Consider the following 115,343-nt stretch of genomic DNA (forward strand, 5'->3'; position numbering starts at 1 on the left):
GTTACAAGCTTCTGGTGCAGATGCGGTTGAATCTACACAAACATTTATTGATGCAAATAAAAGCAGTGAATATGCATCATTAGCGGCACTTCAGTTAGCTAAAGTACAAGTAGAAGCTGGTCAACTTGAAAATGCGCTTGAGCAATTAAATTGGGTTGCTAGTAACAGCAAAGACGAATCATTAACAGCAATGGCTCAAGTTCGTTCTGCTCGTATTCAAGCAGAACAAGGTAACTTTGATGCTGCATTAGCAACATTAGCTAATGTTAAACCAGCAAGCTGGGCTGCTCGTGTTGCTGAATTAAAAGGTGACATTGCACTTCGTCAAGGTGATATTGCTACAGCTCGTTCTTCTTACACTGAAGCACTTCAAGCTGGCATGAACCAAGCAGTTCAAATGAAACTGGATGATTTAGCTGAGTAAGGACAACTGAATGCGTAAGGTGTTAAAAAAAGCGGCGTTATGTACCTTTGGTTTCTCGATGCTTTTTGGCTGTGCGAGTGAAGAAGATACAATCGTAATGGCACCGGTTCCTGTTGTTCAGAATCAATTTGAACCAACAACGGAATGGACAAGTTCAATTGGTGATGGTGTTGGACATTATTTTTCACGTCTAACACCAGTATATGCTTATCAAAAAATATACGTTGCTAGTCGAGATGGTCTTGTTAAAGCTCTGGATCCTGAAAATGGCAAGACCATTTGGGAAAGAGATTTAGAGCAAGATGATACAGCTCGATTATCTGGTGGTTTAACACTGACTTACGGTAAAGTCTTTATTGGTTCTGAAAATGGTGAGCTTATCACTCTTGATGCAGAAACGGGTGAAGAGTTATGGCGTGAGAAGGTAGATGGTGAAGTATTAGCTAAACCACTGGCTGATGAAGGTTACGTCATGGTTCATACCAGTCGTGGAGCATTAATAGCTTTTGATGCAGAAACGGGTGTGGAACAATGGCAAATCAATAGTGAAGTACCAAACTTAACACTTCGTGGTGATAGTGCTCCTGTGAGCATTTCAGGTGGGGTGTTTTGGGGCATGTCTAATGGTCGCTTAGCGGCAGCGTTGATTTCAAAAGGTCAACTATTATGGCAACAACCAGTTGGTACACCAAAAGGTGCGACAGAAATTGATCGTTTGGTTGATGTTGATGCATCACCACTGATCCTTGGTGGTCGACTATTTACTATTGGCTACAATGGCCAGTTAATTGCGTTGGATTTACGTACAGGCCAACCGGTATGGAAACGCAATTATTCATCAGCCATGAATATGTCATCTGATGGTAAGCGACTCTTCTTAGTAACAGAAAAAGATCACGTTGTTGCTGTTGATGCTCGAAGTGGTACTGAACTTTGGAGCAACGAAGAGCTAGAGTATCGTCAATTAACATCACCAATGATCATTGATAGCTATATTGTTTTAGCGGATAGCGAAGGTTATTTACATTGGTTAGATAGAGATACTGGGCTGTTTATGTCTCAACAAGAGATAGACAGTGATGGTATTGCTGTTTCTCCAATTTTAGTTGAAGACAGCTTCCTCGTTGTTACTCGCGAAGGCGATATCAAAAAAATGCGAATTAAATAATATTTATTTGCTATAATTGTGAATTGGCTCCAAGTCCTTTTGGTTTTGGGGCCTTTTATTGTTTTTAGATAGTGAAAGATAATCCAATTTGGTGATGGCTTTATGTGTAATCAATCAGTCAAAACCATCATCAAATTGGTATTAGCTCGCGCTATGCCTATGATTAAATAAAGAGGTATATATGATTCCTGTTGTTGCTCTGGTAGGGCGTCCAAATGTTGGTAAATCGACGCTATTTAACCGTCTTACACGCACAAGGGATGCATTAGTTGCTGACTTTCCTGGCTTAACTCGTGACCGTAAATACGGACGAGCTAAATTAGAAGAGCAAGAATTCATTCTGATTGATACCGGCGGTATCGATGGAACAGAACAAGGCGTTGAAACTAAAATGGCAGAACAGTCATTAGCTGCGATTGAAGAAGCTGATGTTGTGCTATTTATGGTTGATGGTCGTGCTGGTTTAACATCTGCAGATGAAGCCATCGCAAAACACTTACGTTCACGTGAAAAGCCAACGTTCTTAGTTGTTAACAAGATCGATGGTATTGATGCAGATGCTGCAAGTGCAGAGTTCTGGCAATTAGGTATGAACAAAGTGTACCAAATTGCAGCTTCACACGGTCGTGGTGTAACGTCTTTACTTGAACTTGCTCTAGCTCCTTTTATGGAAGAGCTTGTTGAAGAGTCTTTGAAAGATGAAAACGGTGAAATCACTGATTTAACTGAATTTGAAGATTTTGAAGACGAAGAGAAAGAGCTAACTGAAGAAGATGCAGAGAAAGATTTTGCTCGCCTTCAGGACCAACCGATTAAACTTGCGATCATTGGGCGTCCAAACGTAGGTAAATCGACACTGACTAACCGTATTCTTGGTGAAGAACGTGTGGTGGTTTACGATATGCCTGGTACAACTCGTGACTCTATTTACATTCCTATGGAACGTGAAGGTCAAGAATACGTATTAATTGATACTGCGGGTGTTCGTCGTCGTGGCCGTATTAACGAAACCGTAGAAAAATTCTCTGTAATTAAAACATTAAAAGCCGTTGAAGATGCAAACGTTGTTCTATTGGTTATTGATGCTCGTGAAAACATCTCAGATCAAGATTTAAGTCTACTTGGTTTTGCACTGAATGCGGGTCGTTCATTAGTAATTGCTGTGAACAAGTGGGATGGTTTAGATAACGATGTGAAAGAAAAAGTAAAATCTGAACTTGATCGCCGTTTAGGTTTTGTTGATTTTGCTCGTATTCACTTTATTTCTGCACTACACGGTACAGGTGTTGGTCACTTGTATGAATCGGTTCAAGAAGCATACGTTTCTGCGACTAAGCGTGTTGGTACTTCTGTTCTAACTCGTATCATGAAAATGGCACAAGATGATCACCAACCACCATTGGTTCGTGGCCGTCGTGTGAAGCTAAAATACGCTCACGCAGGTGGTTACAATCCACCGCTTATCGTTATTCACGGTAACCAAGTGAAAGAATTACCATCTTCATACAAACGTTTCTTAATGAACTACTACCGTAAGTCTTTAGAAATTATGGGCACTCCAATTCGTATTCAATTCCAGAATAGCGAAAACCCATTTGAAGATCGTGGTGGCAAACTAACTATGTCTCAAGAGCGTCAACGCAAGCGTCTGTTAGGTGCAGTGAAAAACCGCAACAAGAAGTAATCCAGAGTTACGTTCTTAAATGTATATTAAATAATAAAACGCCCACCTAGTTGTTGGGCGTTTTTTTTAGGTAAAAATCATGACTCAATTAGCAGCAACTGAAATTTTATTTTGTCATAACACATGGCAATCAGACTCCACTGTGCAACTTATCAAAGAAACAGAGCAAGGAAAGTGGATTATTACTAAAGCAACACCATTTCATCCTGTTAGCCATATTTGGCCAGATCACCCAGAAGATAAAGGTGTAATACTGATTAATAACGAAGAATACTCAGTACTTGCTTGTCAAACTGGAGCTATAGAACTTGCTACAGTTGAGCTTTATATTGGAAAAGATATTCCAATTAAACGTGGCGAAGAGGGATGGGTCTTTGTAGTTTCGCATTTAATCTCTAAAGATGCGGATATAGCAGTAGAAAATACTGTTACTTTGCGTGTTGATGAGGAGTATCAAAAAGCATTAAGTCGTGGTCATAGTGCAGGGCATATTGCTTATTTAGCACTAAATAAAGTGCTTCATGCTAACTACTGGCGTAAAGATGCTGATAGAAAAGACGAATTAGGCCACTATAATTTTAATAGCTATGCGCAAGAAACTAGCTTTGTATCTGAAGATCATTGTGAAGATGTATATCGTTTAGGTAAAACATTACGTAAGCGTGGTCTTAATAGTGCAGAGATGATGGCGGATCTTCAGACAATAGAAGAAGCTGTCAATCATCAAATTATTGAGTGGCTTGCCCTAGAAAGCCAAGTAACTATGCAATGTGATGGTAAAGCGTTAACCGATTCACGTTACTGGATAGTAGATTTTGGTATAGATGGAATAGCAAAACTTCCTTGTGGTGGTACGCATGTTAGTTCATTTAAAGAATACGCAACAATTACTGTCAAATTGGAAGAGAAAAGTGAGCAAGAGCTCCTTATGCTAACAACATCGATTAAAAAATAATCTAAAAAATGGAAATTACATTCCATGTATATTTCATTCTGCATTTTGTGTAATTAGAGTATTTTTCACTGAAAATCATAAGCCAAAGAATGATTGATGTGCTGGATCTTCTGATATTAAATGTTAAATTTAGATTTTTATGTGGTTTTAAATTGAAAAACAGCATATGTAACTAATGCTTTCGGGGTGTGGTTATATAAATGTTCTTAAAGGGCATGATCGCTGATCAGATCCCTATAAGCATGAAGATCCACATCATTTGAATATACTGAATAAAGAGTATTATTGAATAAGAACGATTAAAGAAGGAATGAGTGATGCAAGAAAATCAATGTCCAAAATGCCAATCTGAATTACGTTGGCAGAAAGAGGGTTATCATTGTGACTTTTGTCAGATAGATTTTAAGAAAGTGGTTTATTGCCCTGATTGTAATAAAGAAATGGAAAAGCTTAATGCTTGTGGCGCAGCAAGCTATTTTTGTCATGATTGCAATGAACTTAAGTCTAAATCACGAGCAAAAACGGAATTTTCTGAAATTGCAATTAGCTAAGTTCAGATGCTTTAGTTACCGTTGATGTAATATCACCATCAGCAAAACGAGTGGTAATGTTATCACCTAACTCCACTTGTTTTGTTGAAGTGATGATCTTCCCATCTTGATTGTGAGTGATGGAATAACCACGCATTAAGGTAGCTAAAGGGCTTACTGTATCGAGTTTCTCTGCTGCTAAAGCTAATTGATGGCGTTGCATTAGTAGATTTCTATCCATTGAATCTAATAAGCGACGTTTGAGTTCTTCAATATGCAATTTATCTTGAGAGATTCTTTTTGTTGGTGATAAATTGTTTAATCGTAGCGTTAAGTTTTCAACTCTGTATTGTTGACGTTGAAGGCGCTGCTGAATATGATTCATCAACCTCTGATTAAGATCATCTAAGCGTTGGCTTTGATTGTTTAGCTGCATCTGAGGGTGTTGCTTTTCAATTCGGTGTTGATAAGCAGATAAGGAGCGTTGTTGATGTGATAAATAACGTTCCATTGCACTATTTAAACGGCGCTTCTGATGAGCAACTGTTTGTAATTGTGCAGATAAATCACGACTCACTAATTCAGCGGCAGCTGAAGGGGTAGGTGCACGAACATCAGCAACAAAGTCAGCAATAGTAACATCAATCTCATGCCCTACAGCACTTACAATTGGGATCTCACTTGCTGCAATTGTTCTCGCTACAATCTCTTCATTAAAACACCAAAGATCTTCTAATGAACCACCGCCTCGACCAACAATTAAAATATCACATTCATTACGACTGTTAGCTCGCCCAATAGCTTGAGCTATCTGTATAGCGGCACCGCTTCCTTGAACCATGGTTGGATAAATCACAACAGGTAGGTTTGGATCTCGTCGCTTTAATACATGGAGAATGTCAAAAAGGGCTGCCCCAGTTTGTGAAGTAATGATACCAACACGTTTTGGCTGCTCTGGTAAGGTTTTTTTGGCTGTCTGAGCAAATAACCCTTCTGCGGCCAGTGACATTTTTAGTTGATCAAACTCTTGTTGAAGACGGCCATCTCCCTCAGGTTGCATACTTTCAATGATAAGTTGATAGTCACCACGAGGTTCGTAAAGAGAGAGGCGGGCTTTAACAAGAACTTGTTTACCGTTTTGTGGTTTAAAGGTAACTCGTCGGTTATTGCCTTTAAACATGGCACATTTCACTTGTGCTTGACTGTCTTTTAAAGTGAGGTACCAGTGGCCAGAAACAGGCACGGTAAGATTGGAGATTTCGCCGACTAACCAAACAATTCCCATCTCGTTCTCTAATAATAGGCGAACTTCAGCATTCAATCGAGAGACAGTAAAGATACGAGGATTTGAATCGAGAGACATCAGAATGCCTTAGACATGGCTATAGGAATTAGCGGCAATATAATACATATCAAGGGGGTAATTGCAAATTAAAAATAAATAAATGTGTAGCCAAGCGTTTGCGCTATGCGTATAATCCGTCTGCAATATCAAATCCAAAACACTTTATTATGCGAAACGATAAAGTGGGATTTATTCCTTTAAACACCTTTGTTGTGAGATATTGCAAATGCTACGAATCGCAAAAGAAGCTCTAACCTTCGATGACGTTTTACTCGTCCCAGCACACTCAACAGTTCTTCCTAACACTGCTGATCTTCGCACTCAGTTAACCAAGAACATTTCTCTGAATATTCCAATGATCTCAGCATCTATGGATACGGTAACAGAAGCGCGCCTTGCTATTGCATTAGCGCAAGAGGGTGGCATCGGTTTTATCCACAAAAACATGTCTATTGAACAGCAAGCTGAAGAAGTTCGCCTAGTTAAAATTTTTGAAGCTGGTGTTGTTTCGGCTCCTGTCACTGTTCGTCCAGACGCAACTATTCAAGATGTTAAAGAACTAACAGAGAAACACGGCTTTGCTGGCTTCCCTGTAGTTACTGAAACTAATGAACTTGTTGGTATTATCACAGGTCGTGATGTTCGCTTTGTAACTGATTTATCTAAGAAAGTTGACGTTGTAATGACGCCAAAATCACGTTTAGCTTCTGTTAAAGAAGGCGCTACTCGTGAAGAAGTTCAAGAGAAAATGCACGAAGCTCGTGTTGAGAAAGTACTAGTAGTGAACGATGAGTTCCAACTAACCGGTATGATCACGGCAAAAGATTTCCATAAAGCAGAACGTAAACCAAATGCATGTAAAGACGAGCGTGGTCGTCTACGTGTAGGTGCTGCAGTAGGTGCAGGTGCAGGTAACGAAGAGCGTGTTAAAGCACTAGTTGAAGCTGGTGTAGATGTTCTATTAATCGACTCTTCACACGGTCACTCTGAAGGTGTTTTAAACCGTATTCGTGAAACACGTGCTGCATACCCAGATTTAGATATTATCGGTGGTAACGTTGCTACAGCGGCTGGTGCAAAAGCATTAATCGAAGCTGGCGTAAGCGCTGTTAAAGTGGGTATTGGTCCAGGTTCAATCTGTACAACTCGTATCGTAACAGGTGTTGGTGTTCCTCAAGTAACAGCTATTGCAGATGCAGCATCAGCAGCGGCTGAATACGGTATTCCAGTAATCGCTGATGGCGGTATCCGTTTCTCTGGTGACATCTGTAAAGCAATCGTAGCTGGCGCATCATGTGTGATGGTTGGTTCAATGTTTGCTGGTACAGAAGAAGCACCAGGCGAAGTGATTCTTTACCAAGGTCGTTCATACAAAGCATACCGTGGTATGGGTTCTCTAGGTGCAATGTCTCAAGGTTCTTCAGACCGCTACTTCCAATCAGATAACGCAGCAGATAAATTGGTACCAGAAGGTATCGAAGGTCGTATCGCATATAAAGGTCGTCTAAAAGAGATCGTTCACCAACAAATGGGTGGTTTACGTTCAAGCATGGGCCTAACAGGTTCAGCAACAATTGAAGACATGCGTACTAAAGCTGAATTTGTTCGTATTTCAGGTGCAGGGATGAAAGAGTCTCACGTACATGATGTTCAAATCACGAAAGAAGCACCTAATTATCGTTTGGGTTAAAAGAAGCGCCTAGGCTAATTTTTCTTAATTTTCTTTGCAGAATCTTCCGATTTCGTTGTCAAAGGTACTCATTTACACTTGTAAACTCCGTGCCTTTTCCTAGAACTCGAATGATTCTGCTTTGAAATATAAAGAAAAAATACTTTGTACCAAATTCAATTTTAAGCGTGTGGTTTATATGAAAGCCACACTAAATAAATGATTTTTTGAGAAAGACTAATGACGACTAATATCCACGATCAACGTATTCTTATTTTAGATTTTGGTTCTCAATATACGCAGCTTGTTGCGCGTCGTATTCGTGAAATCGGTGTTTACTGTGAGCTTTGGAGCTGGGATGTAGAAGAATCTGACATCCGTGATTTTAATCCAGACGGTATCATTTTATCTGGTGGCCCTGAGAGTGTTACAGAAGAAAACTCTCCTCGTGCGCCACAATATGTATTTGATTCAGGTGTTCCTGTATTTGGTGTGTGTTACGGCATGCAAACAATGGCAGAGCAACTGGGTGGTAAAGTAGCGACATCAACTGAGCGTGAGTTTGGTTATGCAGCGGTACAAGTAACTGGTGAATCAGCGTTATTTAAAGATCTTGAAGCAACTCAAGATGTTTGGATGAGTCACGGTGATAAAGTTGTTGAAATCCCATCTGATTTCGTAAAAATTGCAGAGACAGAAACTTGTCCATACGCTGCAATGGCTAACGAAGAGAAAAAATACTACGGTGTTCAATTCCACCCAGAAGTAACTCACACTAAAAATGGCATGAAAATGCTTGAGAACTTTGTTCTTAATGTATGTGGTTGTGAAGGTTTATGGACATCAGCTTCTATTATTGAAGATGCCGTTGCTCGTATTAAAGAGCAAGTAGGTGATGATGAAGTGATTCTTGGTCTATCTGGTGGCGTTGACTCATCAGTAGTTGCAATGCTTGCTCACCGAGCAATTGGTGACAAACTAACGTGTGTATTCGTTGATAACGGTTTACTACGTTTAAATGAAGCTGATCAAGTAATGGAAATGTTTGGCAACAAATTTGGCCTAAACATTATTCACGTTAATGCTGAACAGCGTTTCCTTGATGCACTAGAAGGTGAATCGGATCCTGAAGCAAAGCGTAAGATCATTGGTCACGTATTCGTAGATATCTTTGATGAAGAATCTAAGAAACTGAAAAATGCTAAATGGTTAGCACAAGGTACTATCTACCCTGATGTTATTGAATCAGCAGCATCTAAAACAGGTAAAGCACACGTAATTAAATCGCACCATAACGTTGGCGGTTTGCCAGATGATATGGAAATGGGTCTTGTTGAGCCTCTACGTGAATTATTTAAAGATGAAGTTCGTAAGATCGGTCTAGAACTAGGCTTACCTTACAACATGCTTTACCGCCACCCATTCCCGGGTCCAGGTTTAGGTGTTCGTGTTCTTGGTGAAATTAAGAAAGAATACTGTGATTTACTTCGCCGCGCTGATGCTATTTTCATTGAAGAGTTACACAATGCAGATCTTTACAATAAAGTATCTCAAGCATTCACTGTATTCTTACCAGTTCGTTCTGTTGGTGTAATGGGTGACGGTCGTAAGTACGATTGGGTTGTTTCTCTACGTGCTGTTGAGACTATCGACTTTATGACTGCGCATTGGGCACATTTACCATACGATTTCTTAGGTAAAGTATCTAACCGTATTATTAATGAAGTTAATGGTATTTCTCGTGTAGTTTACGATATTTCAGGTAAGCCACCAGCAACAATCGAGTGGGAATAATCCTCAATAATTGTTGGTATGAATTTTGTTTATTAAAGCGCCGAAAGGCGCTTTTTTTGTTTCCATTGTAATGTAAATATTAACATTGTTAGATAGATGTTTCATTGAAACATTAATTTACAAATTAAACATTTGTATAGCGCTGAAAATGCAATGTATTAAGCTTTTCTTGGCAATATCTGGTTTACACTGATTTAGCAAAGGAATAGATAAAGAATAAAAAAAATCAAATCTCTTTATCTTTAAATACAACATTACAGAAAATGGAGTTACTAATGAGTAACCAAGTAGCAGAGAAAACACCTAAGCTTAGCGGCATGGATCGTTTTCTGAATACAATTGAACGAGTAGGTAACAAGATACCAGATCCTGCACTACTGTTTTTCTGGGGCCTTTTAATTGTTTGGGGTCTTTCAGCGCTATTATCACAAGTACAATTTGACTTAATTCACCCAGTAACCCAAGACGCGGTTCAAGTGAAAAACCTTTTAACTGGTGATTCTCTAGCAAACTTTTTAGCAACGATGGTAACGAACTTCACGGGCTTTGCTCCTTTAGGTATCGTATTGGTTGCTATGTTAGGTGTAGGTGTTGCAGATTCTTCTGGCTTTATTCAAACTGGTCTAAAGAAAATGCTTAACTTTACGCCAGCTAAACTATTAACACCTATGCTTATTCTTGTTGCTATCGTTTCGCATACAGCAGCAGATGCAGGTTACGTTTTAGTTATTCCTCTAGGTGGTATTATTTTCCACGCAGCAGGCCGTCATCCACTAGCTGGTATTGCAGCAGCATTTGCTGGTGTATCTGGTGGTTTCTCTGCAAACTTTATCCCATCAGGTATTGATCCATTACTGGCTGGCTTTACGCAAACTGCGGCTCAAGTACTAGATACGTCTTATATTGTTAATCCATTAGCAAATATTTACTTTACTGGCCTTTCTTCAATTCTAATTGTTGTGATTGGTTGGTATGTAACAGATAAGATTATCGAGCCTCGTTTAGCAAATACACCAGTAGACGAAGATGCTGAAGAAGCGCCTGATCTAGGTTCATTTACTGAGATTGAATCTAAAGCATTCAAATTTGCTGGTTGGGCGATGGTTGCAGGTATTGCATTATTAATTGCTTTAATCTACCCAGAAAACTCAGCACTTCGCTCTCCTGATGATGAAATTACATCATTCTCAGCACCATTAATGAAGTCAATTGTTCCACTTATCTTCATTCTATTTATTATTCCTGGCATTGTTTATGGTCGTGTTTCAGGAACATTTAAGAGCAGTAATGATGTAATCAAAGCAATGTCACAAACGATGGGTACAATGGGTGCATACATGGTTATGTCATTCTTCTGTGCACAATTCTTAGTGGCATTCAGTCAATCAAACATCGGTACAATTCTAGCAATGTACGGTGCTGATTTCTTAAAAGCGATGGACTTACCTGGTCAAATGACCATTATTGGTATGATTTTGCTAACGGCAATGGTTAACTTATTGATTGGTTCAGCATCTGCTAAATGGGCTCTAATTGGTCCTGTATTAGTACCTATGTTAATGGGTGTTGGTATTTCACCTGAACTTTCTCAAGCGGCTTACCGTGTTGGTGATTCAGTTTCGAATATCATCTCTCCTTTAATGGTATTCTTCCCATTAGTAGTGGTTTACTGCCAACGTTACGTTAAGTCTACGGGTATCGGTACTCTTGCTTCACTAATGATGCCATTCTCTATTGCTATGTTAGTTGGTTGGACAGTATTCCTACTTGCATACTGGGCTCTAGGCATTCCACTAGGTATCCAAGCGCCATACACATATAATCTTCCAGGTTAATTTGTATTAGTAAAAATAAAGCCCTGAGAATGTTGAGTTCTCAGGGCTTTTTTATGAGAGCAAAGAAAGGGGATTACTTGAACTTTCTTAGGTATCGATAAACAGAATCTTTAGATACATTAAGAATATTCGCTGTTATCTGAATCGCATCTTTAATATTAAAAGCCCCTTGATGATGTAAGCGCTCAACGATCGTTCTTACTCGGCGTGAAACGGCAATGGTTTCATCTTCAAATACATCATGTTGTATTTTGGCTATTGAATCAGTAAGCATTTCAATACTGTCTTTGGCAAACGTTTCTGGTGACGCGGTGAGTTGATTCGTTTGAGGAAACAGATCCATAAAGAAACTGTTCATAGGAACATCAAGATTTGAATTAATACAAAGTAAGGCAATTGGGGTGCCATCTTCATTTCTAATCATCGATGTGACAGAGCGTAGCAATTCCCCTTTTTCGGTACGAGTAAAATAAGGGGTAGAGACATCAGAATCTGTTTTTAATTTCTCTAGTGCTAGGTTCGTGATAGGCGCACCGATGCCTCGGCCTGTTACATGCCCATTAGCTATTTTAATAATGGATGGGTTATCCGAGTCTAAAGAGTGCAATACCACTTCTACATGTTTACCAAACATTGCAGCAATGCCATCAACAATACTGTAAGTTGATTTGAGTATGAGTTTATCGGCTGTAGTCAGTTTATGTAGCATATATGTTCTTTATGTTGGTGAAATGAGATGTCACTTAACGGGTAAGTGACATCTTTTCATTATGACGCCATTATTTCAATGATTTCATGATCAATATTCGGCATACCTGTTGTGATCATTCTGCCAATGTTTTTAATTGTCTTTTCAACATCATCAGCGATCACACCTTGTTTCGTTACACAATGATCATTTAGTGCTAATAGAGCGGATTTCATTGCTGATTGAGCGCTACTTCCCACTTTCATTGCACATGTTGATTTTGCACCGTCACAAATCATACCGCTGGTATCACTGATGGTATTTTGAATGGCTGAGCAAGATTGTTCAAACGTGCCACCAGCTAGATATACCATCGCCATTGATGCTGCTGCAGAAGTAACAGCATTACCACAAAAAGCAGAAAGTGGTGGGTAGTGAGATTTAATGTAAATAGCACCAAGATGACTCATGATAAAAGCTCGAGCTAATTTTTCATCATCAGCATTAAAAAAGTCAGCCATTTTTACTACTGGAATAGTCGCAGCAATGCCTTGATTACCACTGCCATAATTTGACATGGCTGGTAGCGTTGCGCCTCCCATACGAGCGTCAGACGCTGCAGAAGTATAGATCAAAATGTCACTATCTAGACTTTTAGCAAGTAACCCTTTTTCAATGTTCTTTTGATAGGTGCGACCGACTTCTAAACCGTAAGGGTTATTTAAACCTTCTTGAGCAAGAGCGATATTTAACTCTTTTGCTTCTAAAATAAATTTAATGTCATCAAACTCTGCTTGGGTAGCAAAGTCATAAATTGATGAGATAGTGATATCAACACCATCACAAATTGACGCTGTAGATGTTTTTGGTAAAGAGGAATCCAGCGTGAAAATGACGTTATCATCAAGACGTTTTTCAATAATTAGAGTGTGACCACCGCTAATCGTAACTTCAGCATTATGAACTGCATTTTTAGCAATAACTCGGCAATAAATAAATTCGTCAGTGGTTTCTCTTTGAACGACTACGCAGCCATTATCAATGAGCTTTTGTGCTTCATCTACTTCTTCTTCAGTTATCTTTGCTAATACTTCTAAGCCAGCATCAGGATTGCCACCTATTGCCCCTGTTGCTGCTGCAATAGCAAGACCAACTCTACCTGTTCTTGGTACAAAAACACCCATGCTATTTTTGTATAAGTTATCAGAAACAAAAACATCTATTGTTTCTGGTTTAGAACCAAGCATTTGTGTAGCCACGCTTGCAGCATAAGCGGCACAAATTGGTTCAGTACAGCCAAGAGCTGGTTTTACAACACCTTGTAGAATATCAATGTACTGTTTCCAGATAGAGTTCATGATGGTCACCTTTTATATCTAATTATTATTTTTGATGTGCAATCGCTTCAACTTCAACTAATACGCCAAGTGGAAGATCTTTAACGGCAAAACATGAGCGAGCAGGGCAGTCTGTTTTGAAAACGGTTTTGTATACTTCGTTAAACGCAGCGAAATCAGCAATATTTGCAAGGTAACAAGTTGTTTTTAAAACTGTGTTTACATCACCGCCACCAGCTTCAATAACGGCAATTAAATTTTGCAGAGACATTTGTGACTGTTCTGTGATTCCACCTTCAACTACTTTAGAAGTAGAACCATCTACAGGTAATTGACCTGATGTAAAAATAAGACCGTTAAATTGTGTGCCATGAGAATATGGGCCAATAGCTTCAGGTGCAGATGCAGCAACAATAATTTCTTTCATATAAACCTACTTACTTGCAATAAATTTTGAATTTTAAGTTATTTTTTAAGTTATGCAAAAATAATTGCATTAAACTTGTTGGGTGAATTTATGCTTAATTGGTAGGCAATGCAATAGGTTTTTGTTATTTTTGTGTTTATTTTTCGAACTGAGATCTCGCTATCATTTCAAATAAATTTGCATTGTTATTTTTATTATTAGGAGTAAATTCTTCAAAAGTTGCATTTGTACCTAGAAAGTATGATGCATTATTAATAATAAAAAATAGCGTACCCTACACAAAGATGGAGTTTTATATGAACACAGCTACATTGCCGAGTCATCATCATGAGAGAGATGGAATGAATGACTCTGAGTGGAAAAAAGCGACGAAATTCGATAGTACTGATATTGGTTGGATTGTAATCAGTATTGGTATGGCCATAGGCGCAGGAATTGTATTTTTGCCTGTACAAGTTGGCATCATGGGGCTTTGGGTGTTCCTTTTATCTTCAATTATTGGTTACCCAGCCATGTATTTGTTTCAAAAACTTTTTATTAACACTCTCGCAGAAGCAAAGACATGTACGGATTACCCAGGTGTTATTACTGGTTATTTAGGTAAAAACTGGGGGATAGCTTTAGGTGTTCTTTATTTCATAATGTTGGTTATTTGGGTGCTGGTTTACTCGCTAGCAGTCACTAATGACAGTTCATCATACTTGCATTCTTTTGGTGTGACTGAGGGGCACTTAAACGATAACGTATTTTATGGTTTAGGCCTGATTTGTATTCTTGCATTCATTGGTTCAAAAGGTGAAAAGTTACTGTTTAAACTTTCTGGTTTTATGGCTGTAACGGTTTTATCTTTAGTGGCAATTATGGGGTTATTATTGGTATCTCGTTGGGATATGGCAAATATTCCAGCAATGGGAACATTTGGACCAATGCTAAAAGATGCGATTATTACCTTACCTTTTACTTTAACTTCTATCCTGTTTATCCAATCATTAAGCCCTATGGTGATTTCATATCGTTCACATGAAAAATCTATTGAGGTTGCTCGTTTTAAAGCGCTACGAGCAATGAATATTGCTTTTGGTATCTTATTTGTTGTTGTTTTCTTCTTTGCTGTTTCTTTTACTTTTGCGATTAGCCAAGAGCAAGCAGCAGAAGCAATGAATAAAAATATTTCAGCACTAGCGATTATTGCACACTATTTCCCTGGCAGTTGGGCAACGGTTACAGGTATCGTGATTAATATCTTCGCTGTTGTGACATCATTCTTTGGTGTGTTTATGGCATTCCAAGAAGCGTGTCGTGGTATTGCCATGAATATACTATTAAGACGTATGGATGAATCTGCGATTAATAAAGAATTGGTAAATAAACTCATTACTGTATTCATTATTTTACTTGCATGGTCTGCTGTTGCGTTAAATGCGCCTATCTTATCTTTTACCTCGATTTGTAGTCCTGTTTTTGGTTTGGTTGGTTGTTTAATTCCAGCTTATCTTGTGTATAAAGTACCGACACTTCATAAGTACAAAGGGGTAGCAACAAATCTAATTATTATTACTGGTATTCTGCTTTGTATCTCTCCAATACTTGCATTTATCTAAGATTAATTTTCTAAATAACATAAAAAAGCCCAGAGATATCCTCTCTGGGCTTTTTCTATTTATGCTGTCTCGTCCTGAAATGTGTTTACACATTTAGGACTTTTATATGACAAATCAAGAAAAAACAAAGAATAAGCGAACTCAACGCGATTATTCATTAGGCTTTAAATTGCAGCTTGTTGCCGCTATAGAAGAAGGCGATATGACCTATAAGCAAGCTCAAAGCATTTATGGCATTCAAGGTCGCTCTACCGTACTTACTTGGTTAAGAAAACACGGTAAGATGGACTGGTCTCAATCACCTAAGATTATTATGCCTAAATCCCCGAAAGCAAAAGAATCACCTGCCCAAAAAATTAAACGTTTAGAGCGAGAGCTTGATGATGAAAGAATGCGTAATTTATTACTTAATGAAGTCGTAAATATCATGGACGCAGAACATGGTGCAGGCCTTAGAAAAAAGTATATTGCCAAGGAGCAAGAAGTCTTCAAAAGCAGAAAATGATTAGCTTAGAGCGAGCTAGTCAGCTACTTGGCATTACAAGACAATGTATATACCAACAAGAACGTAGAGCTTTGAAACGTGCTGTTGAACTTTCACCAGTTAAAAATATGGTGCAAGAAATTCGTCGATATATGCCTCGTATTGGAGGTAAAAAATTATATTTTTTACTTAAACCCAAATTTATCACTCATGGCATAAAGTTAGGCAGAGATAATTTTTTTTCTTATTTAAGGAATGAGTGTTTACTAGTAAAACCTAAACGAAGTTACACAAAAACTACCTACAGTAAGCATTGGATGAAAAAACATCCTAATTTACTTAAAGAAGTAATACCTCAAGCTCCTGAAGAGGTATTTGTCAGTGATATCACTTACGTTCAATCACAAGAAGGTGTTCATTATTTATCATTAGTAACAGATGCTTATAGTCGAAAGATAATGGGATATGAATTAAGTGATGAAATGAAAGCTACTGATGTAGTCAAAGCTCTTGATATGGCGATAGAGAGTCGTCAATATCAAAGGAGTACGATTCATCATTCAGACCGAGGATTACAGTATTGCTCAAAGGTTTATCAGGAAAAGCTGAATAAAAATGACATTAAACCATCAATGACGGATGGGTATGATTGCTATCAAAATGCATTAGCAGAGCGAATAAATGGGATACTTAAACAAGAGTTTCTTTTGTATGACTGCAAAGATTTAGAGGAGTTAAGACATCTAGATGAAGAATCTATTTTTATTTATAATGAAATGCGACCACATTTAAGCTTGGGAATGAGTACACCAAATCAAGTACACAAAAAAAGCCAAGTGCGTACGCACTTAGCTTTCAATTAAAAATCGTCAACGTATTTTAGGACGAGACATGCTGTTATTTATTTAAGTGAGAAGCGTGGAATTTTAAATGTTCATCAATAAATGTTGAGATGAAGAAGTAGCTATGGTCATAGCCTGGTTGCATTCTAACTTCAATATCAGTTCCTGATTTCTCTGCTGAAGAGAGAAGGTATTCAGGTTTTAATTGTTCTTCTAAAAAGCCGTCAGCTTCACCTTGGTCAACTAAGATTGGAAGTTTTGAGCCTTTTTTAAGAAGTTCAGAACTATCGTATTCTAACCAAGCTTCTTTATTATCACCTAAGTATAAACCTAACGCTTTTTGTCCCCATGGACAGTTAATTGGGCTAGCAATAGGGCTAAAGGCAGAAATAGATTGATACATATCTTGGTTTTTTAAGCCGATGGTAATAGCACCATGACCACCCATACTGTGACCAGAAATCGATTTTTTATCTGATACAGGGAAGTGTTCTTCGATTAATGATGGTAGCTCTTTTGTCACATAGTCATACATATGGTAGTGACGGTTCCAAGGAGCTTGAGTTGCATTTAAGTAGAACCCTGCACCTAGGCCAAAATCGTATGCACCTTCTGCATCATCAGCGACGTCTTCACCGCGAGGACTTGTATCCATAGCCACAATAGCAATACCTAATTCAGCTGCTTTTTTGAAAGCACCAGCTTTTTGCATGAAGTTTTCATCAGTACAGGTTAAGCCTGATAACCAGTATAAAACAGGAACCGGATTACTTTCAGATGCGTTTGCAGGTAAGAAAATAGCAAAGCGCATATTGCAGTTTAGAGATGATGAAGTATGTGTGTATTGTTTGTGCCAACCACCCGCAACTTTTGCTTGGCTGATATTTTCGATTGTCATGATGAGCCCTTTTATATTTGATTCGTATCAGCGAGATCACTGTATTGAATAGGTATCTACTGGTTGATTTTGAAGTGCTTTAAAATAAAGGATGAAACACTCAGTAAGATTATCTATAAATTGCGCCACCCACGCAGATAAGCATACTGTCTTTATATAAAGCACTTGGAGATCAAAAGTAGAATAGGGGCTAGAGTATCTAACCCCTCACTTTTACTTATTTATCCATATGTAGAACAGTACGGATAGATTTACCTTCGTGCATTAGATCGAACGCAGCGTTTACATCCGCAAGACCCATAGTGTGAGTGATGAAGTCATCAAGCGCGAACTCACCTTGCATGTAACGGTCAACGATACCTGGAAGTTCAGTACGGCCTTTAACACCACCGAATGCAGAGCCACGCCATACACGACCAGTCACAAGTTGGAACGGACGAGTTGAGATCTCTTGACCCGCACCAGCAACACCGATGATGATTGATTCACCCCAACCTTTGTGACAACACTCAAGAGCCGAACGCATAACGTTAACGTTACCGATACATTCGAAAGAGTAATCAACACCACCGTCAGTCATTTCAACAATCACTTCTTGAATTGGCTTGTCGTAGTTCATTGGGTTGATGCAATCAGTCGCACCTAATTTTTTAGCCAGTTCGTATTTACTTTCGTTCAAGTCAACACCGATGATGCGACTTGCTCCCGCCATTTTTGCACCGATAATAGCTGAAAGACCGATACCACCTAGACCGAATACAGCAACGGTGTCGCCTTTTTCAACTTTAGCAGTGTTAAGAACCGCACCCATACCTGTAGTAACCCCACAACCTAGAAGACAAACTTCTTCAAGAGGGGCATCTTTAGATACTTTCGCTAAAGAGATTTCAGGAAGAACCGTGTATTCAGAGAACGTAGAGCAACCCATGTAATGGAAGATAGTTTCACCGTTAATAGAGAAACGGCTAGTCCCATCAGGCATAAGGCCTTGGCCTTGAGTTTCACGAACCGCTTGGCAAAGGTTAGTTTTGCCAGATTTACAGAATTTACACTCACCACATTCAGCAGTGTAAAGAGGGATAACGTGGTCACCGACTTCAAGACCCGTTACGCCTTCACCCACCATTTCAACAATACCGCCACCTTCGTGACCTAAGATTGAAGGGAAGATGCCTTCTGGATCATCACCAGATAGAGTGAATAGGTCAGTGTGACAAACACCAGTAGCAACGATGCGAACTAACACTTCACCCGCTTTAGGAAGTTGGACATCCACTTCTTCCATTTTAAGAGGTTCGCCAGCAGCCCAAGCTACCATTGCTTTAGATTTAATGTGAGTTTGACCAGGTTTAATATCAAGCGCCATTGGATTTTCCTTTTAATATATTCGGATGAGCAGTCAACTAAAGCGTAGTTGAGTTTTCTATTTCTGCTCTCTCGTCTTGTTGGGTGCCATTATAAGTATTTCGCATCAATTGATAATACGTTAGAATGGTAAATAATTTTTACGAATACGTAATAATAGTAGTGGAGAATAGCCTGTGATTGATTGGGAAGGGGTAACGGAATTCGTTGCCGTTGCTGAAGCGCAAAGCTTTACAGGAGCCGCTAGAGCTCTTGATACTTCTGTTGCTCAAATTAGCCGTAAAGTCGCGGCCTTAGAGGATCGTCTTTCAATTAAATTATTGATAAGAACGACTCGAAAAGTTTCTGTAACGGAGGCTGGGCAAACTTATTATCAACATTGTCGTCATTTAGTTGAAGGTTTAAAACAAGCTGATAGAGCTATTACAGAGCTAAACGCAACTCCTCAAGGACGCTTAAAAATCACGTCTTCAGTGACATATGGTGAGCAATTGATCGCACCACTACTGAGTGATTTTATGCTGATGTACCCACAGCTTGAACTTGAACTTGTTTTATCAAATCAAACATTAGATTTGGTTGAACAAGATTTTGATTTAGCGATTCGATTAGGGCGTTTAACCGATTCAACCATGATGGCAAAACGTCTATCTAGCCGCCAAGTGCGCGTATGTGCTTCTCCTGGTTATATTGAAAAACATGGTGAACCTCATACCTTATCTGAACTATCGCAACATAACTGCTTAGTTGGTAGCTTGCCTATTTGGCGTTTTATTGAGAATAAAAAAGAAAAAAGCGTAAGAGTAAAAGGTTCTGTTCACTGTAATAGTGGAGCAGCTTTAACGAATGCGGCATTAAAAGGGTTAGGTATTGTTCAGCTGCCTGATTTTTATGTTCAAGAATCAATGGATAAAGGCGAGCTAGTAGAAATCCTCGTTCCTTATCGTGAGCCAAAAGAAGGTATCTGGGCTGTATACCCAAATAACCGACACCTTTCCACTAAGGTTCGTTTATTGGTTGAGTTTTTAGCACAAGAGTTAGCTGAATAAATGAGTGTTAAACAAGAAAGCAGAGATGCAAGTTTCTATATGCAACGAGCAATGGAACTGGCTGCTATCGCAGAACAAGAGGGTGAAGTTCCTGTCGGTGCCGTGATTGTCTTGGATGATGAAATCATAGGAGAAGGGTGGAATCGCTCAATCAGTACTCATGATGCAACTGCTCATGCAGAGATGATGGCAATTAAACAAGCGGGCAGTAAAATTGAAAACTATCGCCTAGTTGATGCGACATTATACGTTACGTTAGAACCATGCCCTATGTGTGCTGGTGCTATTGTTCATAGCCGCATTAAACGTGTTATTTTTGGTGCATCGGATATGAAAACTGGTGCATCAGGAAGCGTGATAAACCTGTTTACTTCAGCAACGGCTTTTCATTTTGTGGAATGTGAATCAGGCGTGATGGAAGACGCATGTCGTTCACAACTGCAAGCGTTCTTTAAAAGAAGACGCAAAGAGAAGAAAGAAGAGAAAAAAGCGAGAAGAGAAGCCGGGGAAAATAACGTTAAATAATATTTAATGCCAATTCTCTTAATGATCATTTCATTAGCTATGTCTCGTCCTAAAATACGTTATTCTAAAAAGGCAAGCCATTACAGGTTTGCCTTTTTTCTTTTGTATGTCTCGTCCTGAAATGTGTTTACACATTTAGGACTTTTATATGACAAATCAAGAAAAAACAAAGAATAAGCGAACTCAACGCGATTATTCATTAGGCTTTAAATTGCAGCTTGTTGCCGCTATAGAAAAAGGCGATATGACCTATAAGCAAGCTCAAAACATTTATGGCATTCAAGGTCGATCTACCGTACTTACTTGGTTAAGAAAACACGGTAAGATGGACTGGTCTCAATCACCTAAGATTATTATGCCTAAATCCCCGAAAGCGAAAGAATCGCCTGCACAAAAAATTAAACGTTTAGAGCGAGAGCTTGATGATGAAAGAATGCGTAATTTATTACTTAATGAAGTAGTGAATATCATGGACGCAGAACATGGTGCAGGCCTTAGAAAAAAGTATATTGCCAAGGAGCAAGAAGTCTTCAAAAGCAGAAAATGATCAGCTTAGAGCGAGCTAGTCAGCTACTTGGCATTACAAGACAATGTATATACCAACAAGAACGTAGAGCTCTGAAACGTGCCGTTGAACTTTCACCGGTTAAAAATATGGTGCAAGAAATTCGTCGATATATGCCTCGTATTGGAGGTAAAAAATTATATTTTTTACTTAAGCCCAAATTCATCACTCATGGCATAAAGTTAGGCAGAGATAACTTTTTTTCCTATTTAAGAAATGAGTGCTTATTAGTAAAACCTAAACGAAGTTATACAAAAACTACCTATAGTAAGCATTGGATGAAAAAACATCCTAATTTACTTAAAGAAGTAACACCTCAAGCATCTGAAGAGGTTTTTGTTAGTGATATCACTTACGTTCAATCACAAAAAGGTATTCATTATTTATCTTTAGTAACAGATGCTTATAGTCGAAAGATAATGGGATATGAATTAAGTGATGAAATGAAAGCTACTGATGTAGTCAAAGCTCTTGATATGGCGATAGATAGCCGTCAATATCAAAGGAGTACGATTCATCATTCAGACCGAGGATTACAGTATTGTTCAAAGGTTTATCAGGAAAAATTGAATAAAAATGATATTAAGCCATCAATGACGGATGGTTATGATTGCTATCAAAATGCATTAGCAGAGCGAATAAATGGGATACTTAAACAAGAGTTTCTTTTGTATGACTGTAAAGATTTAGAGGAGTTAAGGCATTTAGTTGAAGAATCTATTTTTATTTATAATGAAATGCGGCCACATTTAAGCTTGGGAATGAGTACACCAAATCAAGTACACAAAAAAGCCAAGTGCGTACGCACTTAGCTTTCAATTAAAAATCGTCAACGTATTTTAGGACGAGACAGTATGTCTATCGACAAGAGAAGGGTTCACCTGTATCGAATAATGCTTGAGCGTATGAACGTTGACGCTGTAAGACTTTTTTATGGTTATTCAGTAGCTTTCTACGACGTTGTGTACTGCTTCTTAGCGTACTTTTACTTTTTGGTTTTCTTCTACCAGAGAGCATAAACTCCCCCTAATTAAACGAATAAAAAGCGCGTTATTGTATTTGTAAAACGCGCATAAAAATAAATGATGTGGAATGCAGATTAAGCCTCTATTGTTACCGTATTATGACGATGAATCTGCGATAAGATTCACCATTATAAAATTACTTTTTAACCTCAATGGCTTGGCTAACACTGGCTTCTGCTGATGATAAAGGAACATCGATGACTTGTAGATCTTCAACTGTCAGCTCTTCTTGTTTTAACTTGTTCGCTTGCTCTTGTTCGTAACCAATAATACTTTGATAATAACGTCTAATATTTTCAACGTAATTTTGCGCTTCATCACCACGTGCAAAACCATAACGTAAGTATCGGTAATAACGCTGTTGACGAAGCAGCGGTAAATTGTCTTTCACATCAGTCCATGAATCAGGATCGCCACCTAAACGCTGTGTTAGACGTCTTGCATCCATCATATGACCAAAACCGATGTTATATGAAGCCAGTGCAAACCAAATCTTCTCATGTTCAGTAATTGAGTCAGGAACACGTTTCACAATCCGACGTAAATATTCAGCGCCACCACGAATACTTTGTTCTGGATTTAAGCGATTTTGAACCCCAACTGATTGCGCGGTTGGTAGTGTTAGCATCATCATCCCACGAACGCCTGTTGGTGATTTTGCCAATGGGTTCCAATGAGATTCTTGATAAGAAAGCGCTGCAAGGAATCGCCAATCAAAGTCGCCCGCGTATTTTTTAAATAGAGGTTCCCACTTTGGTAGTTTACTTTCTAATGCACGGATAAAGGCGCGAGTATCTACATAATCAAAAGATTCTACGTGACCAAAATATTTTTCTTCAAGAAGGGCAAGTTTACCGCTTTCTTTCAACTCACCAAAAAATTCAATTAATAGCGCCTGTAAGCTGTCATCTTCGGTTTGTTGTAAGAACCATGCAACGGGTTGATCTTCTGTAACTTCAAAAGCAACAGCCAGATCGGGATGAATACGCTGAGTGAGTGATAACTCTACTGAATCAGCTAAGGTGTAATGTATTTCACCTGTTGCTACTTTTTTCAGAAGCTCACTTACATCAGTATCTGCAGCGGTATTCCAATCAAGATTTGGGTATTTTTCTTTTAATTTTATAAGCGTACCTTCAAAGCTTGAATCTTTGTCTCGTCCTAAAATACGTTGACGATTTTTAATTGAAAGCTAAGTGCGTACGCACTTGGCTTTTTTGTGTACTTGATTTGGTGTACTCATTCCCAAGCTTAAATGTGGCCGCATTTCATTATAAATAAAAATAGATTCTTCAACTAAATGCCTTAACTCCTCTAAATCTTTACAGTCATACAAAAGAAACTCTTGTTTAAGTATCCCATTTATTCGCTCTGCTAATGCATTTTGATAGCAATCATAACCATCCGTCATTGATGGCTTAATATCATTTTTATTCAATTTTTCCTGATAAACCTTTGAACAATACTGTAATCCTCGGTCTGAATGATGAATCGTACTCCTTTGATATTGACGGCTATCTATCGCCATATCAAGAGCTTTGACTACATCAGTAGCTTTCATTTCATCACTTAATTCATATCCCATTATCTTTCGACTATAAGCATCTGTTACTAAAGATAAATAATGAATACCTTTTTGTGATTGAACGTAAGTGATATCACTAACAAAAACCTCTTCAGATGCTTGAGGTGTTACTTCTTTAAGTAAATTAGGATGTTTTTTCATCCAATGCTTACTATAGGTAGTTTTTGTATAACTTCGTTTAGGTTTTACTAATAAGCACTCATTTCTTAAATAGGAAAAAAAGTTATCTCTGCCTAACTTTATGCCATGAGTGATGAATTTGGGCTTAAGTAAAAAATATAATTTTTTACCTCCAATACGAGGCATATATCGACGAATTTCTTGCACCATATTTTTAACCGGTGAAAGTTCAACGGCACGTTTCAGAGCTCTACGTTCTTGTTGGTATATACATTGTCTTGTAATGCCAAGTAGCTGACTAGCTCGCTCTAAGCTGATCATTTTCTGCTTTTGAAGACTTCTTGCTCCTTGGCAATATACTTTTTTCTAAGGCCTGCACCATGTTCTGCGTCCATGATATTCACTACTTCATTAAGTAATAAATTACGCATTCTTTCATCATCAAGCTCTCGCTCTAAACGTTTAATTTTTTGTGCAGGCGATTCTTTCGCTTTCGGGGATTTAGGCATAATAATCTTAGGTGATTGAGACCAGTCCATCTTACCGTGTTTTCTTAACCAAGTAAGTACGGTAGATCGACCTTGAATGCCATAAATGTTTTGAGCTTGCTTATAGGTCATATCGCCTTTTTCTATAGCGGCAACAAGCTGCAATTTAAAGCCTAATGAATAATCGCGTTGAGTTCGCTTATTCTTTGTTTTTTCTTGATTTGTCATATAAAAGTCCTAAATGTGTAAACACATTTCAGGACGAGACATAAAATATAAAAAAAGCCAGCATGTTAATTATGCTGGCTTTTTACTTTTGATTGGATTTGTCTTATCTAAATTGTTTTGCTTCTTCTAGGTAGTCAAACCCTGCATCAGCTAGCTTTTTAATGAGATCGTCTTTATCTAGTTCATAGAATTTTACGTAGCTATCTAAATCACCGAATTCGTCTCTGATTTTCATATTAACCATACTCATCAGCATGACAGGATCCATTGAAGCCATTTTTTCAGGTGTCATTACTTATCCTCAAAATCTGAAATTAATAAGTTAGCAGCAGCAAAGGCAGCACGTTCTCGAGCTTCTTTAGGTAGTGATTCATCTGCCGCGATATCGTTTAGTGTTTTTACGGCACAAGTGATGGCTTGTGGGATATAACCTTGATCACCACTACCAATTAACGAATACAACTCACGAACTTTGTCACAACAATCATAAACTTTCATAATTTTTCTCATATAAATGATAACTATAGTGAGTTTACACGTTGAAAAAGGGAAAACATAGATCAAAAAAAGCTGAAAAACCTAGGGGGAAGTTTTTCAGCTTTAGAGCAAAGATAAGTCTGTATTTTATTGCATGAAACCAGCGTTTCTCATTCGAGTTGCTACGGTTACTTTCTGCTCTGCAGTTAACGGCATTAGAGGCAAGCGAGGATCACCGGCATTGATGTCGTGAAGCTCCATTGCTACTTTACCAGCAGCCACACCGCCGAAATCAACCAGTACACGGATAAGCTCAATAACATTTGTCATCTTATTGAATACCGCTTCTTGATCTCCACGATTAAACGCTTCGATAATTGAATTAAAGTGTGGAGCTGCGTAGTTATAAGTACTACCTACTGCACTTTTTGCACCAACAGCAAGTGCGCCAGGTAGGTGCTCATCAACACCAAATGGAACATCAAATTTACCATCGCAAGCTCGAAGGCAACGTTGGTATTCGTACAAATCACCGCTGTTAAATTTAAGACCAGATAAATTAGGAATACGTTTATCAGCTTGGATTAAAAATTCTTCCATATTTAAATTCACGCCAGACATACCAGAGTGGTAGTAGTAGAAGCCTTTTGATGGAGCAGCTGCTGCAATGGTTGCACAATATTCAACTAAATCAGCAACGCTACCTGGTTTGAAGAAACATGGACCAATTGCAGATGTAGCTAAAATATCTAGTGTATCTGCATGGCGTGTAAGTTCTAGCGTATCAACAATGCTTAATGCACCTGTATGTACAATGATATCTAATTGATTATTAGAAGCGCTTACCCAACGTTCAGCAATGGCTTTACGTTCTTCAACACTACAGTGAATGCCTTCTCCAGTAGTCCCACATACATAAATGCCTTTTACGCCATCTTTGATTAAATGCTTGGCGATTTTATCAATTTCTTCAAAGTTTACGTTGTTTGAAGAATCAAATGGAGTATGTGGAGCAGCAATTAAACCGGTTAACTTTTTCATTTAAGCCTCGTTAGTTTATTTTTAATGAAGTTATTCTTCATTTAAATATCAATATTGGAGTTAAACTAATCTTATGGAGTAAAGTTTCATTTAGCAACATGAAAATCACAGCGTAATGTCGTAAATGTGATCTGTGAGAGTAAATTTAGCGCTAATTATTTTTATATGTGTCGTATTTATTCTTTTTTAGTGCAAATAATGCGAATAATAATTATGGAGTTACACTTCACAAAGTGGGAGTGGCATGACAAAATGGAATTCATAACGTGTTTTATTCAAGGGTTACTTTCTGATGTCCAACCATAATATTCAAATAAAAGCGGGCAACATCATCGATACGATAGGCAGTCTTTATAATAGTCTGACTCCATCTTCAAAGCGTATTGCTGATTATGTTATGTCTAATGCGACTCAAGTGAGTAAACACTCGATTGCTGAATTATCACAGATTGTAAATGCGGGTGATGCAACCATTATTCGTTTTTGTCGAACTCTCGGTTTTAAGGGCTATCAAGATTTTAAAATGGAATTGGCGATTGAAGTTTCTAACCTTCAAGGTCGAGAAAAAGAGATCTTTGATACCGATGTTACTGCTGAAGATAATGCGGAAGTGATAGGGCATAAGCTTCAATCAACCATTGAAAGCGTTCTTGCAGAAACCATGAATTTGCTTAACTTCCAGTCTTTAGAGTCGGTAGCTGAAGCATTAAAAGATGCAAAAGCGATTTACTTTTTTGGTGTTGGTTCATCAGGTTTAACCGCTGAAAGTGCAAAACATAAATTTATGCGAATTGGTTTAAATGTGGATGCATTTACCAATAACCATTTTATGTATATTAAATCATCGTTAATGCAACCTGGGGATTTCGCAGTAGGGCTTAGCCACTCTGGTAACTCAGTTGAAACGACAAAAGCATTACGTTTAGCAAAAGAGAATGGAGCGACGACGATTGCCATTACGCATAATCCTCGCTCGGATATTACTAAGTATTCTGATTATGTTTTAGTGAACGGTAATAGGCAGGGACAACTGCAAGGTGACTCTATTGGTACTAAGATATCGCAGTTGTTCGTATTGGATTTAATTTATACCTTATTAGTTAAACGTGATATTAGCGGTGCAAAAGCCAATAAGCTGAAGACTACAGAAGCGCTTTCTAATCAATCGTAATTCTTTGACTGTATAAAAATTATAAGGCCGTGAATATACACATATTCACGGCCTATTTTTTATTTCTGATAAACCAATTTACCCATTTGAATCGTTGTTGTAATGTCATTATTACTGTCGATAAGAGTAATATTTGCTTTGTAGTCTTCTTTTAATTGACCGTATTCATTGTCTATTTTCAACGCTTGAGCTGGGTATAAGCTTGCCATTCTCAATGCTTCTTCTTTTGATAAACCCACATGTTTAATTAAGTTACGTACCCCATCAATCATGGTAATAGCTGCGCCTGCAATGGTGCCGTCTTTATAGTGACATTTTCCGTCAGTTACGTAAGCAGGCGTTCCTGCCATATCAAACTCTGTTAAATCTGTTCCTGCGGGAGTGACTGCATCGGTCACCAAAAAGAGTTTTTCTTTTAGTTGTTGGTGAGCAATTCTAACGGATGGGTATGAAGCATGAATGCCATCCACAATAATACCAGCATGAGGCTTTTGATCGAAAATATAACCAACCACACCTGGTTCTCTTGAACCTAGAGGTGTCATTGCATTATATAAATGCGTAGCCATAGTGAAACCAGTACGGGCGTTTACTTGATCATAAGTGGCGTTGGTATGCCCAATTGAAACCGTGATCCCAGCGGCTGTTAAGCAATCTAGGACGTCTTGTTTGATATGTTCTGGAGCAAGAGTAATGACTTTTATTTGGTCATGATGTTGCGCAAGTAGGTGAGCAGTATTTAAATCTAGTTCACGAATGTATTGAGCTTGATGAGCACCTTTTTTCTCAATACTGATGAAAGGTCCTTCAAGGTGAAGCCCTAATACACCTTCTTGTTCTGCATTTTCAAAATTGGTCATCATTGACAATGTATTATGAAGGTCGATTTCAGTACTGGTAATTAAGGTTGGTAAGTATTGAGTTGTTCCGTATTTTACGTTGGTTTTATTCATCGTCTCTAATGTTGAAAGCGCTATATCAGTATTGAGTAGCACACCACCACAACCATTAAGTTGAATATCAATAAAACCTGCAGTTGCTAATGCACCCTCTCCATCAATGCGATCTAGAGTTAAAGAATCAGCTTCTTTCATTGAAATTATGGATGAAATTGAGTCGTCATTGATAATAATAGCCTGTTTTTCTTCTATTTTTTGACCATTAAATACATCAACATTGGTAATCATATACTGATTATTTTGAGCATTTGTACTGTTCATTTTTCTGCCTTATCCATCAAATATTCATTCCTATTGGAGTTACACTCCGAATTTTATACAGTCAAAAATACAGTAATGTCGAAATGCAATCAATTAAAATCCTTATAAATAGGGCGATTTGTATCTTCCAATTTTGTTGGTTTTGTTTTTAAAGAGATCTAGATCTCCATTTTTATATCTTTAGATTGAAGTATTACTCCGTTGGTGTAGTTTGGAGTAATACTATTATGTTGCTATTAAGTTTGGAGTTCAGCTTTATGGGAAGCAATATCGACAAGACATTAAATGCATTATCTCAAGGTTTCGTTTCATCATGTCAGCCAGTTGATGATGGCCCAATGGATAAACCTGAAATTGTTGCTGCTATGGCAATGGCAAGTGTTGAAGGGGGCGCCATTGGTTTACGAATTGAAGGAATTGATAATTTAAAAGCAGTAAGACCACATGTATCGGTTCCAATTATTGGAATTATTAAGCGTGATCTTGATGACTCTGAGGTTCGAATTACACCTTATATCGAGGACGTAATTGCATTAAAAGAAGCTGGGGCAGATATCATTGCAATTGATGCGACTCACCGACCTCGACCTGTACCCGTCGAAGAATTAGTAAAGAAAATTCAAAGTTTAGGTTGCTTAGTCATGGCGGACTCTTCGACTTATGAAGAGGGGATGTTTTGTCATGGACTCGGTGTTGAAATTATAGGTACGACATTATCTGGATATACATCTCCAATCACTCCAAAAGAACCGGATTTCCCTTTTATTCAACAATTAGCAAATCAAGGATGTTTTGTTATGGCTGAAGGGCGTTTTAATTCACCACAACTAGCTAGAGAAGCAATAGAAGCGGGAGCATCTTGCGTCACTGTTGGTTCAGCAATTACACGTATTGAGCATATTTGTGGTTGGTTTAAATCTGAAGTTGAACTTGGTAAGAAAAACATGATTAAGGACATCGCATGAAGCCTTGCCTAGCGGTTGATATTGGTGGAACTAAAATTGCGGCGGCAATCATTGAATCTGGAAAAGTGCTACGTCGTCAGCAAATAGCGACACCATCGTCTAGCCAACCAGAAGAGATGGATAAAGCGTTAGAGGAACTATTAACGCCATTTTTAGATGATATTTCAACAGTGGCTGTAGCATCAACCGGGATCATTAATGACGGAGTATTAACGGCTTTAAATCCGTTAAATTTGGGTGGATTAAATAATTATCCACTAAGAACAGTGATTGAAAACATCACGAAAAAGCCAACAACAGTCATTAATGATGCGCAAGCTGCCGCATGGGCTGAATACCAAACACTCGAGTTAAACACTGTCAACATGGCTTTTATTACCGTATCCACTGGCGTTGGTGCTGGCGTTGTTATTAATGATGATCTGCTTATTGGTGCGAATGGCATTGCAGGTCACGCAGGGCATACGCTTGCGGATCCTAATGGGCCAATATGTGGTTGTGGTCGTCGAGGCTGTGTTGAAAGTATTGCTTCAGGTACCGCGATAGGTCAAGCCGGAAAAATCTATTTTGGCGATGACTGCACAGGGGAAATGGTTTTTAAACATTTTTCGCAAAACGACCCTAATGCTACGGATATCGTAAACGGTTCAGCTAAGGCGATAGCCAACTTAATTGCCGATTTAAAAATGGTATTAGATATTGAATTGGTCGCTTTAGGAGGCAGTGTTGGTCTTGCTCCTCATTATTTAGAACTAGTACAGCATTACCTAGCACAACAACCTTCACCATACCAAACCAAGGTTCAGCATGCTCGTTGCGGCGCTGATGCAGGATTGATTGGTGTTGCTCATTGGGCTAACACAATACGTTAAAAAAAGAACTTCTAAGAAATAGTAATTTAACCCTACAAAAATTATACAAGGTATATTCCGATGGAAGCACAATCATTTGGTACATTAAATTACATTGCTCTTTTTGTCTATCTAGGGGCAATTATGGCAGTGGGTGTTTATTTTGCACGTCGTCAAAAATCAGCTGATGATTACTTTAAAGCTGGGGGAAGGATCCCCGGTTGGGCCGCTGGTTTCAGTGTCTTTGCAACAACCTTAAGCTCTATTACTTTTATGTCTATTCCGGCAAAAGCGTATACAAGTGACTGGACCTTCCTAATTGGTCAGTATGTCGCTATTGCTATTCTTCCTATCGTTTTTTGGTTCTATATTCCCTTTTTTAGAAAGCTAAATCTGACTTCTGTATATGAATACCTAGAAAGACGTTTTGATGTAAGAATGCGCTTATTCGGTAGTATTTCTTTCATGCTTTTCCATATTGGTCGTATTGCGATTGTTACCTATTTAACGGCGTTGGCGTTAATGCCATTCATTGATATTAGCCCGTTAATGATTGTGTTCTTAATCGGTGTTCTTTGTATTATTTATACTTTTCTTGGTGGTATTGAAGGGGTAATTTGGACCGACGTAATTCAAGGTGTGATGCTTTCTGTTGCTGCAATTCTTATCTTTGTTGTTATTTGCTTTAATGTGGATGGCGGTATTGTTGAAGTGTTTAGCATGTCGAACCAAGCGGATAAATATTTCCCTGCAGAGCAATTCAGCTGGAGCTGGACGGACAGTACGATTCCAGTATTAATGATTGGTTTCTTCTTTGCTTCTTTACAACAATTTACTGCTAGCCAAGATGTGGTTCAGCGCTACATTGTGACAGACAATATTGATGAGACTAAAAAAGCATTGATCACTAATGCGAAATTAGTGGCTTGTGTTCCTATTTTCTTCTTCGCTGTGGGTTCTGCATTATTTGCTTACTACACTCAAAACCCAGAGTTGCTTCCTGAGAACTTTAACACGGGCGGTATTTTACCTTTCTACGTTATTTCTCAAATGCCTGTCGGGGTTGCTGGTCTTATTATCGCAGCGATATTTGCAGCGTCACAATCAAGTATTTCAAGTAGTCTAAATAGTATTGCAGCGTGTTTTACTTCTGACATTTACGAAAAAGTGAGCAAGAACCCAACCTCAGAGCAGAAGCTAAGAATTGGTCGAACACTAACTGTTGTTGCTGGTCTTTTAGGTGTCGTCGCTTCAACATACTTAATTATGTCTAACGAAAGTGAAATTTGGGATGCGTTCAACAGCTTACTTGGCTTAATGGGTGGCCCAATGACAGGACTATTTATGCTTGGTATATTCGTTCGCCGTGCAAATGCAAATAGTGCGTTATTAGGTGTAGTTGCAAGTATTGCTACTGTGCTTTGGGTACGTTCAGCTACGGATTTAAACTTCTTCTTCTACGGTGTTATCGGTACTTTGATGGTGGTTATCGTGGGTTACCTAACCGCACCAATGTTCAAGAATAATTTAAACAGTGATGAAATTGATGAGCTAAGTGCAACAAAAGAAAAGCGTTCAACCACCACTGAAAAAGCGTAATTGATAATTGAGTTTGAGCCTTTGTATTTATAAAGGCTCTTTTAAGGACAGTGTTATGATTTATGGTCATATTGAGCACCAAAAAACAAACCAGTATTTACCACGTGTTATTCAGCAGTGTTTAGTGTATTTAAATGAAACAGATTTAGAAGCGTTACCAACAGGAAAACACATTATTGATGGCGAAAACATTTTTGCTAATGTCATGGAGTTTGAAACGGGTGATGCAAGCAGCAAACAGGCTGAAGTGCATAAAGAATACGTTGATGTGCAGTGCTTAATTCGTGGTGAAGAGCGTATCCAATATTCATTAGAAGATGAGGTTAACCCAATAGCTAAACCTTATGATGACGAAAATGATTTTTACTTAGTTGAAAGTATGAATCAATGTAATGACGTGATTATGCATCCTAAAATGTTTGCCGTGTTTTTACCTGAAGAACCGCATAAACCGGGGTGTGTTGTGTCTCAATCTGGATTGATTAAGAAGATAGTGATTAAAGTGCACCGTAGTTTGTTAGCTTAATTAATGGAAAATAAAAGCCCTGATACGTACTTAGTTATGGCATAAGTAGTATCAGGGCTTTGTTTTATTTAGGAAGGTTTATATTGATGCTTTTTTATCGCAATTTGTTTAGCGTAATTACTTTGCGTCTAGCATGCCGCGATCAACGATGAACTCGATGATTTTATCTAAACCAACACCTTCTTTCAGGTTTGCAAACACGTATGGACGGGTTGGACGCATACGTGCCGTGTCAGATTCCATCACTTCAAGAGAAGCGCCAACATACGGTGCTAAGTCGATTTTATTGATGATCAATAAATCCGATTTTGTGATACCAGGGCCACCTTTGCGAGGGATCTTCTCACCTTCCGCAACGTCAATCACATAGATGGTTAAGTCCGCTAGTTCAGGGCTGAACGTTGCACTTAGGTTGTCGCCGCCACTTTCTACAAAAACAACATCTAAGTTTTTATGACGCTGTGCTAACTCTTCAACAGCAGCTAAGTTCATTGATGCATCTTCACGAATGGCAGTGTGAGGACAGCCACCGGTTTCTACACCAATGATGCGATCGGCTGCTAACGCTTCAGCTTGAGTTAGGATCTTAGCGTCTTCTTGCGTGTAGATATCGTTGGTTACTACAGCGATTTGGTACGTATCACGTAATGTTTTACACAGAACTTCTAATAATGCTGTTTTTCCTGAACCAACAGGGCCACCAACACCAATACGTAAAGGTTGTTTGTAATCTTGCATTTTATTTTCTCACGATCTAAATAGTCGAGTGTATTGACTCTCGTGTCGAGAGCTTGCCAATACTTGCGCTGGTGTGAAGCTACCTATCAAGTGTTCAGGCCAGTGCTGTGATTTTTCTACTGCTTGCGGGATAACATCAGCCATTTCTAATAGCAGTTGTTGTCCGGCACTTTGTCCTAATGGAACCAATTTAATACCAACGATAACGGCATTTTCTAACCATCCCCACGCATACGCTGCGGCGAGTTTGGTTGGTGTTAAGTTCCAATGGTTAGCGACTAACGCAAAAGCAGCAACTTGAGTTTGTTTTACCATTGGTAGGGTGGTTTGATTTAACTCAATCCCTAATTTTGGCAATAACATAGAGAAAGCGAGTCCTCTTTGTCTTTCTTCAAGACGTAACTCTTTGGTTTCTCGATTGGCGATAATAAAATCACACCAATCTTGAGCTTGTTGCCATTCTTCTTGCTGCAATAACTGAGTTAATTTGGCTAAAACAGGCAGCTCTAGAGTGGCTAAGCTGTCCATTAATTGATTGCTCAACCAATGCTTTAGCTCAGTAACATTGGTTACCCAGCCTTTTTCAATCGCCCATTCTAATCCTTGCGAATAAGTGAATGAGCCAACGGGTAATGACGGGCTAATTAATTGATAGAGCCGTAAATCCTCTAACACAATGACCGCCCTTAGTGGTGATGACCATCGTGTGAACCCGCACTTGAACCACCGTAAGCACCCGGTTCAGGTTGGTATTTTGCTTGTTCAACTTTTACGTTTAATCCTAAACGTTGCACCATGTCATCAAGTACGTGATCGTGTAGGTAACGGCACCAACCAGCTTCAACTTGTAGAGGAACGTGACGGTTACCTAAGTGATAACATGCTTTTGCAAGTAACAATAAGTCGTCGCTGTAAACTGTTGATACGGTCTCTTCAGCTGCTGTGATCATTGCTTGAACACCATCGTCACTTTCAATGATATCGTGCTCTTTTAATACGGTTCCACGAGGTAAAAACAGACCCGCTTCAGAGCCATCGCTTAAGGTGACTTTTAGGCGACTTTTGGTGCGCTCTTGCATCGTTAAGCAAATTGTTAGCTCAGCGGTGTTATGTGTATGTTCTTCACCGTGATGATGCTCATCATGGTGGTGATGTACAAGATGAGTAAATTTAATCATGATTGTTCACTCTAAAAAGTGCCCCGCCGGTAAATAGGTAGAAAACCAGCGAGGCAGGGGGTTAGAATAAGAAATAACGTTGTGCCATTGGTAGCTCTGTAGCTGGCTCGCATACAAGAGGAACGCCATCGGCTTTTACTTCATAGGTTTGGCTGTCTAGTTCAATGTTTGGTGTATAGCTGTTATGAATCATCGATTTTTTCGAGATATTGCGACACCCTTTTACTTCACCAATTTGGCTTTGTAGATTCAACTTCTCAGGCACACCCGCTTCGATACTCGCTTGAGATAGGAAGATCATTGAAGACTTGAATTTCGCTTTGCCGTAACACGCATACATTGGACGGTAATGTACTGGTTGTGGTGTAGGGATTGCCGCATTAATGTCACCCATTGGGGCGTAAGCGACTAAGCCACTTTTCATTACAAGCGCCGGTTTAACACCAAAAAATGCAGGATTCCACACGACTAAATCGGCTAATTTTCCGACTTCAACAGAGCCAACTTCGTGCGAGATACCATGAGCAATCGCTGGGTTGATGGTATATTTAGCCACGTAACGTTTAATTCGTTCGTTGTCGTTATGCTCGTTATCACCTTCTAAAATGCCACGTTGAAGTTTCATTTTATTCGCACATTGCCAAGTACGAATAATCACTTCACCAACACGGCCCATTGCTTGTGAGTCCGATGACATCACAGAAATTGCGCCCATATCGTGAAGGATATCTTCAGCAGCAATGGTTTCACGGCGAATACGAGATTCAGCAAAAGCCACATCTTCTGGAATAGAAGGATCTAAGTGGTGGCAGACCATCAACATATCCAAATGTTCATCAACGGTATTGATGGTGTATGGCATGGTTGGATTGGTTGATGCTGGTAAAATATTAGGTTCACCAACAGACTTAATTACATCAGGAGCGTGACCGCCGCCAGCACCTTCGGTGTGGAATACGTGAATAACACGATCACCAATGGCTTTAACCGTTTCTTCGTAAAAACCACCTTCATTCAAGGTATCTGAGTGAATGGCAATTTGAATGTCCATTTCGTCAGCTACGTTTAAGCAGTTATGAATAGCCGCAGGGGTTGCGCCCCAGTCTTCATGGATTTTTAGCCCCATTGCACCAGCTTCAATTTGTTCGCGTAGCGCTTCAGGTTTACTTACGCAGCCTTTACCAAATAGACCAACATTAATAGGTAAGTCATCAACCGCTTCTAGCATGCGGTGCATGTTCCAAATACCCGGCGTTACCGTGGTTGCATTGGTACCTGCAACTGGACCTGTACCGCCACCAATAAAGGTAGTTACGCCAGAGGTTAAGCCTTCTTCAGCTTGTTGAGGACAGATAAAATGAATATGCGTATCAATACCGCCAGCGGTAATAATTTTGCCTTCACCAGCTACCACTTCGGTTGCAGGGCCAACAACGATATCGACATTCGGTTGAACATCGGGATTACCCGCTTTACCAATACCAAAGATACGACCATCTTTAATACCGATATCCGCTTTAACAATACCCCAGTGGTCGAGGATTAATGCGTTGGTAATAACCACATCAACACATTCACTATTTACCACTTGGCTTTGACCCATGCCATCACGGATCACTTTACCGCCGCCGAATTTCACTTCTTCGCCGTAGGTTGTAAAATCTTTTTCTACTTCTAAAAACAGTTCAGTATCTGCTAGACGAAGGCGATCGCCTGTTGTAGGTCCAAACATATTGGCATAAGCAGTACGAGAAATATGTGCCATTACTTCACCTCTTTATCGTCAGGAATTGTTGTAGTGATATGCTCATCGACATTACCCATGATTGCAGCTTGGAAACCGTAAATTTCACGCTTACCTGCAAACTCAACCAATTCAATTGTTCGACGTTGACCAGGTTCAAAACGAATAGCCATTCCTGCAGGGATATTTAAACGGAAGCCTTTGGTTGACTCACGATCGAAATGAAGCGCTTCATTGACTTCATAAAAGTGATAATGAGAGCCAACTTGAATAGGGCGGTCACCATAATTAGCGACAGAAAGTGTTTGTGTTGTTCGACCTACGTTCAATTCGATTTGACCAAGGTCATCATTCACTCTTAATTCTCCAGGGATCATGATTTACTCCTTAAACAATTGGCTCATGAATTGAGACAAGCTTGGTGCCGTCAGGGAAAGTACATTCAACCTGAACGTCAGGGATCATTTCTGGCACGCCTTCCATTACATCATCAGCAGTCAAAATAGTACGACCGAAGTTCATAAGGTCAGCCACTGTGCGACCATCACGAGCACCTTCCATTATTTCAAAACAGATTAAAGCCACGGCTTCTGGATAATTCAGTTTTAGTCCACGGGCTTTACGTCTTTCCGCTATCATGCCGGCAGAGGCAAGCAGCAGTTTGTCTTTTTCTCTTGGTGTTAATTCCATAGCTATTCCAACTTAATTATGTAGCCCAGATTCGTGGGACTTCGGGTAATTTGCCTAACCAATGCTGACGAGTGTGTTGCCATAAAGTGCTAAAGCACGCCATCATAGGTTCTGTTTGGTGACCTAAATAACGAATAACCAGTAAGCCATCAATCTCAGTAATCCCACAAATAGGGTTGCTACTGCCAAATAACTCAGGTTGTTCATGGAAATTTTCATCAATCAGTGTTCTTAATTTTTCTTCTAGTGCTTCTGACGCTGGGTAAATATAAAGATTGCCAAGCATGGGATAGTGCCTCATGCCTGCTGCGTGTTTTATCTCATCAATCGAGTCAATGTACATAGACTCAGAAAGCAGCAGTTGATCATCTACTTTGATATTGGTTCTACCGGTAACAAACCCATTTTCAAATATTTCATTAAGTACCGGACGGCCAAAGCAATTCATTTCCCATCCAATAAAATGGGCGTCTTTATGAAGTTCAACTTGTGTTTTTAATTGAGCCTGACTATCAGGAAAGAAAATATTCTCTTGAGGTAACCACTCTAAAAAACCATCTCTTTCCACAGTGAGGTTTTGCGTTTGTGACGATATAGCGCCAGAGCTACGATAAAACTTAGTCGCGCCGGGTGTGGTTAAGAGTGAATGAGCATGTGGTGCAACCTGAATATTGATATTTAATTGATCCCCACCAACGACGCCACCAGGAGGGTGAAGTAGGTAGGTATGGGCAACACCGGTTTCAGGATAAAAAGGCCGTTGCACCATTAAAGGACCAACTTGCTCACGATGAACCAACTTGGTATTTGCCCCTCTTTTTTCATAGAAAAGGGAAATATCAGCTAACCAACCGGAAGATGATGTATTTATTTTTGGCATAACTAACCCTGCCGATATAGCATATTTCTTGAAGAAGAAAGAATGAAAACAAATAGCGTACGCCTCCAGTTTAAAACTAGAGAAATAAGTATTCTGAATAAATTTTTAGTGCCTAAATCTAGGCAGCGTCGAGTGAAACACTCTGGTTTAAATTAAAGAGAATTTATTTTGTGTAAACATGAATATGAATAAATAAACTATCTTTAGAAAAGATGTTTTGAACGATTTACCCTGCGGATATTAATCCTATAATTTGTACTTGGCAATAGATAAATAACGAAAAAATGCACTTTTTTAACTCGTTTTTTTTATTCAAAATAAAAAGAAAATTTGTTCTTTTATTTGATAGAAATAACAGAAGACTTCTTCTTAATTTATAGTAACTATTTTTTTACAAATGGAACTGAGTAAGTATTTTTCGTGTGAAATAACTAAGAGCCCTAGATTTCTCTTTTCTTGTAAAATCAATAATTGCTTCCAAATGGTTTGTTGAGTTATCGAATCAAGTTGAGCGGTGATTTCATCGCATAATAAATACTGAGTATTAGGTGTAAGAGCACGAAGTATAGCTAAGCGCTGCAACTGTCCACCTGATAATTCCGTAGGCAAACGAGTTAACCATTGTTTATCAATCTCAAACTGTGGTAGAAGGTGTTCAAAGTCATGTTCTCTAAAGCTTTCTTTTAATGATTTAAGTATGTACCATTTAGGGTTAAAAGCCAGTTCAGGATGTTGACCAACCCATTGAACAGGGTTAGGTGTTTTTTTTCCATAGACAGGAACGTTGAGTTCTCCCGTTTTTGGTTTGATAAATCCCGCTAATATCATCGCAAGAGTAGATTTACCAGAGCCACTTACTCCATTCAATCCAAGTATTTCTCCTTTATGGAGACTGATATTGGGTAGTGAGAGTGTTTTTTCTTGATATTCAACAGTCGCATTAGTTAAAGAAATCATATTAATTCCAGTTCTTTGGTAGTGCATGCCACAATGCTTGGCTATATGCGTTACTTTCGCCATTGATAATATGACTTGGCGTAGTGCGTTCAATAGATGCGGTATCTTCATCATTATTGTTTTTTAGAACCAATATATGATCGGCAATATCAATGATATGAGATAAATCATGACTAACGATAATGACTGTTTTTCCATCTTTATGAGCAAGATGCTGGTAATGTTGAAAGAGGGGAGTGCTGTATTCGTCATTAATCCCACAGCTTGGTTCATCAGCAATTAAAATATCTGGTTGCTGAATAAAAGCTAACGCGGAAAGTACTCGCTTTGCCATTCCACCAGATAATTGGTGTGGGTAGAGCTCTGCCACGGAAAAAGGCAATTGTGCATGAGCTAATGCTTCATGGACCTTGTCTTTATTCTTACGAGTAAACCATGAGTTTTTCGGAATAAATTGTGATAGTTGTCGGCCAATTTGGGTCGTAGGGTTTAATGCATTACGACTTTGAGCAGCCAAAGCTAACCGTGTCCCTGATGCTATATTGATTTTTCCGGATAGTTCAAATTCAGAAGGCAGTGCATGCATGATGGCATTAATTAATGTGCTTTTTCCACTGCCACTTGATCCTATAATACCGAGTATTTCTCCTTGTTTTAAAGATAATGATAGGTTGGAAAACAAAGGTATTGTCTTTGTTTTTAATCTTATCTCTATGCCTTTTAATTCAAGCATTATGCTGCTTTGATTTTTCATAAGATTTTCCAATTGATATTAATAGCAATGAGCTTATTACTAGCATAATCCCCGGAAATAGAGCGAGCCACCACTGTCCACTGAGTAGGTATTGGCTAGCTTCTGATAGCATACCGCCCATAGAGGGTGTTGAGGGTTCTATACCAAAACCTAAAAAAGTGAGGCCAGCACCATGAACCAAGGCTTGGGGGTATAGCATAAGCATACCTATTAGCATTTGAGGTAAAATATGCGGAGTAATATGTACGGCATAAGTGTGTATTTTTGAATAGCCAAATGATAACGAATGTAGGACATATGGTTTTTGTCTAAGTTGTTCAATTTCAATTTTTAATAGGCGAGTTAGCTTTGGCCAGTGACTTAATGTAATTGCTATAACTAATCCTTCAAAACCCCCACCAACTAACACAGATAATACGATCATCACTAGGATATGTGGGAGTGAACTCCATACATCGACCATAAGATTAATTAAGTTATTGAAAGTGTTGTTAATGTTTCCAATTAGCGCGAAACACAATGAAAGTAATGCACATAAAATAGAAGAGAGTCCTCCCATAGCAAGACTAAACAGTAATGCTTTTAGTGTGCGGCTAAATACATCTCGACCAAGCCAATCGGTGCCGAACCATTCATGTACATTAGGGGCGATATTTCGATTGAATAAATCAATGGATTCGCCATTATTTTGCCAAGTAATCGAAATCAAAATTAATAAGCAAAATAATAATAAAGGAAGGTGCTTTTTAAGCATGGGATATCTCTTTTAAAATTAAAACGATGTCGATAAAGAGAGTCGTTTACTCAATAGTGATGCTGTTGCATTACCAACAAAAACAAACACAGCACAACATAAGGTGATACCGAACAATAGTGGAGTATCACCACTTAACCCTGCTTGCACTAAGGTTTGACCTATACCTGGAAAGTTAAACACCGTTTCAATAATGACAGAACCACTAAATAACTCAGAGAATCCCGCGAGTTGAATAACAATTGCCGGTATTAAGGTGTTTCTTAATAGATGGAAACGAACAACCGATAATGTTGATAACCCATGAATTCGAGCGTATTGCACATGTTGGCTCTGGATAACATCAATCACTTTCTCTTTGGTATGTAAAATGATAGGAGCAATCAAACCCAGAATTAACGTGGTTAATGGCAAAATGAAATAAGGTATTTTGTCATAGAAAGAGATTGTTTCTGGCGATACTCCAATAGGTGATATTCCTCCTATTGGCAACCAGACCAGTTTAATTGCAAAGATTGTAATTAGAATCAAGCCAATCCAAAAACTTGGAATAGCGTTAATCATTAACGCTAATTGGGTGATGATCTTACTTAATATAGTGTTGGGTTTTAATCCAAGAAACAACCCAATGCTGTAACCAAAAATTAAGGCAAGCAGACTCGCGCTACTCATTAAAATAATAGAGTAACGACTGCGCTGCCAAATGATTTGGCTAACTTCTTCTTGGCGATGGTAAGAGTACCCTAGATCTCCAGAGAATAAGGCGTGACCAAATGTCATTATTTGCTCAAGAATGGATTGATTTAATCCGAGCCGCTCTATTAACTGCGTTTTTTGTTCGCCAAATACGGCAAGCACATTACCATTAAAATATTGAGCAATAGGATCGATAGGGAGAAACGCAATCAATACACTAATAATGAATAGAGCCAAGCAAAGTTGCAGTAGTAAACGTGTGATACTAAAGCAAACAATGCGAGGATGATGAGTATTTATTGACACTGCCAACGCCACTCTTCGATATTTGCGGTTAATGGCCAACCGTGATCATGAGGTTCTGTAATTGGTTGCGCTAAATCCAAACATTTGTCAGCCATATATAGATGGTTAATATTAACTAACCATGTCCAAGGGCGATCTTGTTGTATTTGTTTTTGAGCTTGTTGCCAAAAAGGAATAGATTCATCCCAAGTATCAGCTTTTAATGCGTTATCAATAGCTAGATCGACTTGTGGGTTACTGTAACCACCAGAGTTGTAGAAATCGGTATGTGCGAAATCAGAGTGATAAACATAATTCACTTCACTGGCTGAATGACTGCCAAATCCCATAAGAACAGGCGTGGTTGTCATTTGGAGAGCAATGGCGTTCCACTCAAGTCCTTTAACCGTCACTTTTATGCCAATTTTATCTGCCATAGAGCTAATAGCTAAAGCCAGTTGCTCTCTTACGCTATCTCCAGCCTTATAAAGAAGAGTAAAAGAGGCTTCATAGCCTTGTTTATCGATAATGCCGTTATTATTAGTATCACTCCATCCTGCTTGTTTTAGCAGTGTTTCGATATGAGCTAAATTTATTGGCGTTGGAATTATAGAGGAGGTATCTAACCCCCACGGCATATTATCAGCAATTGAGTAGGCTGGCGTTGCATAACCATCCAGTAGTTTTTCAACGATTAATTGCTTATCTATAAGACATTCGAATGCTTCACGTATTGCTGGATCAGAGCTTACAAACGTCATATCTGATCCTTCATGATAATTCATCGGCCAAACAATACCACGGTTATCTAGCGTTGGTACTGACCATAGCTTGTAATCGCCAATGCTTTGATTTGCGTAACGTTGTGGGATGACGCTTAAGTGAAGTTGATGTGTTTTTAATTGAATAAAGCGAGAATCTTCGTTTCCAAACACGGCAATGATGTTATTAAACTTAGGTTTTTTAGCGTAATAATAAGGATTTAAGCTCATACTAACGTATTGGCCTTTTTCCCATTTATTGAGAATGTAAGGGCCTGATCCCATAGGCAAGGAACCGTACTTTATCGCACTGTCACTACGTAGTTGGTAATATTTTTTTGGAACGATACCAATAGAAGATAAACGATCTAAGAAGGTAATATCACAACGCTTTAAATGAAAAGCAACAGAGGTTGGCGTTAATGGTTCGGCCATTTCTAATGCACTTAAATCATGGGTACTGCCTTGAGCTAAGATTTGGTTGTAGGTAAATGCAACATCTTCAGCTGTAAGCGGTGCTCCGTTACTAAAAAGCACATCATCACGAAGGGTGACGATCCAAGTTAATTTGTTGTTCGTTAGACGCCATTCCGTTGCTAAATCGCCAACAAAATTTAAGTCCTTATCTCTTTTTAATAGAGTTGATTGGAATAGTGGATTACCGTATTTTCCCCAACCAAGAATAGGATCAAATCCTGTTGTTGGTTCGCTACCAAGAGCAACTTTTAAGGTTTCTGGGTATTTAGAAGGGGATGCTGTCGCTAGCGTAACAAAGCTTGTCATCGTTAGTAAGGTACAAATAAATAGAGAAAGAATACGTGTTTTTTTTCTATTCATTTTATTCAGTAATGTATTCACAACTTTTTTCCAATATAAAAGAAGTAGTGCAGGTAAATGAGAGAATGCATTTACGAACTGCATTAGAAATTAAGTGGCGATCTAAACTTATCATTCGAATATAACGATTGTGATTCGGTTATATTTGAGGCAGTACAAAGCACCTTAATAAAAAGGTAATTACTCATTAGCAATTAAAGCACTAAATACGTATAGATTGATGATAAATAATATCAGATCGAGTGTGATGGTATTAACAAGTAGAGAGTTAAACGCATCGGTATATAAAAAATTGCAAGCCGTAGAACAACGGTAAAAATAGAGAGCAATTTTGTTGCTGCGGATTTTATCAGTAGATTTCAAGTAATCAAGAAATAAATCAATGAAAGTAAAATTATTTCATTGATATAAAAAAGGCTAAGTAAATATACTTAGCCTTTGGTATTTAATATTTTGTGAAATTAGCTTAATTGCGCTTTAATGTGCTCAACAATGTTTGCCATTTCAACCGCTTCTTTCGTGTTTGCACGACGGTTCTTATACTCGAAGTTACCTTCATCCATGCTACGATCGCCGATAACGATCGTGTGTGGAATACCGATAAGTTCGATGTCTTTAAACATAACACCTGGGCGTTCTTTACGGTCATCGAATAGAACTTCGATACCCATTGCTGTTAATTCAGCATACAGTTTTTCAGCAGCTTCTTTAACACGCTCAGATTTGTGCATGTTCATAGGAACGATAGCAACCGTAAATGGTGCAATCGCTTCTGGCCATACAATGCCGTATTCGTCGTTGTTTTGTTCAATAGCTGATGCAACAACACGTGATACACCGATACCATAACAACCCATTTCTAGAATTACGTTTTTACCGTTTGCATCTAGAACGCCACAATTCATCGCTTCTGAGTAGGCAGTACCTAATTGGAAGATGTGACCAACTTCGATACCACGTTTAAGTTGTAGCGTACCTTTACCACATGGGCTTGGATCACCTTCAACTACGTTACGTAAATCTTCAACTTGACCTAGTTGCACATCACGATCCCAGTTAACACCAAAGAAGTGTTTACCATCGATGTTTGCACCTGTGCCAAAGTCACTCATTACAGCAACTGAACGGTCAACGATGAATGGTAGTTCTAAACCTACAGGGCCAAGAGAACCTGCGCCTGCACCAATTAGATCACGAAGTTGTGCTTCGTCAGCCATTTCTAGTGGAGAAGCAACTTGTGGAAGGTTTTCAGCTTTAACTTCGTTAAGCTCGTGATCACCACGGATGATAAGTGCGATGATATCAGCATCAACGTCATCAGACGCTTTAACAAACAGTGTTTTTACTGTTTTTTCAATCGCAATACCGTGTTGCTCAACTAATTCTGCAATCGTTTTTGCGTTTGGTGTATCAACGGTTGTCATCTCTTGAGTAGGAGCTGCACGTTCTGCTGTTGGTGCTACTGCTTCTGCTTTTTCGATGTTTGCTGCGTAATCAGATTCTGTTGAGAATGCGATCAAATCTTCACCGCTTTCTGCAAGTACGTGGAACTCTTGAGAACCACTACCACCGATAGCACCAGAGTCAGCTAATACTGGACGGTATTCAAGACCCATACGGTCGAATGCTTTACAGTATGCATCGTGCATTGCATCGTAAGACTTTTGCAGGCCTTCTTTGTCGATATCAAAGCTGTATGCATCCATCATGCAGAATTCACGAGCACGCATTACGCCAAAACGTGGACGACGTTCGTCACGGAATTTAGTTTGAATTTGGTACAGGTTTAGCGGAAGTTGTTTGTAAGAGCTAACTTCGTTACGAACAAGGCTAGTGATAACTTCTTCAGCTGTTGGACTAAGTACAAACGGACGAACATGACGGTCAGTAAAACGAAGTAGTTCAGGGCCCATTTTTTCTGAGCGGCCTGTTTCTTCCCAAAGTTCAAATGGTTGAACTACGGGCATCAATGTTTCGATTGCACCTGCATTGTCGATCTCTTGACGAACGATGTTTTCGACTTTACGCAGTACACGTAGACCAGTAGGTAGCCAAGTATATAAACCTGAAGCCAGTCTACGAATCATACCTGCACGTAGCATAAGCTGGTGGCTTACTACTTCTGCGTCGTTTGGAGTCTCCTTCAGTGTTGAAAGAAGGTATTTGCTAGTGCGCATGTTTTCATCCATTTGTTAGTTATGAATATTGGAATAGCTCGATTTAAACAGTTAAACCGAGAGTTCAACCTTAGTATAGAGTCTGTTCTCTTAAGAATGGGCTCAAATCTAAAATTAAGCCCTATATAATATCAGCCCTAAAGCGATCTCAAAAGCGATCAATTGCAGTAACTGTAATAGAATTGCTTTCAACAAGGAATTTTACGTTTAAATCAAACAAATTTACGGCGTATTCTTTGTTATCGACTTTTCCTTTTTTATAAGCTGGACGAGGATCTTGTCCTAGTACTTCTTTGATCACCGCCTCTATCTCTCTTCTTTGTGGGTGAGAACTCAGTGATTTTTGTGCATCTATGGATAAAAACACATCTAACACATCGGGTTCTTTATCGGCAAAGCCGCCAAGGGCATCGGGAATTGAATCTGAATAGGGGATATAAGGTTTGATATCAATAATTGGCGTGTTATCAACTAAATCGACACTGCCTAATTCTAAATAGGTTTGATTCCCTTCCTGGATAACTCCTTTTAACTCAACAGCAGACATACCAATGCCATTTGGACGAAATGTGGCACGAGAAGCGAACACACCAATACGTTCATTTCCACCTAATCGTGGTGGACGAACTGTTGGTCTCCAGCCGGCTTCAAGGTTTTGATCAAATAGAAAAAGTAACCATAGGTGAGAGAATTGTTCGATGCCACGAATCGCTTCTGGTGAATTAGCCTCACCGACGAGTTTAATTCTTGATGTAGCACTCGGAGCCAAACGAGGCTGACGAGGTACCGCAAATTTTTCTTTGTAAGGAGATTGAATAAAACCAATAGGGTCGATGTGATAAGTCATTAGGCCATTTTTCATTATTAATATCTTCAGGCATTAAAAAAGGTTGACGCTCTCACGTCAACCTTTTGTGGAATAACTTGTTAAAAGAAGGAGATTACCAACCTTTAACTACGCCACCTTTGAATGTTTTAAGAGCAGCTTGGTAAACTTCTTCAGATTGGTACGCTTTAACAAATGTTTTAACGTTTTCTGAGTTTACGTTGTCTGTGCGGCCAACGATTAGGTTTACGTATGGAGACTCTTTATCTTCTACAAAAATACCGTCTTTTTCTGGTACTAGGTTGATGCTACTTGCGTAAGTTGTGTTGATTACAGATAACGCTACATCATCAAGAGAACGAGGCAATTGAGCTGCATCTAATTCAACAATAGTGATGTTTTTAGGGTTAGCCGTAATATCACGAACCGTTGCTGCAAGGCCTGCATCTTCACGAAGAGTAATTAACCCTTGTTGTTGAAGAAGAAGTAGAGAACGACCTAGGTTGGTTGGATCGTTTGGTACGGCGATACGTGCGCCATCTTCAATTTGGTCAACTGATGTTACTTGTTTAGAGTAGCCAGCAATTGGGTATACAAAAGAGTTACCTGCAATTTCAATTTTGTAACCACGATCAGCAACTTGTTGATCTAGGTATGGTTTGTGTTGGAATGCGTTTAGGTCAATAGAACCATCATCCAATGCTGCGTTTGGTGTTACATAATCTGTAAAAGTAACAAGTTCAACATCAAGACCGTATTGTTCTTTTGCTACTTTAGCTGCAACTTCAGCAACTTGTGCTTCTGCACCCGCCATTACGCCTACTTTAATTGAATTTGTTTTTGCTTTTGCTTCTTCTTGTCCACAACCCGTAAGGATAAGTGTTGATGCTAGGCCAGCAACAGCAGCCAGTTTTTTCAGATTCAATTTCATTATTTACTCCTTAAAAATGAATTCCATATTAAATAAAATTAACGGTGATCGACTTTTTTAACTAAAGCATCACCAACAGATTGAATGATTTGAACCAAAACAATCAGCATAACAACGGTCACTGCCATGATAGTTAAATCATAACGGTGGAAACCATATCGAATAGCAACATCACCTAAACCACCGCCGCCAACAGTACCTGCCATTGCAGAATAGCTAACTAGTGTGACTAGTGTGATAGTAACTGAGTTTAAAATAGTTGGTAGTGCTTCTGGAAGCAGTACTTTTGTAATGATTTGCAGTGGTGTTGCGCCCATTGATTGTGCCGCTTCAACCAGACCACTTGGTACTTCGATTAACGCACCTTCAATTAAACGAGCAACAAATGGAATCGCCCCAATGGTTAGTGGAACGATAGCTGCTGTAGTGCCAATAAAGCTACCAACAATCAGTTTTGTTACAGGGATAATTGCAACCATTAAAACCAAGAAAGGTACAGAACGTCCTACGTTTACAATCGCACCAAGTACGCTATTAAACGCGGTGTTTTCCATTAGACCACCTTTTTTAGTGATATGAAGAACAACACCAAGAGGGATACCAATAGCAAAGCCAACGATACCAGCAACCGCAACCATATATAGGGTTTCGCCAGTTGCGTTTAATAATAACTTGCTGTTTAAATCAAGCCATGCAGAAATCACATCAAACGACATAACCTAACACCTCTACTTTTACATGATGATTACGTAAGAACTCAATTGCTTTTTGAGTTGATTCTTGATTACCAAATACTTCAGCAAGCATTAAACCAAATTTAACACCACCAGCGTAATCAATATCAGAGCTTAAGATACTAATATCAATATCAAATTCGCGAGATATTTGACTGATAACAGGAGCATCAACCGTTGAGCCTGTAAATTCTAAACGAATAAGAGGGTAACTACCTTCAGCATAAGTATCTTTCAAACGGGCTTTGAAATCTTCAGGGATTGATAGATCTAATGTTGCACGAATAAATTCTTGAGCTAGTGCTGTTTTTGGATGCGCAAAAATGTCACTAACAGCTCCTTTCTCAACCAATTCTCCACCACCGATAATTGCTACTTCATGACAGATGTTTTTTACCACTTCCATTTCATGGGTAATGATAAGAATAGTAATGCTTAATTTACGGTTTAGATCTTTAATCAGTTCTAGAATTGATTTTGTTGTTGCAGGATCAAGGGCGCTAGTTGCTTCATCACACAGTAACACTTTTGGATCCGTTGAAAGTGCACGAGCGATAGCAACACGTTGTTTCTGACCACCACTAAGGTTTGCAGGATAAGTATGGTGTTTATCTGCTAAGCCAACTAAATCTAATAATTCAGTTACTTTCTTTTGAATTTCTTGTTTTGATTTACCAGCAAGCTCTAATGGTAAAGCAACGTTATCAAATACAGTTCGTGATGCTAAAAGGTTAAAGTGCTGGAAGATCATCCCAATATTACGACGAGCTTTACTTAACTCACTAGAAGAGAGTTTCGTTAAATCTACACCATCGACAATCACTTCACCATCAGTTGGTCTTTCTAGCATGTTTACACAGCGTATCAGTGTGCTTTTCCCTGCACCCGATGAGCCAATCACACCAAAGATGGTGCCTTGAGCAATACGAAGATTAATATCTTTAAGAGCATTAATTTCCTTTGCTCCTTGATAAAAAATCTTATTAACACGGTTTATTTCAATCATGATTCGCCTTGAACTGCATTTCGTAAAAAGATAGTTAACAAAGGTTACAAAACCTGAGCAATCTCTCATTTTTTATGTTTTACTGATGCTATTTCGGATACTGATTTAAGTCAATAGATATTTTTACGTCTAGACGTCTAAACGCATAAAATAAGGTGTCAATAAGTAAAAAGCATGAGATAATTTTTAGTATTAATCGATTTGATTCATAGAGGGTGTCACCTTGTCCAAACCAGCGGTATTTATTGATAGAGATGGCGTGATCAACGTTGATCGCGGATATGTTCATAAACGCGATGACTTTGAATACATTGATGGTGTATTTGAGGCTACGAAAAAACTCAAAGAAATGGGTTACCTATTAGTATTGGTAACTAACCAGTCAGGTATTGCTCGCGGTATGTTCACTGAAGATCAATTTGAAATCCTTACTGAATGGATGGATTGGAACTTTGCTGATAATGGCGTTGACTTTGATGGTATTTATTACTGTCCTCACCACCCTGAAGCGACTGTTGAAAAATACAAAGAAGCATGTGACTGCCGTAAACCAAATCCGGGTATGTTGGTTTCTGCACAACGTTTCTTAGATATCGACATGGAAAATTCAATCATGATCGGTGATAAGAAAGAAGACATGATGGCAGCGCAAGCGGCTGGTGTTGGTACTCGTATTTTAGTTCGAACTGGTAAGCCAGTAACTGAAGAAGGTGAAGCATTAGCAACAACAGTTCTTGATAGTGTTGCGGATGTACCAAAGTTCTTGTCTGCTTAGCTAGATTCGTTAAAGAGAATATAAATGAAACGCCTATAGAGAAATCTGTGGGCGTTTTTTTTATGTGTTAACAATGAATATGTTAGCGGACTTTTTCTTTCTGTCTTATTTTTAAGATGAGAAAAGTGTATCTTTATTAGGCAAATTTACCTAGAGTTGAGTATATAGATGGATTTTAAGTGATCTGATTAAGGATTACAGATGAAGGTGGTCGTTATGAATAAGCTTGATAAAGGTAAGAGTTTGCTTTTAGACAAAGAGCAACCGAAAGCATTATGCCATCAAAAAGCTCCTGTAGATGAAACGGTTAACACGTGGGATCTACTTACGGATGAACAACAACAAGATATACTTTCTCATTTAAGTGAAATTCCTTTTCAGTAACAACCTCGTTTAAAAACTCTCTTTTTATCAGTAGATAATTTAATCCAATGAGGTTTAATTTGTGACACTTTCATAACAATTGTGTCAAAAACTCGCCTTTTACTTTCTAATCCCCGCGCTATTCTGCAAACTGTTAACTCAATTACATTATCAATGGTTGTCTTTGTAGTTACTTAACTATTGAACTAACTTAATAAAATTATTATAAAAATAAATACAGTTTGGGCTAGAAATATAGCCTAACTCGTATAACGACAACGGAGTTTGTCGAAGGACATGGAGTACTGTCACGGATGATATCTTACCTACTTAGGCGACTTTTATTAGTTGTTCCTACCTTTATCGGTATTACTTTACTTATTTTTGCTCTTACTCGATTTGTTCCGGGTGGGCCAGTAGAGCGTATGCTGCTAAGTCTACAAATGCAGGGTGCTTCAGAAACGGGCGGCACAAGCAGTGTTACCGATGGTAATAACGCCTTATCGGAAGAGCAGATTGAAGAACTGAATGCTTTTTATGGCTTAGATAAGCCGGTGTTTGAAGCGTATTATGATTGGTTAACTAAGTTGGTTGTTTTAGATTTGGGTGAGTCCACTCGTTATTATGAACCTGTTTGGGACATGATAGCCGAACGTTTACCTGTTTCTCTCTTTTATGGAGGGATGACGTTTTTGCTCAGTTATCTCATATCCATTCCGCTTGGCTACTTAAAAGCGCTAAAACATGGTTCTATCTTAGATTCAACCTCGTCAATTGCCATCTTTGTTGGTTTTGCTTTACCCGGTTATGTCATTGGGGTCTTTTTGATTAGCTTGTTTAGTTATCAATTAGAGTGGTTTCCAATGGGCGGTTTTATTAGTGATGACTTTGATGATTTTGGTGCGTTTGAACAGATCAAAGACATCATGTGGCATGCCATTCTTCCTCTATTTTGTTATTTGATCGGTGACTTTGCACTACTTACCATGACGATGAAAAATAATTTAATGGAGAACTTAGCGTCTGATTATGTTCGTACCGCGATTGCTAAAGGGTTGCCATTTAGAAAAGCGGTTCGTAAACACGCATTGCGTAATAGCTTAATTCCTGTTGCGAGTCATTTTGGTAATTCGTTAATGTTCTTTATGACGGGATCATTCTTAATTGAGGTTATTTTTAATATTGATGGCATTGGATTGCTTGGATACGAAGCCATTATGGAGCGTGATTACCCTGTGGTGATGGGGTTGTTTGCGATTAATGCCATGATGTTAATGATAGGCAATATTTTGTCTGATGTGTGTGTTGCTGTGGTGGATCCACGCGTGAATTTTGGAGCCTAGTTATGACATTATCATTCAATTTAAGTCCATTAACGCAAAAGAAAATCCAACGTTTTAAAGGGATCAAAAGAGGTTATTGGTCATTCTTAATTTTATCGGCTTTATTGGTTCTTTCTATTTTTGCAGAGATGTTTGTTAATAGCCGTGCTTTATTGGTGAGTTATCAAGGTGAATGGCATTTTCCAACTTATACAGATATGAAGCCGGGAAATACCTTTGGTCTTGATTATGTCCATGAGACCAACTATCGAGATTTGAAAGTTAAATTTGAACAAGAGGGGAAAGGGAATTTCGTTATCATGCCCATTATTCCTTGGAACCCTTATGAACAGGATTTTTCAGGGGATTTTCCTCCTACTGAGCCCAGTTTTGAAGGACAACATTATTTAGGCACCGATACGATTGGTCGAGATATTGTGTCTCGCTTGGTTTATGGCTTTCGGATTGCTATGGGCTTTGCTTTAATTACCTTGGCAATATCTTACGCCATCGGTGTTTCTGTTGGTTGTGCAATGGGGTTCTTTGGTGGGAAGTTTGATTTGTTTTTTCAACGTTTTATCGAAATTTGGTCTATGGTGCCTTTCTTATATGTCATCATGATTTTAGTCTCCATCATGAAGCCAAGTTTTATGCTTTTTACCTTAATCAATGTCATGTTTGGCTGGATGGGGATGACATGGTATATGCGAACCATGACTTATAAAGAGAAAGCTCGGGAATACGTCATGGCCGCTAAAGCATTAGGTGCATCAAATACACGAATTTTGTTTCACCATATCTTACCAAATACCATGGTAATGATTGTTACCTTAGCGCCATTTACCATTGTCGCCAATATCACTGCTCTTACTGCTTTGGATTATTTGGGACTAGGTTTAATGCCACCGACACCAAGTTGGGGAGAACTATTGCAACAAGGTAAATCAAATTTAGATTCACCATGGATAGCGAGCTCTGTTGTTACGGCAATTGTCACCGTATTAATTATGGTGACGTTTATTGGGGAAGGGATCCGTGAGGCGTTCGATCCGAAAAAACACACGAGATATGTTTAATACCAATCGAAAATAATAAGAAAGGAATCGATGATGAAAAAAGGACTGACAACATTAGCGGTATCAATCGCTGCATTATTCAGCTTTCAAACGTTATCTGCTGATTTACCCAACAATCTAGAGTGGGAAACGAATGATTCAGCACCGACATTTGCATCACCAAAAGCGACCTTTGGTGGGACGTTTCGAACCTATGCATTGAGCTTTCCTCAAACGTTTCGAACGGTAGGGCCGGACTCTAATGGCACCTTTCGTTCGTGGATATTACAAGCCAACTTACCGCCATTAATGAAACACCCAAACACCAATGAATGGTTGCCAGGATTAGCGCAATCTTGGGCGTTTGGTGATGATAATAAAACCGTTTATTTTAAGTTAAACCCTAAAGCAACATGGAGTGATGGCAAACCGGTAACAGCCGACGACTATCAGTTTATGCTTAAATTAATGCGTTCAAAAGATATTGTTGCTCCTTGGTATAACGACTTTTTTACCAATGAAATTGCAGATGTGATCTCTTTTGATAAACATACGATAGCGGTCGTTTCTGCAAAAGCCCGTAACCGAGATGAATTAATTGAATATACAAACTTAATGCCACGTCCAGCCCATTTTTATGGCAAGCCGAAAGTCGATAAAAATAACGACGGTATTGATGATAAGTTTGTTCGTAAATACAACTTCAAACCAGAGCCGGTGACTGGGCCTTATTACATCGACAAGATTAAAAAAGGCAAAAACATTGCGTTTAAACACGTCGGTGAGGATTGGTGGGGTTATGAAAATAAATACAATCAACACCGTTTTAATGTCGAAAAAATTAATATTAAAGTGATCCGTGATGCGGATATTGCCCTTAAACATTTTGAAAAAGGCAATTTAGATTCGTTTGATTTAGTGCGACCTGATTTGTGGCATGAGAAATCGGATGGTAAAAATTATCAGAATGGCTACATACAAAAAGCATGGGTATATAACCAAGCTGCGGTTGGAGCCGGGGGACTTTGGCTGAATACGGCAAAACCAATGCTAGATGATATTAATGTTCGTAAAGGCATTATGTTTGCGACCGACTTTGACATGATGATTGCTAAGGTTTTACGTAATGATTATTCACGTAAACCAAATGGTATGGGCTTTGGTCACCCGGGTTACGATAATACCGACATAAAAGCGCCTAAGTTTGATGCTAAAAAAGCCATTGAGTATTTTGAAAAGGCAGGGTTTAGCAAAGTAGGCTCTGACGGTATCCGTATCAATGATAAAGGGGAACGCTTGAGTTTTGCGGTTACCTATTCACAGCAGTCATTCACTCCTCGAGTTGCGGTATTAAAAGAACAGGCAAAATTAGCGGGTTTAGATTTTGAACTTAATCTGATTGATGGCTCTAGTATGTTTAAATACGTACTTGAGAAAAAACACGATATTTCTTTCCATAATATGGGCACAGGCGACATTCCTGCCTATTGGGAGTATTTCCATTCAGATAATGCCAATAAACCACAAACCAATCATTTCACCAACTTCACATCCCCAGAACTAGATGGGTTGATCGATTCATTTAAAAGTGAATTCGATATTGAGAAAAAACGGGCGCTTTCTCGTGAGATCCAACAAGTGATTGCCGATGCGAATGTTATTGTTCCTGGTTATATGGTGCCTTACGCTCGCGCTGGTTTTTGGCGTTGGATGAAGTTACCAGAGCAAATGGCCACTAAGCAGACCGGTTATCTGTTTCATGGTTGGGGTTTTGCTCAAACCTTCAGTACGTTCTGGATTGATGAAGAGATAAAGAAAGAAACAAAAGCGGCAATGAAGTCGGGTAAAACGTTTGAACCCGTTACGATTATCGATGATACCTATAAATTATAGAGATATCAGTACGTATTGATAGCCAGTAATAAAGACTAGGCGAGGGATCGCCTAGTGTAAATAATAATAAAAATAGCGAAGAAGCATATGGATAGAGAAATTGTTTTATCAGTGGAAAATGTAGTCACTGAATTTCAAACGGATGAGGGAACGGTGAGGGTGCTTGATGGTGTCAGTTTTCAAGTCCCAAAAGGAAAAACCATTGGCATTGTTGGTGAATCAGGATGTGGAAAAAGCGTTACCTCAATGTCGATTATGGGGTTATTGCCTAAACCTTATGGCAATGTCGTCAGTGGGCGGATCTTGTATGGAGATACGGATTTAATTCAACTAAGCCCTGATAAATTATATGAAATGCGCGGTAACCGTATCTCAATGATTTTTCAAGATCCAATGACAGCACTTAATCCTGTTCATACCATAGGGAAACAAATTAATGAGGTGTTAGAACTTCATCGTCCGGATTTTGATAAAAAGCAGCGCCTTGCTTATTCTTTAGAAATGCTTGAAAAAGTGGGGATCCCATCGCCTGAATCACGTCTTCATGAATACCCTCATAATTTATCTGGTGGTATGCGTCAACGAGTCATGATTGCGATAGCGTTGGCTTGTGAGCCTGATATCTTGATTTGTGATGAGCCAACAACTGCATTGGATGTCACGATTCAAGCACAAATTTTAGAGTTAATGAAAAAACTTCAAGATGAAACGGGTATGTCGATCATTTTTATTACCCATGATCTTGGCGTTGTCGCTGAAATTTGTGATGAAGTAGTGGTGATGTATGCAGGACGTGTCGCTGAACAAGCGGGGATCTTTGAATTATTTGATAACCCTAAACACCCTTATACACAAGGTTTGATGGCATCAATGCCGAGCTTACATTTAAAACCAAAAACCGAGTTGGATACCATTCCTGGAACCGTCCCTTCTTTAAATGAAATGCCTAGTGGTTGCCGTTTCTCAACGCGTTGTAAATACAAGCAGGACAAGTGCGAGGTAGAAGTGCCAGCCATGAATCAAGTCGGGGTATTACATCAAGTAAGTTGTCATTTTAGTGAAGCATTAATCAGTAATGAGGAGGCAAAATGAGTGAATTATTACGAGTTGATGATCTGAAATTACACTTTTATTCGGGAAAAGGGATTTTTAATAAAGGTTACGTCGTTCATGCTGTTGATGGGGTGTCATTAGGTGTGAATAAGGGGGAAACCTTAGGTTTAGTTGGTGAGTCTGGTTGCGGTAAAAGTACGTTAGGCCGTAGTTTACTTAAATTATTTGAACCAACAGTAGGACGTATCTTTTTTGAAGGAAAAGACATTACCCATTTGGGCAATAAAGAGATGCGCTCATTGCGCCAAGAAATGCAGATTATTTTTCAAGACCCAACCGAATCATTAAACCCTCGTCATACCATCGAAATGATCTTAGAAGAACCGTTTGTTATTCATGATGTAGGAACAAAAGAAGAGCGAAAGCAATGGGTCGAAGAGTTACTGATTAAAGTAGGATTACCACCAAGTGCTGCTACTCGATATCCTCATGAGTTTTCTGGTGGACAAAAACAACGTATTGGTATCGCTAGGGCAATAGCATTAAAACCTAAATTGATCGTGTGTGATGAATCGGTTTCGGCATTAGATGTTTCTGTTCAAGCGCAAATCGTTAACTTATTACTCGATTTACAAAAAGAGATGAATCTGGCGTTAATTTTTATTGCCCATGATTTATCGGTGGTCAAGCATATTTCAGATAAAGTGGCGGTGATGTATCTGGGTAAAATTGTTGAGTATGGGGATTCAGAGACGCTTTATCATTCACCTAAACACCCTTATACCAAGGCACTATTATCCGCTATTCCTGTATCTCATCCTAAATTTAGAGGGAAAGAAAGGATTATATTAAAAGGCGATGTACCTTCTCCAATTAATCCTCCAAAAGGGTGTCGTTTTTCAACACGTTGCCCACAGGCGGAAGAACAATGTTTTCGTGATGAGCCCAAAAGACAATTGCTTGATAATAATGCGCATGAAGTGGCTTGCCATTTATATAAATAAATATCTTTTTTGAAACATCTTAATGGCTCTGTTTTATCCTATAGTTACAAGGTTAGAATTAACATAGGTTTAAAAGAATGAAGAGATTATTGGTGTTGGCTATTTTTGGTGTGCTTGGTGGTTGTTCTTCAGTGACGGTTCCAGATATGGGGTCAGCGAAACCTGTGCATTATGAGTGTGAAGCAGGAAGAAATTTTGATATTACGTTCAATAATGATGATGCGTTGTTAAAGCTACCGAAAGAGGAATACGTATTAAAACGTGCGGTATCGGCATCAGGAATGAAGTATGTATTAAATGATGATATGCCCGATGTTAGCTCTGCAATTGTATTTCATGGAAAAGGCGATGAAGCCATTTTAGAGCTTGGTCGAGTCGTATTGAGAAACTGTACCGTTTCAAAATAATACTAATTTAAGTAAATAATCAGATATTTTGTAGAAAATAGATGAGATAAAAATGCCCATACATTCATTTGTATGGGCATTATTGTATTTAGCTTAAGAACCGTAGGTAACAATATAACGAGTTGGCTTGTGGTTCATTGCCAATACAATATTGAGAACAACAGCACCTAATACTGAAACGAAGAGTAACCATGGAGTGATAAAGAAAAACGAAGCCGTTAAAATACAGCAATCAATGGCCATTTGAACTTTACCTACAGAGATCCCGAATTTCTCCTGAATAAACAGACATAGCACATTGAAACCACCTAAACTTGAGCGGTGTCTAAATAGAATCAACATACCTAAACCCATCAATAACCCACCAGCAACGGCACAGTAAATATCATTGATATGATCCACTGAAATCATCATATTCAAATGATCAGTCATGATAGAAACAAGCGCCCCAGAAATTAAACTGGTTAATGCGAAACGTTTCCCAAAGCGTTGCCAAGCCAGAGCATAAAAAGGTAGGTTACATAGAAAATAAAGAATACCAAAGCTGATGCCACTCATTTGGCTAATTAATAAAGCTAATCCTGTTGTTCCGCCAGTCAGTAAATGTGCGGCTTGTAAAAAGAAAATCCCTTGTGATACTAAAAAAGTGCCTGTCAAAATAGCGATCACATCTTCTTTATGTGAATGTTTTATTTTTTCCACAGTGTGCAATACCTTGCGACGAACATAATAATGGTCGCTAGGATAGAGTGAATCGGAATTTATGCAATTAGCTAGGTGTAAATAAATAGAGGATTTGTAGTAAAGCCTTTACAGAGTGTAAAGCAGAAAAATTGACATATATAACAATATTAAAATGTCATATCTCTGTTTTCGTTCATGCAATTATTTGAATAACTAGTTATTTATATTGATGATTATGAATATATTTCATGTTGATAATGAGTAATCCGCAACAAAAATAACAAATTAATATGCAATTTAGGGTATCTGATCCAGATCAAATTATGTAGAATACATTGCAGTTGAGACTGGTGACGTAAACGTTTGCGTCATTGGGCTATTTTTGGGTTTTATATTTATCTGAGTCAGGAGATACAGATGCTTAAGCGTGATATGAACATTGCCGATTACGATGCAGACTTATTTGCAGCAATCCAGGAAGAAACAGTACGTCAAGAAGAGCATATCGAGCTGATTGCTTCTGAAAACTACACTAGCCCACGAGCAATGGAAGCTCAAGGTTCACAATTAACGAACAAATATGCTGAAGGTTACCCTGGCAAACGTTACTACGGTGGTTGTGAGTACGTAGATAAAGTTGAAACACTTGCTATTGAACGTGCATGTGAGCTGTTTGGTGCTGAGTACGCAAACGTACAGCCTCACTCTGGTTCACAAGCGAATAACGCAGTTTACATGGCACTGCTAAATGCGGGTGATACTGTATTAGGTATGAGCCTTGCTCATGGTGGTCACTTAACTCACGGTTCTCCAGTAAACTTCTCTGGTAAACTTTACAACATCATTCCTTACGGTATTGATGAAAATGGTCAAATTGACTATGAAGAAATGGAAGCATTAGCAGTAGAACATAAACCTAAGATGATCATCGGCGGTTTCTCTGCTTACTCTCAAGTATGTGATTGGGCACGTATGCGTGAAATCGCAGACAAAGTTGGCGCTTACTTCTTTGTAGATATGGCTCACGTAGCAGGTCTTATTGCTGCAGGTGTTTACCCTAACCCTGTGCCTCATGCTCACGTTGTAACAACAACGACACACAAAACACTGGCAGGTCCTCGTGGTGGTCTTATCCTTTCTAATGAAGGTGAAGATCTTTACAAGAAGTTAAACTCAGCAGTATTCCCTGGTGGTCAAGGTGGTCCTTTAATGCACGTTATCGCTGGTAAAGCCGTTGCATTTAAAGAAGCGCTTGAGCCTGAGTTCAAAGAATATCAAGCTCGTGTTGTTGCTAATGCAAAAGCAATGGTTGCTGAATTCTTAGCTCGTGGTTACAACATCGTTTCAGGTTCAACTGAGAACCACCTGTTCCTAGTTGATTTAATTGATAAAGATATTACGGGTAAAGAAGCGGATGCTGCACTAGGTTCTGCTAACATTACTGTAAATAAGAACTCAGTACCGAATGATCCTCGTAGCCCATTTGTTACTTCTGGTATTCGTATTGGTTCGCCTTCAATTACGCGTCGCGGTTTTACTGAAGAAGATGCGAAAAACCTTGCGGGCTGGATGTGTGACATTCTAGATAACATGGGTGATGAGTCTGTAATTGAAGCGACAAAAGCAAAAGTATTAGAAATCTGTAAGCGTCTACCAGTTTACGCTTAATTTTTTACTTTATTTGTCTCGTCCTAAAATACGTTGACGATTTTTAATTGAAAGCTAAGTGCGTACGCACTTGGCTTTTTTGTGTACTTGATTTGGTGTACTCATTCCCAAGCTTAAATGTGGCCGCATTTCATTATAAATAAAAATAGATTCTTCAACTAAATGCCTTAACTCCTCTAAATCTTTACAGTCATACAAAAGAAACTCTTGTTTAAGTATCCCATTTATTCGCTCTGCTAATGCATTTTGATAGCAATCATAACCATCCGTCATTGATGGCTTAATATCATTTTTATTCAATTTTTCCTGATAAACCTTTGAACAATACTGTAATCCTCGGTCTGAATGATGAATCGTACTCCTTTGATATTGACGGCTATCTATCGCCATATCAAGAGCTTTGACTACATCAGTAGCTTTCATTTCATCACTTAATTCATATCCCATTATCTTTCGACTATAAGCATCTGTTACTAAAGATAAATAATGAATACCTTTTTGTGATTGAACGTAAGTGATATCACTAACAAAAACCTCTTCAGATGCTTGAGGTGTTACTTCTTTAAGTAAATTAGGATGTTTTTTCATCCAATGCTTACTATAGGTAGTTTTTGTATAACTTCGTTTAGGTTTTACTAATAAGCACTCATTTCTTAAATAGGAAAAAAAGTTATCTCTGCCTAACTTTATGCCATGAGTGATGAATTTGGGCTTAAGTAAAAAATATAATTTTTTACCTCCAATACGAGGCATATATCGACGAATTTCTTGCACCATATTTTTAACCGGTGAAAGTTCAACGGCACGTTTCAGAGCTCTACGTTCTTGTTGGTATATACATTGTCTTGTAATGCCAAGTAGCTGACTAGCTCGCTCTAAGCTGATCATTTTCTGCTTTTGAAGACTTCTTGCTCCTTGGCAATATACTTTTTTCTAAGGCCTGCACCATGTTCTGCGTCCATGATATTCACTACTTCATTAAGTAATAAATTACGCATTCTTTCATCATCAAGCTCTCGCTCTAAACGTTTAATTTTTTGTGCAGGCGATTCTTTCGCTTTCGGGGATTTAGGCATAATAATCTTAGGTGATTGAGACCAGTCCATCTTACCGTGTTTTCTTAACCAAGTAAGTACGGTAGATCGACCTTGAATGCCATAAATGTTTTGAGCTTGCTTATAGGTCATATCGCCTTTTTCTATAGCGGCAACAAGCTGCAATTTAAAGCCTAATGAATAATCGCGTTGAGTTCGCTTATTCTTTGTTTTTTCTTGATTTGTCATATAAAAGTCCTAAATGTGTAAACACATTTCAGGACGAGACAATTAAAATGTTAAAGGCTAGCCTGTAATGGGCTAGCCTTTTTTATTGATAGTTTTAACTATTTCTTTTCTATACGATTATTTTGTATTTAATCAGTTATTGGTATGGTTTTTTACGTTAACAAGTGTGAAATAAAGTACAGATAAATAATGATAAATATGCAAAGTAATTTCTGTTTCATGATTTTAATTCTATTTCTGTATTATTTTTGAGAATAACTAAAAATAGTTGTGGTATGTTTCGATCTTAGTGAACTGAACGTTTAGTTTCAGCACTTCTAAAAGGTTGAATCATGAATAAAAAACTATTATTAGCGTCATTGATACCAATGCTGCTAGCTGGCTGTAATCAAGAGAGTATAGAGGTTGGTGGAGGAACGTCGACTAAACCTGAAACCATTCCGCCAACGGATATACTGCCGCCTGTCACTTATATAGGCAAGTTAACTGCTAGTGGCCAAGTTCTTAAAGGTGAGGTGAGTTGTGATGGTCAAACATTAACTGAAGGAACATTTGAGGTTAATCAGGGGCAAAGTTTTGATTGTCAATTGGGGGCTGTGCACCTTGGGTCTTTCATAGCTCCGTTTCCTGGGGTATCTCGCATAGCAAGTCCGTCAGATAAGGTTGAAAAATCATTTAATCTTTTAGAACAGTATGAGAATACTGAGCATGGTGAAAATGCTACTAAGATTTTGCAGGCTATTAACTCCTGTGATGATGATAATACTATATGTTTAACAGAATTTGACTCAATTGATATTGAAGAGATCTATTTGACGCTAGACAATAACACTGCGGTAAATGAGTTTGTTGAGCTAAAAAATAAACAAATTGAAAGTGAGGCCACCGATGAGGTAGATAAAGCACCGAGCTCACACGTCGATGCTAATGTGAAACCACAAGAGTCTGAGGGAGTAAAGCCGACTCTTGATGCCCCTTTTATTTCAGCAAGTGCTGAAGAAACATACGCCTATAAACCGAGTGTAGAAAATCAAGTATTGACGCTAGGTAAACTGACCGATGCGAACGGTAAGCCATTGGCTGGCGTGAGCTTCTTCTCTAATAACTCAAGAGGCGTAACTGCTTCGGATGGCTCTTTCGAATACCTTTGGGGTGATAAACTGACGTTTGGTATTGATACGTTTGAATTTGGAGCAGTGAAAGGGAATAAGTTATCGTATAAAATTACCGATGTGACGGACAATGCTGTAGCTAAAAATAACATTCAATCTCTTCTTGAACGCTATGGTGATATGAGTGGTGAGAGCCTTGTTATTAGCAAAAAAGTCATCGATGTGTTCTCTGAATACCCTAACGTGATTAATGAATTGATTAATCTTAGATTACCAAATGGCGGTCTGATTGAAGGGACGACGGATAAGTTCGTGCCTGATGAGTTTGATGGCCAATTTGAGTCAGGATTAACGTCAATTATTGATGCGAAACTTAACAATAATGCAAGTGCTTATCACATTAAGTCGCCTGCGGTCTATTCAACACTTAACAATGGCACATACGTTACGGACTCTCTTAAGACTATTTTTAATAACGTAGAAACGTTCCATGTCTTCCATGATAATCAAGGTGGCTATGGTGCGACTGGTTGGGCTCGTGGTAATCGCGCATTAAACCTTTCAAATCGTGCTTTTCCTGTAATGATGGATCGTAATGACATTAACCGATTAATTCCGTTTAATAGTGCTCAAGCTTGGACGCGAGAAGGTAAACCTTATATCGCAGAATATCCAGGTATAACAATGCCTAAAGTACCAACGGTTGAAGATGATATCGCAACTTATGGGTTACCTTTCGTGAGTGCTGGGGAGATCGGGAAGGGGAAAGTGGTTTTCATGGGTAACTCCATGTATCCATCAATCCTATCGTGCCCTGATAATTTTTGGGCAAATGGATGGAATGAAGTTCGCGTTAACGCACAATCAAAAGAATGTACATCGAACGTAACCGGATCTGATCCTCGTTCAGATCATGGGGATATGCAGCGATATTTTCTTAACTTGTTTGATTGGTTTAAGTCAGGCGGACGTCATAACGTTGCAACTAACATCGAGAAAGGTGTATTTGCCATGGCAAATAACGATGCGGGTTTACGTTATGATTTCTTTATTGATGAAACTTATGGGTTAAATGTTAGTGAGATTTCATCTGGAGGTTATTCATCATTAAATCCATCAACCACGCCAATTCTTATTCTTCAGGCTTACGGTATTCATGGTTCATTTAATAATAATTCTGCGGATTTAAATGATCCTAAATTAACCAAAGAGGATATCACGGCTCTTATTCATTACATAAATGAAGGTGGTAACGTTTTATTTATGGATGGTATTGATGTAAATAACCCTGAGCCGATAGCTCGATTAGCCGATGCGGCAGGTGTTTCACTTGGTGGGCCGAACGTTGCCAACATCACCCAAAGTAACTGTGATGCGGGTAATAAATATTGCAATAAGTCACCAGTGTTAAACCAAAAACAAGAAAAAGAAGTGGTCGTACTTCAGCGCTTTGATGATATCTCAGCGGGTAAACCGCCCTTTACGGTAAACAGTGATGGAACGGTTACATGGGCTTCTGCTGAAGACATGCTGAAAACCCCGTTCCATGTACCAACGTATAAGGTTACCAACAGCGATGGCAGTGAATCGACTCATCGAGCACTCATTCGAGTCAATAATGCAGAAGAGCGTGAAGCGGCATTTAAAGAGCTAGAGGTGGCCTTTCCTGGTACTCCACGTTGTACTCATGACTATGAATATGAGTTTAACTGTATAGAAGTGCGCTCTGGAACAGGTATCCCTGAGCGTGCATACGGTCGAGCGGATTTTGAACGTATTCAATTTGAAGTAAGCAGCATGGTTAAAGCGGCCAGTTTGGGTACGAACATGCAAGCGTTGGCGGATCATGAACTTTATTATCGTTCAGGGGGTAAGCAAGGTAAGCGCCTTCCAATCAATGAGTTAAATCAGACGTATGACAATATGTCGACGTGGTTATGGAACAATAACGATTACCACTATGATGCAGCTGTTGGCCAGGATGAACTTGGTTTTAAGCGCCTTGTTGAGTACATGAATTGTTATACTAACAATACTTATGGTGGTAATGCTGACTGTCCGGCGGATCTTAACACGACGCTAGTGGCTAATAACATGATCATTGGTGAAGGTGAATTGAAGGGCTTCATGAACCCAAGTTACCCTTTAAACTACCAAGAAAAGCCATTAACACGCATCATGTTAGGACGCTCATTCTGGGATTACCGCATTAAAGTGGACACAACAAGTTACCCTACGCGTCCAGATAATAACGCGGTAACAACTACGACGGTTGATATTGAAACTGATGGCGTTGGCGTTTCTTTCTCAGCAAGCAATAATCAGTCGACCGGTATGTGGTTGCCACAACATGAGGTTGGTACGGTTACGGGCGATATTCCGGCGATAATCACAGTGATGTTTGCTGATGACTTAACGGGTCGCCCTCAGCATGAAACCAGTTTAAAACGTCCACCTCGTATGACGAAGACATTTAAACATGAAGCGGGGGCTACCACTAAAATCGACTCGCCTTATGGTGGTTTAGTGTACATTCAACCGTTAGATAAAAATGGCATCGTTCAATACATGCTTAGCGGTGTAATGGCTGCGCCTCTGTATAAAAATGGCGCTTGGGTTACAGAGCCTGCAAATAGTGGCGTAAAACTCGCTGAAATTGATACGGGATCATTCATCTATACGACACACGTGAATAACGTGAAAAACCTAACCAAGGCTGAGTTGGATACGTTCTCTGCTGAAATGAACCGTTTTGCCGATGCAGCAAGTGATTTTTACGGTCGTGATGAAGAGAGTGCTGATGGTAAACATCGTCGCTTTACTTATCCTGCTCTAAAAGAGTTCCGTCATCGCTTTGTTAATGATGTGCAGATCTCGATTGGTGCGGCTCACTCGGGTTATCCGGTAATGAGCAGTTCGTTTAATGTGAATGCAGAAACTATCCCAACTCAAGCTAAAAATGATTGGTTATTATGGCATGAGGTAGGTCATAACTTAGCGACTGCGCCATTTATGGCACCAGGAAGTACGGAAGTAACCAATAACCTTTTAGCCTTGTATATGCAAGAGCTTGAAGGTCGTAATGATAACCCTCGAATGGATCGAATTATCTTTGATATTAAGAAAGCGCCATTATGGTTAAGCAGTAATATGGATGGAGATAAAGGGCACGCTTGGGCAAATGGCAATGCGGGCATGCGCCTTGTGATGTTTGGTCAATTAAAAGTTTGGGCAGAATCTCATTTTGCGATCGATGCATGGAATACGAAAGCTAATGTAGAAAAGTCGTCTGTTTATGGTGCCGACGAAGGTTGGAACATGATCAAGCTAATGCACCGTTTAGCTCGAGATAACAAGGATGCGATCGGTACGAACTACTGTAGCGCTTCTGATACTCAATTATCTGGTGGTGATTTGATGATGGTGTGTAGCTCTTATGTATCAGGCTATGATCTAAGTGATTTCTTCACACAATGGAATATGGGTGAATCGTCAACCACAACACCTGATGGTGAAGTGCTGTACTCTGGTGGTATCAGTGACGCTGGTTTAACTAAATTAGCGGAAATGAAACTTACTAAACCGGAAAACGGTCCACAAGCTATCAATGCATTACCTAACTAAGCTGAGTTAAGGTACACGTAATAAAAAAGCCCCCGAACTATCACGGTTCGGGGGCTTTTTATTGTCAGCTATTTAATTAAATAGAAACTGATTAAATTGGGTATTACTTGTTAATATTAATTAACGCGCCAGATTTACATTGGAAAGTGTAGTAGCGGCTAGTTTCGTTAAATTTACCTAGGCCTTCACCAGTACAGTAATCAACATTGATATCACGCATGATATCTAATGTTTTTTCATTATTCAGTTGGAATTTAGAACCATCGCTACATACGATACGAACACGGCCATCATCACTTACAGAATAAACTTTTACTTCTGTATTACACAGTTCAAAAGAGGCGTCTTGATAGTTATCTTGTTGTTTTGGTGCACTGCTACAACCGGCTAAAACAAGCGTAAATAGGCACGCTAAACTGATTTTTTTCATTGTGATAATTCCTTTAAACTAGACTATCTATTAAATATATCGTTTATACGCAATGAAAGCGAATTTCTGCTTAACAAATATGCATTAAACTCGAATTGTATTAATTTGAATACTTAACTCAGACATAGTTTGTTCAATATTGTACATTTCGCTCTCAAGATGCTGAATTAATTCATTTGTTCCATTAGCCAGTGAGGCAAGTTCATCAATATCAGCGTTAACAGAGTTTGCTGTTTCAGACTGCTCTAAGGTTGCAGTAGAAATACTGGTATTAAAACTGTCTATTTCTGTTACTGCAGAGTGCAGAGAATCAATATAACTAGAAGAATTAATTACGCTGTCTTGAGTCTTACTACTCAGTGTTTTACTTTCTTCCATTAAAATAAAAGATTGTTTTGCACTGTTTCCAATAGCATCAAGTAACTGGCGAATATCATTAGTCGCTTCTTGGCTGCGTTGAGCTAGTTTTCTCACTTCATCTGCGACAACGGCAAAACCTCGTCCTTGATCGCCTGCACGAGCGGCTTCGATTGCTGCATTTAATGCAAGTAAGTTGGTTTGTTCAGAGACTGCCGTTATCGTGTCTAAAATATCAGAAACATTGAGCGTTTCTTTTTCCAAATTTTGAACGTGCTCATGTGTGTTAATAATACTGTGATGTAAATCGTTTACAACGCGAGTCGTGATTTGAGTATGTTCTTTACAGTTAGTAGCGTTGGTTGTGGCTTGAGTCGTTGTTTCGTGAGCATTATTAGTTACTCCTGCAATTTCAGAACTGGTTTGAGCCATTTCAGTCATAGCAGTTGCAATACTATCGCAGTGACTTAACGTTGTTTGGCTTGATTGAGTCGCTCGCTTTAAATGATGGCTTAATTCATTCAATTCATCTTGTGTTTTGGATGCCACACTATGAGCTGCTCTTAGTGGTAAGGAAATACTTTCAATTAAAGAGTTAATATCCTTTGCTATATGATCAAATTCATTTTCATTATTGTCTTCAAGAGTCAGCGTGAGATCCTTTGTCGCAGACATTTCATTAATACGCTGACTGAATGATGTCATACGATTACTGATAGAGCGTGTTGTTAATAAACTAACTACAGCAATGGGAAGTATCAAACATACAGCAATAGCAATATAAATATTGCGAGTAAGTTTGGCAGCGTCCATATTATGTTTTGCAGCATCATTTAACTCTGTTGAGATGTTATCGGTTATTGCTTTTATTAAACCGATACGCTGAGTTGCTAGAGAGAACCATTCACTAGCATTAGGTCCATTAAGAGCATTTAAGTTATCTTTTTGAGATAAATATGATGCTTGAATATCAGAGACTTGCTTCCATGTTTTCGATTCAATTGTGGTGTTTAATGTTTTTGTAAAGCGGTTAGATAACACGGATTGAGCTTGTCGAATTGATAGGGATTCTGTTGAAATATAGCTATTTATATCTGTAAATTTATCTAAGCTTGACCTTTTTCCTGCAAATGCCCCATTAAGCGCACCTCGAACTTTCCCTGCCTCCTCTTTTACCTGTAACAGTGAAGAGAGACCAAGCATTTCATTACGAATAAATTGATCATCAATATTACCAATGATGATTGAGATTGAATCAAGAGAAAGTTGATTGAGTGTTGAATAATAGATAAACGGAGAATCTTGTATAGAGAGATTATCAACTTGCGAGCGGATAGTTGATTTATGATTGAGTTGCTGGATGATATCTGAAAGAAGAGCGTTGATTAACTGTTTGTCTAGGTAGAGAGGAGTAAAGCTTCGTAGGATTTGTTCTGCTTGGTCTGATTTCTGTCGTTGCGAGAGCAGCTTATCTTTTCCTGAACGCCCTTTCGAGGCGATAAAACCAGCGGTTAATCCGCGCTCAACTGCAAAGTTATGTGCCACATTATCTAAGGCATTAAAAAGGGTCACGGCTTCTAAAGAGTAATTGGCATCATAAACATTTTCATTTTCTTGCAGTAACAATTGAAATAAGAATGTTGAGATAATCAATGTCGGTAGAAGTGATATGATTAATAATCGATATTTTATACTTTTAAAGACAGACAAAATCATAGTTAACCTTTTAATTAATGTGGGTATATACATTTATCGGTTGCATTAATTGATACTTTAATAATTAAAACTGGGTTTTTCTTTTGGTTTAAACAGGAACTTAATGAAGGGACATAGGCAGGCATCTGCTTTTCTTGTACACTAATTGAAAAAAATTAGGAGGCAAGTAATGCATTGTCCATTTTGTAGCGCAACAGATACTAAGGTTATTGACTCACGACTCGTGTCTGATGGACATCAGGTTCGTCGTCGTCGTCAGTGTTTGGCGTGCAGTGAGCGATTTACTACATTTGAATCAGCTGAATTAGTGATGCCAAAAGTGATTAAATCAAATGGTAACCGTGAACCTTTTGATGAAGATAAATTATCAGGCGGCCTATATCGTTCATTGGAAAAAAGACCAGTTAGCGCTGACTTAGTTGAACTCGCATTAAATACGATAAAATCACAGCTTCGAGCTACTGGTGAACGTGAAGTTCCATCAGATATGATTGGTAACCTTGTTATGGACCAATTAAAAGAACTCGATAAAGTGGCTTATATTCGTTTTGCCTCTGTTTACCGAAGCTTTGAGGATATTAAAGAGTTCGGTGAAGAAATTGCAAAATTAGAGAAATAACATGACATTTACTACCCAAGATCATCTGATGATGCAAAAAGCTATTTTATTAGCTAAGCAAGGCATTTATACCACAGCACCCAACCCTAATGTGGGATGTGTATTGGTTAAAGATGGGAAGATTGTTGGGGAAGGGGCGCACTTAAAAGCGGGTGAGCCTCATGCTGAAGTTCATGCATTAAGACAAGCAGGAAAAGAAGCGCAAGGGGCAACGGCTTATGTTACGCTTGAACCTTGCTCTCATTATGGACGCACACCTCCTTGCGCTGAAGGACTTATAAAAGCGGGCGTAAAAAAAGTAATTTGTGCCATGGTTGATCCAAATCCTCAAGTTGCTGGTCGTGGTCTTGCTATGTTAAACGAAGCTGGAATTGAAACTGCATCAGGTCTGCTTGAAGCCGATGCTAGAGCCTTAAACCCTCATTTTTTAACTCGAATGGAAACTGGAAAACCATTTGTACAGTTAAAAATGGCAGCGAGTCTTGATGGGAAAACCGCATTAAAAAATGGAGTGAGTCAATGGATCACTTCAAAAGAAGCAAGACAAGATGTTCAACGTTATCGTGCACAATCTGGTGCAATATTCTCAACAGCGAAAACGGTGATTGACGATAATGCCTCATTAAATGTGCGTTGGAGCGATCTTCCTCCTTCAATTCAAGAAAGCTACCAACAAGCGGCTATTCGACAGCCAATGCGTTTTATTTTAGATCGTCAGCATGCATTAACATCCGATTTAAAACTGTTTCAAGCCTCTGGTGAAGTGGTTACGATCTCATCTCAAAACACACACCCAATCGTGACTTCTGAAAATCATATACAATGTTGTGTTGATGATGATCAATTGAACCTTAAAGAAGTCGTAAATAAAATTTCTCGTGATTTTAATGTAAATCATATTTGGGTTGAGGCTGGTGCTACATTAGCAGCAAGTATGATTAAAGAAAATTTAGTTGATGAATTGATTATTTATCTCGCTCCTAAATTGATGGGAGCGGATGGGCGTAGCATCATTAATTTAATTGGATTAGAAACGATGTCTGAGACAATTGACTTGGATATAAAAGACATACGTATGGTCGGTAAAGATATTCGAATTACCGCAACAATAGCAAGGTAAGCCATGTTTACAGGAATTATTGAGTCAGTAGGTACACTGCAAGCGATTACACCAAAAGGTGAAGATATTAGCGTAACGGTTAATGTTGGACAGCTAGACATGAGTGATGTAAAGCTTGGAGATAGTATCGCTACTAATGGTGTTTGCTTAACGGTTGTTGCGATGACAGAGCAAACTTACACTGCGGATTTATCGTTAGAGACCTTAAAGCGTACCGGTTTTGTTAATTATAAAGCTGGCGATAAGGTAAATCTTGAAAAAGCGATGTTGCCAACAACCCGATTTGGTGGGCACATTGTTTCTGGTCACGTCGATGCTGTCGGTGAAATAATTGAACGTCACCAAACCGGCCGTGCCATTGAGTTTTGGATACAATTGCCTCAAACATTAGCAAAATACGTTGTAGAGAAAGGCTCTATTACTGTGGATGGCATTAGCTTAACGGTTAATGATATTCGAAAAAATGCATTTAAATTGACCATTGTTCCGCACACGGCTGCAGAGACTACGATGGATAACTTTTCTGTGGGTCAGAAAGTTAACTTAGAAGTTGATGTGATCGCTCGATATTTAGAAAGACTTGTGATCGGACAGAAAGAAGAGCAACCAGAGTCTTCTGTTACGATGGATCTTTTGGCAAAATCAGGCTTCTTAAATTAAGCCTCACCACTTAACCTAATTAATATAAAAGGTATTTCACATGGCAATTAGCTCAGCAAAAGACATTATTGAAGATATTCGTTTAGGTAAGATGGTAATTCTTATGGATGACGAAGATCGTGAGAATGAAGGTGATTTAATTATTGCCGCTGAGAAAATCACTCCTGAAGCCATTAACTTTATGGCAACTCATGGACGTGGTTTAATCTGTTTAACCATGACAAAAGATCGTTGTGAAAAACTAGGTCTGCCTCCTATGGTACAAGACAATAATGCACAATTTACAACGAATTTTACGGTATCAATTGAAGCGGCAGAAGGCGTAACAACCGGTATTTCAGCTGCAGACCGTTCTCGTACCGTTGAAGCGGCAGTAGCTAAAAATGCAGTTGCTGCAGATTTAGTTCAACCGGGTCATATTTTCCCGCTAGCAGCACAAGAAGGTGGCGTGTTAACTCGTGCTGGTCATACTGAAGCTGGTTGTGATTTAGCTCGTTTAGCTGGCTATGAGCCTGCTGGTGTGATTGTTGAAATCTTAAATGATGATGGAACAATGGCCCGTCGTCCTGATTTGGAAATTTTTGCTGAAAAACACGGCATTAAATTAGGTACGATTGCTGATTTAATTGAATATCGTAATAACAATGAAACGACAATTGAACGTGTAGCTGAATGTAAATTACCAACAGAGTTTGGTGAGTTTGATTTGGTGACTTACCGTGACACAATTGATAATCAACTTCACTACGCACTTAAGAAAGAAAATACATCAAGTGAAGCACCGTTAGTACGTGTTCACTTACAAGATACATTCACTGATATTTTACACTCAGATCGTTGCGCAGAACGCAGTTGGACATTACCAACGGCAATGCAGCGTATTGCCAATGAAGGTGGTGTATTAGTGATTCTTGGTAATGAAGAATCAACAGATAATATCGTACATAAAGTGAAAGTTCTTGAACGTCAAGACAGTGGTGAAGCACCAACCATGGCGAAGAAGCAAGGTACTTCTCGTCGTGTGGGTGTTGGCTCTCAAATTTTGGCTGATATTGGTATTTCTGACATGCGTTTACTTTCATCAACGTCAAAGCGTTACCATGCCTTATCTGGCTTTGGTTTGAACGTTGTTGAATACGTAACGAAATAAAAGCATAAATATATGGCCCTATTCGATGAGTAGGGCCTAAATAATTAGATATTTGTCACAAAGCTGTGATAGAATCCGGCGATTCTCACTATGAATGCGTAGTTGATAAATAGAAACCAGTTTAATTGGAATAAAACAGATACAGGAAGGCTCATGAACGTAATCGAAGGCGGCGTTGCTGCTCCTAATGCGAAAATTGCAATTGTTATTTCTCGCTTTAATAGCTTTATTAATGAAAGTCTACTTTCAGGTGCTATCGACACTCTAAAGCGTTTTGGTCAAGTATCTGAAGAAAACATCACCGTTGTTCGCTGCCCAGGTGCCGTAGAATTACCGTTAGTTGCTCAACGAGTAGCTAAAACAGCAAAGTATGATGCTATCGTTTCATTGGGTTCTGTTATTCGTGGTGGCACACCACATTTTGACTATGTATGTAGTGAATGTAATAAAGGTCTAGCACAAGTATCTCTGGAATATAGCATTCCAGTAGCATTTGGTGTTTTGACTGTTGATACTATCGATCAAGCAATCGAGCGCGCCGGTACCAAGGCTGGTAATAAAGGGGCAGAGGCTGCACTAAGCGCACTCGAAATGATTAATGTTCTGTCTCAAATCGAATCCTAATGGGGGTTAGTGTGAAACCAGCCGCACGTCGTAATGCACGTCAATTTGCTCTTCAAGCAATCTATTCATGGCAACTAAGCAAAGAAAATGTTGCAGATATCGAAGAGCAGTTTTTAACTGCTGAAAAATATGATGAAGAAGAGCATCATGCAAATGAGCCTAAGCTACAAACTCCAGAGACAGATGTAGCGTATTTCCGCGATCTTTTCTCAGGCGTAGCTCTAAATCATATGAAATTAGATGGGAAAATGCGCCCATACTTATCTCGTCCGCTTCAAGATCTTGACCAAATGGAACTTGCGTTACTACGTATGTCTATTTACGAGATGATGAATCGTGATGATGTACCATACAAAGTTGTTATCAATGAAGCGATTGAACTTGCAAAAGTATTCGCAGCAGAAGATAGCCACAAGTTTGTAAACGGTGTATTAGATAAAGCGGCTCCAACTTTACGTAAAAAGTAAGTTGGTCGTAGCATACTAATTAAATCGTAAAGGTCAGCCTCGTTGCTGGCCTTTTTTATAACTAAAAAACAGTATTAATCGAATATGTGTAGTGAATTTAATTTAATCGATCGATTTTTTGTTCAAGAAAATGTTTCGCGTGATGATGTTGATTTGGGTATTGGGGATGATTGCGCATTAGTAACTGTACCTGAGGGCTATCAAGTAGCGATAACCACAGATACTTTAGCCGCCGGAACGCATTTTTTAGCTGATGCAGATCCTGTTAGTGTAGGGCATAAAGCACTAGCGTCTAACTTAAGTGATTTAGCGGCTATGGGAGCAAAACCAACGTGGGTGTCTTTAGCATTGACCCTACCTCAATCTGATGAAAAGTGGCTAGAAGGATTTTGTAAAGGATTCTTTGATTTAGCTAAACAATATCAAGTTGAGCTCATTGGTGGAGATACAACAAAAGGGCCTTTAAGCATTACTATTACGGTACAAGGAATTATACCTAAAGGAACTGCATTAACTCGAAGTGCTGCACAAATAGGTGATGATATTTATGTTACAGGTAATTTAGGTGATAGTGCCGCAGGCCTTGAAGTGATTTTAAATTCACAAAAAAATGTGAAGGGAGAGTTAGAAAAGGAGTTAGAAAAACGTCATTATTACTCAACACCACAAGTTGAGCTTGCGCAAGATATTCGTCATTTATGTCACGCAGCATTAGATATTTCTGATGGTGTAATTTCGGATCTAGGTCATATATTAAAGCAATCAAATGTGAGTGCCGTTATTAATGTTAATAATTTACCTATTTCAAGTGAACTTGTTACGTATTATCGTCAAGATAAAGAAAAATGTCAGAAACTTGCATTAACTAGTGGTGAAGAATATGAACTTTGCTTCACTGCACCTAAAAAAAATAGTAAAGCAATCAAACAAATAGCTACTATTTTAAATAAAAAAATTAGTATAATTGGTGAGATAATTGATAAACCATTTAATGGTTTACCAGATAGTGTACAATTGTTTGATAATAATAAACTATTAGATTGGCAATTATTAGGTTACGACCACTTTAGGAGAGAACAATGACAAACCCTCTAGCCTTAATTAGTCTCAAAAACCCGTGGCATTTATTAGCTACTGGATTTGGGAGTGGCCTCTCTCCAATAATACCTGGAACCATGGGTACACTGGCTGCGATTCCTTTGTATTTATTACTTGCTCAGTTACCGTTTACTTTGTTTGTCATAGTGGTTATCGCCTCTGCTCTTATTGGTATTAAGATTTGCGACATTACTTCAGCTGACATGAAGGTTCATGACCATGGATCAATTGTATGGGATGAGTTTGTTGGTTTATGGATCACCATGAGCATTGTTCCATATTTAAATTTAGAAGTAACTGATTGGAAATGGTTACTAACTGGTTTTATTTTGTTTCGATTTTTCGACATGGTAAAACCTTGGCCAATTGGATGGTTAGATAATAAAGTTCATGGCGGCTTTGGCATCATGCTTGATGATATTGTTGCTGGATTTATGGCTCTAATTAGCCTTTGGTTAGTTGGAAAGTATTCTGGTTGGTTGTAATGCGCAACAGTAGATTATTATTAAGCTCCTTATTTATATCGCTTATTTCATTTTTTTGTACCTCTAAACTGGCTTTAGCTGATCCTGTTTTAGTTGGGTATTGGGGCTATAATGAATATCTTGATCTATATCCTGAAGAAAAAGCACTAACTAATACGTTAAAAGAAGCGGTTAGAGGGGAGCCAGTCCCTCTAGCTATCAAACAAACAAAACCAATTAAAATATCTTTTGTTTATCCTGGTGAGCAATCATCTGATTATTGGCAACGAAATATTGTTGCTCTTGAATCACGTCTGAAAGCGTTAAATATCCAATATGAACTAACGCCAGTCTCAACACGTCTAAATGTTGATTTTAAAGAACAAAGCCGTTCTCTGCATAAAGCGATAGAGCAAAAATCAGATTATTTAATTTTTACTCTTAACACGACTCGTCATCGTAAATTTATTGAACATGTATTGCAGAATCCAGAAACAAAGATTATTTTGCAAAACATCACGACTCCAGTAAAAGCATGGCATGGTAGCCAACCATTACTTTATGTGGGATTTGACCATGTTATTGGTACTAAATTATTAGCAAACTATTTTCAGCACCGTTTTCCTGAACATGCTAATTATGGAATGTTATATTATTCATATGGCTATCTGAGTACCGCAAGAGGTGATGTTTTTGTTCAATCTATGGATAGTGATAAATACACACTGACTTCTTCTTTTTATACCGAAGCGACTGAAGAAAGCGCTTATGCTGCAACACAAGATATATTAAAAGATAACCCTGATATTGATTTTATCTATTCTTCATCTACAGATATCGCTTTAGGTGCTATTGATGCGATTAATGAAAATAAGAACACTAAGACTGTCATTAATGGTTGGGGCGGTGGTTCATTAGAGTTAAAAGCCATAGAAAATGGGGAGCTCGATGTTACTGTTATGCGTATGACTGATGACACGGGTATAGCAATGGCAGAAGCTATCAAACTAGATTTAGAGAATAAACCAGTACCTACTGTTTATTCTGGCGAGTTTGAACTTGTTACATCTGATACGAGTGAAGAAACGCTTAATATGCTGAAACAGCGTGCATTTCGTTATTCTGGTGTAGAACACTAATAATGAATAAAGGTAAAGCCTCGTTAGCGGATCTTATTTTTCGATCAATTTTTATTATATTTTCTATTCTAACAGTAGGTATAACCATACATACCTATCAATTAAGTGTGAATACGATTAATGAAGAAGTTAAACGAAACTTACAACAAACCTCAGGCATAATTAATAACTTCTTTGAACATAGATTATCCATTCTTCAAATTCGACAAGATACGGATGCAGAAAGTCTTGCTATCTATGATCAATATGTAGAAAGTGATTATAAAAATAAATTAAATACGTATTTTTCTAATATTGAAGCTAAATCCCCTTATAATTCACCAGACTTTAGGTTTATAGAAGTAAATAACAAACTGTACTGGGATGATGGAAATAGTTCATTTTTAAGCCTAAATGAAAAGTGTTTGAAAATAATTATTAAAAAAAATCTTAATATTAACACTTGGTATTATATTAAGATGGAAGATCCTTTATCAGACGCTGATTTTTTAATTAGAAAAACCCCTATAGTTAATAATGATTCAGGTAGAATTGTTGCATTTATATATAATGCAGTAATGTTGAATAATAACATCTCATTTTTGAATAAACTTAAAAAACTAACGAACAGTCAAGATGTGTTTATTATTAATGATAATAAGATATTAGCATCAAGTGTAAGTTCCAATACAGAAATATATCAAGAAGTTACCTCTATTTTAAACGGCACAAGAAAAAGAATACCGAGTAAAATATTAAACTTTACACCTATTAATATTAAATCAATGTCGGGTGAAATATCAATATTGTCATTAAAAAATAAGGATAATATTGAATTGTTAGAGCAACGATTTATTTATAGTGTTGTTCTCTCATTTTTTGTACTTATTGCTATCGCTGTATTAATTCGAGGGTTATTTGAGCATAAAATACTCTTGTCATTAAATTCGTTATTAAAATACACAAATACAGTATCAAAAAATGAAACACGAAGTGAGTATCAAGGTTGTGGTATTTTAGAGTTTGATCAAATTGGGGAAAAATTAGAGCAGACATTTTCTGAACTAATTGAAGCTAAAGAAGACAGTTATAAAGCTCAAAGAGCGGCAGAGAAATTAGCTCAAGTGAAATCTGACTTTTTAGCAAGAATGAGTCATGAAATAAGAACACCTTTAAATGGTATTTTAGGCATATCTAGTCTATTAAAAAGTAGTAACTTAAATAGAGAGCAACAAAAACAAGTGAATATTCTCCATCAAGGAGGAGAGCATTTACTTGCTGTATTAAATGACATTTTAGATTTTTCACAGATAGAACAAGAGAAATTAAAAATAAATAGCGCTCCTTTTAAACTGAGTGATGTATTAGAAAATATTAATGCAATTTATTTTCCTATTTGTAAAAATAAAAACGTATTCTTTTCAATTGAAAACCATGTTAATCCAGACGTATTCATTAATTCTGATCAGGTAAGATTAACTCAGATCCTTTTTAATCTATTAAGTAACGCCGTTAAATTTACAGAGAAAGGTAAAGTAAAGTTAACCTTATCTCTTAATAAGCATAATTCTGATTATTACTTACAGTTTTCGGTTGATGATACTGGGGTCGGGATCTGTGCTGAAGAGCAAGCAAGAATGTTTGAGCCATTTGAGCAGTCAGGCTTTTCTGAATCGAGAAAATTTGGTGGAAGTGGATTAGGACTTGCTATTGTTAAGCAATTACTTGATTTACTTAAAGGTAAAATAACTATAAATAGTACGATAGGTGTAGGCTCTACATTTAGCGTCCTTATTCCTGTCTTGATATGTGAAGATAAAGCCAATATTTCAGATGCTAAAGCAGAAAATGAGATAACGTCATTACCAACGGGGTTAAAGATTTTATTAATTGAGGATAATAAATCGAATGCTTACATTGCTAAAGCTTATTGCCAAAAGTATGGGTTAAACGTTACGTGGCGAAATGATGCAGCTCAAGGTATTGCTGAGCTTTCTAAATCTGAATTTGATTTGATCTTAATGGATAACCAAATGCCGGGAATGAGCGGTATTAAAGCAACCAAATATATTCGTAATCATTTGAAAATAATGACGCCTATTTATGCGTATACTGCTGATGCGTTAGAGGAATCCAATCAAGAATTTTTCTCGGCAGGGGCAAATTATATTATTACTAAACCAATAAAAGAAAAGTCGATACTGGATGCATTGGCTTTTTATAAATCGGAGAACGGTTTGCCACCTTTTGACTCGTAATTAGCTTCGCTTAACTCGAACGACTCTCATTACTTCAATATCAAAGCCTGCAATTTTTTCATTACTAGGGTAATAGGTTAGATTAACCTTTGCTCCTTTGAGAGATTGGTAGGCTTTTGTTCTATTAAATTTAAATGGAACATTACAACCTTCAATCATAATAGTATGCTGTATCCAATCACCGATATATCTTTGAGTATGAGAAGTGACTTTGACATCAACACTATGGGTTAGCTGTTGATGTTTATTTAGCATTTTATCTACGTCTGATTTCATCATTAGGCTCGTTAGTTAAATACATCTAATGATGAGATATATCCTCATTTCAGTCAATATAACAAGGAAAGCTGTATGTCTAAAAAAGTGTATTGTGTTGCTCAGTTTTTACCAAAAGAAGGTAAATTAAATGAATTATTTAAGGTATTACAAAGCTTAGAACCAAACACAATAAGAGAGGATGGATGTATTCAATATATTGTTACTCGTCATATTCAAACCCCATTTGCTGAAGGTGATAGCTATCCTATTGCCTTTAATGAAATTTGGGCAGATAACGAAGCATTTGAAGCGCATTGTCAACGTGATGAAATTAAACAATTTTTTGAGCAGCAATGTATCGCAGATGATGGATTAGTTGCTAAATGGAATGTGTGTATTTATACGGATGAGCCAGTTGATTTTGATGCTCCTAAGCTTTCATAAAATATAAATAAAAATGCCACCAAACGGTGGCATTGTTTTAGGAAACTAAGATGGGCATGAAATTAGAGATCAAGGTAATCTCTAATTTGTTGCTCAATGCCATTTGCATCAAGTTTTAGTTCCGTATGCATTTCTTCTTGCGTACCTTGAGCTATGAATTCATCTGGTAAACCTAGTTGAAGAACTGGTTTAACAAGACGGTTTTTCATTAAAAATTCAATGACACCTGAACCTGCACCACCGGAAATCGCATTTTCTTCAATAGTCACTAAAACGTCGTGATTGGTTACTAACTCACAGATAAGTGCTTCATCAAGAGGTTTAGCAAAACGCATATCTGCAACGGTAGCATCTAACTTTTCTGCTGCTTCTAAGCTATTTGCTAAGAAGGTACCAAAGTTTAAGATAGCAACTCGCTCTCCCTTTTCTGTCACTTTAGTTTCACGGAGTAAACGACCCTTACCAATTTCTAGTGCTTGCATTTCATTATTTACTTGGATACCTGTTGCACTTCCACGTGGGTAACGAACAGCGCTAGGGCCAGTGTGTTTATGGCCTGTGTAAAGCATTTGGCGGCATTCGTTTTCATCACTTGGTGTCATGATAACCATATTTGGAATACAGCGCATAAAGCTGATATCAAAGGCGCCTTGGTGTGTTTGTCCATCTGCACCGACTAAACCGGCACGGTCAATAGCAAACATCACGGGTAAATCCATAATAGCAACATCATGAATTAATTGATCGTAACCACGTTGTAAAAACGTTGAATAGATAGCAACGATTGGGTTGTAGCCGGCAATTGCCATCCCACTCGCTAAAGTAACTGCGTGTTGTTCTGCAATGGCAGCATCAAAATACTGGTTAGGGTATTCTTTAGAGAAACGAACCATACCTGAGCCTTCTCGCATTGCTGGCGTAATGGCCATAAGCTTACTGTCTTCTTTCGCCATATCGCAAAGGAAGTCGCCAAAAACAGCAGAGAAGGTTGGTTTACCGCCAGACGATTTTGGCAATGAAGTATTGCTTGGATCAAATTTAGGTACACCATGGTAGCTGATTGGATCTTTCTCAGCAGGCTCATAGCCTTTACCTTTTTTCGTCATGATATGTAAAAATTGCGGCCCTTTTAGGTTGCGCATATTTTTAAGGGTTCTAACTAGTTCATTAACGTCATGACCATCTACCGGACCAATGTAATTAAAGCCTAATTCTTCAAACATGGTGCCCGGTACAACCATGCCTTTTAAATGTTCTTCTGTGCGTTTTAGTAGTTCTTTAATCGTAGGCGTACCAGAAAGCACTTTTTTACCGCCTTCACGAATAGAGGTGTATAAGCTACCAGATAATACGCGCGCTAGTTGATTGTTTAATGCTCCAACGTTTTCAGAAATTGACATTTCATTATCATTTAGAACAACAAGCATATCAGGGTGAATATCACCAGCGTGGTTTAAGGCTTCAAATGCCATACCGGCTGTAATGGCACCATCACCAATAACACTGACTATTTTGCGATTCTCTTGCTCTTTTTCAGCACAGATAGCCAGGCCTAAAGCGGCACTAATAGATGTTGATGAGTGACCAACAGAAAGAACATCATATTCACTTTCACCACGCCACGGGAATGGGTGTAACCCGTCTTTTTGTCGGATGGTTGAAAGTTGCTCTCGGCGTCCTGTTAGTATCTTATGAGGATAAGCTTGATGGCCAACATCCCAGATAAGCTGATCAAATGGGGTGTTATAAACGTAATGCAAAGCGACGGTTAACTCTACGACACCAAGACCAGATGCTAAGTGACCACTTGTTTTACTTACCGAGTTTAAAAGGTAAGTACGTAGCTCATCGCATAACGCTGGTAAGCTCTCTTTTGGTAAAGAACGTAATTCATCTGGTGTATTTGCCAAAGCCAGAATTGGGTATTTTGAAATATCTAATGACATAGTAGTTAGCGCTTATCTGTTTTAGTTTTTACGCTCAATAACGTATTGAGCGAACGCTTGCATTGCATCCGTGTTATAAGGGATGTCGTTTAATGCTTCAATTGCTGTTTGATACAGTTGTTCTGCTTTATGTTTAGCACCTTCAAGGCCAAGTAAAGCAGGGTAGGTACTTTTATCTAATTCTAGATCAGAACCTTGTGGTTTTCCGAGAGTTTCAGTATCACTAATGATATCTAAGATATCATCTTGTACTTGAAAGGCGAGACCAATGGCATCAGCATAAACTTCTAACTGTGGAAGTATGGCTTTGCCTTTATCTCCAGCGCAAAGAGCACCGAGTTGAACCGCACACTTAATAAGCGCTCCGGTTTTATTCGCATGAATGCGCTCAAGAGAGGTAAGGTCAACTTTTTTGCCTTCAGCTTGCAAATCTAACGACTGTCCCATGCACATACCTGAGGCACCAGATGCTTTTGATAATACGCGGATCATATCGATGCGTGATGTTTCTGCATCGTCACTTAATTGACCATTCGCTAATATTTCAAAAGCAAGTGTTTGAAGTGCATCACCAGCAAGAATCGCTGTTGCTTCATCATATTTTATATGGCAAGTCGCATGACCGCGGCGAAGGTCATCATTATCCATTGCTGGTAAATCATCATGGATCAATGAGTAAGAGTGGACACATTCAATCGCTGCGGCTGCACTATCGGCAAATTCAGCTTTAATGCCAAGCATTTGTGCTGTGATATAAACTAAATATGGTCGAGCTCGTTTACCACCTAACAGCAATGAATATTTCATTGCTTCAGTTAGTGGTTGTTGTTGAATTTCGATTTTTTCAAGCCACTGATTTAATTGTTCAATGTTTCTATTTTGAAAAAATGTAAGTTGTTGTTTTAGTGAATCAGTCATCTTGTCCATCAAAAGGTGTTAGTTCTGCGTTATCGTCAGCTTGAAGAAGAATTTCTACTCGTTGTTCCGCTTGAGTCAGTTTTTCTTGTCCAGCTCGTGCTAAAGAAATGCCACGTTCAAACTTCTTCAATGCATCTTCAAGAGGCAAATCGCCACTTTCTAATTGATTGACGACAGAATTCAGTTCTTCTATTGCCGCTTCAAACGATAAATTTTCAGGTTTTTTTACAGCCATAATGATTCACTCTTAAAATGATCAAAGAAAGGTAACTCAGAGAGAGGTGAGGGTCAATTGAACAGGTGAGAAAGTCACGTATAAAAGTAAAATTTAGTGATTAAGGGCTACTTTTCAATCGATATCTTAATAGGATGAATCTTTTTGTACAAAAAAATTAAACCATCCAAGGCTTTGGTCGATAAGAAATAAGCGGCAAAAAAGCGATATAATTTTATGGCTTAAATTTTGCTTAGCACTATGTAAGTAAACACAAGCAGCATATAGGGGAGCGCTCTGTGGATTTAGCAACGTTAATAGGCTTAGTTGGTAGTTTTGCATTTATTATTATGGCAATGGTACTGGCTGGTGGTTTAGCCATTTTTATGGACACAACATCGGTTTTAATCGTAGTTGGTGGTTCAATTTTTGTTGTTTTAATGAAATTTACCGTAGGCCAATTTTTTGGCGCTGGTAAAATTGCAGGTAAAGCATTTATTTTTAAAACAGATGAACCTGTTGATCTTATTGTAACTATTGTTGAAATGGCTGATGCAGCTCGTAAAGGCGGTTTCTTAGCATTAGAAGAAAAAGAAATCAGTAACTCTTTTATGCAAAAAGGCATTGATTTATTGGTTGATGGTCATGATGCTGAAGTTGTGAAAGCAACATTACAAAAAGACATCGCATTAACGAATGAACGTCATGAACGTGGTGTTGGTGTATTTACCGCTTTTGGTGACGTAGCACCTGCAATGGGTATGATTGGTACCTTAGTTGGTCTAGTAGGTATGTTATCAAACATGGATGATCCTAAATCTATCGGTCCTGCAATGGCGGTTGCGCTATTAACAACACTATATGGTTCGGTAATTTCAAACATGGTTGCATTCCCTATTGCTCATAAACTTGAATTACGTAAAGAACAAGAAAAATTGAATCGCCGTTTAATTCTTGATGGCATTTTAGCGATTCAAGATGGTCAAAACCCTCGTGTTATTGATAGCTACTTACGTAACTATTTAAATGAGAAAAAACGTGTTGTTGACACTGGCGAAGAATAAGACTGGGAGTCACTAATGGAAGATGAAAACGACTGCAAATGTCCTCCTGGTGCCCCCTTATGGATGGCAACATTTGCTGACTTAGCAACATTATTAATGTGTTTTTTCGTTCTATTACTTTCGTTCTCAGAAATGGATGTATTGAAGTTTAAGCAGATTGCAGGTTCAATGAAGTTCGCTTTTGGTGTGCAAAACGTTTTAGAAGTAAAAGATATACCAAAAGGAACAAGTGTTATTGCTCAAGAATTCCGTCCGGGACGACCTGAGCCAACGCCAATTGAAGTTATCATGCAGCAGACAATTGATATTCCACAGAAAACATTAGATTTTCATGATGGAGAATCGGATCGTGCTGGTGGTACTAAACGAGAAGCGGGTAAACAGACTGGTGGTGAGTCACCATCTAACTCTACACAAACGAGCGCTCAAAGTAATTCAGAATCTGAAAGTCAAACTCAAAGTCAACAAGAGTTAGAAGATACGATTAAAAAAGCACTAGAGCGTGAGATTAGTGAAGGGGCGATTGAAGTTGAGAATTTAGGTCAACAACTCGTTATCCGTATTCGAGAAAAAGGTGCATTTCCTGCAGGATCAGCCTTTTTACAACCGAAGTTCCGTCCACTTATTCGTCAAATTGCAGAGTTAGTTAAGGATGTTCCAGGTATCATTCGTGTATCAGGACATACCGATAATCAGCCTTTAGATTCAGAACTTTACCGTTCTAATTGGGACTTATCTGCTCAGCGAGCGGTATCCGTTGCTCTTGAGATGGAAAGAGTTAAAGGTTTTGAAAGTGACCGCTTACGTGTTCGTGGTATGGCGTCAACAGAACCTCTAGTTTCAAATAAAACCGCTGAAGGGCGAGCTCGAAATCGTCGTGTTGAAATCAGTATCATGCAGGGTAAACCTCATGAGAGTGATGAAGTACCTAGTGCTCAACCGTAATTTGAGTTAAAGAGCTCAGTGATAATTAAGATAGTAATGAAGGGCGAGTTGAATTAGCAACTCGCCTTTTTTTTCGGTATAATCTTGCGCCTTAGATTAGGTCCTGAACCAACCTTATCTATCCTTTTGATTGTTTTCCTACATCAGTGAAGTTTATATATGAAGTTTATCGTTAAGCCACACCCAGAAGTTTTTGTTAAAAGTGATTCAGTACGTAAGCGCTTTATTCGTATTCTTGAATCTAACCTACGCAGTATTATTCAGCGTGAAACCAAAGGTGTTGAAGTCATCAACCGTCGTGATCATATTGAAGTGACAGGACTGAGTGATGAATACCGTGATGTAACATTGTCGGTACTAACGCAAACTCCAGGTATTCACCATGTACTTGAAGTTAAGCAGTCAGGCTTTAAAGACATGCATGATATTTTTGAGCAATGTCTTGAAATGAACCGTGAAGTTATTGAAGGTAAAACGTTCTGTGTACGTGTTAAGCGTCGTGGTAATCATGACTTTACATCTATTGAACTTGAGCGCTACGTTGGTGGTGGTTTAAATCAATCAGTAGAAAGTGCAAGTGTTCGTCTAAAGAACCCTGAAGTGACGGTTAAATTTGAAGTAGCAAATGACAAATTAAACCTGATTATTGCTCGTCATAAAGGCTTAGGCGGATTCCCTCTTGGAACTCAAGAAGATGTATTAAGTTTGATTTCTGGTGGTTTTGATTCTGGTGTATCAAGCTACTTACACATTAAACGTGGTTCAAAAGTACATTACTTATTCTTTAATTTAGGTGGCCCAGCTCACGAGATTGGCGTGAAACAAGTATCGCACTTCTTGTGGAAAAAATACGGTTCATCAGCAAAAGTTAAATTTATCTCTGTTGATTTTGATCCAGTTGTTGCTGAGATCTTAGAGAAAGTAGATGATGGCCAAATGGGTGTTATCTTAAAACGTATGTTTATGCGTGCAGGTGGCATGGTTGCTGAGAAATTTGGCATTGAAGGATTAGTTACTGGTGAAGCATTAGGTCAAGTATCTAGTCAAACACTAACTAACTTACGCCATATTGATAATGTAACGGATTCACTGATTCTACGTCCTCTAATTAACTGGGATAAAGAAGATATTATCGATTTGGCTCGTGAGATTGGTACTGAAGATTTCGCGAAAACAATGCCTGAATACTGTGGTGTAATTTCTAAGAAACCAACAGTAAAAGCAGTAAAAGAAAAACTAGAAAAAGAAGAAGCGAAATTCGATTTCTCTGTTCTTGAGCAAGCGGTTTATAACGCACGTGTTATGGACATTCGTGATATTGAAAAAGAAAGCCAAGAGCAAGCTCCAGAAGTTGAAATGGTATCTGAGCTAGGTTCTGATGTTGTGGTTCTTGATATCCGTAGTGCTGAAGAAGAAGATGAAAAACCGTTAGAGCTTGATGGTGTTGAGGTAACTCACATTCCTTTCTTCAAACTAGCAACTAAGTTTGGTGATTTAGACCAATCTAAAGAGTACTTATTATACTGTGAACGTGGTGTGATGAGCCGTCTTCAAGCATTATTATTAATTGAGAATGGCTACAAGAACGTAAAAGTTTACCGTCCATAATCAGTCAATATGCAGCATTTAAAAAGGGCGTTGATTATTCAACGCCCTTTTTTTGTCTATAAGTGATTGGTATTAAACCTGATGATAATTAAGATTAGGAAGTGTTACTAAATCAGCGGCTAATTTAGCTGTAAGCTCTTTTCCTGCAAGCGTTGTTACTATTTCCATAGCAAACTCAAGCGATGAACCTGGACCTTGGCTTGTGATTAAGTGATTTAACACATCAGTAAATACTCGCTTAATACGGCGATTTTTCTCTGGAATTGCTTCCATAAAGCTTGGGTAGCAAGTCATTAATGCATCTGGATATAAATTATGATGCTGTAAAACAATGGCTGGAGCGGCACAAATTGCAGCTACCCATTTTTCATCGTATTTTTGTTGCTTTAACATCTCAATGAGTAGGGTGCTGTCTCTGAAATTTTCAGAACCTTTTAATCCACCAGGAAGAACAATACAATCAAACTCTTCATCAGCAACTTCAACAAGCTTTACATCAGCGGTTAACATCACTCTTTGTGCTGCTTTCATTGTTAATGAACCATCAAAAGCGGTACTTGCAACGGTCACATCAAATTTTGCACGCTCTAGAATATCAATTACCGTAATAGCTTCTAACTCTTCAGTACCGGGTGCGATACATACGAGAATTTTTTTAGTCATAATGTGTTCTCTTCAAATTGTTTAATCTGATTATATAACGATTGATTAATAGGTGCTGAAATACCGTGAAATTTAGCACGCTTTAATAAATAACCAGTAATGAAATCAATTTCAGTTTTGCGTTGATAAAAACAATCACGATTCATTGAAGAATAATTGGCAGATGTTGCTTTTATAACTTGGTTAACGCTTGAAAGTAATTCTGAGTAACGCCATTCAATGCCTTCTTTTTGCAAAATCTCATGCACTTCAGAGCAAATGTTCACAACATATTGATGAATGTCGGGTTGTTCTAATTGTCCATTCTTACATTGATGAATCGCTGTTAATGGGTTAATCGCACAGTTAATGGCGAGTTTTTTCCATAACGCGATATTGATTTCTGGGTTCCAATCGACGCTTGGTAAGCTATGGTTTAATACATCTTGAATAAATTGACACTGTTTACCTAGTGGGTTAAATGGCCCTAGAGAGGTATTTCCATAACCTGTATGGATTACGTTGGTGTTATTTTCTTTTAGTGCACCATGAGTCGTTGTTGCTTGCAAAATTGGGTGGTGGTTAATGTGTTCTTTTAAATTATCAATTGCCCCCATTCCATTATGCATAAACAGCAATATGGTTTCTTTTGATAATAACGGAAGTAAAGGGAGTAAGGCACTTTCGACTTGCCAAGCTTTAACCGTAATGACTAGCAAATCACAATCGATTAAAGCTTGCTTATCATTGATCTTAAATTGGTGTGATGAGTTTTCATTAGCAGATAATGAAAGTGATTGCTCAGAAGGTATTGAATTTCTTGTCCATAAACAGACATTGTGTCCTGCTTTTTGCAGATAGCATGCCCATAAAGAGCCAACTGCACCGGGACCAAGAATAGTGATATTCACAGATGAATCCATTAAGAAGAAATAATGAAAGCAGTGTAATTGGTTTGCTACAAAAAACAAAGGCGCTCATAGTGAGCGCCTTAGTAAAATAGATATTCTAAGTTAGATTAGAATTTGTAAGTAACACTTAGGTAATGACTCACGCCTGATGATTCCCATTCTCCACCAAAGCCAGTAGCTGCACCATCTTCTAAGCCGTAAATATCTTGGTAAGCTTTCAGACCGTAACCAACAGCAAACTGGTTTGAATGCCAGTAGATACCATTAAACATAGCGCCGCCATTGCTCTTTGTACCAGCTTGGCTATCATCCATACCTAATTGGTAATCAATGTAACCTTGGTAAGAAATGAATGAACCGTTATCGAAGAAGTAGAATGGTTTGAACCAGTTAGCCGATACTTGATAACCGTTCCAATCTTTAGTGTTTAAATCATAAAGACCGTAGAAGTTAAGACCAACTTTACCTAGCCACGGAACCATAACATCAGAACCTAAACCCCAGAAAGAGTTATTAACTCCACCGCGATTACCACCCCAGTTAAATAGAGTTGCAACGTAAAGCTCTTGAATTGGGCCCATTGATAAATCTTTACCAGTCAGTCCATCTAAAGACATACGTGGTGCGAATTTCATGAACATTTTATCTGGAGCTGTTGATTTATCTGTATCGTCTTTGTTTGCTAGGTTGAATACGTCAACGTAACCATAAAGATCAAAAATGCCAGAGCGACCGCCAAATTCCATTTCTAAATAGTCATGTGTATTTTCTGCAGCAGTGCTTGAAGCTGGTTTCTCATCAATTGAATACATGTAGTTAAACTGCATGAATTTGAAATCATTCTTATGAGTATCGCCATCAGTATAATCAGCAGCGAAAGTTGGAGCAGAAAGAGTAGCAAGAACAGATAGAGCTAAAAGGGATTTACGCATAATGGTATCTCTATAGTTATGTATTACAATAATAATAGAAGAACGATATATATATCGTTTCCGAATGACGCAAATAATATAGAGAAAGTTCACTTTTTTAAATGCAATTTATGTAATAGCAATGTTATATGTAGATCTCGATCGTGTTTATAAATTGGACTAATAAAATAAAGTGACCAATATCACTCACTTGACAAATCTCTGACATAAAAATGTGAACAAAAACAAAAAAGCCTCCTAAATTAGGAGGCTTTGGTAGCACAGTTGTTACGTATAAGAACTTTAAGAGCGTTGATGCTTATCAAGAAGCGCTTTGAAATGCCCTTTAAGCATAAGCAACATAATTAGACTAGGGATAACCATTACTGCCGTTAATATAAAGAATAAAGGCCAGCTATTTAAGTAATCAGCCAATTCACCACTGAAAGAAGCTAATGTTGTTCTGCCTAAGTTTCCTAATGAAGCAAGCAACGCATATTGAGTCGCAGAGAATGCTTCGCCAGTCAGTATGGTTAAAAAGGATACAAAGGCAACGGTTGAAAACGCCGTTGTGAAGTTATCTACAATAATCGTTGCTAGGAATAAATGTTCATTAGGACCGACATTAGCGATAAGCGCAAACATCAAATTACTTGCAGCCATAGCCACACCGCCAATCATTAGACCTTTTACAACACCAAAACGAACATTGATTAAGCTGCCTAGTAGGGTGAAAAATACGGTTGCTCCCCAGCCGATCAATTTAGAGTAATAGCCAATTTGTTCGTTACTAAATCCGATTTCTTTATAAAAAGTGATCGACATTCTTCCAAGAAAAGCTTCACCAATTTTAAATAAGAAAACGAATAATAGTAGAGTACAGGCTGTTTTTACTCCGTTTCGATTAAAGAAGTCATAAAATGGTTCAATCACTGTTACGGTAAACCAAGCGGCAACTTTAGAACCAACCAATTTATTATGACGTTCTTCGGCTTCGTGTTGTAGTTCATCACGTTTGGTTTTTGGTTCGCCGACTAATAGAGTGAATACCATTAATAAGCCAACAATTCCTGCCATGCCATAGTAAACACCATTCCATCCGATGCTATCGGCATTGATAAAAGCGAGATAACCAGGTAATGAATAGCCAGTCCACCAACCAATCACCGCCATTGCTGATGCCTGAGGCATTTTTGTGGATTCTGATTTTGGGAAGGTATCAATACGAAATGCATCAATAGCCACATCTTGTGTCGCTGACGCAGTCGCAATAGCAAGAGCAAACATTGACGTTAGCATTAAATTTTTTGAAGGATCTAATCCTGCAATTTGCAACGTACAAAACAGAACAATAGCTTGGCAAACAAAGATCCAACTGCGGCGTTGGCCTAGTTTATTTCCAATAAAAGGGAGCTTTACACGGTCAACAAGTGGTGCCCACATAAAGTTAATTGCATATACCGCGAATACTGAACCAAAGTAACCGATAGCAGCACGAGTTAATCCCGCATCTTTTAACCAACCCGACATGTTCGAGCCAATAAGTACCCAAGGAAAGCCACTAGAACAACCTAGCATGAAAACCCAAAGTAAACGTTTATCCATGTAGCTTTTTATGGCTGTTTTCCATTGCATGGAATGAGACATGAAACGCTCCTTGTTATTTGTTCTTATTGAAATAGATAGAAAAAGCAGCCCGAAAGCTGCTTTAGAGTAGTGCTATATTAACTAAATTATTTAATTAATGTTGCTTTAGTTATGATAATTGGTTCAACTGGAATATCTCGCATACCATTTGGTAGTGCTTTGGTTTCCTTAGTCGCCATTTTTTGAATTACATCAAAACCTTGTGTTACTTTACCAAACACAGCATAACCTGGTGGACGCTGACTTGCGTTTAAGAAGTCATTGTCATTTAGGTTAATGTAAAATTGACGAGTAGCAGAGTCAGGGTTATTAGTTCGAGCCATTGCAATTGTAGCAGTGTCATTACCTAAGCCGTTATATCCTTCATTTTTGATAGGACCATAGCTTGGCTTTTTCATCATGTTTTTATCAAAACCACCACCTTGAGCCATGAAGCCTGGGATCACACGGTGAAATTGAGTGCCCACATAACTGCCATCTTCAACATAACGAATGAAGTTTGCCACAGAAATAGGGGCTTTCTCTGAATTTAGTTCAACAGTAAAGTTACCTAATGTGGTTTCAAATTTTACTGATTCTGCTAGCGCCATTTGACTCGTGCTAAGAGCGGCAATAATTAATGCGGCTTTTGAAATCATTTTAATCATTAAAAGTTACCTTTAATGTATGTTTGTAATTCTTCATCAACAGCGATTTTATCTAATACTGCATTTAATAAGTCATTAAGAACTTGTTCAATGTCTTGATTATCAGCACTCATAGAGCCTGTTTTTTCAGATACGCCATTATAGGTTTTAACAAACTTACCTTTTGGTGTTTCTGCTGTAATTTGAAGTTTTACCTGAGTTTTGATTTCATTGCTCATTAGAGAATGCTGCACACTTACTAGAGCTTCAATAATATCTAAGCGTAATGTGTTATCACTATCTACGGTAATAACAAAACCTTGCGTTTTAAGTTGTGTAGATAATGCGTCTTCTAGAGTTACACGTAGATTTTGTTTTGCGTGAATTGGTTGTACATTTTGACGACCATTATCAATGACAGCTACGTATTGTGCTGTACGTAAATCGCTGCTATCTAATGTTAACTTAATACCATCAACGATTTGATGTGCATTTGATGATGCTTTAGGTTGAATATCCAATTGTGGATCTGATGGTGCACTACAAGCAGCTAAAAAAAGTGCAGAAAGGGCAATGATGACCTTTTTCATGGTGTAATCCTTTTTTATTTTGATTTTTCGGCTTTAACAGCTTCTAAAATAACGAATTTTGAATTGCTAGCAACTGTGGTGACATTTTCTTCACCAAATAAGCGACATAATTTACCATCATAATCAAGATGACGGTTTCCAATAACTAATAATTTACCATCTTTGCATAAGATGTGCTTAGCATCACAGAACATTTGCCATGCAATATGGTCAGTAATCGCTTGGCCTTGATGGAATGGAGGGTTACATAGTACAAGATAACTGCTGTGTTTTTTAAATCCATCCAAACAGTTATTGGCGATAAATTGGAATTGACGTTCTTTGCCTAAGTTTACTTCTAAATTACGGCGTGCAGATTCAACAGCCATAAAGCTTTCGTCAACACAAGTAATACGAGCTTCAGGGTTTAGTTGACCAGCTTTTACACTGAGTACACCATTACCACAACCAAGATCTATAATGTGTCGTAATTCAGGATCTGAAGGAATATGCTCAAGCATGAAGCGAGCACCTTGATCTAATTTTTCTCCCGAATATACGTTAGGGTAGTTAAGAAGATCGATGTCTTCATTATCTACACTCCAACAAACGGCTTCTGCAATGGTTTTTGGATTGGTTGCGTTTGCGTTTGAAAATACTAAGCGGTGTTTCTTCCAAGCAAGAGATGTTTTGGTTTCACCAAGGTAGTCTTCAAATAGCTCAAGTGTTGAATTATGAATTTCTTTAGCTTTATTAACCGCAATAATAGGACAATCAGCGTTCATAGATTGGCGTAGTTGCTGCAACTGCCATGTTAACATTCGATTGTTTTTTGGGATTTGCATTAATACTAAATCGAAACCTTGTGGCATCTCTTCAGTTGATGTGATGAGCTGTACACGGTTACATTGGTTTCGTTGTAGGTTCTTTAATGTACCACGTTGTGAAACAAATGAATCGGTCATCATTGTTACGTTATGCTTGTCTGAGAACCAGCATGATAATGCTCCAAAATTATCATTTAAGATAAGAATGTTTTTGCCATCTTCTAGATTTAGCTCTTCTTCTACATATTTAATGATGTATTCATCACCCGCATCCCATGCTTGCAGTAGTTCTTGAGCACGTTTAGGGTAACGTTGTAAATTTAGGCTTCGGTCAAGTAGACTCAGTTCTGTTTTCATAATGGTTTGATCTTCAAATAGGGAAGGCTTCTAGCTATTGTCGCAAATGGTGTATAAAGTGGAAACAGAAGAATTCAAATAAAGAAAGGAATTATATGATTCAGCATCAAATTGAACAAAAATTACGCGAAGCGTTAGCGCCTTCTTATCTTAAAGTTCTAAATGAAAGCTACATGCATAACGTACCTGAAGGTTCAGAGAGCCATTTTAAGGTGATTGTAGTGAGCGATGAATTTGAAGGTAAACGTTTAATTGCTCGTCATCGGACTATTAATAACATCTTAGCTGAAGAATTGTCAGACCATATTCATGCTTTAGCCATTCATACGTATACAGAAACAGAATGGCAAGCTCTAGATACAGAGCAAGTTCCTCTTAGTCCCAACTGTATGGGCGGTGGAAAAGGTTAAAAATGAAACGCTAATGTTTATTTTTTAACATAAAATAAATATAAAGTAAGGCTGTTTGTTAAAAAATGACCAATATTTAATGTCATTGCTACTTATGGGGTATTTTTTGATTTTGAACAAGAATTGTGCAGTAGGTCTAAAATGCTCAACCTATTTCAATGATTTCTGACAATGAATAGTAAAAAATAGCAGGAATCGAGTCATTGAACGTGGCATCTACACCATAAAAAATGATAGAATCCTCCGCCTTAAAACAGCTTTTTTCGTATTTATGTAAAAAGCATATTACTAGGATGTTAATAGTGTTGCGTGATTTGTGTCGCCAATACTGGACACATGCAGTGTCGTGTCTTATATAGAATCTTTTTTCCCATAAAATTAGTGCAAGTGCGTATGATTACAATAAAAAAGGGTTTGGATCTTCCTATTGCAGGTGTTCCTACTCAGGTGATTAATGATGGTAAATCCATCACTAAAGTCGCCTTGCTTGGCGAAGAGTACGTTGGTATGCGTCCTACGATGCATGTCCGCGTGGAAGATGTAGTAAAGAAAGGTCAGGTTCTTTTTGCTGATAAAAAGAATCCAGGCGTAGTATTTACTGCTCCAGTAAGTGGTAAGGTTGTTGAAATTAACCGTGGTGCGAAGCGCGTACTTCAATCTGTAGTAATTGCAGTTGAAGGCGAAGAGCAGGTTACTTTTAATAGCTATGCAGCAAATGAACTAGTGTCGCTTGATCGTGAAACGATTAAAACACAACTGGTTGATTCAGGTGCATGGACTGCATTACGTACTCGTCCGTTCAGCAAGGTTCCAGCGATTGATTCTGAAACAAAGGCTATCTTTGTTACTGCTATGGATACTAATCCGTTAGCGGCTGATGCAGAAGTGATCATTAACCAACAAGAAGAAGCTTTTGTTGCAGGCTTAGACTTATTATCTGTATTAACAGGCGATAAAGTTTATGTATGTAAGAAAGGAGGTAGCTTACCTCGTTCTTCTCAAAAAAATGTTGAAGAACATGTATTTGATGGCCCTCATCCAGCAGGTTTAGCCGGTACTCACATGCATTACTTGTATCCTGTAGATACAAATCATGTAGCGTGGAGCATTGGTTACCAAGATGTGATTGCATTCGGTCAACTGTTCTTAACGGGTGAAATCTACTCTGAAAGAATCGTATCTTTAGCTGGCCCTGCAGTAAATAATCCTCGCTTAGTTCGTACTATTACTGGTGCAAGCTTAGCTGATTTAACTGACAGTGAAGTAATGCCTGGTGAAGTTCGTGTGATTTCTGGTTCTGTACTTAACGGTACGCAAGCATCAGGTCCTCACGCTTACCTTGGTCGTTACCATCAGCAAGTTTCTGTTCTTCGTGAAGGTCGTGAGAAAGAATTGTTTGGTTGGGCTGTTCCTGGCAAAAACAAATTCTCAGTAACTCGTTCATTCTTGAGTCACTTATTCTCAGGTCAACTGTTTAACATGACGACAACTACTAACGGTAGTGATCGTGCAATGGTGCCAATCGGTAACTACGAACGCGTATTACCATTAGACATGGAAGCAACCATGTTATTGCGTGACCTTTGTGCTGGTGATGTTGACAGTGCACAACGCTTAGGTGCATTAGAATTAGATGAAGAAGATCTAGGTCTATGTACATATGTGTGCCCTGGTAAATATGAGTATGGTCCAATGCTTCGTGAGATCTTGGATACCATCGAGAAGGAAGGGTAATTGATGAGCCTTTTAAATTTATTTGAAAAAGTTGAACATCATTTTGAGCCAGGCGGTAAATATGAGAAGTGGTTTGCTTTATACGAAGCAACAGCAACACTTTTCTATACTCCTGGTACAGTAACAAAAGGTGGTTCACATGTTCGTGATAGCGTTGACTTAAAACGTATCATGATCATGGTATGGTTTGCGGTATTCCCAGCAATGTTCTGGGGTATGTACAACGCAGGTAACCAAGCAATTGTTGCTCTTGAACATATGTATTCAGGCGCTGAACTTGCAGCAGTTATTTCTGGCAACTGGCACTACTGGTTGACTGAAATGCTAGGTGGCACAGTAAGTGCTGATGCAGGTTGGGGCAGTAGCATGCTACTGGGTGCAACATACTTCTTACCAATCTACGCAACAGTGTTTCTTGTTGGTGGTTTCTGGGAAGTATTGTTCTGTATGGTGCGTAAGCATGAAGTTAACGAAGGTTTCTTTGTAACTTCTATCCTTTTCGCATTGATCGTTCCACCAACACTTCCACTATGGCAAGCAGCGTTAGGTATTACTTTCGGTGTTGTTGTAGCGAAAGAAATCTTTGGTGGTACTGGTCGTAACTTCCTAAACCCTGCGCTAGCGGGTCGTGCATTCCTATTCTTTGCATACCCAGCTCAAATTTCAGGTGATACAGTTTGGACTGCTGCTGATGGCTTCTCTGGTGCAACAGCACTTAGCCAATGGGCACAAGGCGGTCAAGGTGGCCTAGTAAATACAATTACTGGCGACACAATCACTTGGATGGACGCATTCATTGGTAATATCCCAGGTTCAATTGGTGAGGTTTCGACTCTTGCTCTGATCCTTGGTGGTCTAATGATCGTTTACATGCGTATTGCTTCATGGCGTATCATTGCTGGTGTAATGATCGGTATGGTTGCAGTGTCTACACTGTTTAACCTAATCGGTTCTGACACAAATGCAATGTTCAGCATGCCTTGGCATTGGCACCTAGTTCTTGGTGGTTTCGCGTTTGGTATGATCTTTATGGCAACAGACCCAGTATCGGCTTCATTTACTAATAAAGGTAAGTGGTGGTACGGTATTTTAATTGGTGGTATGGCTGTAATGATCCGTGTAGTTAACCCTGCATACCCTGAAGGTATGATGTTAGCTATTCTATTTGCAAACTTGTTTGCTCCACTGTTTGATAACCTTGTAGTTGAAGGTAACGTGAAACGGAGACTAAAACGCTATGGCAAGTAATAACGATAGCATTAAAAAGACTCTCGGTGTTGTTATTGGTTTGAGCCTAGTGTGTTCAATCATCGTATCAACGGCGGCAGTTGGTCTGCGTGATAAGCAAAAAGCAAACGCAGTTCTAGATAAGCAAAGCAAAATTGTTGAAGTTGCAGGTGTTACAGGTTCAGGTACTGTTCCTGAGCTATTCGCTGCAAACATCGAACCTCGTCTTGTTGATTTTGCAACAGGTGAGTTCGTTGATGGTGACGCAGCTACTTACGATCAACGTAAAGCAGCTAAAGATCCAAAACAATCAATTAAGCTAACAGCTGAGCAAGATAAAGCAAAAATCATTCGTCGTGCAAACGTGGGTGTTGTTTACCTAGTTAAAGATGGCGACAAAGTGACTAAAATTATCCTACCTGTTCACGGTACTGGATTATGGTCAATGATGTATGCGTTTGTTGCAGTTGAGACTGATGGTAACACTATTGCGGGTATCACTTACTACGACCAAGCGGAAACTCCGGGACTTGGTGGTGAAGTTGAAAACCCAACGTGGCGTGCACAATTCGTAGGTAAGAAACTGTTTGATGAAAATCATAAACCTGCAATTAAGATCGTTAAAGGCGGTGCTCCAGCTGGTTCTGAGTACGGTGTAGATGGTCTTTCTGGTGCAACGCTAACAGGTAACGGTGTTCAACACACGTTTGACTTCTGGTTAGGTAATGATGGCTTCGGTCCATTCCTTGCTAAAGTTCGTGATGGAGGTCTGAACTAATGGCTAGCGCAAAAGATATTAAAAAGAGCATTTTAGCGCCGGTGTTGGATAACAACCCTATCGCGCTACAAGTTCTTGGTGTTTGTTCAGCTCTAGCTGTAACAACTAAGCTTGAAACGGCTTTCGTTATGACTTTAGCGGTAATGTTTGTTACTGCTTTATCTAACTTATTCGTTTCGCTAATTCGTAACCACATGCCAAACAGCGTTCGTATCATCGTTCAGATGGCGATCATTGCTTCTTTGGTAATCGTTGTTGACCAAGTATTGAAAGCATATCTATACGATATCTCTAAACAGCTTTCAGTATTCGTAAGCTTGATCATTACAAACTGTATCGTAATGGGGCGTGCGGAAGCGTTCGCAATGAAGTCTGCTCCATTCCCATCGTTTATCGATGGTATTGGTAACGGTCTTGGTTATGGTTTTGTACTGATGACAGTAGCATTTTTCCGTGAACTTCTTGGTTCTGGTAAGCTATTTGGTGTTGAAGTTCTTCCACTTGTTTCTAACGGTGGTTGGTACCAACCAAATGGTCTAATGCTTCTAGCACCATCAGCATTCTTCTTAATTGGTTTTATGATCTGGGCTATCCGTATCCTTAAACCAGAACAAGTAGAAGCGAAGGAGTAAGGTCGAAATGGAACATTATATTAGTTTACTTGTTAAATCGATCTTCATCGAAAACATGGCGCTTTCATTTTTCCTAGGTATGTGTACGTTCTTAGCTGTATCTAAGAAAGTAAAAACATCGTTTGGTCTTGGTGTTGCGGTAGTTGTTGTTCTAACAATCGCTGTACCTGTGAACAACCTTGTTTATACGTACCTACTAAAAGAAAATGCGTTAGTTGCGGGTGTTGATTTAACATTCCTTAGCTTTATTACTTTTATCGGTGTAATTGCAGCACTAGTACAAATTCTAGAAATGATCTTAGATCGCTTCTTCCCACCTTTGTACAATGCTCTAGGTATCTTCCTTCCGTTAATCACAGTTAACTGTGCTATTTTCGGTGGTGTATCTTTCATGGTTCAACGTGACTATAACTTTGCTGAATCTGTAGTATACGGTTTTGGTTCAGGTATTGGTTGGATGTTGGCTATCGTAGCACTTGCTGGTATTCGTGAAAAAATGAAGTACTCTGATGTACCTCCAGGTCTTCGTGGCCTTGGTATTACTTTCATTACAGTAGGTTTAATGGCGTTAGGCTTTATGTCTTTCTCTGGTGTTCAACTGTAGGGTAAGCACCCAATAATAAGGAATAACAAATGCAAAGCATTATTCTTGGTGTAGCGATGTTTACCATTATTGTATTGGCTTTAGTATTAGTGATCTTATTCGCTAAATCTAAGTTAGTACCATCAGGTGACATTACTATCTCTGTAAATGGCGATGCTGATAAAGCAATCATTACACAACCAGGTGGTAAATTACTTAGTGCTCTTGGTAGCGCTGGTATTTTCGTATCATCTGCTTGTGGTGGTGGTGGCTCTTGTGGTCAGTGTCGTGTGAAAGTGAAATCTGGTGGTGGTGATATTCTACCTACAGAGCTTGATCACATTTCAAAAGGTGAGGCTCGCGAAGGTGAGCGCCTAGCATGTCAAGTTTCAATGAAAACTGACATGGAAATTGAACTTCCTGAAGAAATCTTTGGTGTTAAAAAGTGGGAATGTACTGTTATCTCTAATGATAACGAAGCTACTTTCATTAAAGAGTTAGCGCTTGCTATCCCTGAAGGTGAAGAAGTTCCATTCCGTGCTGGTGGTTATATTCAGATTGAAGCTGAACCACACCATATTAAATATTCGGATTTTGATATTCCTGAAGAATATCGTGGTGACTGGGATAAGTTTAACTTGTTCCGTTACGAGTCAATCGTTAATGAACATTCAATCCGTGCTTACTCTATGGCTTCATACCCAGAAGAGAAAGGCATTATTAAACTGAACGTTCGTATCGCGACTCCGCCGCCAAATAATCCTGATGTTCCACCTGGTGTAATGTCTTCTTATATTTGGTCACTAAAAGCTGGTGATAAATGTACTATTTCTGGTCCATTTGGTGAGTTCTTCGCTAAAGATACTGACAATGAAATGGTATTCATCGGTGGTGGTGCAGGTATGGCGCCAATGCGTTCTCATATCTTTGACCAATTATTACGTCTTAAGTCTAAGCGTAAGATGTCTTACTGGTATGGTGCACGTTCTAAGCGTGAAATGTTCTATGTTGAAGATTTCGATGGCCTAGCGGCTGATAACGAAAACTTCGTATGGCACTGTGCACTTTCTGATCCAATGCCAGAAGATAACTGGGATGGTTACACAGGCTTTATCCACAATGTTCTTTATGAAAACTACTTACGTGATCATGAAGCACCTGAAGATTGTGAATACTACATGTGTGGTCCACCAATGATGAACGCTGCTGTTATCGGCATGCTGAAAGATCTTGGTGTTGAAGATGAAAACATCTTACTAGATGACTTCGGTGGTTAATCTATTGAAGTAAGAAATATTGGCTGACTCAGTACTGAGTCAGCCTTTTTTCGTATTTATGGTCCGTATTTAACCTGACAAAGTACAGGGTTATAGGTTTAGTAAATAAACTTAAATTTATATTCCTGTGTATTGTTTGTATTTAAAGGAGTTGGCAGTGTTTGTCAGTTTTACTCAGTTAATTCATAAAGCAAAACTTATTTTATTATCTTGTTTTGCCCTTATTTTACTTGCTGGTTGTGGTGATCAGCGTGAGCAAGTGTATCTGAATGGCCCTACGATGGGGACAAGCTATAATATTAAATATATAAGCAAAGATGGACTGCCTAAATCTGAAGACGTTCATGCGGAGATAGATAAGCGATTAGAGCTTGTTAATGACCAAATGTCGACTTACAGAAAAGATTCAGAGTTGAGTCGCTTTAACCAAAGTAAAGAACTGACCCCATTTACCGTATCAAAAGATACAGCAACAGTTATTAAAGAAGCTATTCGATTAAATAAAGTTACTTTAGGTGCGCTTGATGTAACTGTTGGTCCTCTTGTTAATCTATGGGGATTTGGTCCAGAAGCTCGACCAGAAGTCGTTCCTACTGATGAAGAATTAAATGCACGACGTAAAATTGTGGGTATTCAGCATTTAACAGCTACAGAAACCACTGTTACAAAAGATATTCCTGAGTTATATGTTGATTTATCAACTATTGCTAAAGGTTGGGGTGTTGACGTTGTTGCTAATTACCTAGAAGAGCTTGGCATCACTGATTACATGGTTGAAGTCGGTGGTGAGATGCGAGTGAAAGGCAAAAATAAAGAAAATGTTGCTTGGCGTATCGCAATTGAAAAACCATCAGTTGATGAGCGTGCGATTCAAGAGATTATAGAGCCGGGTCATCATGCAGTAGCGACATCTGGTGATTACCGTATATACTTTGAGAAAGAGGGTATCCGTTACTCTCATATTATTAACCCAATTACAGGTTACCCTATATCAAATAAGGTAGTATCTGTAACGGTACTCGATAAATCATCAATGACGGCCGATGGACTTGCTACGGGTTTAATGCTTCTTGGTGAAGAGCAAGGTATAGAGGTTGCTAATAAACACAATATTCCTGTTTTCATGATAGTGAAAACGAAAGATGGCTTTAAAGAGATAGCATCTGAAGCCTTTAAGCCTTTTTTGAAGTAAGTGAGTAAATAATGAATACATTTCTGATTACATTTTTTGTTTTCTTAGCGGTGATTGCTGCAATGGCTATTGGTTACATCATTCAGCGTAAAGTTGTAAAAGGTAGCTGTGGTGGTCTTGGTGCTGTTGGTATTGATAAAGTTTGTAATTGTCCTGAACCATGCGATGCCCGCAAAAAGCGTGAAGCTAAAGCAGCACTTAGAGCTGAAAAATTAGCAGCATGGGAAAAAGACCGTATCGCATAATTAATACCTCATAATTCCATTTTTAAACAGCACCTATTATTGGTGCTGTTTTTATTTGAATAAAAAATGGTTCAAAGTTATTATTGACTGTGTTTTTATACAGTTAATTTTTATGAGTATCGACTACCAATTACCTTCTTCGAAGCAAGTAACTAGAAATCAAAAGATTATTCATATTGATATGGATTGCTTCTATGCGGCTGTTGAAATGCGAGATAATCCCAGTTTACGCAATGTACCTTTGGCGGTTGGGGGGCATGAACGTCAACGAGGTGTACTAAGTACTTGTAATTATGAAGCTAGGAAGTTTGGTATTCGTTCTGCTATGCCAACAGGTAAAGCATTAAAATTATGCCCAAATCTCGTTGTTGTACCGGGCCGAATGCAGGTCTATAAAGAAGTATCTCACCATATTCATCGTATATTTCGACGATATACCGATAAAATTGAACCCCTCTCATTAGATGAAGCGTATTTAGATGTTAGTGATTGCTCACTTTTACACGGTTCTGCAACATTAATAGCAGAGCAAATCAGAAAAGATATTTTTAATGAGCTTCAGCTTACCGCTTCTGCTGGAATCGCCCCACTTAAATTCTTAGCTAAAATTGCATCAGATCTTAATAAACCAAATGGACAGTATGTTATTACCCCTGATTCCATGATGAATGAAATTAAGGGGTTACCTCTAGAGAAAATTCCTGGAGTAGGAAAAGTGAGTTTGGAGCGTCTTCATCAATTTGGGCTGTATACTTGTGAAGATATACAAAAGAGTGATCAAAGAGATTTATTACTGAAATTTGGGAAGATGGGAGCGTCATTGTGGAAAAGATCTCATGGTATTGATGAAAGAGAGGTTGTCACTGAACGAAACCGAAAATCTGTGGGAGTAGAGCGGACATTTACACATAATATCAGTAGTTTTAATGAATGCTGGGATGTTATCGAAAATAGGTTATTTCCTGAGTTAGAAAAAAGGTTATTAAAAGCGAATGGTTCAACTTTTATTGCCAAGCAAGGGATTAAAATTAAGTTTGCTGACTTTCAACAAACGACAATTGAACATGTACATCATAACTTAACGCTACCATTTTTTAAGGAGCTGTTAGAAGAGGTGTTAGAAAGGCAAAAGGGAAGAGAGATTCGTTTAATTGGATTAAGTGTTACGCTCAAAGAGAAAGAGTTTTTTCAACAATTACAACTCATTTAATGATGAATAATATAATTTAGTGTTTCAGTGTTGAGATTTTAATATAAATTCCATTTAAATTTATTGATTTTTGATTAAAGTTAAATCAGTTGGTTCTTATTTGCACTGTTTCTGTAGAGGTTAAAAAAACGACGATATATAATTCCCTTTCGAGTTTTCGAAATAATTATTATATAAAAACGGTTGTTTATGAAGTTTACTAAATGTGCATTAGCGTTAAGTTTGGCATTACCAAGTATCGCTAATTCAGCTCCACTTCTTTCTTTAGATACATTAACAAATCAAGAAAAAATTCAACAAACTAACGCATGGTTAGAGATCGATACCCAAGCTTTCCAAAATAATATTGATACTTTAAGAGCATCATTAGAGCAAGACACAAAAGTGTGCGCCATAATGAAAGCGGATGCTTATGGTAATGGTATTGAAGGTTTAATGGCCTCAGTTATTGAGCGCAATGTTGAATGTATTGGTATAACAAGTAATGAAGAAGCTCGTATTGTGCGTGCTAAAGGTTTTGTCGGCGAACTAATGCGCGTTCGTGCGGCATCACCGAATGAAATTGAATCTGGTTTACAATATAAAATTGAAGAGTTAATTGGTTCAAGTGAACAAGCTAATATTATTGCGAAATTAGCAAAACAGAACAACACGATTATTCCTGTGCACCTGGCTTTGAATGCTGGTGGTATGGGTCGCAATGGTTTGGATTTATCACAACCTCAGGGTAAGAAAGAAGCATTAAACATTGCCTTTAATGGACATGTGAACATTGTTGGCATTATGACTCACTTCCCAAATGAATCTGTCGATGAAATTCGCACTAAATTAAATCTTTTTAAACAAGAGAGCCAATGGTTAATTGATGAAGCACAATTAAACCGTGATGATATTACACTGCATGTGGCAAATTCATACACCACAATCAATTTACCTGAAGCGCACTTAGATATGGTTCGCCCTGGTGGTCTTCTTTATGGTGATATGCCAAATAATCCTGAATACAAGCGCATTGTTCAATTCAAAACATCTGTGGCTTCTTTAAACTATTTACCAAAAGGGAGCACCATTGGTTATAGCAGTACTTATGTGCTAGGGCGCGATTCTATTTTAGCTAATTTACCATTAGGTTATTCTGATGGTTACGTTCGCTCTATTGGTAATAATGGCTATGTACTGATTAATGGGCAAAAAGCGAATGTTGTTGGTGTAACATCAATGAATACCACAATGGTAGATGTCACTGATATTAAAAATGTGCAGCCTGGAGATGAGGTTGTATTATTTGGTAAGCAAAATGAATTCACTATTGAGGCGAAAGAAATGGAAGCATTCAGTAGCCGTAGCATGCCTGAACTTTATGTTATTTGGGGTTCTACAAATCCTAAGATCTACAAATAGACGTCGGATTGCACGAATTTAAGTAAGAGAAATTAGGTACTTATTTAGATTATAATTGCGTAAATAAAAAACGGTCAGCATGTGCTGACCGTTTGTTGTTTAGTTAGATAGCATTATTTTTTAGGAATATTTTCTAAAATAGCCACCATTTGTTCCCAGTATAATGCAACAGTATCAATCTTCACTTTCTCATCAGGAGAGTGAGGGAACTTAATCGTTGGGCCAAATGAAATCATATCCATTTCTGGATAAGGTTTCTTAAATAACCCACACTCAAGACCAGCATGAATCACCATGATATTAGGTTTATTGCCGTAAATACCTTCATATACATCACGGAAAACGTGCATGATCTCTGAATCCGCATCAGGTTTCCAACCAGGGTAAGTGCCTGAGAACGTGACTTGTGCTCCTGCTAACTCAGCAACAGATGAAAGCATACCTTCAACCATACTACGGCCTGAATCCATTAATGAACGGATAAGACATAGAATAGTAATGCTGTTTTCGTCAGTGGTGATCACACCAACATTTAATGATGTCTCAACTACACCTTCGATATCATCGCTCATGCGAATTACGCCGTTTGGACATGCATTTAGGGTCGCAATAAAACGAGATTGAGTGTTCTTTGTTAGTACTTGTTCTGCAGATGTTGTTTCGTTAAAGCTAACGATATCTGTTTCTACTTTGCCTAATTCATCTTTTAATAGGTTTGTATAGAAAGTAAATAATTCGGCTAACTTAGCTTCATTTTCGGCAGGAACTGCAATAGTAGCAAAAGCTTCACGTGGAATTGCATTACGTAGACTACCGCCACGGAATTCAACAAGGCGTAAATCAAGCTCTTGTGCGTGACCAGCCAAAAAACGACCTAGTAGTTTGTTAGCATTTCCACGGCCAGTATGAATATCACAACCTGAATGACCACCTTTTAAGCCTTTTAGTGTGATTTGTCGAGTGATGTAACCAGAAGGAAGGGCTTCACGTTCAATGTCTAATTTGATAGCACCATCGGCACCACCAGCACAACCCATGTAAACTTCACCTTCTTGCTCTGAATCTGTGTTTAAAAGGATATCACCTTCTAACCATCCAGCTTCCAGACCAAAAGCTCCTGTCATACCTGCTTCTTCATCGATAGTTAATAATACTTCTAGAGGGCCGTGTTTTAGCTCTTTTGATGCTAACACTGCAAGACAAGATGCCATACCCATGCCGTTATCAGCACCAAGCGTCGTTCCTTTTGCCGTTACCCACTCACCATCAATGTACGGTTGAATTGGATCTTTAGTGAAGTCGTGCTCTGTATCTTCATTTTTTTGTGGAACCATATCGATATGAGCTTGTAGAACTACGCCTTTGCGATCTTCCATGCCTGGTGTTGCTGGTTTTTTAATAAAAACGTTACCAGTAGGATCACGGCGCACATCTAGACCTTCAGTTGTTGCCCATTCAATAATGTATTGAGCCAATGCTTCTTCATGTTTTGAAGGGTGAGGAATAGAACAGATTTTGTCAAAAAATTGCCAAAGAGGTTGAGGGGTTAGTTGACTGATCTCAGACACAAGAATCTCCTTTATGAAAACGGTTTTTACTTATTAATGCTCTAATTATTTGAGTCATTGTTTGTTAATACAATTCAGTATACCTCTGAATCTAGCGAATTACTCTGTTTGATATTCTAAATGGAAAAACAATTTAAAATGATGAAATGACAGACGATTAAATGAGCAGCATTCGCAAACGGTTTCGTAATAAAATTACATTATTAGTATAGTCAATAAGCTATTTTCTGTTTTTTATGTGAGGCTCGTCATGTTTTTGTTGTAATTTAATTTCTTGGTGGTATAGTTATCTCATCTGCTGATAAGGCAGAAAAAAATGCTCATAGGATGAGTCCGATTTATCGCCTCCAAGGAACCGAGATCAATTTAAAATGTTAAAAACTATCAATTGATAAGGTGATGTTATGTCTTTTTTAAGTTCTTCAAAATTCTGGAATCAACGCTCTGTATACACAAGTCAATTTGTGTACCCAATGTGCTTTGGTTACTAATAAAACTTCGGTTTTATACGTTAAAGTAATACCCCTATAATTGGAATTCTATTCTACCCTTATGGGCAGTTAATTCTCCGCCATTCAAAACTATTTTGGATGGCGTTTTTTTTTATCTAAAAAATATTAATCACTTCCACACTCTTTTTATTTTTCATTCTAACTAATTGAATCATTAAATTAATTTCATGATCGTAAGATTAGTGCATTCACTTTATTTACTGTTTGCTTATTAAAAGGGCAACTATCGCTAGAAATTAGCATAATTCCACTTTATAATTCTCAGCCAATCGATTACGCAAACGTTTAGATTGCATAAATTCACTAGGAAATTACTCTAATGCTTGAGAAATTATTTCAACTAAAAGCTAATGGTACGACTGTTCGTACTGAAGTTATAGCTGGTATAACCACGTTTTTAACCATGGCTTATGTTATTTTCGTTAATCCAGCGATTTTGGCGGATGCGGGAATGGATAAAGGGGCTGTATTTGTCGCAACTTGTATTGCAGCAGCTATTGGCTGTTTCATTATGGGATTTGTTGCAAATTTCCCGATAGCTCAAGCTCCAGGTATGGGACTTAATGCCTTTTTTACTTATACCGTTGTTTTAGGTATGGGTCATACATGGCAAGTCGCTCTTGCTGCAGTATTTATGTCAGGGGTTTTATTTATTCTTCTTAGCTTATTTAAGATTAGAGAATTAATTATTAACTCAATCCCTCTTTCTTTAAGAACGGGCATTTCTGCCGGTATTGGGTTATTTTTGGCATTTATTGCACTAAAAAATTCAGGGATTGTTGTTGATAACCCTGCGACATTGGTTTCAATGGGCCACATTAACAGTTTTCCTGCTGTTATGGGGGCATTAGCTTTCTTTTTAACCATTGCTTTAGTGCATCGTGGTTATAAAGCTGCTGTTATGATTGCTATTTTGGCTGTAACTGCACTTTCGCTGCTTTTTGGTGAAGTTCAATATGCTGGTGTTATGTCAATGCCACCAAGTATCGCACCTACCTTTTTACAATTAGATTTTTCTAGTGCGTTTGAACTAAGCATGTTAACTGTTGTGTTTGCCTTTTTGTTTGTTGATTTATTTGATACAGCCGGCACTTTAGTTGGTGTATCACAAAAAGCTGGGATCATGGACAAAGACGGCAATATCCCTCGATTAAATAAAGCGTTACTTGCTGATTCAACAGCGACATCTGTTGGTGCTTTATTGGGTACTTCAAATACGACATCGTATATTGAAAGTGTTGCAGGGGTAGCTGCAGGTGGTAGAACTGGTTTGACAGCTGTTGTTGTTGGTATTCTGTTCTTACTTGCATTGTTTTTTGCTCCATTAGCAGGAATGGTTCCAGCTTATGCAACCGCTGGTGCTTTGTTCTATGTCGCGATTTTGATGATGTCAGGTCTTGTTAGCATTGATTGGCGAGATCTTACTGAAGCAGCCCCAGTTGTTGTGGTATGCTTATTAATGCCGTTAACCTTTTCTATTGCTGATGGTATTTCATTAGGCTTTATTTCTTACGCTGCAATTAAGTTGCTTAGTGGTAAAGGTCGCGAAGTTCATATCAGCGTTTGGGTTCTAGCTGCATTATTCACGCTGAAATTTATTTTTACGGCATAGTCGTTGATGACTGTGTCACTTAGAGGTTTTGTCAATTATGGCTAATAAATTTGTAATCACTTGGGATAACATGCAGATGTATACTCGTCAGCTTGCTGAACAGTTACTTCCTGCCGATCAATGGAAAGGTATTTTGGCTGTGAGCCGTGGTGGTTTAGTTCCTGCTGCAATCTTGGCTCGTGAGTTAAATATTCGTCATGTTGATACAGTATGTATCTCAAGCTATGACCATGATCATCAGCGTGATATGACGGTTGTTAAAGCGATGGAAGGTGACGGTGAAGGTTTCATCATCATTGATGATCTAGTAGATAGCGGTGATACTGCGGTTAAATTACGTGAAATGTACCCTAAAGGTAAATTAGTAACGGTATGTGCTAAACCTGCAGGCGTACATCTAGTAGACGCTTATGTTGTAGATATCCCACAAGATACATGGATTGAACAACCTTGGGATATGGCGGTAACTTACGTCGATCCTATTGCTAAAAAATAATTAGCAAAAAATATTTTAATAAAATGACTCTTTTATAGGGTCATTTTTTTTATTCAAAACTTAATTTTATTCGCTTCTTCATATTCCTTATTCTTCTTTCAGTATATAGTGAGAAGATGAATATGTTGTTGATTGGTGGTAGATATGCCTCAACCAGAGAGTGAAAACCTTTCAGTTAAATTGTTTAAAAACCATAAGCAAGCATTAGAGACGTCAGGCTTGGTTCCTTATCTTCCGAGTAGTTTGGAGCAATTGGAACAAAGTGGGCGTACTTGGTATCGTGAATTACGCCGACCACAATGGATATGGCAAGGCGTAGATGCAATAGAGCTTGAATCCATATTGGCTCGTATTGCAAATAGTCAAAAGCATCGTTCTCGTGATGAATGGTTAGATACCGTAAGCGGTTATCATTCTGGAAACTGGGCCTATGAATGGATCCATGCGGGAATGGAACATCAAAAAACGGCTTCGGAACTGGATGGTGATGAGGCAGCAGAAGCGTATTTTAAAGCTAGTTTGTATTTTAGTGTGGCAGGTTATCCTCATATAAAGGGAGATAATCTAGCAATTCAATCACAAGTGTTAGCTAGTCAAGCCTATGATATGGCAGCAAAACAAACTTCTCACCGTGTTGAAAAAATACTTGTACCGTATCAGGGAAGAAAAATAACCTGCTATTTGCATTTACCAAATACAGAAAAACCATTGCCTGTCGTTATAGTGAGTGGTGGCATGGATTCACTACAAACGGACATGTGGCGTTTGTATCGTGACTTTCTTGCCCCTAATAATATGGCGATGTTGACATTAGATATGCCATCAATAGGTCATAGTTCTCACTGGCCATTAAGTGAAGATTCAAGTTGTTTGCATCAAGCTGTATTGAATTATCTTCCAAATATTCCGTGGGTAGATCGTTTTCATGCTGCTGTTATGGGATTTCGATTTGGTGGTAATGTCGCATTGCGTCTTTCGTTTTTAGAGCCAAATCGATTAAAAGCGTGTGTTGCATTGGGTGCTCCTGTTCATCAAATTCTGACCAATTCAACAAGATTAAAAACCATGCCTAAAATGTATCTTGATGTGTTAGCTTCAAGGTTGGCTAAGCAAGTTGTTGATATAAATAGCCTTACAAGTCAAATGCAAGCATGGTCGCTTAAAAATCAAGGTTTCTTGTCTGGTGGGCGAAAAACATCAGTTTCTGTTTTGGCTATTGGTCTGAAGGATGATCCTGTTTCACCTAAGTCAGATAACAAATTAGCGGCGCTCTTTAGCAAATATGGTAAAGGGGTTGAGCTAAATAGTAAGACATTACATAGTGGCTATGAAGAAGCATTAAAGCAGATGATTGAATGGATCAAAGAGGAAATGAAGCAATAGTTTCTCTATTTATTAATAGAATTAAAGTGAAATGTTATTAAATGCTATTTTAAGCTTGTACTGTTCTGATTTGCTTGCTAAAAGTAGTGTCAGTTTTACCAACAACGTTACGATGATTATCGTCGTAAAATTTACATCATTTATTTAAGTAAAATAGGTAGTAGGGAATTGAATACACAATCTCAAACCATAGTCGTTAAACTTGGTACAAGTGTACTCACCGGTGGCACATTAAAATTAGATAGAGCACACATGGTCGAATTAGTTCGCCAATGTGTTCAGCTAAAAAAAGCTGGCCATCAAGTTATTGTTGTTACGTCTGGCGCAATTGCTGCTGGCCGTGAGCATCTTAACTACCCCGAACTACCCAAAACCATGGCTAACAAGCAGTTATTAGCTGCTGTTGGTCAAAGTTGCTTAATTCAAGCATGGCAAAGTTTGTTTGGTATTTATGGTGTCGACGTAGGTCAAATGCTATTAACTCGAGCTGATTTGGATGATCGTGAGCGTTATTTGAATGCACGAGATATGCTTCAGGCGCTATTAAAAAATAATATCGTTCCTATCGTTAATGAAAATGATGCGGTAGCAACCAATGAAATTAAAGTTGGTGATAACGATAACCTTTCTGCATTAGTCGGTATTTTAGCGGGTGCAGATAAATTATTATTGTTAACAGACCAATCGGGTCTATTTACCGCTGATCCACGTAAAGATCCAAAAGCAGAATTGATCAAAGAAGTTCATACTATCGATGAAACACTACGCAAGATAGCTGGCGGAAGTGGTACAACACTTGGTACCGGTGGTATGGCGACGAAGTTGCAAGCTGCTGATGTGGCGCGCCGAGCGGGTATCGAAGTAATTATTGCCGCTGGTAGTGCTGAGAATGTAATTACTGATGTGGTTAACTCTAAACCTCAAGGTACGAAGTTCTTACCTGTTGAGTGTGCTCTAGAGAGCCGTAAACGTTGGATCTTAGCTGGACCTCCATCAAAAGGCAGCATTGTTATTGATGAAGGCGCTGTTAATGCAGTTCAACAAAAAGGCAGCAGTTTATTAAGTAAAGGTATCACTGAAGTATCAGGCCATTTCGTTCGTGGTGGCGTAGCGAAAATTGTGAATACAAAAGGTGAATTGATCGCTCGTGGTATTTCACGTTATTCAAGTGATGACTTATCTAAGATTTTAGGAAAACACAGTCAGGATATTTACGCAGTATTAGGCTACGAATATGGCCCTGTAGCTATCCATCGTGATGATTTAGTACTGATTTAGTAAAAGGATATATTGTGAATTTAACAACTATGGGTCAAGCAGCTAAAGCCGCTGCATTTGACTTAGCTGTTGCTCCAACAGCGCAAAAGAATAAAGCACTTGCAATTATTGCTGATGAATTAGAAGCAAATAAAGATGCGATATTAGCAGCTAATGAAAAAGACATTAAAGCCGCAGTAGAAGCTGGTATTTCTGAAGCGATGCAAGATCGTCTTCTATTAACTGAAGAGCGTTTGGTTGGTATTGCTAATGATGTGCGTAATGTTATTAATCTGAACGATCCTGTAGGTAGTGAGATTGATAGTAAAGTCCTTGAAAACGGTATGTCATTATCACGCCGTCGTGTACCTATTGGGGTTATCGGTGTGATTTATGAAGCACGACCAAATGTAACTATTGATATTGCTTCCTTGTGTTTAAAAACAGGTAATGCAAGCATTTTACGTGGTGGTAAAGAGACGTTTTTCTCTAACATGGAATTGGTAAAAGTTATTCAAGTCGCTTTGGAAAAAGCAGGATTACCAGCGGCGTCTGTTCAATATATCGAAAAACCAGATCGTGAATTAGTGTCTCAACTTCTGACTATGGATGATTATGTTGATATGATCATTCCGCGTGGTGGTGCTGGTTTACATAAAATGTGTAAAGAAAACAGCTCTATTCCTGTGATCATTGGCGGCTTTGGTATTAGTCATGCTTTTGTTGATGAAAGCGCTGACCTAGAAAGAGCGTTAGTTGTTGTTGATAACTCAAAAGCACAACGCCCATCTGCATGTAATGCACTAGATACCTTATTGGTTCATGAAGCGGTTGCACCACAGTTTTTAGCATTACTTGCTAATAGTATGGCTGGTCGTGTTGAGTTAGTGGCAGAGCCTAAAGCTTACGGACTATTAAAAGAGTTTGAAGGCGTATCATTACGTGAAGCGCAAGAGGGTGATTTTGATACCGAATGGCTAAGTTACACATTAGGTGTGAAAGTAGTGGCAGATGTGAATGAAGCTGCTGCACATATGCAAAAGCATAACGCGAGTCACTCAGATACTATTTTAACGAATAATATTGAATCAGCAGAGAAATTTATTAATACAGCTGGCTCTGCTGCAGTATATGTTAATGCATCAACTCGTTTTACTGATGGTGCTCAATTTGGTTTGGGTGCTGAAGTTGCAGTATCTACTCAGAAGCTTCACGCGCGTGGTCCAATGGGCTTAGAAGAGCTAACAAGCTATAAATGGGTTGGTAAAGCAGATTATCTAATCCGTTCTTAATTCAATACTCTAAAGTACCTATAAACAAAAAAGGTTGACGCAAAAACGTCAACCTTTTTTATTATTCAGACCCTAGACCCTGATTTGACCCCAATAAAGTGGACACTCGATCACGAGGATTGAGTGACATGAAAATCAAATCACAACGAAAGTTTTCTAATGAGTTCAAAAGAAACGCAGTTCAACAGTCATTAGACTCTCCAGATACAGTAAAATCAGTGGCGATCTCTATTGGGATCGCTCCTCAGCTATTGGTAAAATGGAGAAGCCAGATGACATCTAAAAAACACACAGTAGCGCCCATTCCTAATAAAGGCCCTGAAAAATCGCTAAAAGAACTAGAGCGTGAGGTTGTCGAACTTAAAAAACGCTTAGCAGATGCGGAGTTGGAGAACGATATCTTAAAAAAGGCGACGGCCTACTTCGAAAGACGAAGAGAATAAGATTTGAGTTTATTTCCAAGTACTCAAGCCCAGTAAGGCCGGTAGTAAAACTTTGTCGCTATCTTGATGTGTCCACTTCAGGGTATTATAAGTGGTTAAATAGAGAGCCTACGCTTCGCGATAGATATAACGCTGAATTGAAGTGTTTTTTAAAAGACGAAAGCGAACGTCAACACTGTGTCCCTGGCTATAGAAAACTCTATGAAGCCGCTATCTCTTATGGTTTTATTTGTAATAAGAAACGGATCCAACGTCTGCTTCAAAGTCTTGGTTATCGTTCCAGAGCGAGTAAGAAGAGGCATGGGTGTGCGCCTAAGCAGAAATTAGGCTTTCCAGCTTTTAATTTACTGGACCGAAAGTTTTCAGTATCACAGCCAAACAGGGTTTGGACTTCAGACATTACTCAGGTCCGATGTAGTGAGGGTTGGCAGTACTTATGTGTTGTATTAGACCTTTACTCAAGAAAGGTCATCAGTTGGTCGACGAGTAGGATTAACAACGCAGAGCTTGTAGTTCGTAGTTTAAAGAAGGCTTGGGAAAGACGTAGACCTGATGGTAGTCAATTGATGTTTCATTCAGACCAAGGAGTTCAGTATACGTCAGAGATGACGATGCGTTGGTTGTACAAGAGAGGAATAACAATCAGTATGTCCCGTAAAGGAAACTGTTGGGATAATGCTTGTTCAGAGAGTTTCTTTGCTCAGTATAAAAAGGAATGGATAAGCTGTTTAGGGCAACTATCAAGAGAAGAGATGACAATGCAAAGTCGACTTTATATCGATGGCTATTATAATCCGATAAGAAGGCATGGGACTCTAGGAGGAAAGAGCCCCATAGATTTTGAGTTAAGTAACTAAAACCCCGTGTCTACTTTTAAGGGGTCATATCATCCTAGACCCTAGACCCTAGACCCTAGACCCTAGACCTTACTTCACTTCTTCGCCTTTAGCTTGAAGATCGGCATGGTAAGAAGAGCGAACAAAAGGACCACAGGCAGCGTGAGTAAACCCAAGCTCTAATGCGATTTCTTTTAACTCATCAAACTCAGCAGGTGGGACGTAGCGTTCTACTGGTAAGTGGTGACGACTTGGTGCTAAGTATTGACCTAGAGTAAGCATGGTTACACCATGAGCTCGTAAGTCTTTTAATACTTCAACAATCTCTTCTTTTGTTTCACCTAGGCCCATCATTAGGCCCGATTTAGTTGGAACGTTCGGGTGCTGATCTTTGAACTTTTTAAGCAGATCTAAAGACCATTGGTAATTCGCCCCTGGGCGTACTTTACGGTAAAGACGAGGCGCGGTTTCTAAGTTATGGTTAAAAACATCTGGCGGGTTATCGATCATCGCTTCAAGAGCGCGATCCATACGGCCACGGAAATCTGGAACCAATGTTTCAATGCGAATTTCAGGATTTAATGCGCGGATTTCACGGTTACAATCTGCAAAATGCTGAGCACCGCCATCACGTAAATCATCACGGTCAACCGAAGTAATTACGACATACTTCAATTTCATATCTTGAATTGTTTTAGCCAGTTTTTTTGGTTCTTCAGCTTCTGGTGCAACAGGGCGGCCATGGGCAACATCACAGAAAGGACAACGACGGGTGCAGATAGCACCTAAGATCATGAAGGTTGCCGTACCGTGGTTAAAACATTCAGCTAGGTTAGGGCAAGAGGCTTCTTCACATACCGAGTGAAGGTTATTCTTACGCATTGCTGATTTGATATCGTCGATACGTTTACTGCTAGCAGGAAGTTTGATTTTCATCCATTCAGGCTTACGTAGTACTTCTTTTTGCTCTGTAGGCATGTTTTTAACTGGAATTAATGCCATTTTATCGGCATCGCGGTATTTTACACCTTTTTCCATTTGGATTGGCTTACTCATGATTGCTGCTTTCCGTTAAATACTCGATATCAGTGTAATCAAGTAATGTTGTTAATTCTTTAATCAGTAAAGGATGAACATCTTCGACGTGTTCTGCTTTATTCTCTACTGTCATGTTATCTTTAACTAAGTCATGAAGTTGGATCATTTCCATACCAGCATAACCACAAGGGTTTATACGTAGGAAAGGAGACAAATCCATATTAATGTTAAGTGCTAATCCATGAAATGAACATCCTTTACGGATGCGTAATCCTAATGAGCAGATTTTCTTGTTATCAACATACACTCCCGGAGCATCAGGACGTGCTGCTGACTCAACATTAAAATGACTTAATGTATTGATTACGGTATTTTCAATATGCGTTACTAATTCACGTACACCAATGTTTTTACGTCGCAAATTAATTAATACATAAGCAACTAATTGACCCGGACCGTGATAAGTCACTTGTCCACCTCTATCGCTTTTTACAATAGGGATATCACCAGCAGCAAGAACGTGTTCTTCTTTGCCTGCTTGTCCTTGTGTAAATACAGGGTTATGTTCCACTAGCCATACTTCATCACATGTATTTTCATCACGTTCATCGGTAAAAGTATGCATTGCTTTCCATACCGGTTCGTAATCTTGTCGACCAAGATTTTTAACCACTAGACGTTTGTTCAATTAGATCACACTAGGTTGAAAATTTGCTTAATGATAGCAAGGATAGAAGGGAAGGAATAGATAAGAAATGTAGGGGTATATCAAAAGATCAAAAAGGTAGGCAATATTATCAGCTAATATTGCCTATCATTTTATTACAGAACCATACGAACGATTTCGATTTCTGCTAGTTCTTTATAAAGCGTTTCTACTTGCTCAATAGAGGTCGCTGTAATGCTTACTGATACTGAGTGGTAGTTACCTTTGCCACTTGGCTTTACTGCAGGTGTGTAATCGCCAGGAGCATGACGTTGGATTACTTCAAGAACAAGCTCAGGAAGCTCTTCATGAGCAAGGCCAACGGCTTTGTAAGTAAATTTACATGGGAATTCTAGAAGATCTTTTAGCTTTGGTTGCTCTTGCATAACCGTCTCCAATCGAGAATGGATAATATATGTTGAGAATATTACTGTGACCTAGGTCAGATAACAAGTGTTAATCCAGTAAATTAAAAAAGGCAACCGAAGCTGCCTTTTATGTGTTTTAAGTTTAGCTGAATATTAGCTTAACCAACCTTTAAACATTAGAACAATGTAATCGATAAGACGGCTAAAGATGCCACCTTCTTCAACATCATTTAGAGCTAGTAGTGGGTATTCAGCAATGTCTTCACCATCGATTTGGTAGTAAAGTTTACCGACAACATCACCTTTGTAGATAGGCGCTTCAAGCGTTTTTTCTAATACAAAGCTTGCTGTCATTTTCTTAGCTTGGCCACGTGGTAAAGTAACATACGTGTCTTCTGCAACACCTAAAGCAACTTCGTCAGTGCTACCCATCCATACTTTTTCAGTTACGAATGTTTCATTAGCTTTATGTGGAGAAACAGTTTCAAAGAAACGGAAACCGTAATTCAGTAACTTTTTACTTTCAGCTTTACGCGCATTACCAGATTTAGTTCCCATAACAACGGCAACTAAACGCATTTTGCCTTCAGTTGCTGAACTTACTAGGTTAAAACCAGCACCGTTTGTATGGCCTGTTTTAATGCCATCAACGTTCATGCTTTTATCCCACAATAGACCATTTCGGTTGTATTGAGTGATACCATTGTAAGTAAATGATTTTTCAGAATATACGCGATATTCTTCAGGCACATCACGGATTAAAGCTTGACCAATTAATGCCATATCGTAAGGCGTTGAGTATAGGTCATCACGGTCAAGACCATGAACGTTAGCAAAATGTGTGTTTTTCAGATTTAATGTTTTTGCCCACGCGTTCATTAGGTCAACAAATGCATCTTCAGAGCCAGCTACGTGTTCAGCCATAGCAACACAAGCATCGTTACCTGATTGAATGATAATACCTTTATTAAGTTCACGAACTTTTACAGTACTGCCCACTTCGATGAACATTTTTGATGAACCAGGGAAGTTTTTAGCCCAAGCATTTTTGCTGATAACTACATCGTCATCCATTGAAATGTTGCCACTTTCAATTTCTTGACCGATAACATAACTTGTCATCATTTTAGTTAAGCTTGCAGGGTTCATACGAACGTTCATATCTTTTTCAGCCAATACTTTGCCTGAATGATAGTCCATTAATACGTAGCCTTTAGCTGCGATTTGCGGTGCATTTGGAATAACCGCAGGTGCTGCTACAGCAACGGTTGAGCCTAAAATAAAGCTCGATAAGATAAGTCGTTTTAACTGTTTCGCTGAATTTTTCATAATAATAACTTTGCACTGTGAGGTAGTGAAACTGCGTACATAATAGCAGATTTGAATATCATAACCAGATGTGTAATTAAATAACTGATTTTATATGAAAAGAAAGATAATAAAAATTCATCTGCTCTTTTTATGAGACATCCCTATCTTGTTGTTATCTAAAGACAATAAGATTCCGCATTAGTTCATTAATATTTACATCAATAAGAGATGCTAGATATTTACTTACAATATTTACTAAAGATTGACATTTCTGTTGATATTGTCATCTTTGAAATCATTATTTCTTCAATTCTTGGATGATAAACGCTGAAGTATATTGTCCATTTTTTGCTTCGTTCAATGTTTTATCTGCTCTGTCTCTATCAATAAAAGGCCCTAAACGAACACGGTAAACATTGCCTGATTTTATAATGTTTGTTGGAGCATTAAATTGAGCTTCTAGTTTCTTTGCTATTTTATCCGCACTTTGTTCATTTTTAACGGCGACCATTTGAATATGATATTGATTAGGATCTATTGCGTGCCATTCTTGTGGGTTAGTCGGTTTAGCTACAGAAATATATTCGATTTTAACATTTGCTGTACCGGTTTTAAGTACATCAAGTTTGGCGGCCGCTGCAAAACTTAGGTCTATAATTCGACCTTCATGAAATGGTCCACGGTCATTGACTCGAACAATGGCTGTTTTTCCATTGTCTTTGTTGGTTACTTTTACATAACTTGGGAGCGGAAGTGTTTTATGAGCAGCACTCATTGAATACATATCATACACTTCGCCATTTGATGTTTTATGGCCATGAAATTTTTTACCATACCAAGAACTTATCCCTTCTTGAGTAAACCCTTTGGGTTCTTTCACTATCGGGTAATCTTTGCCTAATAAGGTGTAATCTTTATTACCATATAAACTTTTTGGTTCATAGCGAGGGTGAGCATCTTCGATATGTTCAACTGAAATTGGCATATCAGGTGCAATATCATTATCTATTTGATAACGACCAGCATTAGGTTCATCAGTTGTTTTTTGAGGTGGTTCAGAAGCACAACCCGCTAATATAAGAGAAACTGCAAGTAAAATAACGCGCATTAATTTGCCTTTGAGTGAACTTTTCTATGAGTGTGAATTGACATTAGAATACCAAAACCTGCCATTAGGGTAACCATGGAAGTA

At 38.4% G+C, this 115,343-nt stretch carries 110 protein-coding genes and 1 pseudogene (2 of these 111 cut by a window edge); 59 read left to right on the forward strand and 52 right to left on the reverse strand.

Annotated features, from left to right (window positions below; all coding sequences use genetic code 11):
* The 5 genes from AVFI_RS03265 to AVFI_RS03285 all read left to right on the forward strand — a co-directional run.
* Positions 1 to 424 carry the 3' portion of a YfgM family protein gene (locus AVFI_RS03265; protein ID WP_054776006.1) on the forward strand. 188 nt of this gene lie to the left of the window's left edge, so 424 of the gene's 612 nt are visible here — the last part of the coding sequence; its start codon lies beyond the left edge, outside the window; the stop codon is at positions 422 to 424.
* A gap of 10 nt (positions 425 to 434) precedes the next feature.
* Entirely contained in the window at positions 435 to 1,592 is a 1,158-nt protein-coding gene (bamB, locus tag AVFI_RS03270; protein WP_005417946.1) for an outer membrane protein assembly factor BamB, read from the forward strand.
* A 181-nt stretch (positions 1,593 to 1,773) separates the two neighbouring features.
* Complete coding sequence (gene der, locus AVFI_RS03275) at positions 1,774 to 3,276, forward strand: ribosome biogenesis GTPase Der (RefSeq protein ID WP_005417948.1); 1,503 nt, start codon at positions 1,774 to 1,776, stop codon at positions 3,274 to 3,276.
* A gap of 79 nt (positions 3,277 to 3,355) precedes the next feature.
* The gene (locus AVFI_RS03280; RefSeq protein WP_054776005.1) at positions 3,356 to 4,231 is read left to right on the forward strand and encodes an alanyl-tRNA editing protein; all 876 of its coding nucleotides are present in this window, start codon (positions 3,356 to 3,358) and stop codon (positions 4,229 to 4,231) included.
* A 317-nt stretch (positions 4,232 to 4,548) separates the two neighbouring features.
* Positions 4,549 to 4,782, forward strand: a complete 234-nt coding sequence (locus tag AVFI_RS03285; RefSeq protein ID WP_054776004.1) for a zinc ribbon domain-containing protein — start codon at positions 4,549 to 4,551, stop codon at positions 4,780 to 4,782.
* Here AVFI_RS03285 and xseA read toward each other — a convergent pair.
* On the reverse strand, positions 4,775 to 6,124 hold the full coding sequence (gene xseA / locus AVFI_RS03290) for an exodeoxyribonuclease VII large subunit (protein WP_005417954.1): 1,350 nt from the start codon (positions 6,122 to 6,124) through the stop codon (positions 4,775 to 4,777). The genes AVFI_RS03285 and xseA overlap by 8 nt on opposite strands.
* 208 nt (positions 6,125 to 6,332) lie before the next feature.
* On the opposite strand from xseA, the gene guaB reads away from it, so the two are divergent.
* From guaB to AVFI_RS03305, 3 genes are all read left to right on the forward strand, one after another.
* Positions 6,333 to 7,796 (forward strand): IMP dehydrogenase, encoded by a 1,464-nt coding sequence (guaB, locus tag AVFI_RS03295; protein WP_005417956.1) that lies wholly within the window; start codon positions 6,333 to 6,335, stop codon positions 7,794 to 7,796.
* Positions 7,797 to 8,015: 219 nt separating this feature from the next.
* A complete protein-coding gene (guaA, locus tag AVFI_RS03300; RefSeq protein WP_005417959.1) occupies positions 8,016 to 9,569 on the forward strand; it encodes a glutamine-hydrolyzing GMP synthase in 1,554 nt (517 codons plus the stop codon).
* A gap of 275 nt (positions 9,570 to 9,844) precedes the next feature.
* Positions 9,845 to 11,404 carry an AbgT family transporter gene (locus AVFI_RS03305; RefSeq protein ID WP_054776003.1) on the forward strand — a complete coding sequence of 520 codons (1,560 nt, stop codon included), beginning with the start codon at positions 9,845 to 9,847 and terminating at the stop codon, positions 11,402 to 11,404.
* Between the two features lie 73 nt (positions 11,405 to 11,477).
* On the opposite strand, the gene AVFI_RS03310 is transcribed toward AVFI_RS03305, so the two are convergent.
* From AVFI_RS03310 to AVFI_RS03320, 3 genes are read right to left on the reverse strand one after another with little or no spacing between them, the layout of a single operon-like run.
* Entirely contained in the window at positions 11,478 to 12,113 is a 636-nt protein-coding gene (locus tag AVFI_RS03310; RefSeq protein WP_054776002.1) for a helix-turn-helix transcriptional regulator, read from the reverse strand.
* 59 nt (positions 12,114 to 12,172) lie between these two features.
* The gene (locus AVFI_RS03315) at positions 12,173 to 13,450 is read right to left on the reverse strand and encodes an L-cysteine desulfidase family protein (protein WP_005417964.1); all 1,278 of its coding nucleotides are present in this window, start codon (positions 13,448 to 13,450) and stop codon (positions 12,173 to 12,175) included.
* A gap of 25 nt (positions 13,451 to 13,475) precedes the next feature.
* Positions 13,476 to 13,856 (reverse strand): Rid family detoxifying hydrolase, encoded by a 381-nt coding sequence (locus AVFI_RS03320; protein WP_017018632.1) that lies wholly within the window; start codon positions 13,854 to 13,856, stop codon positions 13,476 to 13,478.
* Positions 13,857 to 14,152: 296 nt separating this feature from the next.
* Here AVFI_RS03320 and AVFI_RS03325 point away from each other — a divergent pair, with 296 nt between their 5' ends.
* Together AVFI_RS03325 and AVFI_RS03330 are read left to right on the forward strand one after the other, a co-directional pair.
* Positions 14,153 to 15,457 (forward strand): SLC5/6 family protein, encoded by a 1,305-nt coding sequence (locus AVFI_RS03325; RefSeq protein ID WP_017018631.1) that lies wholly within the window; start codon positions 14,153 to 14,155, stop codon positions 15,455 to 15,457.
* A gap of 106 nt (positions 15,458 to 15,563) precedes the next feature.
* Positions 15,564 to 16,804, forward strand: a protein-coding gene (locus AVFI_RS03330) for an IS3 family transposase (protein ID WP_408580290.1) whose coding sequence is annotated in 2 segments (ribosomal slippage) — positions 15,564 to 15,933 and positions 15,933 to 16,804 — 1,242 coding nt in all. Because the reading frame shifts where the segments join, the coding sequence is not laid out codon by codon here.
* 34 nt (positions 16,805 to 16,838) lie between these two features.
* Here the strand turns inward: AVFI_RS03330 and fghA are convergent.
* Positions 16,839 to 17,681: an S-formylglutathione hydrolase gene (fghA, locus tag AVFI_RS03335; protein ID WP_065597218.1), complete on the reverse strand. Its 843-nt coding sequence runs from the start codon at positions 17,679 to 17,681 to the stop codon at positions 16,839 to 16,841.
* A gap of 217 nt (positions 17,682 to 17,898) precedes the next feature.
* A complete protein-coding gene (locus AVFI_RS03340; protein ID WP_005417972.1) occupies positions 17,899 to 19,047 on the reverse strand; it encodes an S-(hydroxymethyl)glutathione dehydrogenase/class III alcohol dehydrogenase in 1,149 nt (382 codons plus the stop codon).
* 175 nt (positions 19,048 to 19,222) lie between these two features.
* Here AVFI_RS03340 and AVFI_RS03345 point away from each other — a divergent pair, with 175 nt between their 5' ends.
* From AVFI_RS03345 to AVFI_RS03355, 3 genes are all read left to right on the forward strand, one after another.
* Positions 19,223 to 20,095: a LysR substrate-binding domain-containing protein gene (locus AVFI_RS03345; RefSeq protein WP_012533647.1), complete on the forward strand. Its 873-nt coding sequence runs from the start codon at positions 19,223 to 19,225 to the stop codon at positions 20,093 to 20,095.
* Positions 20,096 to 20,620: a tRNA adenosine(34) deaminase TadA gene (gene tadA, locus AVFI_RS03350; protein ID WP_065597216.1), complete on the forward strand. Its 525-nt coding sequence runs from the start codon at positions 20,096 to 20,098 to the stop codon at positions 20,618 to 20,620. It abuts the gene before it with no gap.
* A gap of 148 nt (positions 20,621 to 20,768) precedes the next feature.
* Positions 20,769 to 21,997 (forward strand): IS3 family transposase gene (locus tag AVFI_RS03355; RefSeq protein ID WP_408580437.1). Its coding sequence is split into 2 segments (ribosomal slippage): positions 20,769 to 21,132 and positions 21,132 to 21,997, totalling 1,230 coding nucleotides; the frame shifts between segments, so codons are not numbered across the junction.
* Positions 21,998 to 22,043: 46 nt separating this feature from the next.
* On the opposite strand, the gene AVFI_RS03360 is transcribed toward AVFI_RS03355, so the two are convergent.
* The 6 genes and pseudogenes from AVFI_RS03360 to AVFI_RS03385 all read right to left on the reverse strand — a co-directional run bounded on the left by AVFI_RS03360 (position 22,044) and on the right by AVFI_RS03385 (position 26,149).
* Positions 22,044 to 22,202, reverse strand: a complete 159-nt coding sequence (locus AVFI_RS03360; protein WP_012534071.1) for a hypothetical protein — start codon at positions 22,200 to 22,202, stop codon at positions 22,044 to 22,046.
* 144 nt (positions 22,203 to 22,346) lie between these two features.
* Positions 22,347 to 23,363 (reverse strand): annotated as a pseudogene (mltF, locus tag AVFI_RS03365) (membrane-bound lytic murein transglycosylase MltF); the annotation flags it as partial.
* A gap of 39 nt (positions 23,364 to 23,402) precedes the next feature.
* Positions 23,403 to 24,631 (reverse strand): IS3 family transposase gene (locus tag AVFI_RS03370; RefSeq protein WP_408580437.1). Its coding sequence is split into 2 segments (ribosomal slippage): positions 23,403 to 24,268 and positions 24,268 to 24,631, totalling 1,230 coding nucleotides; the frame shifts between segments, so codons are not numbered across the junction.
* Positions 24,632 to 24,734: 103 nt separating this feature from the next.
* Complete coding sequence (locus AVFI_RS03375; RefSeq protein WP_054776018.1) at positions 24,735 to 24,923, reverse strand: DUF4250 domain-containing protein; 189 nt, start codon at positions 24,921 to 24,923, stop codon at positions 24,735 to 24,737.
* Positions 24,923 to 25,129, reverse strand: coding sequence for a YaeP family protein (locus AVFI_RS03380; protein ID WP_005418000.1), 207 nt, complete (start codon positions 25,127 to 25,129; stop codon positions 24,923 to 24,925). Before AVFI_RS03380 ends, AVFI_RS03375 begins: the two co-directional genes overlap by 1 nt.
* A gap of 126 nt (positions 25,130 to 25,255) precedes the next feature.
* Positions 25,256 to 26,149: a dihydrodipicolinate synthase family protein gene (locus AVFI_RS03385; RefSeq protein ID WP_005418001.1), complete on the reverse strand. Its 894-nt coding sequence runs from the start codon at positions 26,147 to 26,149 to the stop codon at positions 25,256 to 25,258.
* Positions 26,150 to 26,441: 292 nt separating this feature from the next.
* Here AVFI_RS03385 and AVFI_RS03390 point away from each other — a divergent pair, with 292 nt between their 5' ends.
* Positions 26,442 to 27,320 carry a MurR/RpiR family transcriptional regulator gene (locus AVFI_RS03390; RefSeq protein ID WP_005418003.1) on the forward strand — a complete coding sequence of 293 codons (879 nt, stop codon included), beginning with the start codon at positions 26,442 to 26,444 and terminating at the stop codon, positions 27,318 to 27,320.
* Between the two features lie 59 nt (positions 27,321 to 27,379).
* Here AVFI_RS03390 and nagA read toward each other — a convergent pair whose 3' ends face one another.
* Positions 27,380 to 28,540 carry an N-acetylglucosamine-6-phosphate deacetylase gene (gene nagA / locus AVFI_RS03395; protein ID WP_069581233.1) on the reverse strand — a complete coding sequence of 387 codons (1,161 nt, stop codon included), beginning with the start codon at positions 28,538 to 28,540 and terminating at the stop codon, positions 27,380 to 27,382.
* 227 nt (positions 28,541 to 28,767) lie between these two features.
* Between nagA and AVFI_RS03400 the strand changes: the two genes are divergently transcribed.
* The 4 genes from AVFI_RS03400 to nanQ are packed head-to-tail and all read left to right on the forward strand — an operon-like array spanning position 28,768 to position 32,481.
* Positions 28,768 to 29,505: an N-acetylmannosamine-6-phosphate 2-epimerase gene (locus tag AVFI_RS03400; RefSeq protein ID WP_054776019.1), complete on the forward strand. Its 738-nt coding sequence runs from the start codon at positions 28,768 to 28,770 to the stop codon at positions 29,503 to 29,505.
* Positions 29,502 to 30,377, forward strand: coding sequence for an N-acetylmannosamine kinase (locus AVFI_RS03405; RefSeq protein WP_054776020.1), 876 nt, complete (start codon positions 29,502 to 29,504; stop codon positions 30,375 to 30,377). The genes AVFI_RS03400 and AVFI_RS03405 overlap by 4 nt, the downstream gene beginning before the upstream one ends.
* A gap of 60 nt (positions 30,378 to 30,437) precedes the next feature.
* Positions 30,438 to 31,955 carry a sodium:solute symporter gene (locus tag AVFI_RS03410; protein ID WP_188863813.1) on the forward strand — a complete coding sequence of 506 codons (1,518 nt, stop codon included), beginning with the start codon at positions 30,438 to 30,440 and terminating at the stop codon, positions 31,953 to 31,955.
* 55 nt (positions 31,956 to 32,010) lie between these two features.
* On the forward strand, positions 32,011 to 32,481 hold the full coding sequence (gene nanQ / locus AVFI_RS03415) for an N-acetylneuraminate anomerase (RefSeq protein ID WP_054776022.1): 471 nt from the start codon (positions 32,011 to 32,013) through the stop codon (positions 32,479 to 32,481).
* Positions 32,482 to 32,598: 117 nt separating this feature from the next.
* Here the strand turns inward: nanQ and ureG are convergent, their stop codons facing one another.
* The 17 genes from ureG to metN all read right to left on the reverse strand — a co-directional run bounded on the left by ureG (position 32,599) and on the right by metN (position 48,429).
* Entirely contained in the window at positions 32,599 to 33,219 is a 621-nt protein-coding gene (gene ureG / locus AVFI_RS03420; protein ID WP_005418028.1) for an urease accessory protein UreG, read from the reverse strand.
* Positions 33,220 to 33,228: 9 nt separating this feature from the next.
* A complete protein-coding gene (locus tag AVFI_RS03425) occupies positions 33,229 to 33,894 on the reverse strand; it encodes an urease accessory protein UreF (protein WP_054776023.1) in 666 nt (221 codons plus the stop codon).
* An 11-nt stretch (positions 33,895 to 33,905) separates the two neighbouring features.
* Positions 33,906 to 34,397 carry an urease accessory protein UreE gene (gene ureE / locus AVFI_RS03430; RefSeq protein WP_054776024.1) on the reverse strand — a complete coding sequence of 164 codons (492 nt, stop codon included), beginning with the start codon at positions 34,395 to 34,397 and terminating at the stop codon, positions 33,906 to 33,908.
* 61 nt (positions 34,398 to 34,458) lie between these two features.
* Positions 34,459 to 36,162, reverse strand: a complete 1,704-nt coding sequence (ureC, locus tag AVFI_RS03435; RefSeq protein WP_188863811.1) for an urease subunit alpha — start codon at positions 36,160 to 36,162, stop codon at positions 34,459 to 34,461.
* A complete protein-coding gene (locus AVFI_RS03440; RefSeq protein ID WP_054776025.1) occupies positions 36,162 to 36,518 on the reverse strand; it encodes an urease subunit beta in 357 nt (118 codons plus the stop codon). Before AVFI_RS03440 ends, ureC begins: the two co-directional genes overlap by 1 nt.
* 10 nt (positions 36,519 to 36,528) lie before the next feature.
* The gene (locus AVFI_RS03445) at positions 36,529 to 36,831 is read right to left on the reverse strand and encodes an urease subunit gamma (RefSeq protein ID WP_054776026.1); all 303 of its coding nucleotides are present in this window, start codon (positions 36,829 to 36,831) and stop codon (positions 36,529 to 36,531) included.
* A gap of 16 nt (positions 36,832 to 36,847) precedes the next feature.
* On the reverse strand, positions 36,848 to 37,711 hold the full coding sequence (locus tag AVFI_RS03450; RefSeq protein WP_155660161.1) for an urease accessory protein UreD: 864 nt from the start codon (positions 37,709 to 37,711) through the stop codon (positions 36,848 to 36,850).
* 369 nt (positions 37,712 to 38,080) lie between these two features.
* On the reverse strand, positions 38,081 to 38,668 hold the full coding sequence (locus AVFI_RS03455; protein WP_188863810.1) for an ATP-binding cassette domain-containing protein: 588 nt from the start codon (positions 38,666 to 38,668) through the stop codon (positions 38,081 to 38,083).
* Position 38,669: 1 nt separating this feature from the next.
* Positions 38,670 to 39,422 (reverse strand): ATP-binding cassette domain-containing protein, encoded by a 753-nt coding sequence (locus tag AVFI_RS03460; protein WP_188863809.1) that lies wholly within the window; start codon positions 39,420 to 39,422, stop codon positions 38,670 to 38,672.
* A complete protein-coding gene (locus AVFI_RS03465) occupies positions 39,394 to 40,176 on the reverse strand; it encodes an ABC transporter permease (RefSeq protein ID WP_005418038.1) in 783 nt (260 codons plus the stop codon). The genes AVFI_RS03460 and AVFI_RS03465 overlap by 29 nt, the downstream gene beginning before the upstream one ends.
* Positions 40,177 to 40,194: 18 nt before the next feature.
* Positions 40,195 to 41,178 (reverse strand): ABC transporter permease, encoded by a 984-nt coding sequence (locus AVFI_RS03470; protein WP_054776027.1) that lies wholly within the window; start codon positions 41,176 to 41,178, stop codon positions 40,195 to 40,197.
* Complete coding sequence (locus AVFI_RS03475; protein ID WP_236783588.1) at positions 41,169 to 42,776, reverse strand: ABC transporter substrate-binding protein; 1,608 nt, start codon at positions 42,774 to 42,776, stop codon at positions 41,169 to 41,171. The genes AVFI_RS03470 and AVFI_RS03475 overlap by 10 nt, the downstream gene beginning before the upstream one ends.
* A 440-nt stretch (positions 42,777 to 43,216) precedes the next feature.
* The gene (locus AVFI_RS03480; protein ID WP_012533021.1) at positions 43,217 to 44,932 is read right to left on the reverse strand and encodes a proline--tRNA ligase; all 1,716 of its coding nucleotides are present in this window, start codon (positions 44,930 to 44,932) and stop codon (positions 43,217 to 43,219) included.
* Between the two features lie 148 nt (positions 44,933 to 45,080).
* A complete protein-coding gene (tsaA, locus tag AVFI_RS03485; RefSeq protein ID WP_005418043.1) occupies positions 45,081 to 45,794 on the reverse strand; it encodes a tRNA (N6-threonylcarbamoyladenosine(37)-N6)-methyltransferase TrmO in 714 nt (237 codons plus the stop codon).
* A 79-nt stretch (positions 45,795 to 45,873) separates the two neighbouring features.
* Positions 45,874 to 46,689, reverse strand: a complete 816-nt coding sequence (locus tag AVFI_RS03490) for a MetQ/NlpA family lipoprotein (protein WP_188863808.1) — start codon at positions 46,687 to 46,689, stop codon at positions 45,874 to 45,876.
* 38 nt (positions 46,690 to 46,727) lie between these two features.
* Positions 46,728 to 47,405 (reverse strand): methionine ABC transporter permease, encoded by a 678-nt coding sequence (locus tag AVFI_RS03495; protein ID WP_005418046.1) that lies wholly within the window; start codon positions 47,403 to 47,405, stop codon positions 46,728 to 46,730.
* A complete protein-coding gene (gene metN / locus AVFI_RS03500) occupies positions 47,395 to 48,429 on the reverse strand; it encodes a methionine ABC transporter ATP-binding protein MetN (RefSeq protein WP_054776032.1) in 1,035 nt (344 codons plus the stop codon). Before metN ends, AVFI_RS03495 begins: the two co-directional genes overlap by 11 nt.
* Positions 48,430 to 48,652: 223 nt before the next feature.
* Between metN and gmhB the strand changes: the two genes are divergently transcribed.
* From gmhB to AVFI_RS03540, 8 genes are all read left to right on the forward strand, one after another.
* A complete protein-coding gene (gene gmhB / locus AVFI_RS03505) occupies positions 48,653 to 49,204 on the forward strand; it encodes a D-glycero-beta-D-manno-heptose 1,7-bisphosphate 7-phosphatase (protein WP_054776033.1) in 552 nt (183 codons plus the stop codon).
* A gap of 216 nt (positions 49,205 to 49,420) precedes the next feature.
* The gene (locus AVFI_RS03510; RefSeq protein ID WP_012533973.1) at positions 49,421 to 49,588 is read left to right on the forward strand and encodes a hypothetical protein; all 168 of its coding nucleotides are present in this window, start codon (positions 49,421 to 49,423) and stop codon (positions 49,586 to 49,588) included.
* A 293-nt stretch (positions 49,589 to 49,881) separates the two neighbouring features.
* On the forward strand, positions 49,882 to 50,910 hold the full coding sequence (locus tag AVFI_RS03515; RefSeq protein WP_054776034.1) for an ABC transporter permease subunit: 1,029 nt from the start codon (positions 49,882 to 49,884) through the stop codon (positions 50,908 to 50,910).
* Between the two features lie 2 nt (positions 50,911 to 50,912).
* Entirely contained in the window at positions 50,913 to 51,965 is a 1,053-nt protein-coding gene (locus AVFI_RS03520; protein WP_065595539.1) for an ABC transporter permease, read from the forward strand.
* Between the two features lie 33 nt (positions 51,966 to 51,998).
* Entirely contained in the window at positions 51,999 to 53,837 is a 1,839-nt protein-coding gene (locus AVFI_RS03525; RefSeq protein WP_188863807.1) for an extracellular solute-binding protein, read from the forward strand.
* Between the two features lie 87 nt (positions 53,838 to 53,924).
* On the forward strand, positions 53,925 to 54,929 hold the full coding sequence (locus AVFI_RS03530; RefSeq protein WP_012533920.1) for an ABC transporter ATP-binding protein: 1,005 nt from the start codon (positions 53,925 to 53,927) through the stop codon (positions 54,927 to 54,929).
* Positions 54,926 to 55,894, forward strand: a complete 969-nt coding sequence (locus AVFI_RS03535) for an ABC transporter ATP-binding protein (protein WP_069581210.1) — start codon at positions 54,926 to 54,928, stop codon at positions 55,892 to 55,894. Before AVFI_RS03530 ends, AVFI_RS03535 begins: the two co-directional genes overlap by 4 nt.
* Before the next feature lie 77 nt (positions 55,895 to 55,971).
* Entirely contained in the window at positions 55,972 to 56,301 is a 330-nt protein-coding gene (locus AVFI_RS03540) for an MliC family protein (protein WP_012532970.1), read from the forward strand.
* 93 nt (positions 56,302 to 56,394) lie between these two features.
* Here the strand turns inward: AVFI_RS03540 and AVFI_RS03545 are convergent, their stop codons facing one another.
* Positions 56,395 to 57,003 carry a YitT family protein gene (locus AVFI_RS03545; RefSeq protein ID WP_012533228.1) on the reverse strand — a complete coding sequence of 203 codons (609 nt, stop codon included), beginning with the start codon at positions 57,001 to 57,003 and terminating at the stop codon, positions 56,395 to 56,397.
* A 399-nt stretch (positions 57,004 to 57,402) separates the two neighbouring features.
* On the opposite strand from AVFI_RS03545, the gene glyA reads away from it, so the two are divergent.
* Positions 57,403 to 58,653, forward strand: a complete 1,251-nt coding sequence (gene glyA / locus AVFI_RS03550; RefSeq protein ID WP_188863806.1) for a serine hydroxymethyltransferase — start codon at positions 57,403 to 57,405, stop codon at positions 58,651 to 58,653.
* A gap of 54 nt (positions 58,654 to 58,707) precedes the next feature.
* Here the strand turns inward: glyA and AVFI_RS03555 are convergent.
* Positions 58,708 to 59,936 (reverse strand): IS3 family transposase gene (locus AVFI_RS03555; protein ID WP_408580437.1). Its coding sequence is split into 2 segments (ribosomal slippage): positions 58,708 to 59,573 and positions 59,573 to 59,936, totalling 1,230 coding nucleotides; the frame shifts between segments, so codons are not numbered across the junction.
* A 332-nt stretch (positions 59,937 to 60,268) separates the two neighbouring features.
* Here AVFI_RS03555 and AVFI_RS03560 point away from each other — a divergent pair.
* Positions 60,269 to 64,672 (forward strand): SslE/AcfD family lipoprotein zinc metalloprotease, encoded by a 4,404-nt coding sequence (locus AVFI_RS03560; RefSeq protein WP_199414904.1) that lies wholly within the window; start codon positions 60,269 to 60,271, stop codon positions 64,670 to 64,672.
* 103 nt (positions 64,673 to 64,775) lie between these two features.
* On the opposite strand, the gene AVFI_RS03565 is transcribed toward AVFI_RS03560, so the two are convergent.
* Both AVFI_RS03565 and AVFI_RS03570 read right to left on the reverse strand, forming a co-directional pair.
* The gene (locus AVFI_RS03565) at positions 64,776 to 65,102 is read right to left on the reverse strand and encodes a lipoprotein (RefSeq protein ID WP_011261423.1); all 327 of its coding nucleotides are present in this window, start codon (positions 65,100 to 65,102) and stop codon (positions 64,776 to 64,778) included.
* 84 nt (positions 65,103 to 65,186) lie between these two features.
* Positions 65,187 to 67,175, reverse strand: a complete 1,989-nt coding sequence (locus tag AVFI_RS03570) for a methyl-accepting chemotaxis protein (protein ID WP_054775855.1) — start codon at positions 67,173 to 67,175, stop codon at positions 65,187 to 65,189.
* Positions 67,176 to 67,344: 169 nt separating this feature from the next.
* Between AVFI_RS03570 and nrdR the strand changes: the two genes are divergently transcribed.
* The 10 genes from nrdR to AVFI_RS03620 all read left to right on the forward strand — a co-directional run bounded on the left by nrdR (position 67,345) and on the right by AVFI_RS03620 (position 76,753).
* Positions 67,345 to 67,794 carry a transcriptional regulator NrdR gene (gene nrdR, locus AVFI_RS03575; RefSeq protein WP_005418088.1) on the forward strand — a complete coding sequence of 150 codons (450 nt, stop codon included), beginning with the start codon at positions 67,345 to 67,347 and terminating at the stop codon, positions 67,792 to 67,794.
* Between the two features lies 1 nt (position 67,795).
* Positions 67,796 to 68,914: a bifunctional diaminohydroxyphosphoribosylaminopyrimidine deaminase/5-amino-6-(5-phosphoribosylamino)uracil reductase RibD gene (ribD, locus tag AVFI_RS03580; protein ID WP_065640608.1), complete on the forward strand. Its 1,119-nt coding sequence runs from the start codon at positions 67,796 to 67,798 to the stop codon at positions 68,912 to 68,914.
* Between the two features lie 3 nt (positions 68,915 to 68,917).
* A complete protein-coding gene (locus AVFI_RS03585; RefSeq protein ID WP_012533394.1) occupies positions 68,918 to 69,574 on the forward strand; it encodes a riboflavin synthase in 657 nt (218 codons plus the stop codon).
* Between the two features lie 40 nt (positions 69,575 to 69,614).
* Positions 69,615 to 70,724 (forward strand): bifunctional 3,4-dihydroxy-2-butanone-4-phosphate synthase/GTP cyclohydrolase II, encoded by a 1,110-nt coding sequence (gene ribBA / locus AVFI_RS03590; protein WP_012532910.1) that lies wholly within the window; start codon positions 69,615 to 69,617, stop codon positions 70,722 to 70,724.
* A 153-nt stretch (positions 70,725 to 70,877) separates the two neighbouring features.
* Positions 70,878 to 71,348: a 6,7-dimethyl-8-ribityllumazine synthase gene (ribH, locus tag AVFI_RS03595; protein ID WP_005418092.1), complete on the forward strand. Its 471-nt coding sequence runs from the start codon at positions 70,878 to 70,880 to the stop codon at positions 71,346 to 71,348.
* Entirely contained in the window at positions 71,348 to 71,815 is a 468-nt protein-coding gene (gene nusB / locus AVFI_RS03600; protein ID WP_005418093.1) for a transcription antitermination factor NusB, read from the forward strand. The genes ribH and nusB overlap by 1 nt, the downstream gene beginning before the upstream one ends.
* An 84-nt stretch (positions 71,816 to 71,899) precedes the next feature.
* Positions 71,900 to 72,898, forward strand: coding sequence for a thiamine-phosphate kinase (gene thiL / locus AVFI_RS03605; protein ID WP_188863714.1), 999 nt, complete (start codon positions 71,900 to 71,902; stop codon positions 72,896 to 72,898).
* Positions 72,895 to 73,398: a phosphatidylglycerophosphatase A gene (pgpA, locus tag AVFI_RS03610; protein ID WP_017018595.1), complete on the forward strand. Its 504-nt coding sequence runs from the start codon at positions 72,895 to 72,897 to the stop codon at positions 73,396 to 73,398. Before thiL ends, pgpA begins: the two co-directional genes overlap by 4 nt.
* Entirely contained in the window at positions 73,398 to 74,516 is a 1,119-nt protein-coding gene (locus tag AVFI_RS03615) for a substrate-binding domain-containing protein (protein WP_012532964.1), read from the forward strand. The genes pgpA and AVFI_RS03615 overlap by 1 nt, the downstream gene beginning before the upstream one ends.
* Before the next feature lie 2 nt (positions 74,517 to 74,518).
* A complete protein-coding gene (locus tag AVFI_RS03620; RefSeq protein ID WP_012534091.1) occupies positions 74,519 to 76,753 on the forward strand; it encodes a LuxQ periplasmic sensor domain-containing protein in 2,235 nt (744 codons plus the stop codon).
* Here AVFI_RS03620 and AVFI_RS03625 read toward each other — a convergent pair whose 3' ends face one another.
* Positions 76,754 to 77,032 carry a hypothetical protein gene (locus tag AVFI_RS03625; protein ID WP_373367050.1) on the reverse strand — a complete coding sequence of 93 codons (279 nt, stop codon included), beginning with the start codon at positions 77,030 to 77,032 and terminating at the stop codon, positions 76,754 to 76,756. It lies immediately after the preceding gene.
* Positions 77,033 to 77,104: 72 nt separating this feature from the next.
* Here AVFI_RS03625 and AVFI_RS03630 point away from each other — a divergent pair, with 72 nt between their 5' ends.
* A complete protein-coding gene (locus AVFI_RS03630) occupies positions 77,105 to 77,455 on the forward strand; it encodes a putative quinol monooxygenase (protein WP_012533834.1) in 351 nt (116 codons plus the stop codon).
* Positions 77,456 to 77,517: 62 nt separating this feature from the next.
* Here the strand turns inward: AVFI_RS03630 and dxs are convergent, their stop codons facing one another.
* Genes dxs through xseB form a run of 3 tightly spaced genes read right to left on the reverse strand, consistent with a single transcriptional unit; the run spans position 77,518 to position 80,554 of the window.
* Positions 77,518 to 79,401: a 1-deoxy-D-xylulose-5-phosphate synthase gene (gene dxs / locus AVFI_RS03635; protein WP_011261434.1), complete on the reverse strand. Its 1,884-nt coding sequence runs from the start codon at positions 79,399 to 79,401 to the stop codon at positions 77,518 to 77,520.
* Between the two features lie 21 nt (positions 79,402 to 79,422).
* Complete coding sequence (gene ispA, locus AVFI_RS03640; protein ID WP_012533019.1) at positions 79,423 to 80,319, reverse strand: (2E,6E)-farnesyl diphosphate synthase; 897 nt, start codon at positions 80,317 to 80,319, stop codon at positions 79,423 to 79,425.
* On the reverse strand, positions 80,312 to 80,554 hold the full coding sequence (gene xseB / locus AVFI_RS03645; protein WP_188863715.1) for an exodeoxyribonuclease VII small subunit: 243 nt from the start codon (positions 80,552 to 80,554) through the stop codon (positions 80,312 to 80,314). The genes ispA and xseB overlap by 8 nt, the downstream gene beginning before the upstream one ends.
* A gap of 278 nt (positions 80,555 to 80,832) precedes the next feature.
* Here xseB and pomA point away from each other — a divergent pair, with 278 nt between their 5' ends.
* From pomA to thiI, 3 genes are all read left to right on the forward strand, one after another.
* Entirely contained in the window at positions 80,833 to 81,597 is a 765-nt protein-coding gene (gene pomA / locus AVFI_RS03650; protein WP_005418107.1) for a flagellar motor protein PomA, read from the forward strand.
* Between the two features lie 15 nt (positions 81,598 to 81,612).
* Positions 81,613 to 82,542, forward strand: a complete 930-nt coding sequence (locus tag AVFI_RS03655) for a flagellar motor protein MotB (RefSeq protein WP_005418111.1) — start codon at positions 81,613 to 81,615, stop codon at positions 82,540 to 82,542.
* 159 nt (positions 82,543 to 82,701) lie between these two features.
* Positions 82,702 to 84,150: a tRNA uracil 4-sulfurtransferase ThiI gene (gene thiI / locus AVFI_RS03660; RefSeq protein WP_005418113.1), complete on the forward strand. Its 1,449-nt coding sequence runs from the start codon at positions 82,702 to 82,704 to the stop codon at positions 84,148 to 84,150.
* Positions 84,151 to 84,222: 72 nt separating this feature from the next.
* On the opposite strand, the gene AVFI_RS03665 is transcribed toward thiI, so the two are convergent.
* From AVFI_RS03665 to AVFI_RS03695, 7 genes are all read right to left on the reverse strand, one after another.
* Positions 84,223 to 84,813, reverse strand: coding sequence for a DJ-1 family glyoxalase III (locus AVFI_RS03665; RefSeq protein ID WP_017018589.1), 591 nt, complete (start codon positions 84,811 to 84,813; stop codon positions 84,223 to 84,225).
* Entirely contained in the window at positions 84,810 to 85,703 is an 894-nt protein-coding gene (gene panE / locus AVFI_RS03670; protein WP_188863716.1) for a 2-dehydropantoate 2-reductase, read from the reverse strand. The genes AVFI_RS03665 and panE overlap by 4 nt, the downstream gene beginning before the upstream one ends.
* A gap of 107 nt (positions 85,704 to 85,810) precedes the next feature.
* The gene (locus tag AVFI_RS03675) at positions 85,811 to 86,635 is read right to left on the reverse strand and encodes a nucleoside-specific channel-forming Tsx family protein (RefSeq protein WP_054775853.1); all 825 of its coding nucleotides are present in this window, start codon (positions 86,633 to 86,635) and stop codon (positions 85,811 to 85,813) included.
* A 282-nt stretch (positions 86,636 to 86,917) separates the two neighbouring features.
* Complete coding sequence (locus AVFI_RS03680) at positions 86,918 to 88,261, reverse strand: AmpG family muropeptide MFS transporter (protein WP_005418120.1); 1,344 nt, start codon at positions 88,259 to 88,261, stop codon at positions 86,918 to 86,920.
* A gap of 86 nt (positions 88,262 to 88,347) precedes the next feature.
* Positions 88,348 to 88,908 carry a peptidylprolyl isomerase gene (locus AVFI_RS03685; protein WP_054775852.1) on the reverse strand — a complete coding sequence of 187 codons (561 nt, stop codon included), beginning with the start codon at positions 88,906 to 88,908 and terminating at the stop codon, positions 88,348 to 88,350.
* Positions 88,908 to 89,477, reverse strand: a complete 570-nt coding sequence (locus AVFI_RS03690) for a YajG family lipoprotein (RefSeq protein WP_012534307.1) — start codon at positions 89,475 to 89,477, stop codon at positions 88,908 to 88,910. The genes AVFI_RS03685 and AVFI_RS03690 overlap by 1 nt, the downstream gene beginning before the upstream one ends.
* A gap of 14 nt (positions 89,478 to 89,491) precedes the next feature.
* Positions 89,492 to 90,640: a methyltransferase gene (locus tag AVFI_RS03695; RefSeq protein ID WP_017018587.1), complete on the reverse strand. Its 1,149-nt coding sequence runs from the start codon at positions 90,638 to 90,640 to the stop codon at positions 89,492 to 89,494.
* Positions 90,641 to 90,735: 95 nt separating this feature from the next.
* Here AVFI_RS03695 and bolA point away from each other — a divergent pair, with 95 nt between their 5' ends.
* The 11 genes from bolA (at position 90,736) to alr (ending at position 101,329) form a co-directional block, all read left to right on the forward strand.
* Complete coding sequence (gene bolA / locus AVFI_RS03700) at positions 90,736 to 91,050, forward strand: transcriptional regulator BolA (protein WP_017018586.1); 315 nt, start codon at positions 90,736 to 90,738, stop codon at positions 91,048 to 91,050.
* Between the two features lie 393 nt (positions 91,051 to 91,443).
* A complete protein-coding gene (locus AVFI_RS03705; RefSeq protein WP_065624598.1) occupies positions 91,444 to 92,784 on the forward strand; it encodes a Na(+)-translocating NADH-quinone reductase subunit A in 1,341 nt (446 codons plus the stop codon).
* A 3-nt stretch (positions 92,785 to 92,787) separates the two neighbouring features.
* The gene (locus AVFI_RS03710; protein ID WP_005418132.1) at positions 92,788 to 94,032 is read left to right on the forward strand and encodes an NADH:ubiquinone reductase (Na(+)-transporting) subunit B; all 1,245 of its coding nucleotides are present in this window, start codon (positions 92,788 to 92,790) and stop codon (positions 94,030 to 94,032) included.
* Complete coding sequence (locus AVFI_RS03715; protein ID WP_054775851.1) at positions 94,022 to 94,789, forward strand: Na(+)-translocating NADH-quinone reductase subunit C; 768 nt, start codon at positions 94,022 to 94,024, stop codon at positions 94,787 to 94,789. Before AVFI_RS03710 ends, AVFI_RS03715 begins: the two co-directional genes overlap by 11 nt.
* Complete coding sequence (locus AVFI_RS03720) at positions 94,789 to 95,421, forward strand: NADH:ubiquinone reductase (Na(+)-transporting) subunit D (RefSeq protein ID WP_005418135.1); 633 nt, start codon at positions 94,789 to 94,791, stop codon at positions 95,419 to 95,421. Before AVFI_RS03715 ends, AVFI_RS03720 begins: the two co-directional genes overlap by 1 nt.
* Positions 95,422 to 95,428: 7 nt before the next feature.
* Positions 95,429 to 96,025: an NADH:ubiquinone reductase (Na(+)-transporting) subunit E gene (nqrE, locus tag AVFI_RS03725; RefSeq protein WP_005418136.1), complete on the forward strand. Its 597-nt coding sequence runs from the start codon at positions 95,429 to 95,431 to the stop codon at positions 96,023 to 96,025.
* Positions 96,026 to 96,054: 29 nt separating this feature from the next.
* The gene (gene nqrF, locus AVFI_RS03730; RefSeq protein WP_005418137.1) at positions 96,055 to 97,281 is read left to right on the forward strand and encodes an NADH:ubiquinone reductase (Na(+)-transporting) subunit F; all 1,227 of its coding nucleotides are present in this window, start codon (positions 96,055 to 96,057) and stop codon (positions 97,279 to 97,281) included.
* A 199-nt stretch (positions 97,282 to 97,480) separates the two neighbouring features.
* A complete protein-coding gene (locus AVFI_RS03735; protein WP_373367051.1) occupies positions 97,481 to 98,473 on the forward strand; it encodes an FAD:protein FMN transferase in 993 nt (330 codons plus the stop codon).
* Positions 98,474 to 98,484: 11 nt separating this feature from the next.
* The gene (nqrM, locus tag AVFI_RS03740; protein WP_005418142.1) at positions 98,485 to 98,718 is read left to right on the forward strand and encodes a (Na+)-NQR maturation NqrM; all 234 of its coding nucleotides are present in this window, start codon (positions 98,485 to 98,487) and stop codon (positions 98,716 to 98,718) included.
* Between the two features lie 112 nt (positions 98,719 to 98,830).
* Complete coding sequence (gene dinB / locus AVFI_RS03745) at positions 98,831 to 99,928, forward strand: DNA polymerase IV (protein ID WP_054775856.1); 1,098 nt, start codon at positions 98,831 to 98,833, stop codon at positions 99,926 to 99,928.
* Positions 99,929 to 100,117: 189 nt separating this feature from the next.
* A complete protein-coding gene (alr, locus tag AVFI_RS03750; protein ID WP_063653214.1) occupies positions 100,118 to 101,329 on the forward strand; it encodes an alanine racemase in 1,212 nt (403 codons plus the stop codon).
* 113 nt (positions 101,330 to 101,442) lie between these two features.
* Here the strand turns inward: alr and AVFI_RS03755 are convergent, their stop codons facing one another.
* Positions 101,443 to 102,897, reverse strand: coding sequence for an aminoacyl-histidine dipeptidase (locus AVFI_RS03755; RefSeq protein WP_065640618.1), 1,455 nt, complete (start codon positions 102,895 to 102,897; stop codon positions 101,443 to 101,445).
* Positions 102,898 to 103,728: 831 nt separating this feature from the next.
* On the opposite strand from AVFI_RS03755, the gene AVFI_RS03760 reads away from it, so the two are divergent.
* From AVFI_RS03760 to AVFI_RS03785, 6 genes are all read left to right on the forward strand, one after another.
* A complete protein-coding gene (locus tag AVFI_RS03760) occupies positions 103,729 to 105,021 on the forward strand; it encodes an NCS2 family permease (protein ID WP_065597186.1) in 1,293 nt (430 codons plus the stop codon).
* A 37-nt stretch (positions 105,022 to 105,058) separates the two neighbouring features.
* Entirely contained in the window at positions 105,059 to 105,517 is a 459-nt protein-coding gene (gpt, locus tag AVFI_RS03765; RefSeq protein WP_005418150.1) for a xanthine phosphoribosyltransferase, read from the forward strand.
* A 144-nt stretch (positions 105,518 to 105,661) separates the two neighbouring features.
* On the forward strand, positions 105,662 to 106,900 hold the full coding sequence (frsA, locus tag AVFI_RS03770; protein ID WP_012533583.1) for an esterase FrsA: 1,239 nt from the start codon (positions 105,662 to 105,664) through the stop codon (positions 106,898 to 106,900).
* Between the two features lie 168 nt (positions 106,901 to 107,068).
* Positions 107,069 to 108,178, forward strand: a complete 1,110-nt coding sequence (gene proB / locus AVFI_RS03775) for a glutamate 5-kinase (RefSeq protein ID WP_011261449.1) — start codon at positions 107,069 to 107,071, stop codon at positions 108,176 to 108,178.
* 14 nt (positions 108,179 to 108,192) lie between these two features.
* Positions 108,193 to 109,449: a glutamate-5-semialdehyde dehydrogenase gene (locus tag AVFI_RS03780; protein WP_054775848.1), complete on the forward strand. Its 1,257-nt coding sequence runs from the start codon at positions 108,193 to 108,195 to the stop codon at positions 109,447 to 109,449.
* Positions 109,450 to 109,577: 128 nt separating this feature from the next.
* A protein-coding gene (locus AVFI_RS03785; protein WP_139073841.1) for an IS3 family transposase occupies positions 109,578 to 110,749 on the forward strand; the annotation gives its coding sequence in 2 pieces (ribosomal slippage) (positions 109,578 to 109,848 and positions 109,848 to 110,749; 1,173 coding nt in all).
* Between the two features lie 69 nt (positions 110,750 to 110,818).
* Here the strand turns inward: AVFI_RS03785 and lipA are convergent.
* From lipA to rodA, 6 genes are all read right to left on the reverse strand, one after another.
* The gene (lipA, locus tag AVFI_RS03790; protein WP_012533182.1) at positions 110,819 to 111,784 is read right to left on the reverse strand and encodes a lipoyl synthase; all 966 of its coding nucleotides are present in this window, start codon (positions 111,782 to 111,784) and stop codon (positions 110,819 to 110,821) included.
* Positions 111,777 to 112,454 (reverse strand): lipoyl(octanoyl) transferase LipB, encoded by a 678-nt coding sequence (gene lipB, locus AVFI_RS03795; protein ID WP_011261452.1) that lies wholly within the window; start codon positions 112,452 to 112,454, stop codon positions 111,777 to 111,779. The genes lipA and lipB overlap by 8 nt, the downstream gene beginning before the upstream one ends.
* A gap of 134 nt (positions 112,455 to 112,588) precedes the next feature.
* Complete coding sequence (ybeD, locus tag AVFI_RS03800) at positions 112,589 to 112,858, reverse strand: DUF493 family protein YbeD (protein WP_005418162.1); 270 nt, start codon at positions 112,856 to 112,858, stop codon at positions 112,589 to 112,591.
* A gap of 135 nt (positions 112,859 to 112,993) precedes the next feature.
* Positions 112,994 to 114,169: a serine hydrolase gene (locus AVFI_RS03805; protein WP_005418164.1), complete on the reverse strand. Its 1,176-nt coding sequence runs from the start codon at positions 114,167 to 114,169 to the stop codon at positions 112,994 to 112,996.
* 280 nt (positions 114,170 to 114,449) lie between these two features.
* Positions 114,450 to 115,259 (reverse strand): septal ring lytic transglycosylase RlpA family protein, encoded by an 810-nt coding sequence (locus AVFI_RS03810; RefSeq protein ID WP_005418166.1) that lies wholly within the window; start codon positions 115,257 to 115,259, stop codon positions 114,450 to 114,452.
* On the reverse strand, positions 115,259 to 115,343 hold the end of the coding sequence (rodA, locus tag AVFI_RS03815) for a rod shape-determining protein RodA (protein ID WP_005418170.1). The gene runs 1,037 nt beyond the window's last position; 85 of the gene's 1,122 nt are visible here — the last part of the coding sequence; its start codon lies off the right edge, out of view — the gene reads right to left on this strand; its stop codon occupies positions 115,259 to 115,261. The genes AVFI_RS03810 and rodA overlap by 1 nt, the downstream gene beginning before the upstream one ends.

The sequence above is a fragment of the Aliivibrio fischeri ATCC 7744 = JCM 18803 = DSM 507 genome (assembly GCF_023983475.1).
Lineage (GTDB): Bacteria > Pseudomonadota > Gammaproteobacteria > Enterobacterales > Vibrionaceae > Aliivibrio > Aliivibrio fischeri.

Bases quoted from the DNA above. Each gene is read 5' to 3' on its own strand.
- ispA (WP_012533019.1), bottom strand. From the start codon at position 80,319: ATGACTGATTCACTAAAACAACAACTTACATTTTTTCAAAATAGAAAC.
- AVFI_RS03495 (WP_005418046.1), bottom strand. From the start codon at position 47,405: ATGTCGTTTGATGTGATTTCTGCATGGCTTGATTTAAACAGCAAGTTA.
- AVFI_RS03525 (WP_188863807.1), top strand. From the start codon at position 51,999: ATGAAAAAAGGACTGACAACATTAGCGGTATCAATCGCTGCATTATTC.
- AVFI_RS03565 (WP_011261423.1), bottom strand. From the start codon at position 65,102: ATGAAAAAAATCAGTTTAGCGTGCCTATTTACGCTTGTTTTAGCCGGT.
- xseA (WP_005417954.1), bottom strand. From the start codon at position 6,124: ATGTCTCTCGATTCAAATCCTCGTATCTTTACTGTCTCTCGATTGAAT.
- ureC (WP_188863811.1), bottom strand. From the start codon at position 36,162: ATGGCACATATTTCTCGTACTGCTTATGCCAATATGTTTGGACCTACA.
- AVFI_RS03410 (WP_188863813.1), top strand. From the start codon at position 30,438: ATGGAAGCACAATCATTTGGTACATTAAATTACATTGCTCTTTTTGTC.
- AVFI_RS03375 (WP_054776018.1), bottom strand. From the start codon at position 24,923: ATGACACCTGAAAAAATGGCTTCAATGGATCCTGTCATGCTGATGAGT.
- AVFI_RS03320 (WP_017018632.1), bottom strand. From the start codon at position 13,856: ATGAAAGAAATTATTGTTGCTGCATCTGCACCTGAAGCTATTGGCCCA.
- AVFI_RS03510 (WP_012533973.1), top strand. From the start codon at position 49,421: ATGAATAAGCTTGATAAAGGTAAGAGTTTGCTTTTAGACAAAGAGCAA.
- AVFI_RS03690 (WP_012534307.1), bottom strand. From the start codon at position 89,477: ATGAAAAAGGTCATCATTGCCCTTTCTGCACTTTTTTTAGCTGCTTGT.
- AVFI_RS03380 (WP_005418000.1), bottom strand. From the start codon at position 25,129: ATGAAAGTTTATGATTGTTGTGACAAAGTTCGTGAGTTGTATTCGTTA.
- nqrM (WP_005418142.1), top strand. From the start codon at position 98,485: ATGAATACATTTCTGATTACATTTTTTGTTTTCTTAGCGGTGATTGCT.
- AVFI_RS03455 (WP_188863810.1), bottom strand. From the start codon at position 38,668: ATGATTTCTTTAACTAATGCGACTGTTGAATATCAAGAAAAAACACTC.
- AVFI_RS03630 (WP_012533834.1), top strand. From the start codon at position 77,105: ATGTCTAAAAAAGTGTATTGTGTTGCTCAGTTTTTACCAAAAGAAGGT.
- ureE (WP_054776024.1), bottom strand. From the start codon at position 34,397: ATGATTAAATTTACTCATCTTGTACATCACCACCATGATGAGCATCAT.
- ribBA (WP_012532910.1), top strand. From the start codon at position 69,615: ATGGCAATTAGCTCAGCAAAAGACATTATTGAAGATATTCGTTTAGGT.
- AVFI_RS03360 (WP_012534071.1), bottom strand. From the start codon at position 22,202: ATGCTCTCTGGTAGAAGAAAACCAAAAAGTAAAAGTACGCTAAGAAGC.
- nrdR (WP_005418088.1), top strand. From the start codon at position 67,345: ATGCATTGTCCATTTTGTAGCGCAACAGATACTAAGGTTATTGACTCA.
- AVFI_RS03450 (WP_155660161.1), bottom strand. From the start codon at position 37,711: ATGCCAAAAATAAATACATCATCTTCCGGTTGGTTAGCTGATATTTCC.
- pgpA (WP_017018595.1), top strand. From the start codon at position 72,895: ATGACAAACCCTCTAGCCTTAATTAGTCTCAAAAACCCGTGGCATTTA.
- nagA (WP_069581233.1), bottom strand. From the start codon at position 28,540: ATGAACAGTACAAATGCTCAAAATAATCAGTATATGATTACCAATGTT.
- AVFI_RS03715 (WP_054775851.1), top strand. From the start codon at position 94,022: ATGGCAAGTAATAACGATAGCATTAAAAAGACTCTCGGTGTTGTTATT.
- lipA (WP_012533182.1), bottom strand. From the start codon at position 111,784: ATGAGTAAGCCAATCCAAATGGAAAAAGGTGTAAAATACCGCGATGCC.
- bolA (WP_017018586.1), top strand. From the start codon at position 90,736: ATGATTCAGCATCAAATTGAACAAAAATTACGCGAAGCGTTAGCGCCT.
- AVFI_RS03405 (WP_054776020.1), top strand. From the start codon at position 29,502: ATGAAGCCTTGCCTAGCGGTTGATATTGGTGGAACTAAAATTGCGGCG.
- thiI (WP_005418113.1), top strand. From the start codon at position 82,702: ATGAAGTTTATCGTTAAGCCACACCCAGAAGTTTTTGTTAAAAGTGAT.
- metN (WP_054776032.1), bottom strand. From the start codon at position 48,429: ATGATTGAAATAAACCGTGTTAATAAGATTTTTTATCAAGGAGCAAAG.
- ribH (WP_005418092.1), top strand. From the start codon at position 70,878: ATGAACGTAATCGAAGGCGGCGTTGCTGCTCCTAATGCGAAAATTGCA.
- tsaA (WP_005418043.1), bottom strand. From the start codon at position 45,794: ATGAAAAATGGCCTAATGACTTATCACATCGACCCTATTGGTTTTATT.
- AVFI_RS03570 (WP_054775855.1), bottom strand. From the start codon at position 67,175: ATGATTTTGTCTGTCTTTAAAAGTATAAAATATCGATTATTAATCATA.
- alr (WP_063653214.1), top strand. From the start codon at position 100,118: ATGAAGTTTACTAAATGTGCATTAGCGTTAAGTTTGGCATTACCAAGT.
- AVFI_RS03305 (WP_054776003.1), top strand. From the start codon at position 9,845: ATGAGTAACCAAGTAGCAGAGAAAACACCTAAGCTTAGCGGCATGGAT.
- AVFI_RS03385 (WP_005418001.1), bottom strand. From the start codon at position 26,149: ATGAAAAAGTTAACCGGTTTAATTGCTGCTCCACATACTCCATTTGAT.
- ybeD (WP_005418162.1), bottom strand. From the start codon at position 112,858: ATGCAAGAGCAACCAAAGCTAAAAGATCTTCTAGAATTCCCATGTAAA.
- AVFI_RS03675 (WP_054775853.1), bottom strand. From the start codon at position 86,635: ATGCGTAAATCCCTTTTAGCTCTATCTGTTCTTGCTACTCTTTCTGCT.
- AVFI_RS03480 (WP_012533021.1), bottom strand. From the start codon at position 44,932: ATGCGCACTAGCAAATACCTTCTTTCAACACTGAAGGAGACTCCAAAC.
- dxs (WP_011261434.1), bottom strand. From the start codon at position 79,401: ATGTCATTAGATATTTCAAAATACCCAATTCTGGCTTTGGCAAATACA.
- ureG (WP_005418028.1), bottom strand. From the start codon at position 33,219: ATGCAAGATTACAAACAACCTTTACGTATTGGTGTTGGTGGCCCTGTT.
- AVFI_RS03285 (WP_054776004.1), top strand. From the start codon at position 4,549: ATGCAAGAAAATCAATGTCCAAAATGCCAATCTGAATTACGTTGGCAG.
- AVFI_RS03440 (WP_054776025.1), bottom strand. From the start codon at position 36,518: ATGATCCCTGGAGAATTAAGAGTGAATGATGACCTTGGTCAAATCGAA.
- AVFI_RS03400 (WP_054776019.1), top strand. From the start codon at position 28,768: ATGTTGCTATTAAGTTTGGAGTTCAGCTTTATGGGAAGCAATATCGAC.
- AVFI_RS03720 (WP_005418135.1), top strand. From the start codon at position 94,789: ATGGCTAGCGCAAAAGATATTAAAAAGAGCATTTTAGCGCCGGTGTTG.
- AVFI_RS03325 (WP_017018631.1), top strand. From the start codon at position 14,153: ATGAACACAGCTACATTGCCGAGTCATCATCATGAGAGAGATGGAATG.
- AVFI_RS03535 (WP_069581210.1), top strand. From the start codon at position 54,926: ATGAGTGAATTATTACGAGTTGATGATCTGAAATTACACTTTTATTCG.
- AVFI_RS03625 (WP_373367050.1), bottom strand. From the start codon at position 77,032: ATGATGAAATCAGACGTAGATAAAATGCTAAATAAACATCAACAGCTA.
- AVFI_RS03760 (WP_065597186.1), top strand. From the start codon at position 103,729: ATGCTTGAGAAATTATTTCAACTAAAAGCTAATGGTACGACTGTTCGT.
- AVFI_RS03705 (WP_065624598.1), top strand. From the start codon at position 91,444: ATGATTACAATAAAAAAGGGTTTGGATCTTCCTATTGCAGGTGTTCCT.
- dinB (WP_054775856.1), top strand. From the start codon at position 98,831: ATGAGTATCGACTACCAATTACCTTCTTCGAAGCAAGTAACTAGAAAT.
- nqrF (WP_005418137.1), top strand. From the start codon at position 96,055: ATGCAAAGCATTATTCTTGGTGTAGCGATGTTTACCATTATTGTATTG.
- AVFI_RS03810 (WP_005418166.1), bottom strand. From the start codon at position 115,259: ATGCGCGTTATTTTACTTGCAGTTTCTCTTATATTAGCGGGTTGTGCT.
- AVFI_RS03540 (WP_012532970.1), top strand. From the start codon at position 55,972: ATGAAGAGATTATTGGTGTTGGCTATTTTTGGTGTGCTTGGTGGTTGT.
- AVFI_RS03560 (WP_199414904.1), top strand. From the start codon at position 60,269: ATGAATAAAAAACTATTATTAGCGTCATTGATACCAATGCTGCTAGCT.
- AVFI_RS03460 (WP_188863809.1), bottom strand. From the start codon at position 39,422: ATGAAAAATCAAAGCAGCATAATGCTTGAATTAAAAGGCATAGAGATA.
- tadA (WP_065597216.1), top strand. From the start codon at position 20,096: ATGAGTGTTAAACAAGAAAGCAGAGATGCAAGTTTCTATATGCAACGA.
- AVFI_RS03710 (WP_005418132.1), top strand. From the start codon at position 92,788: ATGAGCCTTTTAAATTTATTTGAAAAAGTTGAACATCATTTTGAGCCA.
- gpt (WP_005418150.1), top strand. From the start codon at position 105,059: ATGGCTAATAAATTTGTAATCACTTGGGATAACATGCAGATGTATACT.
- AVFI_RS03685 (WP_054775852.1), bottom strand. From the start codon at position 88,908: ATGATTAAAATGATTTCAAAAGCCGCATTAATTATTGCCGCTCTTAGC.
- AVFI_RS03490 (WP_188863808.1), bottom strand. From the start codon at position 46,689: ATGAAATTGAATCTGAAAAAACTGGCTGCTGTTGCTGGCCTAGCATCA.
- AVFI_RS03310 (WP_054776002.1), bottom strand. From the start codon at position 12,113: ATGCTACATAAACTGACTACAGCCGATAAACTCATACTCAAATCAACT.
- AVFI_RS03515 (WP_054776034.1), top strand. From the start codon at position 49,882: ATGATATCTTACCTACTTAGGCGACTTTTATTAGTTGTTCCTACCTTT.
- thiL (WP_188863714.1), top strand. From the start codon at position 71,900: ATGTGTAGTGAATTTAATTTAATCGATCGATTTTTTGTTCAAGAAAAT.
- AVFI_RS03315 (WP_005417964.1), bottom strand. From the start codon at position 13,450: ATGAACTCTATCTGGAAACAGTACATTGATATTCTACAAGGTGTTGTA.
- AVFI_RS03680 (WP_005418120.1), bottom strand. From the start codon at position 88,261: ATGTCTCATTCCATGCAATGGAAAACAGCCATAAAAAGCTACATGGAT.
- AVFI_RS03340 (WP_005417972.1), bottom strand. From the start codon at position 19,047: ATGGCGCTTGATATTAAACCTGGTCAAACTCACATTAAATCTAAAGCA.
- guaB (WP_005417956.1), top strand. From the start codon at position 6,333: ATGCTACGAATCGCAAAAGAAGCTCTAACCTTCGATGACGTTTTACTC.
- AVFI_RS03280 (WP_054776005.1), top strand. From the start codon at position 3,356: ATGACTCAATTAGCAGCAACTGAAATTTTATTTTGTCATAACACATGG.
- AVFI_RS03445 (WP_054776026.1), bottom strand. From the start codon at position 36,831: ATGGAATTAACACCAAGAGAAAAAGACAAACTGCTGCTTGCCTCTGCC.
- ribD (WP_065640608.1), top strand. From the start codon at position 67,796: ATGACATTTACTACCCAAGATCATCTGATGATGCAAAAAGCTATTTTA.
- xseB (WP_188863715.1), bottom strand. From the start codon at position 80,554: ATGGCTGTAAAAAAACCTGAAAATTTATCGTTTGAAGCGGCAATAGAA.
- AVFI_RS03655 (WP_005418111.1), top strand. From the start codon at position 81,613: ATGGAAGATGAAAACGACTGCAAATGTCCTCCTGGTGCCCCCTTATGG.
- AVFI_RS03465 (WP_005418038.1), bottom strand. From the start codon at position 40,176: ATGCTTAAAAAGCACCTTCCTTTATTATTATTTTGCTTATTAATTTTG.
- AVFI_RS03805 (WP_005418164.1), bottom strand. From the start codon at position 114,169: ATGAAAAATTCAGCGAAACAGTTAAAACGACTTATCTTATCGAGCTTT.
- AVFI_RS03615 (WP_012532964.1), top strand. From the start codon at position 73,398: ATGCGCAACAGTAGATTATTATTAAGCTCCTTATTTATATCGCTTATT.
- fghA (WP_065597218.1), bottom strand. From the start codon at position 17,681: ATGACAATCGAAAATATCAGCCAAGCAAAAGTTGCGGGTGGTTGGCAC.
- AVFI_RS03620 (WP_012534091.1), top strand. From the start codon at position 74,519: ATGAATAAAGGTAAAGCCTCGTTAGCGGATCTTATTTTTCGATCAATT.
- bamB (WP_005417946.1), top strand. From the start codon at position 435: ATGCGTAAGGTGTTAAAAAAAGCGGCGTTATGTACCTTTGGTTTCTCG.
- nqrE (WP_005418136.1), top strand. From the start codon at position 95,429: ATGGAACATTATATTAGTTTACTTGTTAAATCGATCTTCATCGAAAAC.
- guaA (WP_005417959.1), top strand. From the start codon at position 8,016: ATGACGACTAATATCCACGATCAACGTATTCTTATTTTAGATTTTGGT.
- nusB (WP_005418093.1), top strand. From the start codon at position 71,348: ATGGGGGTTAGTGTGAAACCAGCCGCACGTCGTAATGCACGTCAATTT.
- AVFI_RS03520 (WP_065595539.1), top strand. From the start codon at position 50,913: ATGACATTATCATTCAATTTAAGTCCATTAACGCAAAAGAAAATCCAA.
- nanQ (WP_054776022.1), top strand. From the start codon at position 32,011: ATGATTTATGGTCATATTGAGCACCAAAAAACAAACCAGTATTTACCA.
- frsA (WP_012533583.1), top strand. From the start codon at position 105,662: ATGCCTCAACCAGAGAGTGAAAACCTTTCAGTTAAATTGTTTAAAAAC.
- AVFI_RS03695 (WP_017018587.1), bottom strand. From the start codon at position 90,640: ATGAAAACAGAACTGAGTCTACTTGACCGAAGCCTAAATTTACAACGT.
- AVFI_RS03390 (WP_005418003.1), top strand. From the start codon at position 26,442: ATGTCCAACCATAATATTCAAATAAAAGCGGGCAACATCATCGATACG.
- AVFI_RS03665 (WP_017018589.1), bottom strand. From the start codon at position 84,813: ATGACTAAAAAAATTCTCGTATGTATCGCACCCGGTACTGAAGAGTTA.
- AVFI_RS03585 (WP_012533394.1), top strand. From the start codon at position 68,918: ATGTTTACAGGAATTATTGAGTCAGTAGGTACACTGCAAGCGATTACA.
- glyA (WP_188863806.1), top strand. From the start codon at position 57,403: ATGCTTAAGCGTGATATGAACATTGCCGATTACGATGCAGACTTATTT.
- der (WP_005417948.1), top strand. From the start codon at position 1,774: ATGATTCCTGTTGTTGCTCTGGTAGGGCGTCCAAATGTTGGTAAATCG.
- AVFI_RS03530 (WP_012533920.1), top strand. From the start codon at position 53,925: ATGGATAGAGAAATTGTTTTATCAGTGGAAAATGTAGTCACTGAATTT.